Origin of the sequence: Mongoliitalea lutea, from assembly GCF_014652135.1 — a bacterium.
Lineage (GTDB): Bacteria > Bacteroidota > Bacteroidia > Cytophagales > Cyclobacteriaceae > Mongoliitalea > Mongoliitalea lutea.
On the sequence record NZ_BMYF01000002.1, the window covers coordinates 173,015 to 280,216 of the forward strand.

Below are 107,202 nucleotides of genomic sequence, written 5' to 3' on the forward strand. Positions count from 1 at the left end.
AACTTGTTTACGTTGACAAGATACATGGGCTTTGATCCGGATGTGGGATCTGGTAATCCATTGTTTGCAGGTGTTGATAACGGGATCTTCCCGCAAGCGAGAGTAATCATGGGCGGTTTAAACTTTAGATTCTAAGAGACATGAAAAAAATTAAAATATTTCTACTAGCAGCCAGCATGAGTTTATTTTCGTGCGATGCTTGGTTGGATCTTGAGCCTGAATTCGTTCAAGATGCCGAAAACTTTTTCCTCACACCGGAGGACTATGAGCGTGCAGTAATTGGGGTGTATGATTTGATGCAAGCAAATTACTTACATGTTTGGATTGGAGAAATTGCATCTGACAACTCTATAGCAGGTGGTGAAAGTGTTTTTGATACACAGGGCTTGCATGAAATAGATGGCATGCGTCACGGTGGTATTAATGCTGAATTACGTGATGTTATGCGTTTCAACTATGCAGGTATTGCTAGAGCAAACTTTGTATTTGAGAATGAGAATAACATCGATTTCCCTGCAAAGGAGCGGTTGATGGCTGAAATCTCTTTTATCAGAGCCTATTATTATTTCATCTTGGTGAAGTACTTTGGTGATATGCCTTTGATTATTGATAGAAGGGCTTCTATTAATGAGGTGCGTGAAATTGATAGAACCCCGAAAGAGGAAATCTATGCACAAATTGAAAGAGATCTTGATAGAGCGATCAATGTGTTAAGTTGGACAACCCAAGAAACAGGTAGAATTACCAAAGGTGCCGCTATGGCATTGAAAGGCAAGGTTTTATTGTACCAAAACAAATTTGCTCAGGCTGCACAGGTATTCGATGAGTTGATTACAACGAATCAAGCAGGTTATGGCCTTGTGAGCGATATGTCTACCATGTGGTTGGTGGTCAATCAGAATGGCCCTGAGGATGTATTTACTATCCAACATTCAGGTTTGCAAGGTGGTGATTATGGTTGTTTGGTGTGCTTGCAAGGTAATCCTGCTCCAGGTTTCCATGCTATCCGTAATTTCGTAGGTCCATTCTACGGGGATGGTAATAGCTACAATCTTCCTACCCAAAACCTGTATGATTTCTTTGGAAACGATCCTAGGAGAGAAATTACTATTTTAGATTTGGATGCATGGATAGCTCAACAACCTAACCCTGGTCAAATTTCTTATGCGATCGGTGCAGGTGGTCATACAGGTTTCTTCAATAATAAGTACATCAAAAGAGATTTTGAAAGAGGCTTACCTGATGATGATTTAACTAGCCCATTAAACTACAGAGCCATACGGTTTGCTGATGTATTATTGATGGCAGCAGAGGCATTCGCTCAGACAGGAAATGACGCCAGAGCACGTATTGAATTGAACAAGGTTAGACAGAGAGCCGGTGTACCAGATATCACAAGTTCTGGAGCACAGTTGTTGGAGGATATCTATAGAGAGCGTAGATTGGAACTTTCAGGAGAAGGGTACAGATTCTGGGATTTGGTGAGAACAGGAAAGGCAGCTGAAGCAATTCAAGGTTTCCAAGTTGGTAAACATGAACTGTTTCCAATCCCTCAATTTGAGATTGACTTAGCAGGTGGCAGATGGAGACAAAACCCAGGTTATTAATTCTAGTAATGATGAAAAAATATTTAAAAATAGCAGCATTCCTCTTGCCTATCTTGATCGTATGGTCATGTGTAGAGGAATTTAGATTGGACGCAGATCCGCCTACGGTACAGGACGCAGGGTTTAGCTTTGTTCCTTCCGCAGAAAGTGATAATATCCTTGACTTTATCGGTGATGGAGATTTCTTCCTCATGGTATGGGATCTTGGAAATGGAGTTCGTACGGAAGGTAGAAGAGTTACAGGTTTTTATCCTTTGGCAGGTACGTACACGGTAACGTTGACCGTATATGATAGGGGAGGCAGTTCCTCTTTCAGTCAGGAAGTGATTATAGAAGAAACAGATCCGACTTTATTGGATAGACCTCTTTTCAATTTACTGACAGGAGGTTTGGATGCCATTAATGGTAAGACTTGGGTGATTGATTCTGCTAGAGCAGGTCACTTAGGAGTAGGTCCTGCTGATAGTTTCTTCCCTGATTTCTATCAGGCTCGTCCAAATGAAAAAGTTGGTAGTGGTATGTACAATACCCGCTATACCTTCAAATTGACAGGATTTGAGTTTGATTGGAACACTAATGGGTTGGTTTATTTGAATGGGGCACAAGGTTCTGCTTTCCCCGGGGCATTTGATCCAGGAGTAGGGGATTTGTCTGCTCCTTTTAACTCACCAGGTGGATTGAACTGGAATATATTAGAAAATGAAAGTCCATTTCCTGTCTTGACAGTGACTAATCCAGGATTTATTGGTTACTTCACAGGAGTGCGTTCATATCAGTTGGTGGTTTTGGAAGAGAATGAAATGTTCTTGCGATTCAGAGATGCTGCAAATGAGGCTTTATTCTGGTATGTACGATTGATTCCGGCTGGTTTCGCTGGAACACCTGATCCTGAACCAGAGCCAGAACCGGAAGTTCCTGCTGTTGGAATTTCACTTCAAGACTTGATTGGTAATGGTGAGAAGGCATGGAAGTTGAGACCAGCGGCTCAGTCATTCGGAGTAGGTCCTTCACCTGGAAGTGATGCATTCTTCCCTAACGGTCCAAGTATTGCAGGTGACCGCCCTTGTTTATTCAATGACTTATTCATTTTCAAAGAAAATGGTGTCTACGAATACGATGCGCAAGGTGATATCTATGCGGAAGATTACATGGGACTAAGTGGAGGAGGTTGCCAGCCAGAGGCTAATTTAACAGGAACAGTTGGAGCTGCATGGGCATCAGGTACACATCAATTTAGTTTGACACCTGCCTCCGGCAACACTCGTGCTAAGTTGACCGTAACTGGTACAGGAGCATTCATTGCCTTGCCTAAAGCTTATAATGGTGGGGAATACACCATTGGTCCACCAAGAGCCAATGAGTCTGTAACATATGATGTGTTAGATTATAATGCGGATACTCAAGAGTTGACGCTAACAATTGATATCACTCCAAATGGCGCTGTATGGTGGACATTTGTGTTGATACCGGCAGATTAAAATACTATTGACCTATGTTTATTCGAATTAAACAAATCCTATTGATTCTTCTTACGGCAGTCCTTTTTCAGGGCTGCCAAGAAGATGAAGTGACTGCGAAAGTGGAATTACCTACCAATTTACAAGTGAATGTGGTGCAAGGTGAGCGAGGGAATGTAACGGTAACTTTTTCTGCAACCAACGCTAACTTCTTTAGGGTTGGTTTTGGAGTGGATGCAGGCTTACCTGACTTGGCACAAGGAAATTCAGCATCATTTACCTATAGACAAGCAGGTACATTCACCATCACCGTTCAGGCACATACGACTGAAAATGATTTTGTAACTGAGACCCGACAAGTAGAGATTTCTGATGCTGCCCTAGGTTTAGGAATTCCAACTACCGGTTTTGTCAGCCCAGAAAGCTATGATGGTTACCGCCTTGTTTGGAGAGATGAGTTCAATGGCAATGCATTGACTCAGGACTGGACCTTTGACTTGGGTGATGGCTGTGCTAACAACCTGTGCGGCTGGGGGAACAATGAACTTCAATGGTACACCAATCGACGCGAAAACGTTCGTGTTGAAAACGGTAACTTGATTATCACAGCTCGAAGAGAGCCGATGTCAGGCAGACAGTTTACATCAGCTAGAATCAAGACAGAAGGCCGTCAATCCTTCCAGTTTGGTAGAATTGATATTCGTGCTGTCCTCCCCAAAGGTCAGGGGATTTGGCCTGCGTTATGGATGCTCGGAGATAACATTCGTCAAGTAGGTTGGCCTGCTTGCGGGGAAATTGATATCATGGAAATGATAGGAGGTCCTGCTACTGCTCGTAATAATACTGTGCATGGTACTGTGCATTGGGACAATAACGGTTCGCATGCTGAAACAGGAGGATTTACAACCTTAAATCAAGGGATTTTCAATGATAATTTCCACGTGTTTTCCATCATCTGGGATGAGCGTCAAATTGTTTGGTTATTGGACAACAGACCATTCCATACGGTAGATATTACGCCGGCAGCATTATCAGAATTAAGAGAATCTTTCTTCTTTTTATTCAATATTGCCGTAGGGGGTAATTGGCCAGGTAATCCTGATGATACGACAGTATTCCCTCAGCAAATGGTAGTGGATTACGTAAGAGTTTTTCAAAGATTGTAAAAAAAATTAGCCTATTAAACCACAAAAAAGACAGTGTTCTTCACGGGACACTGTTTTTTTATGTATAAATAAACTCGGACCATTGCTGAACCGAGTCTTTAGATTATTGAAGATTAAAATTAGTCTACCAAATATTTTTCTACAGGAACGTAGCTCATATCGAATGCATCCGCAACAGCTTTGTACACAATTTCACCATTGATTACGTTCAAACCTGGAACTAATTCAGGGTTTTCTTGAGCAGCTTTTTTCCAACCTTTATCGGCTAATTGTATAGCATAAGGAAGAGTAGCATTGGTCAATGCAAGGGTAGAAGTATACGGTACAGCACCTGGCATATTTGCCACGCAGTAGTGTACTACATCGTCAATGATGTAAGTTGGGTTCTCGTGAGTAGTAGGTGTACATGTTTCGATACATCCTCCTTGATCTACTGCTACATCTACCAAAACAGTGCCTGGCTTCATGTCTTTTAACATATCACGAGTAATCAAATGAGGCGCTTTAGCACCTGGTATCAAAACTGCACCTACGATCAAATCAGCATCTTTGATCATTGCACGGATATTGTATTCGTTAGACATCATGGTCTTCACATTGGCAGGCATTACATCAGCCAAGTATCTCATCCTAGCCAAAGATACATCCATGATAGTTACATCAGCACCTAATCCAGCTGCCATCCAAGCAGCTTGTGTACCTACCACACCACCTCCTAAGATAAGCACTTTAGCTGGCAACACACCAGGAACTCCTCCTAGCAAAATACCTCTACCTTTCAAAGGCTTTTCTAGGTAGTTGGCACCTTTTTGAACGGCCATTCTACCGGCTACTTCAGACATAGGTACTAAAAGTGGAAGGCTTCTATCAGCCTTTTCTACTGTTTCATAAGCCAAGCAAACTGCCTTGCTTTCAACCATAGCCTTTGTTAATGGTTCATAGGAAGCAAAATGGAAATAGGTGAACAACAATTGATCTTCTTTGATCAATTTATATTCAGGTTCGATTGGCTCCTTCACCTTGATGATCATCTCTGCAATTGCGTACACATCTTCAATGGTAGGCAATACCACAGCACCTGCTTGGGTATACTCTTCATCTGAAAAGCCGCTTCCCAATCCAGCTGTATGCTGTACGTAAACGTGATGACCTCTCTTGACAAGTTCTTTAGCACCTGCAGGGGTCAAAGCCACTCTGTTCTCGTTGTTTTTAATTTCCTTTGGAACGCCTATTATCATCTTACTAACATTTGGGTTTAAATAACAATGCTGCAAAGATAATATGGGAATACAATAGAAAATTCAAAACCTATCAGATATTTTGATTGAGGGATGAAATTCGTTTAAAAAAGAAATTTAATTTTTTTTAAAATCATTTTTCGCCATATAATTTCAAAAACACGCTTAAAATAATTTAAAATTTGGAGATTTTTTCAAAAGTTTGGTGTATTTTATTGTATGGCAATTTGTCGGATTGTCAAAATTATAAAATTGGTTTACGAATTTTTAACCTAATAAAATTTTGATAATGGTAATTTTACTTATTTTTAGCGAAATAAATTACCGATTTTGAGAAAAAAGAAATGGATTCAACTGTTTGTAAACCTAACAAATTTACTTATTTTTGACATACTTGCGTATGGCATGTAAACCCAAAATAATTTAGAGATTAGTTTAATCATGACTTCAGTGGCTTCAATTTCATCAAACAAAAAGTCAAAAGTTTTGGACAAAGAACTTTTGTTAAAGGAGTATAGACTTGCCAATGAAAGCCGTCAGGCTTCATTGATGGGGAGGAAAGAAGTATTTATGGGGAAAGCCAAGTTTGGCATTTTTGGAGACGGCAAAGAGCTCGCCCAATTAGCTATGGCAAGGCATTTTCAAGATGGAGATTTCCGTGCCGGTTACTACAGAGATCAGACTTTCATGTTTGCTGTTGGTCAGTTGACCATTCGTGAATATTTCGCACAATTGTATGCTCATACTTCTGTTGAAGCAGAACCTGCCTCTGCGGGAAGATTGATGAATGGACACTTTGCAACCCGCTTATTGGACGACAAAGGTCAGTGGAAAAATCTGATGGAGATGAAAAACTCTTCTTCTGATATTTCACCAACTGCTGGACAGATGCCCAAACTCCTTGGTTTGGCAATGGCTTCTAAATTGTATAGGAAAAATGAAGGTCTTCATGGCATGACTCAATTTTCCAACAAAGGAAATGAAGTTGCGTGGGGAACAATTGGAAATGCCTCTACCTCTGAGGGGATGTTTTTTGAGGCAATCAATGCTGCCGGCGTAATGCAGGTACCTATGGTAGTTTCCGTATGGGATGATGGCTATGGTATCTCCGTGCCTAATGAGTACCATACGACTAAAGGAAGTATTTCAGAAATTTTAAAAGGCCTCCAACGTAATGATGATCAAAAAGGCTTTGAAATTTTCGTTGTCAAAGGTTGGGATTATGAAGCCTTGGACAAGGCGTTCGAAAATGCCTCCAGAATTGCCAGAGAAGAACATGTGCCTGTATTGATCCATGTAATTGAAGTGACTCAACCGCAGGGGCACTCCACTTCTGGTTCACATGAGCGTTATAAATCCAAAGAGCGCTTAGAATGGGAAAAGGACCATGACTGTATCTTAAAGTTCAGAGAATATTTGGAAAACAACCAGGTAGCTTCTTCTGAAGAGTTAGATCAGATTGAAGCAGCAGCTAAGGCTTTTGCGAAAAAAGAAAAAGATGCAGCTTGGGCGGCATTCAGTTCAGAGATTAAAACTGAATTGCAAGAAGCAGTTCAGTTAATCAAAGAAGCTGCGGTAAATTCTTCTGAGAAAGCGACATTAGTACAATTAGCAGAAGACTTACAAAAGACCTTGAATCCTATCCGTAAGGATGTGGTATCTACTGTCAGAAGAGCCTTGTGGATGATGAGAAGGGATCAGGAATCAGTGAAGGCTGAACTGAGAAATTGGTTTAACCAGCTCTCAGTTATCAATGAAGATCGCTACAACTCCCATTTGTATTCTCAGTCAGAAGCACAAATTGCAAATATTGCACCTGTCCCAGTTCATTATGAGGAGGGAGCTCCTTTGGTGGATGGTAGGGAGGTCCTGCAGGCCTGCTTTGATAAGATATTGGAAAGAGATCCACGTTTTCTAGCTTTCGGTGAAGATGTAGGGAGAATCGGAGATGTGAATCAGGCATTCTCAGGCTTGCAGGCTAAGTATGGTGATTTACGTGTATTTGACACCTCTATTCGAGAAGTTACCATCATTGGTCAGGGTATTGGTGCTGCCTTAAGAGGCCTGCGTCCAATGGCTGAAATTCAGTATTTGGATTACATCCATTATGCTTTGATGACGCTTTCGGATGATTTGGCTTCCTTGACCTATCGTACCAAAGGTGGTCAGAAGGCACCATTGATTGTGCGTACGAGAGGACACAGATTAGAGGGTGTGTGGCATGCGGGTTCTCCGATAGGAATGTTGTTACACTCCTTGAGGGGGATGTTGCTTTGTGTGCCAAGAGATATGACCCAAGCAGCAGGTATGTACAACACCTTGATGGAAGCTGACGAGCCGGCCTTGGTGATTGAATGCTTGAATGGGTATCGTTTGAAAGAGCGTATGCCATCGAATATAGGAGAGTTTAAAGTAGCTTTGGGTGAGCCTGAAATTCTAAGAGCTGGTACTGATCTAACAGTGGTGACCTATGGTTCCATGTGTAGAATCGTACTGGATGCTGCTGAGGAATTAAGTGCGATGGGAATTGAATTGGAAGTAATCGATGTACAGACCTTGTTACCTTTTGATGTGCATCATAGCATTGTAGAATCCATTAAGAAAACCAACAGAGTCTTGTTCGCAGATGAAGATGTTCCGGGAGGTGCGTCTGCTTACATGATGCAAAAAGTAGTAGAAGAACAAAAAGCATATTATCATTTAGATTCTGAGCCTGCTACGATAGCTGCAAAAGCGCATAGACCGGCATATTCTTCTGACGGAGATTATTTCTCTAAGCCATCAGTAGATGATATGGTTGAAAAGGTGTATGCTATGTTCCACGAAGTAGATCCTAACAGATTCCCTTCGATTTGATCAGAGATTCAAACCAATTATTGGTGTGTATTAGATAAAGTAGCCCAAAGTATCCAATAGGATATTTTGGGCTTCATTTTTTTAAGTTTCCTATGGCAATTACAATGCTATGTGCTTTGACAAGGTAACATTCCCCGTTAATCCATGGGGAATCCTTCCATTGTTGAATATCATCGGGGCTTTCCTTGGCTGTATCTATCCACCGTTTCCACTGTATGGGGTGCCCATCTATCAGTTGAGGCAACTCAAAGCTTAAATCCTCAAAATAGGCATTAACCATGTAATGCATGGAGACCAGACCACTCAGAGAAGAGAAGGTTGCGGCGATTGCATGGGAATTTTTTCTCCAGTCAGGCTTTCCGAGTTCAACTCCATGCCATTCGATTAATGGTTTTTGGAGAAATTCGATTAAGCTTAGATTAAATCCCCGCTGGGAAGTTTCACGAAGTAATCTTTTTTGAATCAAAATTTTCACAAACCGGAACATTTCTTGGTTTTGTGCTACTAAGTCCCAATCAAACCAAGAGATTTCATTATCCTGACAATAGGCATTATTGTTTCCCTGTTGTGTACGACAGACTTCATCTCCCATTAAAATCATCGGTGCACCTAAGGATAGGATATTGATGACATGCAGATTTTTGATTTGTCTTTTTCGAAGTTTATTGATGTACTTATTATTAGTAGGTCCTTCCACCCCAAAATTATAACTGTAATTCTCATTATTGCCATCTCTATTTCCTTCATTATTGGCAAGATTGTGCTTATGGTTGTAGGATACCACATCCATCAATGTGAAGCCATCATGACAGGATACGAAATTGATGCTTTGTTCTGCTTCTCTATTTTTTGCGGCATAGATATCAGGACTTCCAATGACCCGTGTAACAAAATCACTGATTTTTCCTTGGTCTCCCCGAAGGAATGCACGTACATCATCCCTGAATTTACCATTCCATTCTTTCCAGCTATCTCCCACAAATGAACCAATCTGATACAGTCCTGCTGCATCCCAAGCTTCTGCAATTAATTTAGTGCCTGCCAAAATCGGATCCGATTCTATATCCCAAAGGATTGGTGGATTTTCAATGGGATTGCCGTTTTCGTCTCGCGATAGGATAGAGGCTAGGTCAAATCGAAAACCATCCACATGCATGTCCCGAACCCAAAAATGCAAGGCGGATAAAATCATCCTCCGCACGATGGATTGATTGGCATTCAGGGTATTTCCTGTACCGGAATAGTTTTTATACTTGGATTTATCTTTCTCTAAAATGTAGTAGATACTATTGTCAATTCCCTTGAAGGAATAGGTAGGGCCGTCCTCTTTATTTTCTCCCGTATGGTTGAAAACAACATCTAAAATAATTTCGATCCCTTCACTATGCAAGGCCTTGACCATATCCCTAAATTCATCCAAAACTTTTAAGCTATTGGGTTCGGTAGAGAAGTCTTGGTGGGGTGCAAAAAAAGAAATCGGACTATAGCCCCAATAATTAATCAAGCCAGGAGGGGCATCCTGTTTGTCAAACTGAAAAATCGGTAATAACTCAACAGCGGTGATCCCCAATTCTTTGAGATAAGGAATTTTTTCAATCAATCCGGCAAATGTTCCGCGCTTTTCAGGAGAAACGCCAGAATTGGGATTTTTCGTAAATCCCCCCACATGCATCTCGTAAATGACTGTTCTGGAAAATGGTGTCCTTGGATGTATATCACCTTCCCAATCATAATTAGTGATATCTACCACCACGTTTTTCATGCTGTGCAGCCCACCTTTTCCGAGTTTACAGTGTTCTTTTCTATCGTATGTCTCTGGAATGACCACTGCTTTTGCATAGGGGTCTAAAATCACCTTACTAGAATCAAATAAATGACCCTTATGCGGTTCATATGGGCCATGGATTCTAAAGGCGTAAATCAACCCTTCATAAGCTCCCTCCAGAAAAATATGCCAGTAATGGTAGGTTTTGTTGTACTTGGGATTGAGCGTGAAAACTTCCGCAGGATAGATCTCATTGATATGATTAAAAATCAGAAGCTCGACTAAGGTAGCGTTTTTGGAAAATATGCAAAAATTGACCCCGTCTTCAGTCAAAGTAGGACCTACGGGAAAACTCTGACCTTGAAGTGCTACAAATCTGGACTTTTCAGATTGGATATTTCGTATAAACATGAAAAACCTTAGTGAATAATTTATAATCTAAACTTTCACTAAGGTAAGCAATGCGCTTCAAGAAAAGTCCTACTAATTAATTTTTTTGAGGGATTTCTCTGGTCAGCCAGCCTCTTCTATTTGCTGTAGCTATGGCATACGGGGTAATCCAAAACAATGAGAAGGTGTAATAAATGGAATACACGTACGCCCATTTTGCATTTTCCAATTCACGTTTGTATGCGTAGAAAAATGCCGGAATACTTGAAAAGATAATGATTCCTAAAAGCATACTAGTCAGGATGAGCACAGGATGCATACTGATTAACGTGATCAGAATAATTAATGCAGGGTACGCCATCAAGACCTTCAGCCATTGGTTGAAGAGAAGGATACGTGTGCCGATTTTGGAGCCTTCTCTGAAGTTGGTAAAAGCAAACTTACTGAGCATGATGTTTTCCCGCACGTTGCTGCGTTCCCAACGGATATACATTTTACTAAGGTTTTTATACTTTTCGGGGATTTTGGTCAAAACCTCTGCGTTTTTTTGAAAAAGCACTTCATACCCTTGTTTCAGAATCATATTGGTCATCGCACGGTCCTCACCAATATCGGTCTGCTGTCCTAAAAATCGCTGATTGATCCATTCAGGAAGGCAGTTCATGACAGCTTCTTTTCTGTATGCGGCCAATGCTCCCGGCGTGCAGAGTACAGAACCATAAACACTTTGAGCGGAGCGGATAAATTCAAAACTAAAGGCAAAACTCACATTGAGCATTTTTGGGATAATTCCATCTTTTTTATTCAATACTAAGACATTTCCAGCAACTGCCCCGCATTTTTCATTGACGGCGAAGGGGCTCGCCATATTTCTCAAGGTGTTTTTGCTGACAATAGAGTCACTGTCAATGGTGATGAATATGTCACCTGAACCAGCATGGAAACCACGGTAAAGTGCATGTCTTTTTCCTTGATTTTTGGGCTGTTGAAGAATCGTGATATTTCCAATCAACTCCCTTTTGGCTTTTTGCATCCACTCCCAAGTATCATCTTTGCTCCCATCATCGATAGAGATGACTTCTAGTTTTTTCTTAGGATAGTTGGATGATACGATGCTTTTGAGCGTATCATACACTTGTCTACCTTCATTATAAGCAGGTACGATAATGGTACATGAAGGAAGTTCATCATCTGATACTGATTCAATTGGTTTGTAGCGTTTGTAGGCTACTGTAATGAATAGTAAAAACAAGAGTTTGATACTTAATAATCCTACCGACAGCGCAAGGGTATAATATCCCCAAGAAGAGGCCAATCTCTCAGTATGAAAAGCTTCAAAATCATTCCAAAAGTAAATCAAAGAGGTGCCTGTGCCCACAAATAGGAGTAGCATACCCAACCATAAAAATTTATGTGGATTTGATTCAGAGGAATCTTCCAAATTCGTGAGGAAATCATTTTTTGTTGATTTACCGCCGAGCAATTGATTATCTAAAGTGGATAATCTATCGCGAAATAATACTTGTTTTGGCTCAATTTCCATTGGGTTGATTTAGTTTTCTCCAACTTAGTCAAAGCAAGTACCAAGTAAATATGTGCCATTTTTTGGGTATTTTGCCCTATATGAAAATTGAAGGTGTGATAAAATGCATCAAACTGGGTAAAAATGCCGCATATTGAGGATAAGTTTAATCTGAATCTATAGCGAGAGATATTGGAGTAGTTTTTGCTCTATTTGGAAGTAAGATTTTAAGCACATTGATATGGCCCAACAAAGGATTCAATCCAAGTTTCAGGTAGGTAAGAAGGTAATCATCGGTTTTGTGTTAGCTACTGTTTTAGTAGTGGGGGTTTCGATTGTCACTTTTTTTAGTATTCAAAAATTGCTCTCCACAGTTGAGAATCTTACGGAACCCAATGAAAAACTGCGTCAATTGAATGGATTGATGGCGGATGTGTACTTGTTGGATATGTCCAAAACAGAGCGGACATCTGACAAGGACTCAGTTTTGGAAGAGACTGAAAGAAGAATCAAAGAGCGCTTGGATTGGCTCAAAACCCATGCTGATGATTCGCTAGAGGTACAAAGTTTTGAGAAAATCAGTATGGATTTATCGGAGTTGCTGGTTGTCTATGCAGGGTTGGAGGAAGTTCGTTACAATCTAACAAGTAGAACCTTCAGTGAGGAAGCACTCGTCAATATTGAACGAAGGATAAAGAGGCAACAGGAACTGAGTGAGATGCAGTTTTTGGGAAGGATACGAAACCGGGACTTTCTATCCGAGATTACCCTCCCAGAAAAAAAAGAAGATTCCCTTCAATTGAGCACTGAAAACTTGGAGTTGGATGAGGATTTTGTAGAGATTTTTCGGGAACTCGGTGAGCAGGAAAATCGAGCAAATGAAGATCGTAAATCTACCAAACCAGCTGAAACCACGGATGCTGCTTTGGAAGCATTGAAGGCCTTTATGACCAAGATGTATCAAGATGAGCAGCGGTTACGCCAGAACTTTGTCATCCTGGAGAACAAACTGATCAATAAAAACAAGGAGGTCTTTTATCAAATCCAGCAACTGATCTCTTCCATGCAGCGGGAATTGCTCGCAGAGTACAAAGCAAAGAACGATTCGGCCTATGAGTTGACTTTTTTTGTGTCCATTATTCTTGGAGTCATGATTTTCTTAGGGGTTGTGGGTTCCTTGGGTTTTGTCAATAGCATTTTAACTGAAATCAAAAAAGGGGTGCAATACCGGGCTAAATTGGAAGAGGCCAAGCAAAAGTCAGATGATCTAGCGAAGGCCAAACAGGATTTTCTGGCTAATATGAGCCATGAAATCCGTAATCCACTCCATGCCATCCAAGGTTATCAAGAGGCTTTACAAAAAATCACGCAAGACAAGAAACAAATAGAGTACCTGAAAATGATCGGTTTTGCGTCTGACACATTGGTCAATATTGTCAATGATATTTTGGACTTTTCTAAACTTGAGGCAGGAAAGATTCATATAGAGCAAACGAGTTTTGATGCTGTTTCCCTGTTTTCAAGTTTACGGGAATTTTACAGTTTACGCGCAGATGAAAAGTATTTGGACTTTATCTGGGGAATGGACCTTCCAAAAGGTGCATGGTTGGTTGGTGATCAATTGAGAATCAGTCAGATCATGAACAATCTTTTGAGCAATGCTCTCAAGTTTACAGCGGAGGGATTTGTGAAAACATCCTTGAGTGTAGATTCCGGTCAATGGCTGATAATAGAAGTGGAAGATTCCGGTATGGGTATGTCAGATGAAATCCAAGCAAATATTTTTCAGGAATTTAATCAAGGGGATAGCTCTATAACCAGACAATTTGGTGGGACTGGACTCGGACTTGCAATTACCAAACGTCTGATCGAGTTATTGGGTGGTGAAATCACATTTCAATCGGAACAAGGAAAAGGTACTACATTCCGGGTAAATTTACCTATACAGTTAGAGGAAGCACCTGTGATTGAAAGCCAAATCAACGAAAATCTGCAGGTGTCATTGAAGGGACTGCGGGTATTGTTGGTAGATGATGATCGGATTGGTCTGCGACTTTTGAAAAATCTGTTGGAATCCAAAGGTGCCTTGGTTGTTGATTTTCAGGGTGGTGTACAGGTGTTGAATAATTTGGATACTGCAAAAGGGTTGGATTTTGCTATCGTGGATATCCAAATGCCGCAAGTAAGTGGGATAGAAGTGCTGCGCTACCTCAAGTCCCATGAATCCTATGCACAGCTGCCTGTTTTGGCCATGACTGCAAACGTATTTGTGGAAGAAGAGCGCAAGTTGAGTGAAGAAGGATTTGTATCTCTCATACTCAAACCCTTTAACGAAGCACAGATTATGGAGAAGCTGGTATCATTGGGCATAGGATTTCACTCCTCCAAGGACTCTTCAATTGTGCAAGAAGAAAAAATGATTGCTAAAAGCTATTCTACGGTTGATGTAGAAAAGTTTTGCATGGGTGATAATGAATTGGTTTCTGAAGTGATGGTGGATATCATTCAAACAACTGAACGTGACTTAGATCTACTCCAAAAAGCAAATTTATCTCATGAGGTTTCCAGAATTCGGGAAATCACCCATCAATTGTCCAGCCGTATGCGTCAGATTCATGTGGAAGCAGGTGATTTGGCTAAAGATATTGAAGTGGCCATCAAAAACGGCAATACCCAAACCTTAGAAGACGATCTGCAAGAACTCATTCAAAGACTCCTTCCCGTGCTGGAGCAATTAAAGCAGGATTTTCCCTAGGAAGAAACCAAGAAGTAATAGCGGCTTAGATTCCTTGTATAACTTCGAGTAATTCTGTTGGATTGATAGGTTTGGCTATGAATGCATCGGCACCTTTTTCGATTGCTAACTGCGCAATCCCCTCATCTCCGTATCGTGTCATGATGATAACTTTGGTGGAAGGGTTCTTTTCTTTGATTAATTGGAGTATTTCTATGCCATCCATGTCAGGTAGGCGATAATCCAAAATACCTAGAGAAAAAGTCTGTTCTTCAAGCAGTTTGACCGCATGTTTGCCATCTTGGGCATCTGCTACCAAGAATCCATTTTTGCCCAAAAAGCGGGTTAAGAGTTTGCAAAAAACCGCATCATCTTCTACAATCAATATATTTGTATTCATCATGACTTTAAATTTAAGTGGAAATTAAGCATTCAATTGTTTGTTACCAAAGGTTCTGATAGCATTTTGATCAATGGCATATACAGCCATAGCACTCTGAACAAAGCCCTTGATAAGTTCATCTACTCCAAGACCTAGTTGGCCAAAATTTCGTATATCAAAGAGCATCAGGCGCTCATCTGCATAGGTCCAACCATCTTCACCTTTGATAGAAAGGTTCGTTCCGTATACTTCCCAAGAGTTCATGTCCTGTGGAAGCGGCTGATTCAATGGATACCCTGATCTTCGGGAATACACCGCCAAAGGGCGAATACCTTCTTCAGTTGCATGCATCATCAATCTAAGGTCAAATGCATAGCTTCGGCCTTTATTGTCTGGTATAGTTCCTACATGGTACCAAGCCTGGGTAGGATCTAACCCTTTGTTGTAATTACTGTGGATCAGCTGTTGGATCAAATAGGTATCTGTTGGATCGATTTGACTCAGGGCAAACACCAATTCTTTTTCTGAAACAACTGTATACACCCCTTGACCGGCGTTGGAATCAGGGACTTTGATCACCATATTCCCACCCATGATATCGAAGTATTTTTTCAATTCATTATAAGGAACTTTGGTAAAGGTCTTGGGAGTAAAAATACTGATTCCTTCCTGTTTAAATTCATTATTGAAGTGATCGTATGCCCCGCTTGCCACTTCCTTATTTCTTCCTCCAGCCAAACAAGCTTCGATCGGGTTTAGGATGAGTGTTTTGGTATTTTGAGGCAATCGAGTCCAAGGTTCTTGAGTGACATAACGGAATGCAGCACGGATAGCAATCCATTCATCCCGTTCATTACGGATATGCATGACACCTTCTTTGAAAAGTACAGGAGGATCAGTGTCCGCCTTATCAAATTTTGCCAGATACACATTTTCTCCAAAAGCATCAGCAATAGTTGCTGCATAGCCTACGTTTTCCATGGGATTTTTGTCATAGATTACAGCCAAGCTTCCCTCGAGCTTCTGCGCATCCACCATGGGTTTAAATGTTTTTTCAATCAGGCGCTTATATCCACCTTGCTCAACATTGAGGTCTAATAAGGGCATGGATTTTTGACCGGAAGGACAGGAGTTGGTTTCAATGACAGCTAGTTTTCTATTTCCCTCATGATTGGTTATATGCATCAAATCCGTCCCCGCCCATCGAAAGTAAGTAGGTTGGTAGGTTAAAACTTTTAGAATTGCATCCGGATTACACGATGGATGCAGGCGCTGATAGCGCTCTACCATCTGTTGGTGGGAGAGATTGAGGAAATAAGAAACTAAGGGATGTATATTAGAGTTGAGCACTCGGGGATACCAATGCTCTGTAGCCTCAAAATCACCGGGCTCCACTAAATGGACATTTTTGGAAATCGATAGTCTCATATGTTTTTGTCTTATTATTAACTAAAGTTGATTAATTCCTGTATGTAATCTTTGTTTTTCCAAAGCATCAGGATTCCACTAAGGACCATGGAGGCCACTACTATTTTTCTGAAAAATAATTCAGAGATTTTTGCTAAGATCAGTTTGCCGAAGTACACGGCTATCATGGAGGAAATCCCAATCAGAATTCCGAATTTCAATACTTCTCCTGTTACATATCCATAATAGGCATAACTTATGATTTTGGTGATGTGCAGGATTATCGCGTTGGCAGAACGGGTGCCCAATAAACTTTCCTTACTGATACCATAATTCAAATAGGCGGAATTCATCAAAGGTCCAACACCCCCGATTAAGCCCGAAAGGAAGGCAACTACCAAGCCCATTGGTGCAAAATGCCAGGCTTTTACCTTAAACCCTGTTTTGCTTTCTTTTTTGTTCCACTGAAAAACAGTAGAAAGTAATAATAGTCCAATCAATATCTGCAAGAAGTCAGCAGAGAGGCTAGCAAACATGCGGGCACCCAAAATGGAGCCCACAATGGTGGAAGGGAATAGCCAAGAAAAGAGTTTCCAATCAATATGTCTCCAAAAGAAGAATACTTTGGAGGTACTACTCATCCCTATGCTGATGGCCATCACAGGTGCGACAGCTTTCACCCCTACAACCACAGCCACAAGTGGCATCAGCAATAAGCTTGCTCCACCACCAGTGAGGGTACTCAAGATAAATACTATAAATGCGCCGATTAAAACGAGTATAAGTTGCATGAAAGAGCTTTTAGAGAAAACATGCGATCCGTTGTTTCGATAGTGAAAAACCTCCAAAATTGCACGCTTGATTTAGTGAGTAGTATGAAAATACCGTGCCTAAATTGTTTTATTGCTTAAGTTTTAACGGAATTTTAGATTTAAGGGTTAAAACAATACTAATTACTTTGAGTCAAAATGCCCCAATTTGAGGCACTTTAACACATGTTTTTGGGTTGATAATCTTTTCAAATGGTGGAAAATGTTACAATTCATTAGTTTTTTGATAATTAATCCTTGTTTTTTTTCTTACTGTCAAAATTTTATTTCAAAAAGAAGCTACTGGAACGATTCCTGTTTTAAGTATTGTATGAAAAAGAAGGTTCTCATCTATATTTTCCTAATCCTGAATCTACTGATTATTGGTCTTGCTTTAACAGATGTGGGGAACAAAATCATTTGGAACACGCCACAGCCTGTAGAACAGTTTCAGGCCAATGAAGTAGAACGGCAATTCTATGTTCAATAATTGTGGCCAAAAGAGGATGTCATCGCTATTAGTAAGTGGCAGTATAAAAACTGAACTTTCTTACTTCTTTTCATGATTAATTAGGTATTATTGACAAGTTTTCTTTGAAGCAAACGAGCGAATGAAAAAAATTTTACTGATTGAGGATGACTTGAGTTATCAAAAACTGATTAAAAGTTTTTTGACCAAACAAGGCTTCCAAGTTTTTTCTTGTGAACAAAAAAAAGAGGTTTTCAAATGGTTGGAACAGGAAAAAATAGATCTTGTAATTACCGATTACTGGCTTCCTGATGGGACGGGATTGGAGGTATTGAAAGCTATTAAAGAAGCATATCCTTCCTTAAAGGTGATTTTTATATCCAATTATTCAGAAGTACGCATTGCGGTAAAAGCGATGAAAGTAGGTGCGTTTGAGTATATCACCAAACCTATCAATCCGGATGAATTGCTTCAGACTATCCAACAAGCTTTGAAAACGAAGAAGAAGCGTGTTTCCGAATCCCAAGAGCTAACTTTTGTGGTGGGAAAAAGTCAATCCTTTCAGAAGATTTTCAAGCATGTGGAATTGGTAGCGCCTACGGACCTTTCTGTTCTCTTGATCGGGGAGACAGGAACGGGCAAAGAATACCTCGCAAGAAAAATCCATGCTTTATCCCATAGGCGTACAGGACCTTTTGTGGCTGTTGATTGCGGTGCTATTTCCAGTGATTTGTCAAGTTCTGAATTGTTTGGCCATGTCAAAGGATCATTTACGGGTGCAGTAGGGGATAAGACAGGATACCTTGAGTTTGCGAATGGAGGAACCTTATTTTTGGATGAAATAGGCAACCTTCAACCGGAAATCCAATCCAAACTACTTCGTGCCTTGCAAGAGCGCTCTGTCAAAAAGGTTGGTTCGAATCAGGAAGTGCCTTTAGATATCCGGATTATAGCAGCCACCAATGAAGACTTGGAAAATCAACAGCAGTCAAATTTTCGCTTGGACTTATACCACAGGATCAATGAATTCCGAATTGATGTTCCTCCGCTGAGGGAAAGAAAAGAAGATATTTCCTTGTTTACCGAACATTTTGTTCAACAAAGCAATGCGCAGTTCAATAAATCAGTAGATGGATTGAGTGTACAAGTTGCTCATGTATTTAATCAATATGCCTGGTATGGCAATCTCCGGGAATTGAAAAATTTAATCAGAAGAGCAGTCCTGCTAGCAGAAACCAACAGAATAACAGAGGATTTATTGCCTGCAGATTTTTTAAAGAATCCAAAAGTCACAGATACCGCCCCTACAAACTCAGCTGAATATTCAATTACTGATGTGGGTTCTTTCAAAGAGCATACAGAGATTTTGGAAGAGAAATTGATCAAAGAAGCTTTGGAGCTATTTCGTCATAATAAGTCCAAAGCTGCCGCTCATTTAGGTATTGATAGAAAGACCTTGTATCTAAAAATGAAAAAATTTGGAATAGATTAGTGTTTGGATTAATTATAAATAAAAAGGCAGCCGATTTCGGCTGCCTTTTTTGATTTAGGTTGGGGTTTTAATTGAAAATATATCTCACGCCCAATTGCATCTGCCAGACGTCTCCAATATTGGCTGTTCTGACAAATGAATTGGTAGGTACTTCACCTCCCGCCGGATTTAGACGATAGGTGGGCACATTGGTAATTGGATCGATGTTGACAATGCCAATAGGACTTTCGTTGGCAATTATTTGACCTGTTCCCCATTTGTTATTTAGCATATTGGTAAAGTTAAATACATCTGCACGCAATTGAAGGGTATTTCTCTTGCCTCCTACATTGATGAAAAACTCCTGCATAAATGATAAATCCAGTCTACCTACTAAAGGGAATTGAACAGCATTTCTTACGGCATACATACCTCTTCTTGAATTAAGATGAGAGTCTTGTTGAATAAACTGATTAAAAATATTCCTTTGATCTTGAGCTGTATAGGTAATTCCATTTAAAGTAAATGGCTCAAATTGCATCTCCTGTAATTGAGATTCCGTTGGCACAAAAATCAAATCATTTCCGGCAATCAAATCTCCATTGATATCTGTATTATATACGTAAGAATCTACTCCTTGATTCCTGAGTTCATAGAATAAGGAAATTGTTGAAGCGTAATTTTTTCCGTATTCTTTTCTATATCCAACAGAGCTGATCAATCGGTGTCTTTGATCATCCAAAGAGAAACCTAGTTCTGGAAAATTTCCCCCTCGGACAGAATGAATGTTTTCATAGGACAAAAAGTGTTGCGTATTTCCATCTACCATATTTTTTGCTTTGGCATAGGTGTAGGCTGCCATGGCGTGTAGACCGTTGTCAAAGTATTTTTTCAATTGAAAAGTCAAACTGTAGGAGTATCCTTCCGACGTATTGTCCATGACGACTGCATTGGTGATGTTAGGATTTCTTCTATTGGCTTCATCGGAGAAGCCGTAAAGAGGACGATTATCAGGACCTGCTAAATTTCTTGTAGGTGGTAAAAGATTGGCATCATAGAAAATTAGGTCATGCACCTGTGCAGTATAGATACCTTCGACTGTTGCAACGATGCCTCCCCAGATTTCTTTGTCGATTCCAATATTGGTCCTCCAAACTTGCGGATTTCTGAATCGGGGATCAATGTATGCTATATCGTATGTCTCAGGTGTTCCGCCATTCTCTGGGATATAGGCATTGGGGTCGGGGCTGAATGGGAAATTCGTGGTATTGTCTTCTCGGATCTGACCTTGCAACATTCCATTGGTATTGACCATGTTGGAAATGTTGACATAAATCGGTCTACCGGAAAATAATCCTGTTCCCCCTCTGATCTGGAAGGTTCGATCTCCTGCAACATCCCAATTGAAGCCAAGGCGAGGACTCCACATAAATTGTGGTTCGGGTAGCCTATCTGTTCTGATTTCAATAGGTTCTCCATTGGGTCGTCTAAAATCAAGTGTTGCTGCTTCTGGGTTCAAAAGAGCCGTTTGATCGTAGAATGGTACATCTAATCTAACGCCGAGAGTCAATTTGAAATTATTTGTAACGTTGATTTCATCTTGTAAATAGGCACTTGCTATATATGCTCTGGTGACAGCAGTGGGTACAGACCCATCAGGAAGCGCTGAAAACTGTCTTTGAAATCTCCTTAATTCTACTTCTTCGCCAGCTACATCTCTATAAAAATCGTCTAAGGAATTGTAAACATAATGTCCAAAGAAAGTCGGGGTAAAGGTGTATTCGAAATTGAAGAGTTCAAAATTTACTCCAGCTGTGAGGGTATGATTATTCAAGTAGGCCGAAAAATTATTCTGAAACTGCCAAACATCTGAATTTAATGCTCTGTTTGGAGAAAGTAAATCGGTTCCAAACGTGATATAATTCCTTCCATCTTGTAAAATATCTACCATAGGGAAATCTCCACCTTCCCAACTTCTAAAATTCCTGTTGGAAGTTAAACCAAACCTCAACTCGTTCGAAAAACGATTACCAAATGAGGAGTTAAGTTCAATGATTCCTGAGTAAACGTTGTCATTCAATAAGTAATTAGAGTTTTGAAAATTGAGAGAGAATAAGTTTTGATTTCTTCCACCAAATCCCAAAGATGTCCGCGCTACAGGTCTATCTCTTGAAGAAATCAAGGTATTGAACCGGGCGCTTAAATGATGGTTTTCATTGATATTGTAGTCAAACTTGATCAAAAATTTGTCTGAAACGGTAGGTAAATTATAATCCTCGTATAATCCTGGATCGTAGTCAAAATTAGAAACCAAGAAATTCCTTAGTTCATCCATGTCTGATTGAAGTACACGGGTTACGTTGGCGCCAGTTCGTCCGGGGGCATCAGCAATAAATGGAGAATTGGGATCTGAGCGTCGTTCAGATTCAGCCGAAACGAAAAAGAATAACTTATTTTTGATGATAGGTCCGCCGAGTCTAAAGCCATATTGTTGCACGTTAAAATCTGAGGTTACTACATCTGTTCCTCTTGCATTAGTACCTACCATACGTTCATTTCTGTTATTCAAAAAAGCAGAACCTCTAAACTCATTATCCCCAGATCGAGTAATGGCATTGATGGAGGCTCCAGTAAATCCTCCTTGAGTTACATCATAGGGTGCAATATTGACTTGTATTTCCTCAATTGCATCCAATGAGATAGGAGTGGAGTTAGTTGGGGCACCAGGTATAGAACCTGTCAAACCAAATGCATTATTGAAAATACTTCCGTCCAAAGAAAAATTAATAGCCTTTGGATCCTGCCCGGCAAAAGACTCTCCGTTAGACTGAGGGGTTAATCTTGTAAAATCTTGTACACTTCTGCTCAGCGTAGGCATGGTTGTAAGTGCTTCTCTATTGATAGTGGTAGCGGCACCTGTTCGTTCATCATTTAGTAAATTATCTCTAAAGCCCGCAACCACAACCGCATCTAGTTCAAAGTCCTCATCACTCATCTTGGTATTTAGAACATAGCGCTGTCCCAGAGCCAAATTTATATTTTCATAGACTTTGGTTTCGAATCCGATAAACGAGACCTCAACTCTATAAGGTCCTCCTGTTCGCATATTAGGAATCGTAAATCTGCCATTCGTTTGTGTGACCATGGTGTAAGATGTTCCTGATTGCGTATGAACTGCTTGGATGGTTGCACCTGGTAAGGGTTCGTCCATATCGTCTGTTATTAGTCCAGTCATCCCTGCACTCGTCACACCCTGAGCATTGGTATGGTTGTAACTTACAAATAGCACAAGCAATAATCCGAAAGAAAATAATGCAGTAATTTTTCTCATTGGTGGGTTATATTGGTTTTTAGAAAAAAAAGAATTCATTTATTGTGCCGAAGCGATTTTCGACAGATTTTGGTGGTTTTTATAGAAATAATGGGGTTTTGCTGTTGCGATGATTCCCCAAAATGAGTTGAATGGGAACAAAAAATTTAAAACCTATAAAAGAGATAGGAAAAGAATAGTATTGATAAAAATTTCATCTACATTTGCTGATAAATCATATAAATATTATAGGATATGTATATTTATAAAAAAATGCTCTTGCTTGTTCCTTTGGCTATGGCACTTTCAGCATCTTATAGCCAACAATTTATTCAAGGGAAAATAGTGGATGAAAAGGGTGAATCTGTTATAGGTGCTTCAATAGTTATCCCCCCTGGCAATGTGTTTGGAGTTTCGGATTTGGAGGGTCAATTTACGTTGTCTGGAGAAATTAGCTTTCCTACAACTATTCAAGTTTCTTTAGTTGGGTACAAGGCAAAAAAGATTACTGTCAATAGAGAAAATGCAGCTTCAAGATTAGAGATAATTCTGGAGGACGATTTCGAATTGGCAGAGGTACTCATTACTTCCCGACGAAGACAAGAAGAAATTCAGGCAGTTCCGATTCCCGTGTCTGTCATAGGTGGGGCTTTGGTGGAAGATGCTCAAGCCTTCAATGTCAATCGCTTAAAAGAATTGGTACCTTCGGTACAGTTGTATTCTTCCAATCCGCGCAATACTACCTTAAATATCAGAGGTTTGGGGTCGACCTTTGGATTGACAAATGATGGAATTGATCCGGGGGTTGGGTTTTATGTGGATGGAGTATTTTTTGCACGTCCTGCGGTTACGGCCTTGGATTTTATAGATGTGGACCAAATCGAAGTGTTAAGAGGGCCTCAGGGAACACTATTTGGAAAGAATACGACTGCAGGGGCATTTAACATTACCACCCGTAGACCAAGATTTCAACCGGGTGCGACCATTGAATCTAGTTTTGGGAACTATGGTTTTGTCCAAACTAGAGGGTCTGTCACAGGTCCTTTGTCTCAAAAATTGGCAGGAAGACTTTCTTTTTCGGGTACAAGAAGAGATGGCTTGATTTACAATGTAGCCACTCAAAAATTCACCAATGATTTGAATAATCTAGGGGTACGGGGACAATTGTTATACGTACCATCTGAAAAAGTAGAGGTGTTGGTAGCGGGAGATGTCACCCGACAGCGACCGGATGGTTTTGCTCAGGTAGTGGCAGGAGTAGTCGAAACCCAACGTGCCCCATTTAGACAATTCAATGCAATTATTCAGGACTTAAATTATTCCTTGCCAAGTAATAACCCATTTGATCGGCTTATTGATCATGATACTCCTTGGAGATCTGGAAATGATGTTGGTGGGGTTTCGGTCAATGTAGATGCTAACCTTTGGGGAGGAACGTTAACTTCCACAAGTGCTTGGAGGTATTGGAATTGGGACCCTTCCAATGATCGGGATTTTACAGGTTTACAAGCGCTAAGTCTTTCTCAGGCACCCTCTCGACATGATCAATGGTCTCAGGAAATTCGCTTTGCTGGTGATTTCAATTCCAGACTCAGCGGAGTAATAGGTGTATTTGCTTTATGGCAAGATTTAAAGTCAGATCCTTTCCATACCGAAGAGTCAGGAATTCATCAATGGAGATTTGTTCAAAACAACCAAAACCCATTATGGCAGACACCGGGCTTGCTGGATGGTTTTGGTATCCGTACCACCAATCGATTAGAATCATTTAGCGGCGCTGTCTTTGGGCAGTTGGATTGGAAAATCAGTGAAAAAATAAGTCTCCTTCCTGGAATCAGATGGAATTATGATGAAAAGCAGGTGTATTTTAATCGGGAAACGTATGGGGGGCTTCAAACGGATGATCCTGTGTTGATTGCTTTGCAACAATCAGTGTATAATGATCAGGAATTTGAGGCAATGGTGGACGAATCGAATTTCTCAGGTCAGGTTACTTTGGCTTACAGGCCAACGTCCAAGATCAATACCTTTGGTACATTTTCAACCAATTTTAAGCCAGTCGGGATTAATTTGGGTGGTCTTCCTAGGGAAAATGGGCGAACAATGATTGAATTGGCAAGAATTGAACCGGAGTTTGTTACGCATATCGAGGGAGGAATCAAAACTTCCCCAACTTCTAAAAGTTCAGCTAACCTAACTTTGTTTAATACATCAATTCAAAATTTTCAGACCTTGGTTCAGACTCCGGACCTATCTGTAAACAGGGGGTACCTTGCCAATGCCGAGGAAGTAAACGTTGCTGGTGCAGAGTTGGATGTGTCACTAAAAATACGTTCAAATATCCAGCTATTTGGAGCATTAACCTATACGGATGCCAGATATGTAAAGTTTACCAATGCCCCTGTGCCATTGGAGGAAGTGGGAGGGGAGAGTTTCAAGGATATTTCAGGAGGTAGGTTGCCAGGCATATCCAGATGGGCAGGTTCAGCTGGAGGAGAGTGGAGCCACCAATCAAGATTTCTAGGACTTAAAGGAGAGGTCTTTATTGCTTCTGAATTATTTTTCCGCTCTGAGTTTTCCAGCAGTCCCTCACCATCCCGTTATTTGAATATTGATGGCTATGGAGTTATGAATGCAAGAGCAGGATTTAGAGGCGCTAATGGATTTACCTTATTTGTGTGGTCAAGGAATTTGACGGACACACAGAATTTTGAACAATTGCTTCCCGGAGCAGGGAATGTGGGCCATTTTGCAGCAGTTCTTGGAGACCCGCGGACAGTTGGGTTTACCGTGAGGTTTAATTTTAAGGAAAACTAAATGAAACAAAACCTGCTTTGGAAGTACTCAGCAGGTTTTGTAATATAATCGAATAATGATTATCCGTACCGGAGAAAATTAACGAAGACTGTATTCAAAGTCCAATATTACTAACCGAAAATCAGGCATCAAAATGGGATGGAGATTGATTGAGCTTAAGTTTTTTGTTTAACTGTTTTGAAAGTGAAATAGATGCATCTTCCCATATATTCAAAAATAAAAACATAGCCTATCCAATTTACTTTTTCATAATCGATTTGGGTGATCAATAGTATAGCTATTAACAATAGATAAATATTCCTTAACCAATAAATCAATATTTTATTATAGATTTTCATTTTTCTTTTAAGATTAAGGTAGATGGAATTTCAGCTAGCCAAACACTTTTTGTATCGATAAGTTCTTTCCAGCTTTGATGGCTTATAATCATGAGCTCTTGGCTTTGAAGAAAATCCCGATCGATGATTTTTTCTTTAATCAACTGAATATGGTTAGGCGCAACCTGTTCTATAAGACGTATAGATTCTTTGAATTCTAAATTGTTGTAAAGTTTTCCAGATGCATCCAAAAATGTGATTTGAGATTCAGAGTTTTTGATGAGTTTTTGAGCATAGCTTAGTATAAATCGGTCATCTTCATTAAATACAGGAATAAAGACTGAGGAAGCACTTTCAAATCCCTTGTCTATTAAAATTCCGACAGATGCATTACTTTTTTTAACAATGTTTTTTGTTCTTTCATCGAATGGAGAATTTTCGAAGAACCCTTCCTTGCCAGTTACCTGATTATAAAATTTTTCAGGGCTTATGATTTTAGTAGTGAAACCTAATACTTTACCCAACATGCTACCTTCAAAAATAGATTGTCCTTCTCCTATTAACAATAAGTCGAAATTACCTCTGTTTGTAACATCAATGATATCAGAATCAATGTCATGGGTTGCTTTAAATAAAGTGAGTATTTTTTGGTCTAACCTTTCTGATTCGGTCTTGATAGGAAAAAAACTATCATGTTCATATTGTTTGCTGTTATGCTGATTAATTTCATCAATTGGAGTGAGGTGCATTGCTGAGATACTTGCATTACCATTTGCTTTTTTTACAAAGGCATGAGCTAATCGCAAAAGTGAGCGGCCTCTTTCGGGATGTCCAAAAGATATCAGGATCTTGTATTTTCCTTGTTGTATGATTTTATTAGTAGCAGATTTTTTGTTTTTCTTAAAAGTCCAATTAATTAAATTCAAAGCTGGGCCAGTCATAAAAGTGGTAACCAAAGCCATGATTACCATCATAGCAAAGATTTCGGGAGTTAAAACCCCAAGGTCATATCCAATATTCAAAACCACCAGTTCCATCAAGCCTCTGGTATTCATCAAAGCGCCAATTGTAAGGCTATCTTTCCAGTTTTGACCAACATATTTTGCAGCAATTGCACTTCCAATAAATTTTCCAACAATGGCTACCAAAATAATCATCCCTGTGACCTTCCATAGGTATGGGTCATTGAGTAACCCTATTTCTGTTCGAAGCCCTGTATACACAAAGAATAATGGAAGTAATAATACCAGTGCAACATCTTCTACTTTTTCGATAAAAATATTTCTGAAGTTAGCATTGATAGGCATAATGGCTCCAGCCATAAATGCTCCAAAAAGTGCATGAATACCAATGACTTCTGTAGCATATGCAGAAAGGATTAGCGTAAGGAAAAAAATTGCGACAATTGGTTTGCCTAAATTCTCTTTGGTGTTATGGAGGTCACCAACCCTTTTCAGAAAGGGTCTTACGACTTTGATCATAATTAGCACATATAATACAGCCAGACCAATTGTATAAAGCGCGCTAACAAATGAACCAGCTTTTACAATTGCAATAACGGCCGCAAGGAGACACCATGCTGTAATATCATCAGCAGCAGCACAGGTTATGACCACAGTACCCAATCTTGACTTATGCATTCCTCGTTCTTGTACTATTCTAGCCAATACAGGAAATGCCGTAATGCTCATAGCAATGCCAAGAAATAAGCCGAATGAAAGGAATTGAACTCCATCGGGAGAAAATGAGGTGTATATGTAGTACGCCAATCCCATTCCAAGTGCAAATGGAATGATGATGCTTGCATGACTAATGACTACAGCATCATGTGCTTTATTTTTCAACACACTAATATCCAGCTCCATTCCAATGACAAACATGAATAAAATCAATCCTATCTGGCTCAGAAACTGAAGATTCCCAAGTGATTCTACAGGAAAAAGACTATCAAAAAATTCTGGAAAATAGTAACCTATCAGAGAAGGGCCTAAAACTATCCCTGCAATAATTTCTCCTATTACTGTAGGTTGACCAATCTTACTGCAAATCCATCCAAAGAATCTGGCAGCTAAAATGATGGTCACGATTTGGGCAAGTAATATAGCTAGAGGGTGCTCAAAATTGTAAATCAAAGAATTTAAAAACTCTTTCCATTGTGAATTTCCCGAATTAGGAACGATAATATTTCTATCTTCTTCGAGCTTGGATCCAACTTGAACAACCCAATACATAAGAAGTGTAAATCCCCCTATGACGCCTATATAGAAAAAACTGTTTTTGAATTTTCGTATCATAAAGTTTAATTTTAAATGTAATTCAATCTCAATCCAAACCCAATCCCCACATGCCATTCACCATTTTCTGTGGCTGTTTTTGGGTTATAGTATAAAGGGATTTGTATGGCAAATAGCTTGTAACTATAGGTGAATCCAATTCCTAGATTTGGAGTTACAAATGCATTTCTTGGTTCTGATCGGTCTCTTTTGTATCGAAGAGAGGGTAGGGCACTCAAAATATATTTGTGGTGGCCATAAGTCATATTTATGTTTGGACCAGTAAAATTGGTGAAGCCACCTCCATCTACAAAACCAGCTGCTAAAACTCCATCGAAAGCTGATACCCTTACTTTCGACATGGATTCAAAACCCTCTGAATCTTGAGAAAAAGCAACATGGACGATCAAAAACATAAATACCAACGAGCAAACTATCCGTAATATCATAAGTATATTATTAATAAGTTAATGCCGGGAGATGGTCAACTTTTATTCAAAAAACTGACTACCTGAGTGTAGGTGTTCGCATCCCCGGACTTAATATCTTTAGAGTTAGAATTTCATTATTTTTTGCCAAAATTTTATTCCTTTCCTGTATTCCTCCATAATTGGAAAAAACAGTTCCCCTGTACTTGGAGGGGTTAGGACTATTCCATGAGCACCTGAGGCTATGACAGTTTGTAAATTTTGGATTGTTTTACCTCCTGTGGCCAATAGGGGGATTCCTGGGATAATACTTTGTGCTTTTTCTAAATGAAGACCTGTATTTTTGCCTCCGGTTATATGAATAATGTCTGCGCCTGCATTAATTCTTTCGGCCAAACCTATGGTGGGATCAGAGATGCTTGAAATCAATGGAATTGAAATATTCTTTTTCACAAGCTCTATATCCCTGTTTTTGAAAGGTTGATTGACAATGACAGCTGAAGCCCCTAGCTGTTCTGCTTGTAAAGCCATATCGATTGCAATTTTTCCTTTTGTCAAACCGCCTCCGATTCCACAGATTACTGGTTTGGAGGAAAACTCGATCAGTCCTTTCATAATTTTCAAAGAAGGCGGGAAAGGATAAACTGCCAAAATTGCATCTGTGTCAGAGTGTTCAATTAACGCTATATCTGTCGAAAAAATCAGTGACCTAACCTGATGGATCCCTAATTTTATACCTTGGCATTTTTCTTGGATAATCTTGGGCGTAGACAATACCGTTCGGTTCGATTTTAAAAATGGAAATGTATTTCCAAACCAATTGGTGTTTGATTTTGGTGCACCCCAAATAGCATCTGTTTTTAGCGTGATTTCCATAATTTCGAGAAGTTGATTTCTATGCAAAAATGCAAAGACACTTTTCAATTAATTCACGGATGCAATTTCTATGGGCTATTATGTAATGAAACAGAAAAAAAGTGTAAAATGAATTACCTGATTTTTTCTAAAAATTGATTCCTATAGTTTTCACTTAGGGTAAAGCTTAAAAATTTTCCTGCCCCATTTGGTAGATTTGAACTTATTTCATCAAAGGAAAAGACTTGTACGGTTTTAAGCGAAATTATTTCCTTTTTATTTATTCTACAAAATTCAGCCGAAGGCAGCAATTCCAGTAACTTCTCGAAAGTTATATTTTTTAAGACGAATTCATCACCATCAAACAAGTGTGCAATTTTGTCTCTGCTATCAACACTTGATGTTTGAATGAAGGCAATCTTTTCAAAAAACAAAATGGCTTTTCCTTTGTCTGTATTTAACTGAACAAAATTCTTTTGTGGGGTGTATAGTTGAGTTTTGATATTTTTTTGTGCTTTCTCGATGGCTTGCTTCAATCTTTCGAGCTTTACAGGTTTTCTAATATAGTCAATAGCGTTTAAATCGTAAGCCTCAGCAGCATACTCTTTATATGCTGTAGCAAATATCACAGGCTTTCCATTCAACAAATTAGCAATCTGAAGTCCATCCATTCCGGGCATCTCAATATCCAAAATGCAGAAATCATATGTTAGACTCATGCTTTCTCTAATGAAGTTATCGGTATTATTGAAAGCTTTGACCACTTCAATCGAGTCTATTTGCTCGCAAAGCATTTTAAGATATGTGAGCCCTGGAAGCTCATCGTCTAGCAGCAAGCATTTCAGCTTTGTATCCAATTAGATTTATTTTTAATTGTGCAAAATATACATCTCCCTCAATAAATCTATCAAGTTTGAAATATTGACCATAAATTATACTCAATCGCTGTTCTAAAGTTTCAATTCCTATTCCAGCTTTTTCTTTTTTTAAAGGGGTTGTTCCAGAGATTTTATTTGTGACCGATAATGTGAATTCACTTTCTTTAAACTCAAAAATTACCGAAATAAATGAATCTGAGCTCTGCAAGTCGGCATGTTTAAATGCATTTTCTAGCAAATCGATTGAAATCAACGGTGCCATAAATTTTTGTTCAAACAATGGCTCATTCGGATTGATTTTGGTTTTCACCTTTAAATCAAATAAGGGACTTACTTTGATTTTATTGATTTCAATTAAATTTTGAGCAAATTTTATTTCTTCTTTTGGCGTGACAAACTTCTTCCTACTTTCATACAAAATGTAATCTAACACATTAGCTAGTTTGTCTAAGGCAAAATAGGTTTGATAGGCATGGGATTGAATTGAGTTAAGGATGTTTTTGAAAAGATGTGGATTTAGTTTGGCCTCCAAGGATTGCAGCTCCAATTTGTTTATTTTACCTTCTAAGCGTAAGAACTTATCCTCAGATTCAATCCTCTTCTTTTCTGATTTTTGAAATTTGATGTAGAAATAGATCACTATTCCTATTAAAAACAGGAATAGCACCAGTGCTAAATAAAGGTGAATTTCTTCGATTTTTTCAATAATCTCCATTTTCAAAACAAGTCATATTATTATTTAAATAAAACTAAAGTCTCTTATAATTCAAGATTATTACAAATAAAAAAACCTTCTGAGGAAGTACTCAGCAGGCTTTCCTTATCCTATCATCATTATTTTTTGTGAAATTATTAACCCATTCCAACAGACCAGATCCATTCACCAGTTGTATCTCTATGATAAAATGGGGCTATCAATGCAATATTTTTAAAATCGATTCTCGGAGAAACCCCCAATCTAGCACCTAACTTTCCATTCAGTAGATAAATTGATGGCAATGCACCAACTCCAAATTTAACATTTTCATTGACTACCAAGAAAAGTAATGGACCTCCTACATTTACAGCGTAAAAATCGTTTCCTACAGAAATGCCAAGCATACCCTCCAAACTTACTTGTGAAGTTTTTTTTATTTGTTTTTCATCGCTTTGAGCGGAAACTTGGGAAGCTATTAATAAGAAGATATAAGGAATGAGTATTCGCATATGATTATAGGTTTATTTAGATGAACTTAGCAAATATTTCCCAAATATGGTTAGCTTTTTATATCCTACAAAAATTATAGGAAAACTTTTAAAATCTAAATTTTTGAATTAGTTTTGAATCCTATAAAAAAGATAGGGAATATGGAAAGATTGGTGCTTACAGTAAAAAGTCAGCCATTGTGGTTTTTATTTTTTTTGGTTAGCTTTATTATTTTTGCGAGCCTTTCATTCTATACATTTTCAGATCTTTTGACAATTCAGTCCCTTGACCGTGAAATGTTTTTCTGGTTTTTACTAGTTGGCTTTATAGCGCAGACCATAGATGGCGCTTTGGGAATGGCCTATGGAGTAAGTTCCAATTCCATCTTATTGGGCATTGGGATTCCACCAGCTATTGCAAGTGCTTGGGTACATTTTGCGCAAGTATTTACTAGTCTTGCTTCAGGTATTTCCCACCTGAAATTAGGGAATGTGGATTGGTCACTTGCTAAGCGCTTATTGATTCCAGGCGTGTTAGGTGCTGTGATTGGTGCATTTTTACTTTCTTCCATTGATGGTAATCAGGTAAAGCCTTATATTGCTGTTTACTTGATGATTATGGGAGGAATTATCATTAGAAAAGTGTTTAGGAAACCAAAACGTGCCTTTGATAAGCAAGCCAAATCTTTACCTTACCTAGCTACTGTAGGTGGATTTGTTGACTCCATTGGAGGTGGGGGATGGGGGCCTGTCGTAAATTCTACGTTGATGGGTAAAGGTCAGGTTCCTCGAAAGGCTATCGGAACCGGTAATTTTGTAGAGATATTTGTCTCCCTAGCAAGTACCAGTACCTTTTTCTTTTTTGTCCATGAATTAAGTTTGGCGCCAATTTTAGGTTTGATTATTGGTGGTGTAATCGCCTCACCCTTTGCCGCTTTGATCTGTAAGAAATTGAATCCCAAAGTCCTGATGTTGATGGTTGGTTTGTTGGTCATTGGTCTAAGTATTCGAACCTTTTATCTTTCTGTTCAGTAATTTCAATTGAAATATGTATTTTGGGGGCATAATTCTTCCATTATGCTCTCGAAAAAAGCTAAGTACGCGCTTAAAACCATTCTTTACCTTCAAGACAAACAACTGGAAGGTCCTATTGCTGCAAGGACGATTTCTGAAGCAGAAAAAATACCCTATAAGTTTTTAGAAAATATCTTAAGAGAGTTAAAAAGCCATCAAATTGTCAAAAGCCTTAGAGGAGCAGAGGGAGGGTATTTGTTAGCCAAAGATCCAGCTCAAATTACCGTTGCTCAACTGATGCGCATCATCGATGGGCCTATTGCATTGATACCTTGTGTTTCCGAAAAATTTTATGAGTCTTGTGGTGAATGTTCAGACGAAGAAACCTGTTCCATCCGGAAACTTTTTGCTCAATTAAGAAGTCAAATGCTCCCAATTCTGGATTGTTCCATTGTAGATTTAAGTAAGTTGTAAAAAAACTTTCAATAAAACCTATAAAAATTATAGGGTAATTAGGTTTTTAAAATTTTCTTCCATAATTTTGAATCATTCATTTATTCGTATAAGTATGGCACGGGCAACAGCAATCCGGTATGATGACAGAGAATTACTTCAGGTAAGTACTCATTCCAATCCTACAATAGACAAAATTCAATCAATTACCGATTGGTTGGAAGCTTGTACATGGATTCGTTTAGAAGATACAGGGACTTACACATTTCCAAATTTTCCTGAAAAAAAGGAAGTATTCCATGCATTTTATTGTACGGTTGAAAATGTACAGGTAAAAAATCTGTTGAAAACCTTATTAGCCTTGGGAGGTGTGCCAGGAAAGCTGATAGAATTTCAAAAAGAACAAAATCAGCTGGTTTTCCGTCTATATAAAAGTCAAGAAGCAACATTACTGGTTAAACTCCAATGGATGGAGCGCTATATTGCCAAGGAGCTTCGGTTTAAGCAGATATTATCCAAACTGATAGCCAACGAGAAAAGATATCAATCAGAGGAGCGATTGCTACGTAAAGAATTATTTTGATTAATTGGTGTTTAAGTTTTTAAGGAAGGGGAATAATCTGCGGATTTTCCCCTTTTTTCATTTGAATTACCGAATTATTAAACAAATTTTGTAGCTGATTTTAATCATTCTATCCCATTTCACAATGAATCAATACATCGATCTGATCCAACAGACATTTGATTTCCCTACAAAGGAGTTTCATGTTGAAAATAATGAATTACATTTCAACGGAGTGAATTTGATGGAGATCATCAACACTTACGGAACCCCTTTGAAACTAACCTATCTTCCAAAGATTTCTGAAAACATTCAAAATGCGAAGACCTATTTTGGAAATGCGATAGAGAAACACGACTACAAAGGCAAGTACACCTACTGCTACTGTACCAAGTCTTCCCATTTTAGTTTTGTCTTGGATGAAGCTTTGAAAAATGACATCCATATCGAAACTTCAAGTACATTTGACATTCACCTGGTTCGCTCTTTGTACGCACAAGGAAAAATCAATAAGCAGACTTACATTGTATGCAATGGTTTCAAGCGGGAACTATACCGTCAATACATTACAGAATTGTTGAACGATGGATTTGTGAATTGCATCCCGGTATTGGACAACCTGACTGAGATTGATTATTATTTGGAGCATGTGAAAGTGCCTTTTCAAGTGGGTATCCGAATTGCCTCGGATGAAGAACCAAAATTTGGTTTTTACACTTCGCGATTAGGCGTGCGGTATAATGACATCTTAAGCTTGTACGAGGAAAAAATCAAAAACAATCCTCAGGTCAGTTTAAAGATGTTGCACTTTTTTATCAATTCAGGTATAAAAGACACGGCTTATTATTGGTCTGAATTGACCCGTTTTATTCAGAAATACGTGGATTTGAAAAAAATAGCTCCTTCCTTAGATACCATGGATATTGGTGGAGGTTGGCCGATCAAGTACAATGTGTTCTTCGATTATGATTATCAGTACATGGCAGAGCAGATTGTCAAAAATATCAAGTGGATGTGTGCCAAAAACCATACGGATGAGCCACATATTTTCACGGAGTTTGGTTCCTACACCGTCGGTGAAAGCGGTGCGGTATTGTATTCTGTGTTGGATGAAAAACTGCAAAATGATAAAGAACTATGGTACATGATTGACGGTTCCTTTATTACCCAATTGCCGGATAGCTGGGGCTTAAACCAAAAGTACATCATGTTGGCCGTGAACAATTGGGATGGAGAGTATCACAATATCAGTTTGGGTGGGCTAACCTGTGATAGCATGGATTATTACAACTCTGAGGCTCACCAGTTCAATATTTATCTGCCAAAAATTCAGGAAGGACAGAAGCAGTATATAGGGTTTTTCCACACAGGAGCCTATCAAGAATCTTTGGGAGGTTATGGAGGGATTCAACATTGCCTGATTCCTGCGCCTAAACATGTGATTATTGATAGAAACCCTGATGGTAGTATTAAGCATTGGTTATTTGCTCCGGAGCAGGATCCAGAAACCATGATGAAAGTCTTGGGTTATAAGTAAATTATAAGAAAGCGGAATTTTATTCCGCTTTTTTTAAACTTTTTTTACTTTTTTAAGGTATAGATAGCATACCCAAAACAAATCCGTATGCTACAAGTGCTCACGTTTATCTTCCTTCTTACATCCTTAACTTACGTTGGAGACGTCAAATTATTCTACCTTGATGAGAAGCCAGAGGATGTTTCCCACATGACTTATGTGGAAATGAGAGGTTTAGATCAATTAGAAGCTTGTGAGTCCATTATACTTCGCTTGGAAAAAGCAGTAAAAAAATATGCCAAAGAGCACTCTAAAAGTGTGGTAAAAATCTACATCGTTGAGCAAATAAGACCCCAAATTCAAACCGAGAGTCAGTATGGGAGGATTGGGAAGGTATCCATACTTTTTGAGTTAGAATAAATATTTTTTGTATTGTTTTATGTTAAAATAATTATATCGGTCTTTCTTAAGAACTGTTAAAAAATGAATGAAAGACAGGGAAATGAATTTTTTTATGATTAAAATTGTATTCTTATCAAAATCTTAATTGCCTTTTTCGAATAATCTTTATGAAGTTTAATTCTGCCACAATAATTATTCCTTTGCTAATGTTGGGTATTTTTGCCCCAAAGTTACACGCTCAACAAGAGTATAAGGGAGAATACAGATTTAATGGACTCAATGGGGAAGCTACCTTTAGGTTTATAGAAGGATCAGAGGGTAAGATTATTAAACAAGGGGATTTTTCATTTACTAGAAAAGAAAGGGATGGAGATGATAAGACCCGCTATTATATAACCCAGATAGCAGGTATTTATGATCGGGATGTAAAAAGTGGTCTTTGGGATTACTTGGAAGAGGATCATCAAATTGAGCCGGAAGATATTGTTGATTTTAAATTGATCTATGATCTACAAAGTAGCCAGATTAAGCTAAAAGCAAATTACAAGCAAGGCGTACCCGATGGAAGATGGGTATTTGAAGAAAATGAATTTACTGGAGGTGAATTGCGGAAAAAGGCTCAAGCTGATGAGTTTTTGTTTAGTGATGGGGATATTAAGGGTAAATTCCAATTCAAATCATTTGTGGGTAGAAACACACATTTTATACGAGGAGAGCTCAAAGACGGGGGTATCATGCATGGAGAATGGACCTTTGTTTATGAAAAAGAGGGAATTTTAATCAGTGAAGTAAGAAATTACGAAAATGGTTTTTTGCTTGGAATCGTTCAAAGAGATTTGCGAACTAATGAAGTCTTGGAAGAGATAGTGTTTTTTGAAACCATTCGAAGATTAAATCAGATAAATGCAGGCCAAAATAAAGGTTACAGAATAGCGGATCAAAGCTTTGATATCTATTTTAATGATGGCTTTTTATCTAGCGATATTGCTTATCAATCCCAAAGTAATGGCAATCAATTTATGTCAGATTTTTTAGTTAAGATTTTAAGATATGACGACTCTTATGTAAATGCAGATAGAGAATTAATAGAATACCCGATTCATACCAAGAAGTTTGTTTTTGAATTAAGTAGATCGCAGCAAAGGCTGATTGAAGAAATTCCAGAAGAATTTGAGCGTCAACGAAGGGTAGTTCGAGATTATTCCAATAGAAATTCCTTAAGGATAAATCGACAGCGTTCAGACAGTTTGGCTTTTGCCAATGCATATTTTGACCATAAATTAAATAAGCTAAATGAGTTTACTGAATTAGTTGACTTGTTAAAAAGTAAACGGATCCAGTATTATGATGTGCAGGAGATGTATAATCGTGGGATTCCTTTTATCAAAGAGAAGGAAGTAATTGAATATAGGTTTAATGAGGAGGTTCGCTATCAAGAGGTTACTTATGATTTAAGTAAGTTTGAGACAGATTTTTATGGAGGTATCTCGGATTATTTCAATCAAATGGCAGTCACTATCAGATCTGTTAAAGGATATGTGGATGAATCTTTATCAAAGATTGAGAGAGATGATGATTTGAGAGCTATAGAAAACAGAATCCAAGTGCAAAAATTAGTTGCTGAGGAATTGTATCAAAATCTGGAAGGCCTCTCAACAGTTCAAAAAGAGTTAGTAACGGCTGTATATGAAAATATTTTGGTCAATGCTTTTGAAGAAAAACTCAAAGAATATTCACAATTGGATTTATTTACAGACAAAAAGCAGCAGGCTAGGGTTGTTGAAGATATGCTGGAGCAAATGATAGATAAGCATGAGGAAATTGTGGACATCCCTAATCAATTAAAGTCCTTGGATAAGCTTTATGAGGAAGAGGTTTTCAACCCATTCACATTCTCAAGATATGATCAGCGTGCAAAACCAAGGTTATTTGAAGCTGGGGAGAAATTATTTGAGCATTACATTGTTTCTCTCAAAGCTGAAAAAGATTATGCAGAAGTTAGAGTGTGGTTAAATAAAATACAAGATTTATCATCTAAAATGAAGGAATTAAGGGAAGCAGATACCAGAAGATTGGAGAATAGAATCAACAGAAGGTTGGATGTGAAAAAAATAGAATCCTTGTTAGATCTTTAAAAGTACTGAAATGAAATTATCAAGGATAGCATTGTTGATAGCTTGTATCTGTTTGGCTATAATATCCTTTCCTAAGGAAGGTTTTTCTCAAGAAACCACTATTCCCTCGGGGATGACAACATTGCCAGCAACAACTGAAAATTGGAACGGTCTGTATTTAAAACTTCGATTAACCGATAAATGGTTTTGGTATCAGGAAAATCACTACAGAAGGAGGAATAGTGTAGATAATCGTTGGGATTTCGTTGGCCGGATGAGCCAGTTATATAATCGATTTGGGTTTACCTATTTATTTAGCGATAACTTTGAAGTGACATTTGGCCCCACTTTGGTGTGGCAATTTTCCCCAGATAGGGGCAATCCTGAATATGTTGATTCTGTCTTTGATACTCGTTTTTGGCATCAATGGTTATTGACGCAAAGTGTTGGCTCTGTGAAAGTGTTGCATCAGTTTCGATTTGAGCATCGGTATCAACGGGATAACCTTGTAGGTTCTGAGTATAAGTATACCGATAGGTGGCGTTACAAGATTACGGCCTATGTGCCCTTGAACAAACCAAAGATGGAAAACAAGACATTTTTCGTTGCACCTTCCAACGAGTTTTTCTTCCAATCGGGTAGACACCTGTGGAATTTCTTTGAGGAAAATAGGGTGTATACGGCTATTGGCTACACTTATAACAATTACATGTTCTTCGGGGGGCATATGTGGACCTATGGTCCAACACCTGTTCCTGGTACATACAGAAGTAGACATATCATCCGATTAAATGTGATGTACACTATTGATTTCAGAGAAAATAGAAGGCCATTAACCAGAGACTTTGCATTTTAAAAAAGTGTATTTATGAAAAAAATTACTATCGCTTTGCTACTGATAATGGTTGCTTTTTCAGCAAATGCGCAATACAAAGGACAATTTAGGTTTATCCATTCTTATGAAATGACCTCTGATAAAGGCTTCTTTGGTATGAGTTTTGGTGGTGAATACCTGTTCCAAAATTACTTGTCCATTCATCCTTCGATGACGTTTTATACACCAGCTACGGGGAATGCCAGAGGTTTTGATGTGAATATGCGTTACTACTTGACTGAAAAAGAAAAGCAGTGGTACACATTGATTGGTTACGGTCATTATACTCGTGTATTTGAATTCAATCCAGAGCGGATAAGACGACATAATTCAGTAAATTTGGGTGCGGGTGGTATGTTGAAATTCAGAGATGAGCTTGGAATAAATCCTGAAATCAGGTATCAGCCTATGGGAAGAAATGAAGTTATCTTCAAACTTGCCATCGTCTATTTTATTAACTAGAACTCCCTAATCAGACCTATGTTAGTTTGAATAGAGTGGGTTTTCAAACTTAACATCGTGAGCTATAGTCTATTTACAACTCAGCTTTGTAGGCGCTGTCCAATTGCCTCATTTTTATTTTTTGCAGTGATTTTAATCCTGCTTTCTTCTCAATCCGGCTTTAGCCAAAGTGAAACTGAGGATGAAAAAGATTCAGAAAAGGAAAAAAAAGAGTCCACAAAGTGGGGAAATCTCCCATATTTTATGGATGATATAAAGCTTGTTGCAGGACTCAATCGTGGAGGCGTCTTTTGGAGCGACGAGTTTAGAAATCTCAGTTATGGAAGTGGTTATCAATTAGGTTTGGAAGGCTTTCTTCCTATGGGAAAAATTTCATTTTTTCACTATGGTATGCATTACTCTGCTAGAACCTTTAATCATTTAAATCAGGTTGATTTTCGAACCAATCATTTGGACTTTCCCATTTTTGCATCTTTTGGTTTGCCGGAGTTTACAAGTATTGATTTTAGGTTTTTATTGGGGACTCAATTGAGTGCGAGGATTGGAGGTAGACAGATTGGAACCTATTCTTCATTGGGAAATGATCAGTTTTTATTTGATGTCAATGAATTTAAATCACTTGATGGAGGAATGTTTTTTGGTCTGAGTGGTGAACAAAAAGACTTTTACTTTAGAGTGAGATCATATATTGGTGTCAATAATCTTGATCGAAGAGATTTAGGTAGTTTAAATGCATTTTATATTGATTTTGGGTATTTTTTATTTAGACGTTACAGGCAATGATGATGAAAGCAAAAATTTATATCCTAGCCTTACTGACCTTGTTTCAGGTTGAATTAATTGCTCAAAACATCCGTACAGTTTCAAGAGACACGGTGTATTTTGAGGAGTTTGTAGGTACAGAAGAAATTCGGTTACTAAAGAATGACAGTATTGAGGTGAAGCAGGGTAGGTATAATTTCATTTCGGAGTTATATGATTTACCGGCCTCTAAACAATTAAATCGCTTGCGGATTTCAGGCAATTTTAAAGAAGATAAGTTTGATGGTTTGTGGACTTATAAACTAGATGAATACAAACTTCAAGTAAATGATGTGATTGAGGGCAGAATCCTTCGATTGGATTATGAATTGGATGGGATAGAGCGTAGTGCAAAGTTTTCATACAAAGAAGGTGTACCCCATGGGAAATGGGAGATAGAAAACGTGGTAGTAAAAAATAATAGAAGGCAAGCAGCGAGTAGTGGTGCATCCTTTAATTTTTCAAACGGAACAGCTATTGGAGATTTTTCTTCTAAAGGGGGTATTTCCAATACCTCTACCTTGGGAAAGTTGACCAATGAGGGGTTTTTTGATGGACTTGTCACATTGGAATATGAAGAAGAAGGAAAGAGAATAGTTGAAAGACGGATTTATGAAAACGGATTTTTGATTAATCTGATCAAACAGCAAGGGGGAGAGGTGATTTTAGATCTTGAATATGAAGATGTGATCCGTAATTTAAAGTCACTGGAAGGTACTATTGAAAACATTGATTTTACAATCAGTGAAGAAGGATTTGGATTACTTTTTCAAAACGGATACAATGAATCCGATTTGAAATTGACTGCACAAGAGGTTGGAAATGCGGTATTTAAGGTGTTTTTAGACCGTATAGGTCGATTTGCAAATCAAGCTGATGAAAATAGACAGCAGCCAGAATTTAAGTTTACCAGACGATTTAAGTTTGTGTATCCGGCTGAAGAGCAATCCATCATCACGGATTTGGAGCCCCGCCTGAAAATCATGGTGGATGAATACAACGATTTTTTATCAAATCCTAATTTTATACTCAATAAATTTAGAATCGATAGCCTTCCATATATTTTTGGGTACGTAGATCATGCAAGAAAAAGAAGTCAAGACATGCTGGATGTGATTAACTTGATGAATGAAGGGTTCTTTGACTTTCTTTATAGGCCTAACTATTATCCTGATGGTTTGCCAGGATTAAACAAGCCTTCCAGTTTTTCATATGAAACAGAAAAGGATGAATTGACAGCACCTTTTGAATTAGATATATATGTAGATGATCCCATGCAAATGATCAGCCAAATGGATGCAGCATCTGAAATCATTCAGAAAAGGGCAGATAGATTCTTAGAATATGCATTTATGGAAATCAGAATTTTTGATCAGCAGGCGACCATTGATAGTCTGGACAATCAGATCGTGCAGCTTAAAACCAAGAATGATGCGCTCTACTCTTACTTCCAAAATATACCTTCCGACCGTACCTTTGATCAGATGCCTATAGATTACCGACTGTATCGAGTGTTGAGCAATAATCTTTTATTGGATATTCAGGAGAAGTATTTAGATGCAGATGATTTTGATGAAAAAGTTAAATTAGGTGAGGAGTTAACTTGCTTGCATGCACTTTTAGAAGAAGAGCATGATGATATTTTAGAGTTTGAAAATCTACCGGCAAGACTTGATAAAGATTTCACTCGATTCAGTCCTAATCCGTTTTTTGAACGAGATATCGAAACGAAAATTTTACCAAGTATTTACGGTAAATCTACCGGCATATTGTTACAGTATTACATTGAAAACTTATTTCAATCAAAAACATGTGAGCACTTGACTAATAGGATTCGAAGAATTGAAAAGTTAGAGGATAGATTGAAAGAATTGGCTTCGGATAGTGATAACCCTGAGGTGGTGAGATTAGACAGAGCGCTAAGAAGGGAAAATATTCCATCAAGAATTGAGCGACTGTTAAATCTCTAACCTTAAAGAATACTCAAATGAAAAAAATAATTTTAGTAAGCATAGGATTGATTCTTTTAAACTTTCCCTCTTTCTCCCAAGGAGAACGTGAGTTTTTGGACAATCGAATCTTGTATACAAAATACTATATCGCTGACTTTTTCAACGATACTACCAAGTGGGCATGGGAGGCGGATGTTGTTTACAGACGTCAAAGTGAATTAGGGCAGTCTGACTTTTGGGGAGAACCCCTTCGGATTAGTATTCGTCCTTGGATTGCCTATCAATTTACCAAACTTACACGGGTGAGTTTAAACCCGATAGGTGTATTTTATTCTGCTCCTAGATTTCCGTTAGAAACTGACCTAGATAGACCATTTGAGCGGGAGTTGAGGACAACCTTGCAAATCAATAACTATGCGTATTATGGGAGATTTAATTTTACCCATAGATTGCGATTTGAATCTCGATGGAGAGGAATAGATAATGAGGATGGCCCTGGGCACAATTGGCGTGTGCGTTATCGTATGCGAACCAGAATCCCATTAAATACCGATTATTTCTATACCAACAACACTTGGTACATCTCACAATATTCTGAAATGCACGTGGAGTTTGGTAGAGATTATGGTACCAATTACTTCTCCCAAAATAGAAATTATATAGGCATTGGTTATCGTTTTTGGGAATGGACGCGTTTAGAACTTGGTTATATCTATCAGTTAAATACCCGCGGCAATAATCGACAAATTGATGTTTCTCAGGGACCTATGTTCTATCTTTTCATGGATGTTTTGAGCAAAAACAAAAGAAGGTATAACTATAGCTTCTAAATTGCCATACCTTCAGCATGATCAAGTAACTGTCCATTAAGGGTGTAGTATGACTTCATACAATCTGCTGTCATACAGCTATGGATGGGAAGGATTCCTAATAAGTCTCCTATTTGTACTCCTTGGAGGAGCTCAGGGGATGCTTTGATAATCCCATGCTCCTGTGATACACTTTTGACATAAGAGCGCTGCTGTGGTACTTCCCATGCAACACCTTCTTGTAAGTAGACTACTTCCCCAAAGTTTTTGCTGCCATCCTGCTCAAATAAAACATCTTTGGATAAATGCACACCTCCTCCATGGACGAGGATTTCGCCTTTTTCTACTTGTATATCCACTACAGGAACAGCAAGAGCGACAGCGATATCGGCCAAGTTACAGCTGCCAATTCTTGCCTGTGTGACATCGTAAAACATAAAGTTACCTGGCCCCATCTGATCGATATCTCCAAAATCATCCATTAGAGAACAACCGGGAGTATCTCCAATTCTGGTTTTTAAGTTGGGATATTTACTGATGTATTGACTTTTTAATAGTGCTAATGCATGCCTGCTTTCCTTGTAAATACCAACGATGTCTTTGGTATAATAGCTATGTCCTGGGTGGATATAAAACCCCCTAAATGAAAGTAAAGGATTCTTCTTCGCTGCTGTAAGTATCTCATCAATTAGAGCTGTTTGCTCGTATGGAACTCCCGTCCTTCCATATCCAGCATCAATTTCAATAAAAAAACCAGCTGCCGTAGTCAAATTATCTGCAACTATTGTTGTGACTGTTGGATTTACCAATTGAATGGAAAGTTTTTGTTGAGAAGCTAACTCGTTAAACACGTGGATCTCCCGTGGATTAAATGGAAATGCGATATGAATAATATCCCAACTCTTTGTTGAAAAATAGGAAGCCATCTTGAGTGAAGAAACCGTTATTTCCCGAATACCGTATTTCCTGGCCCAATCACCTACGATATGAGATTGCGCAGTCTTCATGTGAGGGATTAATTCCATGCCATGTTTTTTGGCTTTTGCAGCCATTCGTGCAATGTTGTTGCGGCAGATTTGTTCGTCAATAAGTAGAGTGGGGGAAGTAATGGTATCTAGCATTTAATATAGTTGTTGTGATTCTGAGTCTCCTTTAAAGCAGATGCAAGGTATCAAAAAAAGAATAAACAAAATCACTGAAAAAGTCAAAGCATAGGTGCCTTTTTCCTTTTGAATTTTTCTTCGATACCAATTTTGGCATCCTCTTGGAACTTTATATCATGAAAAACAAAAAAAATGGATGCTATGAAAAAATGTATAATTCTGATTGTGCTTATGATAGGCTTTTCTCCAGTTGTTTTTGGTAATGATATCGAAGTGATTTATAAGGAAAATCCTACACAAGATGTAAAGGAATACACCCTTGTTGAATTGGTCGGTAATAATAATATAGACCGATATGAAACGCTGTTGGGTTCATTTGAGAAAAGAATAAAATCGTTCGCAAAAGAAAAAGGGGCAAAAAATGTAGAATTAATAATTCTTGAAAAAGTTCAATGTAAAATATCAAATGAGGCAACTATAGGTAATTCAGCTTCAATAAAATTAATGTATAGATTAGATTAATCATATCAAGAAATGGGATCATTTAATCTTGTACTTTGTTTTCTTTTGACTTTTTTGTTGGTGCCACATACGGCTTTTGCTCAACAACCGGCCATCAAAAAGACTCAGAAAACATTTCAGCTGATGGAAAATGTAATTGGTAGCGCTAATTTCAATTACTACCTCAATGCCTCGGGTGATACGGTCTTACATGGTGGTTTTTCTTTTGTATCAGAGAATGTAGACTCCCTTGGACGCTTTATTCAAAGGCGTGTCAATGGTACATATCATGAGGGGAAAAAGGACAAAGTGTGGCAATATATCCACAATACCTTTGAGGTAAGCATCAACACTGTAAACGAACGTTTTCAAGTTCAAACTTCCCTCAATGGTACCACACAAAAGCTAGAAGCTAATTATGATATGGGAGAGGCCTCGGGTATGTGGAAACTAGAGGAGTTTATGGTAGATGATGGGAAACTTTCCAAACAGCTCAAAAACCTCCAAGTTAACTTTCAGGAGTCACGGTTAATCGGTCCATTTAGTTTTTTTGTTCACTCTCCGCCGAATTCTACCCAAATAAAAGGTCAATTTAATACAAGGCATTTTTTTGATGGGAAATGGGAACTGACTTATCGAAAGGACTCAATTGATTACCATGAAGAACGCTTATATGATGATGGATTTTTGATATCACTTGTTCAAAAAGATAACAGCAACGGAATAACTATTTTCGAAGTCTCATTTGATAGGGTCAAGCAAAAGTTGCAAGATGCCCGAGAAGGAAAAGAGGGTATAGATTTTAAAATTGGAAGTGATTTTTTTGATGTGTTTTTTGATGATGGATTTCCCTACTTCAGTAAAGAGGAAATCTCCCAAAAAAATGGTAATGAAATTTTAAATGACTTGTTTAGCTTAATTTCCAGCAATACACTTGTCATTGGATTGAAGCTTGAGGGTAGCCCAGAACTATTACCTGCAGCCACCAGAAGATTTGAATATACGCTTACCGCCAAAGAGAGAGAATTGCTTGATAAGGCTGAAAAATCTGTCAATCGCTACATTTCTGATCTAGAGAAATTTGTGAATAACACCAGTTTGGCATTGTACCGCCAGCGATCAGATTCTTTATCTTTTTCATTTCGCTATGCAGAAAGGATTCTTGGGAATCTTCAGATTGTTCGGGATAATTTAGACTTACTCCATAGCGATTACTTTAAATATCAAAGCAAGAGAACCTATTTCCGTCCAGGAGTAGAAGGATTATTGGCCTATGACACCGTCCGATATTCTTATGATGGTCAGCAACGCTCCAAAGTAATTCCCAATGAAGTGGATTTTTCAAATAGTGATTTGATTATCCAAAACCTGTTTACTTATGTAGAAAAAAAAGGAGCGATAATAGAAACCTTGGATCCATTTTTTAAATCCTCGATTATTGAAATTGAAGAGTTTTTGGTTTCCCAACAATTAGAGGAGGATATCTTGATGTATCTAAAAAGGGTAGAGGAAACGTACGATGTCAAACGAGGTATAGACGCTGTTGACAAGGATGGTGTGATTTTAACACGTTTTCATGTAGCAATGTATTCGAATTATGAACAAAAGCGTGATCTGCTCATGCAGGAATATACAAATCTTATAGATTTTGAGAAGAAACAGGCAGTCGGTCTGGAAATTTTAGAGCTGACCAAAGTGTATATCGATGCTTACGCTCCGGTGGGAGAGGTACGAAAAAAATTGCAGCAGTTGGATGAAGCATACACCCGCATGTCCTATAATCCTTATATGGATAGGCATGATATTAAGACAAGAATCAAAAGAAATATTTATTTCGCCGCTATTGACCACTTGTTGCCATCCTATCGAGAAAACATCATAGATGCAGAGAGTTACGAGGAAATTCCAAGACTTCTTACCGAAATGGATGCTGCTTTCCAACGACTGTTTGAATTAGCCAAATTACCTGATTCGGAAACGCAAGTAATCGAACGAAGACTACGAAGAGAATCAAATCCAAATAGAATCAAAAGAATCCTAGAATTATAATTCGGACTCAATGAATAGGAAAGTTTTACAAGTGTTGGTAATGCTCATTACCCTTGCCACGGTTCATCCGTTGTATAGTCAGATATTAGATGATGAGGCTTCGGTGATAAGACCGGATAGAAGAATGTTGGATCAACGGGTATATTATACCAAGTTCATTTTCTTTGATTACTTATCCGAATCAAAAACTTGGTTTTACTACTTCGATATAATTAACCGTAGGCAAAGTGGGTTGGGAAACAACAATATCTTTGAGCAGCCCCTCCGGACAAGTATCCGACCTTTTATAGCCTATCAGTTTGGAAGGTATACACGTGTCCATTTAAGCCCTGTTGCCTTATTTCTCAGTGATCCTCGTCAGGGACAGCCTTCGGATGTTGATCTGATTGGTGATAGGGAGTATGAATTGCGGACAACCTTTGAAATTACCCAAGATGCTTATATCAAAAAAGCAGGTAAAGAATGGATCAACCTGACACACCGTTGGAGGTTTGAAAGTAGGTGGAGAGGTGTGGACGAGCCATTTGGACCTGTTTGGAACTACCGAATGAGACAGCGTACCCGATTCAGAACTCCTTTAAACGGAAAGCATTTCTACGACAATAATGTGATTTATACAGTCAACTACCACGAGATCCATTTGGAGTTTGGTCCGCGGATGAATCTCAATCAATTTGCACAAAGTAGAAATTTTGTTGGTATCGGTTACCGATTTTGGGATTGGGCAAGGATTGATGTGGGATACCTGCATCAATACAACTTTAGAGGAGATGGTCGTACGATTGATTTGACAAGAGGTCCCATGTTTTACCTCTTCATCGATTACTTCTCGAAATTGAGAATCGGAAAGGATAATAAGGATAGACTTGAAAATCTGATTTATTAGCAGCATGAAAAAGAAAATCGCAAGAATTTGTATGCTTTTGTTTGGTATAGGAGTCTTAGGTTTTTCTTCCTGTACCAATATTTTGGATTTTGAAGAAATTGCCTCCTGCCCAACGCTCCGATCATTGGAGGTCAATCGGGTTTGGAATTCGGTTGATGGCCTGGTTCGGTTTGATAATGACCGTCAGGAGTTTTTCATAGTGGCCAGATTTCCAAATGATGAAAACCTGACGGTGTTACGAACCTGTAACTTGCCTGCTTCTTATTTAGAAGATCGGAAATTGATCCGTTTTTTCGGAAATGAATACATTCCCTTTTCTGAGGAATTGGTCATGGAAGAAACAGGTTCTGCCCGCATTGTACCCTTTGAAATAACTTGGATAGAGACCGTAAGAAGATAAACACGTATGAAAATAGCTATTGTAGTATTATTAGGTTTGATATCTTTTTTTGGGTTACAGGAAGCTACTGCCCAGTCTTTTGGAGCAAGGCTTGCACCCGGTTATAGAGTAGGAGGAAATGTCAATACACCTTCAGGTACAGTAATGCCTCGTGAGGATTTTGCCTTTCAAACCTCCCTTTTCTATAAACTTGGAAATGGATTGATGTTAGATGCTACCTATCTTTCCGGTCCAACGGATATTAAGTTCAAACCAACCAAATGGTCCAATTGGGAGCAATTAGCTGGGGCAAATATACGCTCATTTATGGCTGGGGTATTTTATGAAAACAGTGCAGGAAATGCAGCGATTTATCCTTTTGGAGGAATGCGGATAGGGAATATTGCTTTCAACTCTTTTGATCCCAATTTTGAATCCTTCAACCGTTTTGGATTTTCTGTGGAAGGTGGCGCAAAACTCCCGCTCAGTAAAAATTTCGGGATTTTTACGAATGTCAATATCCTATCGGCGGTTCAATTTAGAGAAGGAAAGGTTTTTGAGAACAGAACGAATGAGTTTGACTTCACAGCTAATCCTGGATTGATATTCTTTCAATTCCATTTGGGTTATGGTGTTTATTTCCAGTTTTATTAAACAGCCTTAATCCTCATCGTAAGGGGTAATCAACTCATATCTAGTGATCATTCTGCTCGAATTGATAAAAAATTTTACAGTCTTAGGGCCATCATACCTGGAACTACCATCTGCTTCAGTTGGGATCGATTTAGTACCGGTGGTTCCCGGTAATTTACCATCAAACCTATCATAAACCCATACGGTAAACATTCCTTCTTCTTCTATGCTGTCAGGATTTCCCCAGCGCGCCAAGAGCTCATTTTGATTAGCACCAACAAATTGACTAATTACTTTCTGATTGGAAATACAAGCAGTGTGTAAGCTTAAAATCAGTAAAATGGCACATTGTATAAGAAATCTTTTCATGTGTTTAGAGGTTAATCGTTTATTTTAAAACTGCTGATAAAATTACTAGCTAAATTAACAACTAAATTTCGAAAGCCTATTCCTGAATTAATCTGTATCTTATATAATTTAAATAGCTTTACTAGTTTTTGGTACTTGAGGTAATACTATTTTTATAAAATCATATTCTTTTTAAGTCGCTTCCGCTACCTTTACCTTGGACTTTTTCAACTTTTCTCCATTAAGTTTCTTAACTAAGCCAGTGGCTATTTTGCTCTTGACGGCGACATAACTGGCAAAGTCCATTATGGTAATCAAACCAATGTCGTTGTTACTAGCTCCTCCGATTTTAATCAGGAAACCTACAATATCTCCTTTACTAATTTTATCCTTTTTCCCAGCACTAAAATAGAGTAAAGAAAATCCGGTTGGTTTGGAAGCAATGGTTTCATCTATTACCACTTCCTCCATGCGTTTTTCATCCAAGTATTCTGGGAAATCTTCGTCTTCAGCCAAGATCAAGTAACCCTGTCCAGATGCATGCATGCGTGCGGTACGGCCATTTCTATGAATAAAGGCATCTTCTTTTGGTGGGACTTGGTAGTGCACAATATGCTTGATTTCTGGGATGTCCAATCCTCTGGAAGCCAAATCGGTAGCGATCAACAAATTCACCACCCCACTTCTGAATTTGATCAGATTCTTCTCCCGGTCCAACTGTTCCATGCCTCCGTGTAATACCGCATGTTCGTAGCCATGATCTCCCAACAACAAGCTGATGCGGTCAACCGCCTCCCGATGATTGCAAAACACAATGCTGGATTCCCCCTGAAAATGGGAAATCAGACGCATCAAATTCTGGATTTTTTCCTTGGTATTCGTGCGAACAAGCTTCAATTCCAGCTTGGATTCTTGTTGTTGCCGAAGAAAATCCACCACAGGGGGATTGTCAAAAGGAATAAACTCAGGCAAGCGGCCCATTTTTGTGGCTGAGGTGAGGAAATGGTTTTGAACACTGATGAGTTTTCTGAAGATGTCTCTCAATTGCTCGTGGAATCCGAGTTGGAGGGATTTGTCAAATTCATCCAACACCACCGTTTGGATAGCAGAAGTATCGAGGGAACCTTGATTGACATGGTCGGAAAGTCTGCCGGGGGTTCCAATAACCACCTCAGGTAATTCGCCCAAACTGTTTTTTTCCAATTTCATGGAATGTCCCCCATAGCAGGTACTCACCCGATAACCTGTTTTCAAGGATTTGAATACCTGTTCGATTTGAATGGCCAATTCACGTGAGGGAACAATTATAAGGGCCTGTGTACTTCGGGAAGTAGGATCAAGTTTGTAGACCAGAGGAAATAAAAATGCCAAAGTCTTCCCCGAACCTGTCGGTGCTAACAACATTAAATTGGGATCATTGGCAGCTGCATCAATAAATGCCCGTTGCATTTGATTTAATGTAGCTATACCGATGTTGTCTAAAAATTGTTGTTCCAATCTTTGTGCATCATTTTCCATGCTGCTAAAATACGGAGAATAAAATTGGAATATACAGCGTGAAGTAAAGTAGAAATAATGCTGATGCGGAATAATTGGGAAATTGATATTGATCGATATTGGCGGTGCGATATTGGAGGATAATTTTTTGGGGTAGTGAATTGAAATAAGGTTGAAATAAGGTGGAAATAAAATTGAAATAATTGGTTTGGACTGAAAAGGGACATTAGCCCTGAGATCTTAAATGGAGGGGTATTGGGATAGCAATTGCAGAATGTTTTCTTGTCCACAGATGGCACAGATTTCACGGAGGGATGATTTAGAAGATTTCCTTGGTAGCTGACATTAATGGATGGATAGATTTATGAAATTTGGTCGCAGGCTCCGGGATTAGGAAGGATTGATTTGTTGGGTTTGATGTAATTTTTTTGGGTAGCCTATCGAAATATGATTGTTAATTAAGACCTCGAAGAGGTCACATGTTTATAGCAAAGAGCAATTACAAGAGTAACCGGCCGACCCAGAATTGGGTCGAATTGGATACTAATAGGGTATTTTTGTATGAGCGCTGTCCGAGATTTGTAATCTCGGTCGGTAGATAAATGAGGATTTGTAATCCTCTAGGGCAATCTTTTTAAAACTTATGGATTATTTGGCTTGACAAGACGATTCACCCAAGGAGATTGCAAAGCTCCATTTATCTGTTTCCCGAAATTGCAAATTTCGAGAAGCGGGATTTCGAAAAGCAAACCTAACTCCGATAGGAGTTTAATCCCGCAGGGTATTAGCCCAGAGTATCAACTCGGGGTTAAAAGAGAATATCCCATCCACAATTCCCGACTCCGGTAGGAGTCGAATTAGGAGGGAGTAATGGTAGTTAAAAGACCTAATGCCTCTAAAACAACGCCGCACCTCCCATCTGTGTCAATCTGTGCCAATCCCTCAAAATCTGTGTCTAAAAAATTATCATCCCCAATAATTCAACTCCTGCCGGAGTTGGGATGATCAAAATAAATCTATTCACATAAACCCCGAGTTGTGACTCGGGGCTAATAACTTTCGGTAGTTGACTCCTGTCGGAGTTTTTCATCTTACAGGATTTTTTTACTGTTCGCTTCAATTACAATGCCGGGGCTTAAAAGCCACGGCTATTGATTGGTGTGTTCTGTCTTGACATTCGGAAAATTTCATTTCAAAAATTCAATTCCAATCGTGGGTTAAAACCCAAAAGCGACAGTTTTAATACTACCCACTGTTCATCCTTCATCCTTCATTCCTAATTCCACATTCCACATTCCAATCCCATTTCATCTCCAATGCCTGGGATTAAAATCCAAGGCTATTGATCGGTGGATTCCTTAAGAAATTACCTGAATTTTATTCCTAACTACTATTCTTAATCTTGGGCTAAAACCCAAAAGCGATAGTTTTAACACTACCCACATTCATCCTTCACCCTTCATTCCACATTCCTCATTCCAATCCCACTACCCACTGTTCATCCTTCATCCTTCACCCTTCATCCTTCATTCCAAATTCCTAATTCCACATTCCAATCCCACTGCTCACTCCTCCCTCTTCACTTTTATATCCTCCATCTCAATCTCAGACAGCAACTCCAATTCTCCTGCTTCGAATAAGGCTGCAAGGTCTTCGAGTGGGGTGTCTTTGATTTTGGGTTTGTAGTTTTCGTAGTCTAGAAGGATTAGCCCATTGACAGCATGTTCGCGGATGGCTTTGCGGAAGCGAACACCACCTTCGTTGGTGTGGAAGGAATAGGCTAGGTAGGCTAGTTTGAATGTGTCTGCATCAAACCAATACAAAAATTCATCCTCAAAATCTTCTCCACCGCCTTCTTCAGCGAAAGTTATTTTGACCAATTCATACAGGTTCCCTTCCAAAGTCACCTGCCCGAGATAGGTTTTTTGTACCGCCGCATCATTCAATCCATAGGGCAAAAAGGCAAAATACGCCACAGAATTGACCGAATTGGTAAATGCAGTGATTTGCTTTTGCTCCAAATTCACTACTTCTCCATTGACTGTTCGGGTGAAACCGGCATTATTGAGCACATCCTTGATACGGCCTGTGGAGTCTGTAAATTCCCGGGTATATTCGTAAGCCGATGGAGACTTGAAAATGCTGTAACTGCGCTCCCTGAAATCAAATGAAATAGTAGATTGCTCAAATAGCTCCCCTCCATGGGCAGCGATGGCCTTGTCAACAATGATCTGCGCAGGATTTTTTTCCTGACAGGACCATAGGATACCAAGCAAACAAATTAGAAGTATCGTATTTTTCATGGTTAGTCTAATTTTTGATAATTGGTGAATTCATAGGAGGCTCTCAGGTAAAGGATGTTTCCTAAACTATCCACCCGAAAAGACTCCCGTTTCATAGGAAAAGCAACCCCAAGCGATCGGTCCATTTCCAAATTGTAAACCAAGCTGTAATGGTCAGCTGTTTTAACTTTGTATGCTACAAGTTGATGGGTTTGTGGATGGAAATAATACCACCATACATCAGTTTTGGGGTCGTTGGGATCTCCGTCAATCACCTGGATAGATTCCATTTCCCGTCCATCGGGCAAGGTTACCAATCCCTCATAGCTCAGGTTTTTAGCTCCTTGGAGTAAAGCGAAAGGTTTGTCCATTACGTAGAATGCCGCATCAATTTCTCTTTTTTTACTCGCCAAAAAACCTTCATTCAGGATTTCATTGCTACCCATGTAGTAGCGGGTTTTCAGCCCGTCAAAACTCACCCGGTGCTCGATACTGTCTTTTTCCCAGTTCAAATTTGCTTCAAAATAGGGCTGTAATTTGAATTGTATGTGTTGGACTAGCATAGATTCCTCAGATCCATCTTCTTCGTAAAGCATGGTTTTTTTCACAAACTCAAACCCTCTCAACTCATCCCATCTGACCTGACTTCCATGGGCCTGAATAGCTTTTTCTAACAGAGCAATGGCTTGGTTTTCTGAAGATGAACAGGCGCTGATGATAGCAAGGCATATGATCAATACCCATGTTTGCAATTTTTTCATAGTGTAGTTATAGTCCTTGTTGGTTTGATGAAGAACTCCCAAGTGGCAAAAATAAGGAAGGGAAGGTACTGTACCAAAAGGATTACTGTGGACTCCTGCGCAGGGTCAGTAGCATAGGCAGAATAGGATAGGAAAATTACATACGTCCATAGTAAGGGACTATTCATCCGGGTAAGTAAACTACTACCAAACAAAGGAATGATATACCATGGGTGAATGGTCGTTTGCATAAGTAGGTAAATCACATAAGTAACGACAAAAGCAGTTGCTAAATCCATTGATTTAGGTTTTAACCAGGCAAATACCACTAGCCCCATGATTGCCAAGATGCTCAAAATAGGCCCCAAAGTACCGATGGGATTGTAGTCGAGCCAAAATGAACTGATAAATCTCAAAAAGTAGTAGATGGAGGCATTGAACTCAAAACTGCTTTGGTACAATCGAAAACTTTGGTAGAAATTGAAGAAAACTTCTTTCTGAAACAAAGGGAATAACACAAGGAAACTAAGGAAAGCAGCAGTTATCCAAAAGACTTTTTGTTTGATCGGGTGGTAGGCTCGTAACCATACTGCACCCAAGATTGCAGGGACTAATTTTATTCCAATGGCAAAGGTCCACAAACCTGCGCTAAGCATGGGTTTGGAGGTTTTATAAAACCATAAACTGCCCAAAAGTCCAAGCAATACCAATCCTTCAAAATGGAGATTGCCCGTGATTTCCAAGATTACCAGGGGATTGAGCCAGTATAATAGGAGTTTCCTTGCTTGCTGATTCCACAAGGGGAGGAGTTTCCAAAGCAAAAATGCAACCCCAATCTCCCCCAAAATCAAGGGAATCCGTAATAAAACCAAGTTCCAAAGTAGGGATTCTCCTCCCAATGCAGCCCAAGCAAAAAACGCTTGATGCAAGGGCGGATAAATAGAATAGTATGATACCGAATTCATTGCAGTTAGCAACTTGTGCAAGAATGGCACAGGTTCCCCAGAAATCAATTGTAACGCTTCCGTGGGAAGATAGGCATATGGATTAATTCCCTGTAAGAGAAGATGACCGTCAAATAGAAAGCGATAAAAATCATCCGAAAGGGTAGGTGTATGGGGGATCAAGGCTAATCGACAGAGCAAGCCAATAATCAACAGCCTGGTAAAACCAATTTCCGATGACTTCCAATAGGAATACAAAAACAACAGAAAAAGGGATGCAAAGCAAACCTGCAATGCAAGAGCTTCTGAACGCTGTAATCCATAGACCATGAACAGCAAAAGAACCAAGAAAAGAATTGGAATAAGCCAATTGACTAAAGCCTTCATCGCAATTGTAATTCCTGTCGCAGGTATTCGTCTTCTACTTTGTTAAGTTTCCAGTAATCGGTGGTTTTGATAGCCATGCGTTTAGCTGTCGTGACTTCCTGCTGACCATTTCCTCGGATGTTTACTTCCTCCCAGCCCATGATTTGATAGGGGAATGATTTTTCAAAATCTATCCTCAGTTCACGAAAGCCTTTGGCATAGACGACTTCCAGCTGGCTTCTTCGCTCGGAAATATCTTTGATGCTGATAAAGGCTTCCTCTGTGCTAAAGTCTCTGTGGCTCAAGCGTTGATAAAATAGTGAAGGAATGACTTTAGCAGAACCTAGTGGGATTTGATTAGGATTTATGCGCAATAAATTCCAAAGGTCATCTTCCATCAGTCCGTTCAAACTCAGTGATTGATCGCCTTCTTGCTCGAAGTACGAATACAACTTACCCTTGTAGCTATCTTTTCCGGAATAATTGAATTGGGTAAAGGTTTGTCCACACCATTCTTGGACACTTGCTGTAAACTTGATTCCTTGAGACGCTTCTTTGGTCGGGGTGAATGTGGATAGCATCATATGATAGGGATAAATACCCGTGATGAAATCTCTTGTTTGATTCATTTTAATGACAGAGATTTTATCTTTCCCAGCCTCCTCAGGCTTGTCCAGTTTCACCTGTTTTTTTCTGGAAAAATCCTCTGTTACAAAAATCAAAACTGCTTGCCCATCCCTACTTTCTCCATATCGGTGTTGACTGAGCTGGAAGGAGGAGATTTCCGCTTTTCCTTGAAACCAGTAATTTCCCCATTCCTTGAAGTTTATTTCTGTCCGTTGTTTGGATGTGCACGAAGACCAAAGGAGGACGAGTAGGCATGCGTAAGCAGCGTATTTCATGTGTTTGTTTTTATTTCTGTATTACAAACCGAAGTGTTTCGATTTGATTTTCTTTCGTTAGTTGGAGTAAATATAAACCATTTGCAAGTTGACTTACGTCAATTGGGATAACTTTTCCTGATGTAGGGAAGCTTTGAATGCTTCGAAGCTGTGTCCCTTTAGCATCTATGATTTCAATGCTTTTTAAACTTGGATCAATAATTTTAGGGAAGGAAACCTGTATAAATCCTTGACTCGGATTAGGGTATAGGACTACTGCATCCTGACTTTCACGTCCTGCGAAAAGAATCACATCCACCCGTACTGTCGCTGTTGCACTACTGCTGTTTCCATTCACATCTCGCACAGTTAAGGTAACAGTATTATCTCCTGCATCCGCTCTTCCAAATTCAGTTTTGGAAATACTCATACTTTCGATCCCACAATTATCCGAGGAACCATCGTCAATATCCTCAGCGCTAAGTACACCGAGTCCTTCTTCATCCAGCATCAATGTAAATGCTTTGGTACGAACCACGGGGGCAATGTTGTCCACCACCGTCACCGAAACTGTAGTGCTTGCCTCATTTCCATTGACATCAATAGCGCGGAAGCTTACTTCATTTACACCTACATGAGAGCAGTCAAATGCAGTCTGCGAGAGCAATAGTTCACGGATGCCCACATTGTCTCTTGTACCATTATCAACTTGTGCAATTGTGAGGAAAGCTTGTCCTGATTGGTTTAGTTGAATAGTTGGGTTTTGGGTGCGTAGTACTGGCGGTTCCGTGTCTTTTTTTACTGAAATAAAATCATTTCTTTGAAAAGTAGAACTCCCTATTCCATTGATAGTTGTAAGTGTTACTTGATATTTACCTTCTTGAGAAAATGTAATAACTGGGTTTTGATTGGTGCTGGTTTCTGGGTTTCCTCCTACAAAATTCCATAACCAACTATCTGGGGACTGACTGCTTAGGTCAAAAAAATGAACTTCTTGCCCTTCGTAAATTTCAAGTTTATTTGCTCCAAAAAATGATTGTGGATTCTGTAGTGGTGCGGGTGCTGTCAAAGTGCTAATTCTATTATGGATTTGGTCCATACAAACTGCACAAAATCCCGGACCTAGAAATCTCATTTTACAATTATTATGAGGCCTAAACCAAGTTGGAGATTCTTCATGGGGATAAATCCCTACGCCTTCTGTATTCAAAAAGCTTCTCCATCGATTCGTGGCAGGATTACTATCTTTGGTCATATTGGCAGTTTCTCTTGCAAACTGATCTCCAGCCCAGTATTCATCGGATAAAAAAGTAAAAGCATGCCCTAACTCATGGATCATAATTTCCAAAGCTGATGAATGGGTTGAAAAGGTAGCAAAAGCACCACCTGCACCACCATAGCGTTGATCATTGACCATAATTACTCCAATGTCATAAAATGGAGCATTATTACTCAATACACTTACCACTCTGTTGATACGAGTAGGGTACAAAAGACGCTCTATTCCTGAGGTATTAAAAGAGCTTCCAAAAAAATTATCAATGGGTTGAGAGGGACTATCTGCCGCGCCGGATGCATTGGAGATAACTTTTATCGCATATACGTTAATGAGCTGGGCCCTCGATTTCCAAGGCTCCTGTGAAAACATGCCTTCGATGTTTCTCTGAACATCTTCCAAGAATTTTTCTTGTTCGCTTGCTGTATATCCATCTCCCATGATGATGAGGTTTACCATTTTATCAGGAGAACCGTTTGAGACGATGGTTTCCATAGGAAATAGTTGGCCTTGGACTTGCGCTACGCTGATAAAAAATAAAAGTACCATTAGTTGAAGTGTATAAGGTGTTTTCATTGGATTGGTGGTTTGGAAAAAGTTAAATGTTTAATGAGCTTCCATTCTTCCTCATCTTTTTTCTCCACACGCAGGGATTGAAAGCAATCGTCCCACTGCTGTCGGATGAAAAAGGTGGTTTCTTTCAGATCAATAGCCTCTGCGCTGATTTTTCCGGATTCTATATCATTGACATATTCTACCTTCTTGAGAAGAGGGTTGGATATAAGTTCTTGTTTACAAACTTGCCCATCACCGGAAAGCCAAGATAAGCGAAGGTCTCCATCATAGGAAAAAGCTGGCATGGACGGACTGCTTTTAAGGTACCCTACATTGATAAAGGCTTCACTCAAGTGAAAGGAATCTTGTTGGTTAATGTAAAAAGTAGCCATGAGAATTTCAGGCCCAGAGGTGGGTTCAGGAACTACCAAAGGTTCCTTAATTGCTTGCTGTGTAGGTTCACTGCTTTTACAAGAAAAGCAACTTGCTAGCAACAGGCAGTAAAGAGAAAAAAATAGTCGTTTCATTGTGTTGAGAATGCTTACTAACTTATAAAAAATATTGCAAATATCCTATGGATGGGTAGTTAGTTATGCGATTATCGGTATTTCCAGATAGTCCATAAAATTTTATAGCCCGCTCCAAAAACTCCTTTGACTGTACCGCTGACTTTGGAAACGCCAATCCTTTTACGGTAGTCAACAGGAATTTCTGTATAGCTAAGTCCTTGCTTTACAGCTTTGATCTGCATTTCTATAGTCCAGCCATAGTTTTGATCTACCATTTGGAGGCTTTTCAGTTTTTGCCATTTGATCGCTCTGAAGGGGCCTAGGTCTGAAAATGTTGAACTAAACCTCCAGCGCATTAAAGAAGTGGCTAACCAATTACCAAAGATTTGAGGAATAGTCATTGAACCTGATTCTCGATTGCCTTTTGCTCGAGACCCAAGTACGAAGTCCATGTTGTTTTCGATGATTGGTTTAATCAAGCTATTCATTTGCTCGGGATAATCACTGTAATCGCCATCCAAAAATACCAGAATATCAGGTTCTTTTTCAAGGCTTTGAAGGTAGTTCATACCTGTCAGGCAAGCTTTACCGTAACCCATGACAGGTTCATCCAACACTATAGCACCTGCTTCGGTGGCTACAGCTTTTGTTTGGTCCTTGGAATTGTTATTGACTACGATGATATGGCGAACGTAAGCAGGGATATCCTTGATTACATGTCCAATGGAGTCTTCTTCATTGAAAGCAGGAATCAATACATCCACAATAGGAAAATTAGAAGGTTCAGTCATTTCCTATTGTAGTTCTTCAATCTCTTCTTTGTATGCCTTTATGGAACGATAAATGGCTGATGCGAGATAAGCTTGATTGTCTTTGTTATTCATGAAGCTTTCTTCATTCCTATTGGAAATAAACCCTAACTCAACCAATACAGAAGGCATGGAGGTAGTCCATAATACATATAATGGTGCTTGCTTTACACCGCGACTTGTACGGTTTACTCTAGTAGAAAAATCATTTTCTATCTTGGAAGCTAGAGAAATACTTCCGCTCAAAAATGCTTTTTGGGTGAGGTTAAACATGATGTAGGATTCCGGCGAAGTAGGGTCAAAGCCTTCATAACTTTCTTCATAATTATCCTCCAATAAAATTACTGAGTTTTCACGTTTAACAATTTCAAAGTTTGCTTCAAAGTTTTTAGTACCCATCACAAATGTTTCGGTACCATAAGCGGCTCTATTGGTAGCAGCGTTACAATGAATGGAGACAAACAAGTCGGCCTTGTTACGATTGGCAATATTTGCACGCTCTCGCAACTCCACAAACACATCCGAATTTCTTGTGTAGATTACTTCTACACCGGGAAGATTTTGTTTCACATATTCCCCAACTTTTAAGGCTACAGCCAAGGCAATATCTTTTTCTTTGGACACAGCTCCCACAGCGCCAGGGTCTTTGCCTCCATGACCTGCATCGATGACTACTCGTTTTAATCGGTATTCTGGAGCCTTACTACCCGTAGGAGAAAAGCCCGCAAAAACTAAAGAGAGCGTAAAAATTGAAATTAGCAGAATATTTTTTACTTTGAAGCGTTCCATGCGTGGTAAACTATTAACTTTGCCAAGGCAAATTTTAGAAATTTTTAATCAAATCAAAATCTATCAGTGCAGAATAAGTGGCTTTGCTTGTTAGCGTTTCTGTTGTTGGCCTGGATTAGTCCAGCAGCATATGCGCAACAAAGGAATCAACGGGGGTTGGAAAGAAGGGTAGTTGCACCTGATACTGTGCTTAATCCCCAGACAATAGACCTTTCTCCCCTCGACTCATTAGACAAACTCGTCCAAGACACCATCCCTTCTGCCGACTCCACAAAAACAGTACCTAAAAGTGACATTCAAACTGTCATCAATTATTATGGAGAAGATAGTATCATCACAGATTTTGTAAATAACAAGTTAATCTTACATAAAGACGCATGGTTTGAATATGGAAATATTCGATTGGATGCTGATTTGATTATTGTGGACTGGGAGAAAAATGAAATTTTTGCCTCAGGAGTGGTTGATAGTTTAGGAAATATACAGGGAAATCCGATTTTCAAAGAAGGTGGTACTTCTTACGAAATCAGAAAGGAGATGCGCTATAACTTCAAAAGCCAAAAAGCTATCATCAAAGATGTGGTTACTGAACAGCAAGATGGGCTTTTGAGAGGACAAACTATCAAAAAGGATACGGATGGAAGTATTTATTTAGATAGGGGATATTACACCACCTGTAATTTGGCAGAGCCCCATTGGCATATTTCTGCCAATAAAATCAAATCTATCCGAGGTAAACAGGTGGTAACAGGGCCTTTTAACTTGCATTTTAATGGGATTCCAACCCCAGCAGGTCTCCCTTTTGGTATCATTCCCGATACTCCGGATGAAAAAGCGTCTGGAATTGTTTTCCCATCTTGGGGACAGGAACGTGCCCGTGGATTTTTCCTGAGAAACTTCGGGTACTATTTTGCTTTCAATGATTACATCCACACCAGAGTTACGGCCGATGTGTATTCCTTGGGAGGTTATGGGGCTAAGGCCGCTACTGTCTATAAAAAGCGTTATAAATATAATGGTGGATTCAATATAGACTATCAGGCTTTCCAAAGCCCGGAGACGGAATTGAATCCCATTGATTATAATACCATTTGGGTCAATTGGAATCACTCTCCGGAGTCAAGAGGGAATTCGAGATTCTCTGCATCTGTTAACGCAGGAACTTCAAACTACAATAACGTAGTAATCAATCCAGTTAGTTTTGCAGCTAATACCCGAGCTGAATTTTCATCGAATATTTCCTACAGTAAAACATTCCAAGGTACGCCTTTCAGTATGTCCGCGAATATGCGGCATTCTCAAAATATTCAGACAGACGAGGTCAATATTATCTTACCGGATATCGCGGTCAATATGAACCGTCAGAATCCTTTTCAGAATTCTCGAATTGAGCCGATCAAAACCTTGAATATTGCCTGGAACTTTAATCTTCAAAATAGTATCAATAACCGGATTACCCCACCTTTTGGTGTACAAAGTGCTGCCTTGATTCAGCAGGAAGAGCTAGAGCTGGGGTTAAATCAAAATCCGAATGTCATCCCATTCAATAGGGAAAATTTAGCACAACTCTTGAGGGAAGCAGATAATGGAGCTCGCCATACCATTCCGATTTCATCCAATTTCCGACTTTTAAAGCATTTTACAGGTACGGCCGCAGCCAATTATACAGAGCTTTGGTACCTCGAACGGATCAACTATTACTTTAACCCTGTGGAAAATAGGGTGGATAGGATCTTAGAAAATGGTTTCAATCGAGTAGGATTCTTTAATTCTTCGTTTTCTTTGAATACAAACATTTATGGCTTTTACACTCCCAAAAGAGGAAAAAAGATTGAGAGAATAAGGCATCATATGCAACCTACCTTTTCTTTCAATTACACCCCTGATTTCTCCAATCCCGCATTTGGCTTCTATCAGGAAGTTCAAGTAGATCAAGAAGGAAATACCCAGTTGTTTTCCAGACATCAAGGATTTATATTTTCAGGCGCGCCATTAGGGGAGTCTAGAGCTTTGGCAATCAATATCCGAAATGTACTGGAAGCCAAAATCAAACAAGACTCAGATGATGATAAAATTGAGACCAAAAAAATCCCACTTTTACAGTCTCTGAATTTTTCTACCTCTTATAACTTTGCAGCAGACTCCTTTCAGTTAGCACCGATTAACTTCAATACACGAACTTCCTTTTTTGATGACAAATTGTCTGTCAACTTCTCAGGTAATTTTGATATGTACGCTGAGCAGCGTATAACCAATCCTCAGACTGGTGCAACAACAGGAAGAAGAATTAATCAATTGGCTTTGAGTTCGGGACAAGGTTTGGGAAGTCTTCGAAACTTAACTTTAAATGTTAATGGAAATATAAATCCAACAGGTGGTGACCGCTCTCCTGGTGAACTAAGAGAAGATCTGACAAATGACTTTTTACAGCAGGGTGGAGTGATGAATGAGTTTGTAGAAAATGAGATCACCCGAATTGTCAATGACCCATCTATGTACATTGATTGGAGTATTCCGTGGAATTTAGGTTTTGGATATAACATCGCTTACAATCGTCAGCCAGGTAGAGATGCAAATGTTACTTCTGCATTAACATTCAATGGAGACGTTAGCTTGACTGAAAAGTGGAAGGTGAAGTTTAACGGTGGTTATGATTTTATGACCGCTCAAATCACACAAACGATGATAGGAATCTCTAGAAATTTGCATTGCTGGAGATTGGATATGAGCTGGATTCCATTTGGACGATTCACATCTTACAACATTGACATTCGAGTGAATGCCGCCATGTTGCAAGACCTGAAAGTGTCCAGAAGAAGAAGCTTCTTCGATTTTTAAATTCGGGACCTACTTAATGGCATGGTCATACATCGTGGTCCTCCCAATCCACGGGAGAGTTCCGACGAAGGAATTTCCAACACTTCAACCCCCATATTTCGTAGCGCTCGATTCGTATGGATGTTTCGGTTGTAAGAAATCACTCTTCGAGGTCCGATTGCAAACACATTTGCCCCATCAAACCATTGTTCCCGCATCGCATAATCTGGATTGCCATCTGCCGTAGAAAGAATTTCCAAGTGAGGAATTTCTCTTTCCAATATAGTCAATAAGGACTCCTTCAGTACCTGACGCTTGATATTGACCTTATCATCCTTGATGTCTTTTAACGTATATAAGGAAGTTTGTAAAACGGCGTTCATAGCATCTGGATAAGTCAGCACTAAGTTTTCATCCAAGATGGTAAATACGGTATCCAAGTGCATGTATTGTCTTTTTTGCGGAAGATGAACTTCGTACACACGCTCTACGGTTCCTTCTGCTAATAGGGCTTTGGCGACATGGTAGATGGCTTTTTCGTTGGTGCGCTCGGAGTTTCCGATGGCAACAGCTTTTTTGGACAATACGATTACATCACCACCTTCTATGCTTGGTGGATTATCATGCCCATTGATAGGATAGAGCCGGTTCACATGCTCCTTAAACTCTGGATGATTTTCGAAAATGGTACGCAAGAGATCTGCTTCCCGTTGACGGCCTTCTTTGTTCATACTCGAGAAAATTATTCCTCCCGGAGTTAAAGCCATAGGGTCCCGCTGAAAATACAAATTGGGACTTGGCGGGATGATAAATGCATAATCCATCAATTCTCCCGTTGGAGCATTCGGGATTTTTTTCTTAAGTTCGTGTACTTTGATCCCCGCCGTCAATACAGTTGTACATTCAGCTGTTGATAGCCTATCCAAGATATAGTCACAGAGATGAACCTGACCTGTTCGGGACAAAGCAGCTTTCATCAAACTCTCTAAAATTTCTTTATTTGAAAGAACTTGCATTAAGAGTTCCCGCAGTCTGAAAACTGTAGCCCCTGTAGATTGCTTGATCAGATCAGTGAAGTAATCATGCTCTTTTTGCATAGCCTCCAAATAGGGCACATCTTCAAAAAGCAAAAATTCTTTATTGTAAGGGGTCAATCGGTCAATTTCTTTACCAGGTCTGTGCATCAAGACAGCCTTCAAAGTACCAAATTCAGAGTTTAATCTAAGATTCATAGGTTGCTGTAAAAGTGAATTCGTTAAAATTACTGTAAAAATTTGATAGTTTGGTTTTGAAAATGACAATTTATGGGAAAATGTTTGTGGAAATTGAAAAAATTAGAAAGTACTAAGTACCAAGTACTAAGTACTAAGTACCAAGTACAATGTACCAAGAAGCAAGAGGCAAGAATCAAGACAGTCAGTTGAAGGATGAAGGATGAGGGAGGAAGGGTGAACAGATGAAATATGCTGACGCGATATAAGGTTGAAAAATGCCTGCGGCGAAATATCGGTGGCGTGTAGATAAGGAAATTATTCTTAAAAAAATGCCAAGTAATTTCAGGACGGGACAAGCTCGCAGAAAGCACAGAAATCGCAGAAGGGAGCGTTTAGATGCCAGACTTTCAAAATAAGTAACAGTCTGTCAATTCAAGTGATAATGGAGAAAAACCATTAAGGTATTAAGGGAATTAAGATTTAAATCTTTATTGTTTTTTTGCGAGGATGGGATGTCCTTAGTTTTGCGGCTTTGCGCTGTTGGCGTGAACTTTTCTCATAGAGACGAATAAGATATTAGCCGAGGGTTTCAACCCTCGGACCAAAGTCCCGCAGATGAACCCTAAGTCCCATCGGGACGGCCGACATAAATGCCCTAAGCTCATGTCTATCGTGTCTACAACTGATTTAAAAAACATTGATTTACACAAAAAAAATGGAGCGCAACTCAGCGCTCCATTTATATTCAATTTCGGCATAGGCTTTTCAGGACCTTTAACCGAGCTATAGATCCATTTTCTCCTTAACCGGCTAAAAAAAATCCATAGCTAGAATTTCGGCTAATTATATGGTTTTCAGCCCTTCCCTTCATTCCACATTCCACATTTCTGTGTTGTTCACTGCTCACTGTTAACTGTTCACTCTTCACTGCTCACTGTCAACTGCTCACTGCCCACTGCTCATTTCCCTACCAATGCCGGGGCTTAAAAGCCACGGCAATTGATTAGTGTGTCTCTTTATAAATGGTCTGAATTTCAGTTGATAACATTCAAATTACTAGTGGGTTAAAACCCACCGATGTGCGTTATTACTAACTGTCCACTAACAACTTATCACCTAATCACTAATCACTTAAATACACTATTCACTACCCACTGTTCACTGTCAATGGTTCACCCCTCGCTGGTTCCTAGAATCCCCTCATTCTAAATTCTGCCACTGCTCACTGTCAACTGCTCACTGTTTACTAGCCACTGGCTTCGGCTCCGCTCAGCCACCGTGGCAGCTCACTGTCAACTGCTCACTGCAACCAGCTTTCCACTTCTTCCTTCGTAGGATTAGCGACGTCTAGTTTAAGTTTTTTTCTGCGACCGCAAACGTCGTTGAAGAGTTTGTTAGGATCGTATTCTTTCAATTGCTCGATGGTGTGGATATTCATGTCACGGATAACAGGAACCAAGCCCGCAGGAATACCCAAGGCCATGAAGTCCTCATCAGAAGCAATTTTCACTTTCTTCTCTGGACGCATCTGAGGGAAGAACAATACCTCTTGAATGGTCGAGTTATTAGTCAATAACATAGTCAATCGGTCAATACCAATTCCCAAACCAGCAGTTGGTGGCATGCCGTATTCCAAGGCTCTTAAGAAATCATCGTCCATAGCCATGGCTTCATCATCCCCTCTGGCAGCCAATTTCAATTGGTCTTCAAAGCGCTCTCGTTGATCAATCGGATCGTTCAACTCAGAATAAGCATTGGCAATTTCTTTCCCGTTCACAAATAGCTCAAAACGCTCTACCAAGCCCTCTTTGTTTCTGTGTTTTTTGGCCAAAGGCGTCATTTCGATTGGATAATCGGTGATGTAGGTAGGCTGTACCAAATTGGCTTCTACTTTTTCTCCGAAGATCTCATCGATCAACTTGCCTTTGCCCATGCTGTTATCCACTTCGATGCCCATATCCGCACAAACTTGGCGAAGACCTGCTTCGTCCATTTCGCTCACATCCACCCCAGCATATTCCTTGATGGAGTCAAACATGGTCAGTCTTCTGTAAGGGCCTGCAAAGTCAATTTGCTTATCACCCACCGTAACTACCGTCTTTCCATGGATGGATTCAGTCACTTGTTCCAATAAGTTCTCCACCATCTCCATCATCCACACGTAGTCTTTGTAGGCCACATAGATTTCCATTGAAGTAAATTCCGGATTGTGGGTACGGTCCATGCCTTCATTACGGAACATTTTTCCAAATTCATACACTCCGTCAAATCCACCCACGATTAGCCTCTTTAGATATAATTCGTTGGCAATTCTCAAGTATAGAGGCATATCCAAGGTGTTGTGGTGTGTATTGAACGGTCTAGCCGCAGCACCACCATGTACTTGCTGAAGGATAGGAGTCTCCACTTCCAACCAACCACGATCATCAAAGAATTTACGCATGTTGGTGATGATTCTTGAGCGGGTCAGGAACACATTTTTGACTTCGGGATTAACCACTAAGTCCACATAACGCTGTCTGTAACGCAACTCAGGATCGGTAAATCCATCATACACGTTGCCATCGTCATCACGCTTTACCACAGGAAGTGGTTTTACAGCCTTAGAAAGTACTGTCAACTCCGTGACATGGAGCGAGATCTCACCTGTTTGCGTTGTGAAAATATAGCCTTTGACTCCGATGAAGTCTCCGATTCCCAGGAGCTTTTTGAAAACAGTATTGTAGAAGGTCTTGTCTTCTCCTGGGCAGATATCATCTCTGCGGATGTATATCTGAAGTCTTCCGGTAGCATCCTGAATTTCTGCAAAAGAGGCAGAACCCATGATTCGGCGGCTCATCAGGCGACCTGCGATGGAGATATTTTTATAATCGTTTTTTCTGCGTTCGTAATTTTGATGGATATCCTGTGCAGATACGTTGATGGGGAAAGACTCCGCTGGGTAGGGATTGATCCCTAGTTTCATCAACTCTTCTCTGTCTTTTCTACGTTCTAATTCCTGTTCGCTCAGTAATTGCATTTTCTGATTAATTAAGAAAAGGTCTCCCGACCTTTAGGAAATGATATATATTAAAGTATGAATTTACGCTTTTGCCGCTTTTCTGCGGTTGATTTCTCTACGGACCAAATCAAATTCCCTGCTGGACTGACCTGCTACCGAGGTGTTTTCTTCAGCCCTTCTGGAGAGGTAAGGCATAACCTTTTCTACCGGTCCATAAGGCACATATTTCACTACATTGTACCCTGATTTGGCCAAATTGTAAGAAATATTGTCACTCATGCCGTACAACTGTGCAAAGTATAGACGATCATCTTGTGGATCGTATCCATGCGCTGCAATCAACTCTGCCAATAAGTGATTACTTTGTTCATTGTGTGAACCTGAAACCAATCCCATGTTAGAAAGGTTCTCCACGCAGAATGTTAATGCAGCATTGTAATCTCTATCCGATGCTTCCTTGGTAGGTTGAATAGGACTTTGATAACCTTTCGCAGCTGCTCTATCCCGCTCTTTTTCCATATAAGCCCCGCGAACCAATTTGGCCCCTAACCAATAACCTGCCTCACTTGCGGCTGCATGCGCTTTCTTCAATCGCTCCAACATGTCGTGGCGGTACATTTGATAGGTATTGTACACAATGCATTTTTCCCGATTGTACTTGCTCATAGCTTCATAGGCCATTGCGTCAATGACATCCTGAAACCAAGATTCTTCTGCATCAATCAGGATTTTGGTATCTGCTTCAAAGGCTGCTTTGCATAGGTCATCCACACGTTTTTTCATGCGGTCGAATGCCTCTTGTTCAGCAGGGGTTAAGGCTTTTTTCTCCTGAACCTTGGTCATGATGGCAAAGTCACCCAATCCTGTAACCTTAAATACAGCAAATGGGATATTTTCATCACCCGCGGATCGTTCTACCGTGCGGAGAATTTCATTTTTGGTAGCTTCGAAACTAGCCTCATCACCTTTTCCTTCCACTGAATAGTCAAGGATTGTTTTAATCCCATAATCAGCCAGTTTAATTACTGAGGATTCACAATCTTGGATGGACTCTCCACCGCAGAAATGCCCGAACATGGTAGCTTTCATGATTCCCTTGATAGGTAAACCAAGCGCAAAAGACCAATTAGCAAGTTTTGTACCCACATTGACAGCCAAATTATTGTTGACCGTCGCAAAAATCAGATACATTTTTTTTAATTCAGCATCTGATTTGGACGCAAACGCTACTTCTAAGTTCTCAAAAGAAATTTTGGGTTTGACTGGCATAAAGCTTCAAATTATGGCGCAAATATATCAAAAAACTATGTGGACTTGTTAATTGTTTGGTAAAGAACTGTAAGAAATATGCTGTGGGAACAAAACCCAATTTAAGCTAGTTTTGTATCCAAATTAACATAAGCTGTGGATACAATACATTTGAATGAATGGGGCTTTGTAAGCAATAAACCTTTTGTAATTGCCGGACCTTGCAGTGTGGAAACACCGCAGCAGTTGGATGCCACGGTGGGACAATTGGTGGAGAAAGGGATACAGGTTATTCGTGGAGGAGTTTGGAAACCAAGAACCAGGCCCAATTCATTTGAAGGGGTGGGAGAGATAGCCCTTCCATGGATCAAGGATGTCAAGCAAAAGTATGGCGTGAAGTTTGCTACCGAAGTAGCAACTCCTTACCATGTCGAGAAAGCCCTGAAATTTGGAATGGATATTTTATGGGTGGGCGCACGATCCACTGTCAATCCTTTTACCGTTCAGGAAATTGCCAATGCTTTAAAAGGAGTGGATATCCCTGTGTTGGTTAAAAATCCGGTAAATCCTGACGTGGCACTTTGGATAGGCGCCTTAGAGCGGCTCAATCAAGCAGGTATCAAAAAGCTTGGGGCAATCCATCGAGGTTTTTCCAATTTCAATGATCATACGTATCGAAATAGTCCATTATGGCAGATACCCCTAGAACTGAAAACACGCTATCCTTATCTACCCTTGATCAATGACCCAAGCCATATTTGTGGCAAAAGGGATTTGATTCAGATGATTGCCCAAATGGCCTTGGATTTGGATATGGAAGGATTGATTATAGAATCTCATATCCGACCTGATGAAGCTTGGTCAGATGCCGCTCAACAAGTGACTCCCGATGCATTGAATGTACTTTTATCCCAACTGCATGTACCCAGTCCATCAGCGGAAAATCCGATTTTTAAGAGTAAACTCGAACTTATCCGAGAACAAATTGATGAGGTCGACAGGGCTTTGCTCGCAACCTTAAGCCAACGGATGAAGCTAGTCGAGCAGGCAGGAATCTTCAAAAAGGAAAATGATGTAGCCTTGTTTCAAATTGACCGCTGGAAAAAAGTATTCCAATCCCGCCCAGAGTGGGCCGTTCAGATGGACCTAAATCCTGATTTTATAAAAGAATTGTTCCGAATCATCCACGTAGAATCAATCCGAGAACAATCGAAGCATATGGGAGAGTGAGAAGCGAGAAATGAGAAGCGAGAAGCGAGAGGCGAGACAAGAATCAAGAATCAAGACGGAAGACACTGTACCAAGTACAAAGTACTAAGTACCAAGTAGGGACTCTGGTAGTAGAAGCGAGAGACGATAGTCGAGAAGAGAAGCTCGCAGAATGCACAGAATTCGCAGAAAAATTCGCATAGAAAAAACTGGTTTCCAACGGGAGAATTTAAGATTCAGCTAGTTAATTCCATTAATTGACTCGGGTTTTAACCCGTAACCTGGATTGATGTTTAGGGTTGAAATCCAGGTTAATTTTTAAAGAATACACCCATCAATAGCCGTGGATTTTAATCCCCGGCGTTTGAGGAGAAACGAGAGTTTAGAAATAAGAACCAAAAGCTCGCAGAATGCACAGAATTCGCAGAAAAATTCGCATAGAAAAAACTGGTTTCCAACGGGAGAATTTAAGATTCAGCTAGTTAATTCCATTAATTGACTCGGGTTTTAACCCGTAACCTAGATTGATGTTTAGGGTTGAAATCCAGGTTAATTTTTAAAGAATACACCCATCAATAGCCGTGGATTTTAATCCCCGGCGTTTGAGGAGAAACGAGAGTTTAGAAATAAGAACCAAAAGCTCGCAGAAAACGAATAAGAATCATTTTAGATTTTAGAAGGTAGATTTTAGATTTAGAATAGGACTAAGAATCATGACAATTTTCGTTTCTAAAAAGTTGCCAAAATCTCTAGCAATCCTTAAAATCCGTATTCCAAATTTTCCGCAGATTCAGCGCTTCCGGCGTTCTTAAAGATTTGATGGGTGAAGAGTTCAATTAGACCGATAGCTTAAGAAAGACGCTATACTTACAATCGAAAAACCTACAAACAGCATTCCGTGGAAAATCACCATTTCCAATTGACCGTGGGAAATAGCTAAGTATAACATCCAAGCAAAAACTCCTGCAAAAATTGCTTCTAAATAGGTGGTGAAGGGGATTTTAAAGGAGTGATAGGGGTTGCTCCACCATTTGTCTGATTTTTGTAGATTGTATTTGGGAGTACGGATAAATGGGGATTTTTTTCCTGTCAGTCCTTCCCATACGGCTTGTGAATTGTGTAAAGAAAGACCCATGCTGACCATCAAAAATAAGGGTAATTCCCATAAAAATTTGAGCGTACTGGCACCTTTGTATTTCGCCAAACTCACATTTGCAGAAAGATATACCGCAGCCACAATGACAAAGCCTGCTAAAAATATTTTGGCAACGGAAAATAACCAAGTGGGCAAAATCCCATTATAGAAGCCATACCAAAGAGGAATCGAACTGATAGCGACCACAAGGACAGCAACAAATAAAACTGCATTTAGCAAATGCGCGGTGGCATGCCATTTTTTATGTATGCTATGCTTTTCATTGAGAACATTTTTAAGATGTTTGGCAGCACATTCTGCCCCTCCTTTGGTCCAGCGGAATTGTTGGGATTTGATGGCAGACATGACAGGAGGGAGTTCGGCGGGGGATTCTATGTCCTCCCGGTATACAAATTTCCAGCCTTTTTGCTGAGCCCGATAACTTAAATCCAAATCCTCAGTTAGCGTGTCATCCTGCCAATTACCGGCATCAATGATGCAGTTTTTTCTCCAAATCCCACCCGTTCCATTGAAGTTGATAAAGGCTTGTTGTAGATTTCTCCCCGTCTGCTCTACGGTAAAATGGGCATCCAAAGCAAATGCTTGCAAGCGTGTAAATATTGAATAGTCCTCATTGAGGTGTGTCCATCTACTTTGTACCATGCCCACCTTAGGATCTTGGAAATGAGGGATAGTATCCAACAAAAAATTAGGATCCGGGACAAAATCTGCATCAAAGATGGCTATGTAATCTCCTGATGCTTGAATCAGCCCTTCTTTCAATGCTCCTGCCTTGAATCCCTGCCTATTGTGTCGATGAATGTATTGAAAATTTACCTCAGGGTAATTTAGAATGCAGTTTTGAATAATTTCCGATGTTTCGTCGGTGCTGTCATCCAATAATTGGATTTGCAGTAATTCTTTGGGATAATTAAACTTTGCTGTTGCATCTATCAAGCGTTCCACAACATAACGCTCGTTGAAAATAGGGAGCTGAACAGTGATTTTTGGCAGGTTCGAAATAGTAGCTGAATCCTTTGTTTGTACAATTTTCGGTTTTCTCCAATACTGAATCAATAAATCAGCCTGTGCCAAACCATACAGGAAAATGAACAGCATGGACACGGCATATAGCCCCACAAAAATGTATAGTACAAACATTAATTTTTGATCGTGATGGATTTATTGCCAATGATTATGGGAAGATCGTTAATTCTTCCTTCTTCCTCACCATTTTCCAGTTTCAATACACCTCGAGGACATACAGAGGCACATACTCCGCAGCCTACACAAGAGGAGCGCACGATGTTTTGTCCTCTTTGGGCATACCAACGTACGTCTATGCCCATTTCGCAATAGGTGGAGCAATTCCCGCAGGAGATGCACTGTCCTCCGTTGGTTGTAATGCGAAATCGGGATTTGAATCGCTGAACCAAGCCTAGGTATGCTGCCAAAGGACAGCCAAATCTACACCAAACTCGGTTACCCATCAAGGGGTAAAATCCTGTGCCAATCACACCTGCAAATGCTGAACCTATGGCAAATCCATAAATGCTATGCAGTTGGTTGGTTGCTTGTCCCAATAGTTCAAACTCCATAAAGTAATTGGTCAAGGTAATTCCCGTCATAACTACCGCAAAAACTAAGACGCCATGAATCAGGTAACGTTCAACTTTCCAAGCCTTGAGGGATTTATCAGAGAGTTGGCGGTAGGGATCGCCTAGAGTTTCGGCTAAACCACCGCAGCCACAAACCCACGAGCAATACCAACGCTTGCCATAAAAGTAGGTCAGCAAAGGTACTGCTATTACAATTAATATGATGCCCCAAATTAACATAAACATGCCCAATGCTCCTGAACTGATCATTCCATCCAATCGGTAGTCGTAGAAAAAAGAATAGTCTAATGGCCAAATATTTTTAAAATCGTGCCAAGGCATGTTGAAGAGCATGAGGATTTCCGGTAGTAGGAAAGCAAATGCTAGTTGAAAAAACATCACGGAAGCAGTCCTTAAGAGCTGGTAAGGATTTCCTTTGTATTTTTTAAACATGCGGACACCCATGACCAAAATTGCCAAAGTATAGATCAATCCATATAAAAACCATTGGCTGGCAGGATTGCCTGATATGGCCATACTGATAGGATCTACCATCAGTACCAAATTGGTCAAATACTCGGGATACCAATAGAGAATTACGTAGAAGAGAATTAACCAAGTGCCTGTAAATATCCCCAATAAACCACGTGATTTCATGGAGGAAAAGTAAATCCCATCATGTTTGATACCGGGAAGTTTACCTTTGTAAAGAGGAAGAATGTAGAGTAATGCTCCTAAGGAACCTAAGATCAAGGTAATGCCAATGTGCAACCAAGGTTGATCTATTACAGGACTTTCGGCAGCAGCTTTGGTGAGCGCATAGGCGTAGTTGTCCCAAATGACTGCATCCCACTCCTGATTGGCTTTTAAGGCATCATTGTAAGTGTTGAAATAGCTATTAAAGTCTGCGATAAAGGCGAAATTAGACGCATAGGTTTCCCCATACATCGGCTCCAAAATTTCAACCATTTGCTCTTGATGGATATCTTTAACATTAGATTTTACCAACTCAGCCGTCAAGGTGTATTGACCGATAAATGGCAAGAAGCTAAAAAATGCCAATGCTAAACAGAAAAGGGCGATTCCTAATTTTTGAAGTGCTTTCATGAAAATGCAGTTACAATTCGTTTCAAGAATCCTTTTTTGGGTAAGGAAACATTTCTTTTTTTGATGGTATTGTAGGCTTGAATGACAGCTGCCGTATGTTTGGTTGCAAATTCTGCATCAAAACTGGCTTTGTCCAGATGTGTCAGAATCTTTTCAAATAACCATCCTTCGTCTATGGCTTTATCAAAATAGGCATGTCTCATGCGCCAACCGATGCTGTTTATACCTTTGATGGTCCCCACAGTTTTATCATAAACAAATCGTATAGCTACTGTTCCTGCTTCATTTTCCCAATGGAATGTGTCCAAGGTTGCAGGTATGTTATTGGGCACATGCCCATAGGTCTGGTATTCTAAGTCAAAGAACTTAGCTGAATTGAACCAAATTCCTGGTTTATAGGATACTTTTTCCTCATGTGTAAGATTATACGCCAACGTTTCACCGTGCATCCTACCGGTGTACCATACCTGTTCTATGGTTTTTCGATTTGGACCTGGAGATTCTGTGAATTCAGCGCAGTCTCCAATGGCATAAACTCCTTCGATATTTGTTTGAAAGTATTTATCAACAAGTACACCTCGGTTGGATTGAATATCGGGATGGTTTTTAAGCAATGAAATATTGGGAGTAACTCCAATGGTCAATCCTACGAATTGACAAGGGATTTCTTCTCCTGTATTTGTCTTGACAGCACTAACGTTACCATTACCATTGGAGATAATTTCAGCCAATTCTGTGCCTAATCGCAGGTCTACATCATGTGCCCGTATGTGTCTATTGATCAGTTCAGCCTCCTCTGTTGGTAAGACTGTATCCCAAAAATTCTTTTCCCGCACCAAAAATGTTACTTCGATCCCTCTGCTTTTGAGCATTTCTGCCATTTCTATCCCGATCAATCCCCCGCCTACAATCACTCCACGCTGAATGCCTTGGGTATTATCCTCCATGTTTTCCAAATCCTGTAAGCTATACAATCCTTGAACACCTTTGAGGTCTTCACCTGGCCAACCGATCGTTAGTGGCTTGGAACCGGTGGCAATTATCAATGTTCCGTAGGGAATTTTTTCTCCTGTATCACTGATGAGTTGTTGCTTGGTAGTATCAATCGAAGTAATCCAAGTTTTTTTGAGTTCGATACGGTTTTTTTCCCAAAACCAATCTTCGTAAGGTTTGGTATGCTGGTATTGCATATGGCCCATGTAGATATACATGAGTGCCGTTCGTGAGAAAAAGTGCTCAGACTCACCTGAAATCACCAGAATGGATGCGTCTGAATCATATTTGCGTATATGCCTTGCACAGGTTATACCTGCTATTCCATTACCAATGATGACGTAGGGCGATTTATTCATTGAGAGACCAATCGTACTTGAGATGTGAAATTTTGGCTCTTGGGCTGATTTTCACTTTGGAGTATTGGTTTAAGTAGTCAATTATACTACCATTCTTTGTGAAATCCCCTTTGAACCAAGAGAAAATTTGAGAAATCTGAATTGAATCCTTAGTTATTTTATTTCTTTTAGGGTCATTAATGAAGTCTACAGCAACAGCATAAAGCTGTTTTTCAAGTTTTTCAGCAGTAAAAGCCTCGTTTAAAAGTTTTGGACAAGAATAAGATGCACAGTTAATAGCGAAATGAATTCTTGGTTCATCAAATTCCTTTCGTAAAATCTTATGTTCAATTTCATCTAAGCTTGAGTCTTTGCCACCAATTTGAAAAAATTTAATATGCCATACAGTATTGATTAATGGTATTTTGATTTTAGGATGAAGATCCTGAATGCTTTTGACTGGATAGTTATCCACAATTAACTTTACTGTAAAGGCATTGTATGCATTGATCCAATAAGCAAGCTGTTCTTCTCTGCTCCATGTTTTTCTATCCGGAGCATTTGTGCTTAATAGGTTTAGGTATGACTCTAATTTTTTTATATCAGACTTGAATCCTTTATAGTTTACTGTTCCTGATGAGCTTACATGCTTTTTCAAAAGTTCATTCCATTGTTCATGAGTAGGGACATTTTTTGAAATAGGGTAATCTTGAATGTTTGCATATGCACCTAGTGAACATACAAAGAAAAAGGTATAGATAATTAGTTTTTTCATAAAGAAATGTACGTAAATCCAGTAAGAGTTAGATGTGACAGCTGTAAAAACTAATTGTATACTTTGTCTCCTTTTGTTAACCAGATGCCCCACTTTTTGTTGTATCCATGGATTTTATTTGTTTTAAGATTTTTGTTGTAAACGGGCAGTCCTTCATTTACCCAATGAAAAATCCCTCCATAAAGATTAAACACATTTGTGTAACCTGCATCAATTAACTTTTTGCCTATTTCTTGGCTTCGTGCTCCAATAGAACAATAAACCACTATTGGTTTATCTTTTGGGATAGTAGATATTTTCTCTAATGAAAATGTAGAATATTCGATCAGCTTTGCACCTTTGATATGACTTACCTCAAATTCATTTTTTTCACGTATATCCAATAATTCAAACTGCTGAAGATTAGCTTTCAAGTCGTTTGGTTGAATCAACGGAAAGTTTTTATCATAAACTGTTTGAAGCAGTGTTTTGTAAGCAAAACTTTGTCCAGAACTAAATAGAGGGATCATTGCCAAAAAGCCTGTAAGAATGAGTTTGTATATCATAAGAGAATAATACGCATTTGATACCAGAACTCGCTCACAAACAAATTCGTTTATTTTCGGATAGCTGATTTTTTTTTTCTAAGTGATGGATATGTTCATAAAGCTTAAAATTATCCATAAAAGTCGGATATCCTTGCTAGACCTTTTTTATCTAAAACGATGATTTTTTTGCCTTCAAATGCAATCAACTCATCTTTTTTAAATTCGGAAAGTAACCTTATGACTGTTTCCGTTGCTGTTCCAACCAAACCTGCGATTTCTTCTCTTGTGAGAATTACATCGATTTTTTCACTGTTTTCTCCATCCAATCCGTAGGATTCGGATAGTTTGAGTAAGGTAAAAGCCAGTCGCTCTCGGATGGATTTTTGTGTGGCATCGGTGAGTTTTTCCTCCATCACGCCCAAATCTGAGCAAATGGCTTTGGTGACTCTCTTATGAAAATCATTGTCTTCGGCTAAGACCTTAAGGAACGATTCTCTAGGGACAAAGCAGATTTTAGCATCCTCAATTATCGTAGCTGAGTTGGAGTAAGCTTCCTCACCTAAAAGAGAGGTATATCCAAGAAAGTCTCCTTTTTTTGCCAGACGAATAATCTGATCCTTGCCATTAGAGGCCGTTTTGTACACTTTGACAATACCATCATTGATGCAAAATACCCCGAGAGGTTTTGTGCCTTCGTAAAATAAGGTCTGTCCTTTTTTATGCGTAATGAAATTCTTGCTATCTGATAGATGGCATAAATGCTGTTCGCCCAAGCCGGCAAACAAGGAGAATTTTCGGCTGAGACAGAGTTCACATGGCGTGGCTTTCGGCTGAACTTTCATAATCAGTAATGCGGGGTTATATTCCTAAGATGTTGGCTAAAATTAGCGAAAAATATGATGAATGTCACAATTTTGTCAAACAAAATTTGGTAAATCGGATAGCTGAACGTACCGATTCTCAATTTTATTCAGTTCGAAGAAAAAATGCTGCCTCCCGTTAGTGATTCCTATGATATGGGCCTGAATGCTTTGATTATATACAGTTATCTGATTGACTACTTTTTTGGTGATTGGTACCTCAGGAGCCTTGCATTCGATTAGGACATGGGCTTTGCCGTCTTGGTTAAAAGTCAATAAATCAAAGCGCTTGTTTAACTGATTATATGTTAGGCCTTTCTCTAAGGAAATCAGACTTTTGGGGTAGTTTTTGTATTGAATGAGGTATTGGATCATGTGTTGGCGGACCCATTCCTCGGGAGTCAGTACTAGTGATTTTTTGCGTAATGCATCGTAGATATAGATCTTTCCCTGCTCATTTTTTAATTCAAAATTGAACTCAGGGAAATTTAATGGTTCGGACAAAAAGGCATATCGCTCTGGAATCATGCTGCAAATATGGTGTTTTTTGCTGATAGGGATTTGAATAGCCATGTAAATGCTAAATTAAAAGGAGATTTTTCTAATTGATTCCATAGGAAATTTTCAGCTACTATTCTGTTTTTTTTCGGAATCAGGTTTTTGATAGTGTTTTGGCTCAGGATATTCAAAAAATATTTTCGTAGCCTACATTAATGAACTATATTTGATGAATTCCAACTAGTTGATTGAAGCATGAAAAAAATCATTGAAACTACCGATATCCAAAAGACCTATAAAATGGGAGCTGAAGTCGTGCAGGCATTGAAATCAGTTTCCATTTCCGTGAATAAGGGAGAATACGTTGCATTTATGGGTCCCTCAGGTTCGGGGAAATCTACCCTGATGAATATCATCGGTTGTTTGGATACGCCTACAGCAGGAACATACATTTTGAATGATAAAAATGTATCCGATATGTCGGAAAATGAGCTTGCCGAAATCCGTAATCGGGAAATTGGGTTCGTGTTCCAGACCTTCAATCTTTTGCCAAGAGCCTCATGTTTGGAAAATGTGGCCTTGCCTTTGATCTATGCAGGTTACAGCAAATCAGAGCGGGAGGAGCGAGCATTTGAAGCGTTGTCCAATGTTGGTTTAGCTGATAGGGTGGGACATAAGCCCAATGAATTGTCCGGTGGTCAGCGTCAACGTGTGGCTATTGCAAGGGCTTTGGTTAATGATCCAAGTATTATTTTGGCGGATGAACCTACAGGTAACTTGGATTCCAAAACTTCCTACAGTATTATGGAGCTTTTTCATGAGTTGCACCAAAAGGGGAATACCATAATTATGGTGACTCACGAAGACGATATTGCGCATTATGCACATAGAATTGTTCGATTGAAAGATGGTTTGGTAGAGAGCGATACCATCAATCCAAATCCAACCAGAGGAGTGGCCTTAGAGCCCATCATGTAATTCTTCTGAGTTTATCCAAGAAGATGTGTAATTTTGCGGAAAATTTGGAGCAAGGTAAGCATGAAAATTTATACCAAAACAGGTGATCAGGGCACAACTTCCCTTTTGGGAGGTAGAAGGGTTTTGAAATCCAATCTTAGAATTGAGTCATACGGGACCGTAGATGAATTAAATAGTTATATTGGATTGCTGAGAGATCAGGAAGTCAATCAGAAGCGGGAAGCTGTATTGAAGGAAATACAGGATCGCTTGTTTACTATAGGTGCTACTTTAGCTACCGAGCCTGGTAAAGAGCATGTGAAGCGTCCTGACTTATTGGAAGGAGATTTGGAGTTGTTGGAGCAGGAGATTGATGCGATGGAGGATGGTTTGCCCATGTTGAAAAACTTTGTACTTCCGGGTGGTCATCAAGTAGTATCTTTTTGCCATATTGCCCGAACAGTTTGTAGAAGAACCGAGCGATGCGTGATTTCTTTGATGGAAGAGGAGCACGTAGATGAATTAATTGTGAAATATTTAAACAGGCTTTCCGATTACCTCTTTGTTTTAGGAAGAAAGATCACCCAAGAGTTGGGTGTGGATGAGGTAACCTGGAAGCCGAGGAATTAACCCATGAAAACAGCATTAGCTATTGAGGTAACTAAAACCTCTCAGTCAAAACTAGCCCAAACAGATTTCGATAACTTAATGTTTGGTCAGACCATCAGTGATCACATGTTTGTGGCTGATTACGAAAACGGAGAATGGACTAATCTTCGGATTGTTCCCTACGAGCCATTAAGCCTTAATCCGGCCAATGCTACGTTGCATTATGGGCAGTCTGTTTTTGAGGGAATGAAAGCCTACAAAAACGATGCAGGAGAAATCCTTCTATTTAGAGCAGATGCCAACCAAAAGCGACTCAATGCCTCCGCAGAGCGTATGTGTATACCAGAAGTGCCAGAAGAGATCTTCATGGAAGGCTTGTACAAGTTATTGGAAATGGATGCTGATTGGATTCCACAAAAACCAGGTTACTCTTTGTATGTAAGACCTTTTATCTTTGCTACGGATGACTATTTGGGTATAAGACCTTCTCAGAAGTATTCCTTTATGATTTTCACATGTCCTGTTGGTCATTATTATGCAAAACCAGTAACTGTAAAAGTAGAGCAAACTTATACAAGGGCAGCAGAAGGTGGAACAGGTTATGCCAAAGCGGCTGGTAATTACGCTGCCTCTCTTTATCCAGCTTTATTAGCACAAAAGCAGGGGTACGATCAGTTACTGTGGACGGATGGCAAAACTCATCAGAATATAGAAGAGTCAGGAACCATGAATGTGATGTTTGTAGTCAATGATACCATCATTACTGCACCCACACATACCGGTACCATCCTCAAAGGAATCACCCGTGAGTCTGTGTTGATTTTGGCCAAGGAGATGGGATATGTTGTGGAGGAGCGTTTTATGACAGTGAGCGAATTGGAAAAATTATTGCAAGCTGGCAAGTTGACGGAAGCCTTCGGGACTGGTACTGCTGCAACTATTGCCCATATTGCAAAAATCAACATCAATGGAGTCGATTATGAGCTGCCAGCAAAAGGTGAGGATGCTTTCTCCAACCAAGTATTGAGAAAACTGGATGCCATTAAGTATGGTAAGGTGACTGATACCCACGGCTGGATCCGTAAGGTTTAATTTTCTAACTTGAAAATTGCTGCCGATGGTAGAATGTCGGCGGATTTGTATAAAACAGAAGGGAGTCAACATTGATGAAAAGATGTTGACTCCCTTTTTTTGTTCTTGCTCTCAGAAATCTCCCAGAGTTTATTTATTCGATAAAATCTGCTAATAATCCCTCAATTTCAGCTTTAGCTATCCAAGCTTCCATGTCTTGAAGTGCATCATTAGCATATTGTTGGAATCCGATTTTTTTAGCCTGATTAATATAAGCTATCCAAAGGAGAGGGTCCTTGTTGAACTGCTTGGCATCTTGAAGGATGTTATAGCCTTCCATATCATCTGAAGCATCTGCTACACTTTTAAGAATCAGCGGAGTCCAATAAGGGTTTCTGTCCAAGCCGAGTTCAGGCTTCAGGAATTGCGCGAAGAAGTTGCCCTCAGGTAAATTCGATCCTTTGTTTTTCACAAATGCTATCCATTCCTGAACATCCTGTTTGCTGATAGGAAGGGCAGGCTCTTTACTTAGTACTTCTTCAATCAACCCAATATTGGAAGTGTTTAACACATGTGCTTTGTGAACCAATATATGCGTGGCAAAGGAAGCTTGCAACAAGGATTGCTCGATTTTCAAGAGGTCTTGCATCAACTCTTTTTCGAGTTTTGCATGAAAACCTTTCAGTGCTTCAAAGTATTGTAATTGGGGATTTTCTTCCAATTTTCCATCATCTCCCCAGCTCATCCATGAAGGAAAAGGAATATTAAATTTTTGATGGATTCGGATGGCGTCGATTGGGCGATTTCCAAAGTAAAGGATTGCCAAATGATGTGGTTTGAAGTCACTTACATTGCGTTCTTCGGCTACCAAGATATCCGTAGCTGCTTTGTCCAAATCCAGCTGCCCCGCAAGCACCATGGCGCTCCACTGATGGTAATAACCCGCCGAACCCGAAAATATCCCTGCATTTCCGACAAGGTATTTCAATGTTTCGGCAATATCCCGCTCTTGGTACAGTCGGATAATACGGCTATCCCGAAGATTACGCTCTTGAAATGTTATTTCTGTTGCTTTAATCAAAGAGTCAATCAGCGTTATATCTTGGGAAAGTAATTGGTTTGGTTGGTTTGTCCAAAGATTCCGAATAGCAGCAGTTTGAACAGTGAAATTTTGGGAAACTTCATTGATTGATAGACTTCCTCTCCAAAGATTACCTTGTCGATTTGCGGCGGCCAATTGATTGATTTTACTGATTGGGTCATCCGTCTCAAGTAATGTTTCTTCATTTTCCCGTTGATGCTTTACCTGAAGCCCAATGAAATTTGCATGTGCTACAGGATTTATTTCTTGCAGGGTCTGCAAATATTGGAGTGCATCTGTCGGTCTGTTTAGTTTAGAAAGAAATAATGCCAAATTATTTTGAAGAAAAGCATTGTCAGGAAAAAGCTTCAATCCTTTTTCTAAATAAAATACTGCTTCAAATACTTTGTCTTGTTCATGAAGGAGTTTACTAATCAATAAAAGATTCGGTACATTAGGATTAAAATCCATGCTTTGTTCAAGCTGATTCAAGGCTTCTTTTTTATTCCCATCCAAAAGATGCAGGTGAACAGCAGCATTTTTAGCTTTGTCATTTTTACGATATTGCATCCAAGCGCTTTCATAAAGAATTGTTGCTTGTTTGGGAAGGTCTGCTTGGTAGTAGTAGTCAGCCGCTTGATTAGTGGACCCTGATATAATGTGATTGATAATAATGGTATCTCCCAAAGCAGCAAGAATTCCCAAAGCCATCAGGCTACCTATTCTCATATGGAAATAGGCAAAATGCTGAGGTTTAAAGATGATTTTTCCGACCTCTTTGCCACTATTTAATATCCCTGTAAAATTTGCCAAAACATAGACAAAAAATAGTAAAGACAATGCAACCTGACCATAGAGGAAGATATGGTCGAAGAAATCAATATAGGGTTGATTTTCTGTGAAAATAGCTTTCCCCCAAGTCCAAAGGCAGATAGCGAAAAAAGTAAGGTAGAGACTTTCTCCGATAAAGGGAAGGGGGAAAGGTTGTTCTGTTTGGCTAATTTTTTCTCTGTAGACAAATAAACCTACAACTCCCGCAATAAAAAACAACAAGAGAGGTGGGACTACCGGAAAAGGAAGCTGAATATCACCTAATAGATCTAGCAACGTGAAAAAAACTAAAAAGAAATATAAAAAGAACAGCACCAGCAAATGGTAGGTGATTTTTAGTTGAACACCTTTGTTTAATTTCAACAATAAAATGGTCGTACCTGAGAAGATTGCATGTCCAATGTGCAAAAGGAAAATTGCACTCAAAGCCACAGCGGGTAGGGTCAAGTTTTCGGCAATAAGGAGGGCTGCTGCGGGCATTTCACTGAAATAAATCAGCCCAAGCAGGGTCAAGGTCGCAATGGCAAATGTCAGTGAGAATCTTTGGATAAGCGTCCAATGATTTTGGTAAAAATTGATATATACTAAGGGCACAATCCAACCAACGAGCATCCAAATCAAGGCATAATTGCTATAAATTCCACCGATGTTCAAGCTGTTGATACCTGAGATGGATAATACGGCCATCCAAACACCCATGCTGATGATAAAGGGAGTTCGCTTGAAGGTGCTGAGCAAAGAAGAAATCAACACCAATAAAATCCAGATGATTGTCCCCCATAGCAAAGAGAGTTTGGGAAAACTTAGTGGCGGAAGGGATTCGTAGCTTTGAAAAAGGATGAAGTTTTCTACTTGAATCGGAAAGATTTCTAATCCTAGCTGTATGTAATCCAAGGGGACATTGATGGATTCTGCAAAAACTCCCGGTAGGATTTGGAAGATTCCTCTATCCCAAAACCATACGCTGTACAAGAGAAAAAGCCCTCCCGTAATCACAAAGAAGAGGGGAAGGCCTTTGAAGAAACGTATATCTTTTTCTTGAGGGGTTGTCAGGGGCATTATTCTAAAACCTTTGGTACTCGGAAATAATCAGAATCTCTCTGTGGGGCATTTTTCAATGCCTGCTCATGGGAAAGGTGTTCGCCTTCGACATCTTCCCGCATAACATTAACTTCGGAAGACATGGTGGTGATGGGTTCTACATTTTCTGTATCCACCTCATTCAACTGTTCCTCCCAATCCAGGATTTGGGTCATGTCACGTTTCATTTTTTCCAAGCCTGCTTCGTCAAATTCCAAGCGTGCAAGATGTGCGATTTTTTTTACGGTATTTACGTCTACTTTCATAATTCTAGTGGTGTTTTATCCTCTTCGGCAAGGCCATTATCGGCCCATAGCTGTTGTTGAATGACTTCATAGCATTTCTCCCGAATGTTGGGGGTGTCTGCACTTGCCAAACCTTTGGTTTCGATGGGGGGATGGATTACCAACTTCCCTCGCTTGAAATTTAAGGTTAATTTTCCGTCATCAGGCAAAATTAAATGATTAAACGATAAGGTGACAGGAATCACAGGGATTTGTTTGTCGATAGCCATGGTAAATGCCCCATCTTTGAAGCGGTTCATATGTGGGGGTGCTCCTGTGGTAATTCCTCCCTCAGGGAAAATTACAATACTGCTGCCTTGATCGATATGTCGCTTGGCACGAATCAGGACAGCACCGCGGCTTTTGGCACTTTGTCTGTCCACTGCGATGTGCAGTTTTTTGAAATAGTACCCAAATAAGGGGATTTTACGAATAGAACTTTTACCCACGTATACCACATCATCCGGAATGTAGCCCATCATGGCAATGTCCAAGTAGGAGAAATGATTGGCTGCAAATACGTATGGTTGCCCCTTTTTAATATGCTGACGCCCCTCAATTTTGACGGGCATGCAGATGATGGTAAAGTATACCCGTGCCCAAAACTGATTCACCTTGCGCCCATAGCGCTGCATTCCCGGGATCCAACTTGCTGCTAAAAACAGGGGAAAGAGTATCAGGAAGGTGAGTACAAAAAGGATAAATGCGTAGGCAGTATAGATTTTTCTCAGTAAAAGCATCTTAGGAATTGACCATGTGGTTAGCAACTTTTACAAAGTAATTCATTAAGGTTTCCCGCAAATCTGTATCCATTTGGATTTCATCCATCGCCCGCAACATGCAGTCCATCCAAATCGTGCGCATGTGTTGATCTATTTTCCATTGAAAATGTCTGCGTCGGAGCATGGGATGTCCACGTTGTTCCAAATAAGTGTGCGGTCCGCCAAATACGTGGAGAAGAAACCAGTAGAGCCTGTCTTCAGCCCCACTGAGATCTTCATCCGGATATAATCTTCTGAGTTCCGGTTCTTGGCGGACATGCAGGTAGAAATGCTTGACTAGCAAGCGGATTTTTTCATCACCTAAGGTCTCGTAAATACTGGAATTCATAAGGTTTGCTCAACTAACTCGATTAATGTTGATGACCGTGTTCGCCATGTACATGACCATGGGAAAGTTCCTCTGCGGTAGCTTCGCGCACTTCCATCACTTCACCTTCGAAGTGAAGATCAAAACCTACCAAAGGATGGTTGAAGTCCAATAATACTTCCTCTCCCAAATCTTTCAATACTTTGGCTTGCATAGGATAGCCATTTTCATCCATTAATGGAAGGAAGTTTCCTTCATCCAACATGCCTTCTTCAAAGCCTCTTTCAGAAGTGAATTGTGCCTTGGGGATGGCCATGATCATTTCATCATCTGCTTCTCCATAAGCTTCTGCGGCTAGTAAAGTGAAGGAAAAGCTTTCACCCTGTTTTTTACCGGCTAGTAGCTCTTCGAATTTTTCAGGAAGTCCACTGTTTCCAAACAAAAAATAGAAGGGATCATCTTCATCCCGTACTTCCACGCTAAAAGGTGCTGATTCGATTTCGTCGGCTTCTCTGCTGACTTTTAATTCATAGGTAAGACCTACGACCGTGTTATTTGTTATTTCCATGCTGCAAAGGTACATTATTTAATGGCACCGTTTATCATAACTGCCAAAATACAGAGCATGCTGATGCTGAATGCGAACATGACTTGGCCCCATTTTTTTCTGGACACTGCAATGATAGCAAATCCAAAAATTAGCAAGAATAGGCATGCGAAAATGAATAATACTTGTTGGTATAATTCAGTGGAAGCATAATAGTAAGGAGGAGTGAAGTCCTCGGTGATTTCCGGGATACTTCCCTCTCCAAAGCGTAAACTGATCCATTCACTCCAATAGGCAAAAGCAAAAATACCAGAAGAAATGATCGCCGCGAAGGCAATGAATAATTTGTTCATGTCAATCGTTCTTATGCTTTTTTGACTTTGAGTGAAGTGCCTTCTGTGCTGATGACTTTGATGGCCTCACCTTTATCAATAAACTCTCCTCTGGAGTATGCATCGTAGACTTCATCGTCAATAACCACTTTTCCACTAGGCATCAATCGGGTATGCGCGAGGCCTTCTTTCCCCAACAAATCATCGGAATATAGTGTGGATGAATAGCCCTCCGTTCTTTTTTGTGTGGTAGCAAGTGCGATGGAACTGAATGCCTGCCATTGATTGACTTTGGGCGCAAAGTAGAATATCAGTCCTATTGCGCAGATAGCTGCCAAAATAACTGTCAGGAGTGCAACAAATAGGTCTCCTGTTGGAACAAAGGTGAAATCAAAGGCATTGTTAGGAATCATTCCTAAGGTCAGGCCTGTCAATATCCCTATGATGCCTAAGACTCCAAAAATCCCAAAACCTGGTATGACAAATACTTCCACGAGGAGGAGGATGACGCCCACAATGAAAATTGCGATTTCCCAATTTTCTGCGAGTCCCGTTAGGTAATAAGGGATAAAGTAAAGGATAATAGCAGTAATCGAAGCAGCCAAAGGAAACCCAACACCCGGTGTCTGAATTTCAAAATAAATGCCTGCAAAAATGACCAGAATTAAAAATCCACTCACAGCAGGATTAAGGAAAAAGGCGATGACGCTCTCCACATTCGAGGTTTCATAGCCGACAAATTCGTACGCTTCAATTCCCAATAATTTCATGACCTCATCCTTGTTTTTAGCTTCTCCTTCGCTGAATCCATTTTTGATGGCTTCGGATACGGAGAAGGTAATGACGGAGCCTTTTTCTGATACCCCGGGAATTTCAATATTTTGGTCAACCATGGCTTCGGCAATTTTAGGATCCCTGCCTTTGGCTTCGGCGGTGCTTCGCATCATGGAACGCATGTAGGATTGGTATTTGTCAGGCGCAGCATCTCCGCCGCCTCCCATCACTACCGTAGCAGCACCTATGCTTGCTCCTGGAGCCATATAAATGCTATCACAAGCAATGGAAATCAAGGCTCCCGCAGAAGCCGCGTCTTTGTTGATCCACACATGGATTGGTTTTTCAAACTCCATAACCATGGTGCGGATATCATCAGCATCGTTAACAGCACCTCCATAAGTGTCCATTTCGATCAAGACTAGATCCGCTTCTTTTTTTATGGCATCTTCCAAGGCAAGTTTCACCTTTCGATTCATCCGTGGATCAATGTTGTCATCGATTTTAAACGTAAATACAGTTTTTTTTGTCCGGGTGCTATCATTTACCTCCTGTGCGAGTGCAGGTTGCATTAGCAGGGAGGTAAAGAAGGCGAGGCAAACGAAAAATAGGTATTTCATGGTCAGTAGATTTTGAATTTCAATATAGGAATTATTGATTTGCTTCTGCAAGATTCCAATGATTTAACTTTTTTTCTTGCTCAATCGTTTGTAATCTCTGAAAAAACCGAGAAAAAATTAACCATGCCAACAAAGTGGTTTCATTCTTGTAAATGATAAAATTTATCTGAAATTTGTACCCATGAAATTAAACCATCTTATGAGACATCTTATCCTTATTGGTCTATTTTTAATCACGTCTGTTGTTGTGCAGGCATCTTCCTTAGCGTTGATGGATTCCATCGGAATTGAGCGGGTGGGCGATAAGACCTTTATTATCCATCAGGTTTCTCAGGGAGAAACACTATTTGGGCTGTCAAGAAGGTATCAGGTGGCTGTTAATGATATTATTCAATCCAATGAGAACTTGCAGGATGGTTTAAAAATGGGGGCTAGGGTTCGTGTTCCGTATGTTTCCAAAGCAAGCTTGGCGCCAAATGAACAAATTCACCGAGTGGCGGCAGGTGAGACGATGTTTGCTATTTCCAGAAAATACAATGTTTCTGTCAGCGATATTTTATCCTGGAACAATCTTCAAGGCTCTGATCTGAGTGTTGGTCAGGCTCTAGTGATCAAAGGTGCAGCTGTTGCTCAAACAGCTCCAAGCCCTGCAGCACCTACTGCCTCCGCTCCGACAACTCCTCCTGCGAGTTCAACTCCTGCACGTACCAATGAACAGGTCAGTACCCCTCCGGCAGTTGCGGCTACTCCTCCGGTAACTACTGCGACTAGCGCCGCACCAAGAACTGAAAGTAGACAGCCTGCTGCAACGGGTACAATTCCAGCTACGGTACCGGGAGAATGGATTTCACATACAGTAGAGCCAGGAGAGACACTATTTGCCATTTCCCGTAAGTATGAAGCTTCTATGGATGATTTGATTTCTTGGAATAATTTATCATCCAACAATCTACAAGCAGGTCAGAAATTAAAAGTAGGTAGAACACAAGTTTCTTCCGATCAGGTACCTGTGGTAAAAGCTACTGTGCCAGTAAAAGTCAACAATGAGCGCGTAGATGCCCGTGTAGTGACGGAAGGTGCATCCGGTACCGCTGATACTTCTTTCAAAGATATTCGTGAGACAGGTTTAGCTGAGGTGATCGATGGTACAGGGAATCATAAGAAATACCTGGTACTTCACAGAACCGCACCTGTTGGGACGATCATGCGCGTGCGGAATGAAGAAAACGATGTGACGATTTTTGCTCGTGTGGTGGGGAAATTGCCTGATACCGGAGATAATAGCCGTTTGCTGATTAAGCTTTCCAAGGCTGCATTTGATCAGTTAAAGGCTGTTAATGCACGTTTCCCGGTGGAGGTTTCTTATTAAGTTCCATAAGCCTGTTTTGATTTCCCTAGCGTAGAGTGTACCTTTGGGGTTTGGATTAGTGCAGCATGAACAAAGTACAACTCTTCTTTCACCATATTTTCAAGTTTATCTGGAACCTCATTTTTGTGGTTTCTTATCCCATCTTGGCCACTTTTGGGGTGCTCTTGATTGCGGTCACTTGGCTGTTTTCGGCATTGTCCCGCTTATTGGCGAGTTTGAGAGGGAAGAAGGCGGCTGTGGAAGAGATAGAAACTGATTGGAAAGAATTACCTGGAACCAATGGTTTATTGGAAGGGAAGGTTTTCAAACAAATCATGTTCGGACCAACAGGTTTTCAAATTCGCAGAAAAGATGGTGTACCCTCTGTGCTTCATGATTATATTTTTGGATCCAAGGTGAAATTCATTGAAACAGGATTGATTTTGGAAAAATGGAATGCTACGGACTCCAAAGATTTACCTGACTTTGATATCTGTCTGTATAATCCGGATGAGGATTCCCTGACGGTGCTCACCAACATTAAGTGCTTCGACTGGCATGTGGCTGAGGTGCAACAAAAAGAACTTCAGTTCAAATGGTTTGATGGTATTCAGGGAGGAGAAGTCAGCGTGGCTATTTAATTTATGGGTATCCACGAATTTTTAGAACTTAAATACAAAGAATACAATACACTGGATTTTATTGGTCCGGACCCTATTTCCATCCCTCATTTATTTACAAAAAAGCAGGATATAGAAATTGCCGGTTTCTTTGCGGCTACCTTGGCTTGGGGTCAGCGGAAGACGATCATTAACAAATGTAAGGAGTTGATGGGCTTGATGGATTTTGCTCCGCATGAGTTTATTTTGCAGCATCAGGAATCTGATCTGAAAAAGCTACTTACGTTTAAGCATCGTACCTTCAATGATACCGATACCCTGTATTTTGTAGAATTTTTCAGATGGTTTTATGGTAAGCATGAGTCCTTAGAGGAAGCATTTACTATTGGTTATAGTGATGACGTGAATTGTATGGAGACCTTGCTGGGTAATTTTCATCAGTTGTTTTTCTCCTTGGAAGACGCTCCAGCCCGTACCAGAAAACATGTGGCCACTCCTGCCCGAAAAGCAGCTTGTAAGCGGATCAATATGTTTCTACGCTGGATGGTCCGCAAGGATCCTTCTGGAGTTGATTTTGGAATTTGGAACACTATACAGCCTTCACAGCTGATCTGTCCATGCGATCTGCATGTGGATAGGGTAAGTAGGAAACTGGGACTGATCCAACGGAAACAAACAGATTGGCTAACGGCCATAGAACTCACCGAGCGGTTGCGGGAATTTGATCCATTGGACCCTGTGAAATATGATTTTGCCTTATTTGGTTTGGGAGTGGAAGAGAAGTTTTAATTTTTAAAATAACTATATTTTGGCAGCAATTGAGTTTTAATACCAAATATAGTATGCTTAGCCTAGCACAAAAAAGAACCGCCTGCGAGGACGGTTCTTTTTGATTTCCACTAGTTAATCAACTAGTTAATTTTCCTGAAAGATGTCGATAGGGGTGTTTTTAGCCTTTTCAACAAATGCTTTCCAGTCATTTTCCATAAATGTTTTCCACACTTCCATGGCTTCTGATGCGGCTTCTTTCGCTTGGTCAAACAGACGCTGTTCTGTCGGACCTGGTCTGCCATAAGAAGAACTTGCGTAGCTTCTTGGTGCAAATAGACGACTCATGGTAGTAGGGTAAAGATTACGGACGATGCCTTGTCCCTCACGTGTAGGCCCATAGAATGCCTCACGTGTTTTGTCTAGGCCTTTTTTCGTCTCATTGGCTAGTTTAATCAATTCCTTCACCTCAGCACTTTGATCACTTCCTGCATATGCTATCAGTTTGTCGATAGTGCTCTTCGCCTCATCCAATTGGCGGGTTGCTTTCATGACTTCTGCACCGAAGATTTCCACTTCCTTGATAAATGCCTCTCTAGCTCTCAAATCAGCAAGGTTTGCCTCAATTCTTGGATCTCCGTAGACTTTGATGGAAGTCTCAGAGCTTTCGCCTCCGTAGCTCATCACCAATTTGTAAGTGCCAGGGATAGCAGGACCACCGCTTGCCTCAAAGAAACCTCTGCGGCCTCCGCCTTGCCCACCTCTACCCATAGGGGTATCAGCGGCAGATTTTCTGTCCAAGTTCCAGATCAAACGATTGACACCCTGTTGAGGGATGGTTTTCAGTGTACGGATTTGCTCTCCTTCAGCATTGAAGATGGCAACTGTCACAGAGTCTAGTTTTTCTTTACCAGGATCGTTGATGATGAAGTGGATTCTTCCACCAAAGGCTCTGTTTTCTCCTGCGTATTTGGCGCTTGCGGCAAATCGCTCACCATGCGGCTGATGGATTTCAGCTTGATAAGCATCCGATGGTTGAATCGCAGTGATTTTTGCAGCCGGAGCTTTCCCTTGGTTGCTTGCATAAGCTCTCAAAGGGCGGATATCATCCAGTACATAGATAGAGCGACCAAAAGTACCGATCACCAAATCTGCCTCACGCTCCTGAATAACCATGTCGTAGGTAGAATTCGCTCGTGGATAGCCATGTCTCCATTGGTTCCAGGTTTTGGCATTGTCAAAGCTGACATATAATCCGTACTCTGTTCCCAAGAAAACCAAATTTGGTTCCACAGGGTCCTGTACGATAGACAAGGTATAGCCCCAAACTTTGGAGTCATCAGCAATGCGCTCGTAAGTGTTGCCATAGTTTTTGGTTCTATAAGCATAGGCAGAGAAATCATTGTTTCTGTAATCATTGGCCACGATCCATGCCTCTCCCGCATCATATTTGGATGCTTGGATCTGAGGAATCCAGCCTGCTTTAGGGAAGCCAGGCATTTTGGAAGATGTATTGGTCCATGTTTTGCCCCCATCACGGGTAACTTGCACATTGCCGTCATCTGTTCCCACCCAAATCACATTTGGGTCAATTGGGCTAGGAGCAATGGCCAGAATTGTAGTATGATTTTCCGCACCTGTGATATCAAATGTCAACCCGCCGGTTTCTTGCTGCTTTTGTTTTTCAGGATCATTGGTTGTCAAATCCGGTGAGATGATTTCCCATGTTTCTCCCCGATCCGTACTTTTATGCAAAAACTGGCTACCATAATAGATGGTCGCATCATCATGTGGGCATTGAGCTAAGGCAGCATTCCAGTTGAAGCGGAGGAATACATCTTTATCCGGATGTGTTGGACGGATGGTGCGCTTATGCCCGGTTTCTTTATCAAATCTAGCTAAATTACCTCCTTGCGACATGGAATATCCAAATCTGCTATTGGCGGGGTCGGAGACTACATCAAAGCCATCCCCAAACATAATCTCCTGCCAATAGGTATTGCGGATGCCATCTCTTCTCCAGACATAAGCAGGGCCTACCCAGCTTCCATTATCCTGCAATCCACCATAGATGTTGTAAGGAACTTCATTGTCTACGTTGACATGGTACCATTGACCTACCGGGATGTTTTCTGCGAAGTACCAGGTTTTGCCACCATCTCTGGTGATATTTAATCCACCATCGTTTCCATCGATCATCAATTTCGGATTGTGAGGATTGATGTACCAAGCGTGGTGATCTGGGTGTACACCTTCGTAAGTAAGTAATTGGGTGAAGCTTCTTCCTCCATCCTCACTCATCCCTACCCGTGAGTAGAGCGTGTAAATTCTATCCGCATTTTGTGGATCGGCATGGATTTCAAAATAGTAGAAGGGTCTGTCACCAATTTCCGGTTTGTCATTGACCATTCTGAAGTTATCTCCTCCGTCCAAAGAAACATACAAGGCATTTTTAGAAGATTCTACCAAGGCATAGACTTTATCAGAGTTAGCTTTGGAGATGGCTAAGCCCATTCTTCCCAATTCCCCTTTGGGAAGACCGTTTTTATCATCCAGCTTTTTCCAATTGTCTCCACCATCGATGGTTACATACAAGCCAGAAGAAGGACCTCCTGATTTGAAAAACCAAGGATAACGTCTGTGCTCCCACATATTGACAAAAATCTTATTAGGGTTGTTAGGATCCATGACCATTTCACCTACCCCTGTTTTCTTGTCTACATAGAGGATTTTTTTCCAGGTTTTACCACCGTCTGTGGTTTTGTAAACACCTCTTTCTTCTTGCTCACCCCAAGGAGAACCGATGGCACCTACAAATACAGTGTTTGGGTCATCTGGATGGATGATGATCCGATGGATGGCCATGGTTTTCTCCAAGCCCATCATTTCCCAAGTTTTTCCTGCATCTAGTGATCGGTAAACACCATAACCCAGGTTGAGGGAGTTTCGGGGATTGCCTTCGCCTGTACCTACCCAAATGATGCTTGGGTTTTTTTGGTGTACAGCGATTGCTCCGATGGAGTGTACGCGCTCCTCGTCGAAGATTGGCTCCCAGGTGATGCCTCCAGAGGTAGATTTCCAGATACCACCGGATGCGGCACCTGCATAGATGATTTCGGGTTGATCGTCCACTGCGGCAATGGCAGTGATCCTACCGCTCATACCGGCAGGGCCGATGCTGCGGGCTTTCATGACCGAAAATTGGCTCATGTCCACTTGTGCCTTCCCGTAGAATGGTGCAGTAAGCAGGAAGGCTAATAGGAGCATTCCCATCCATGAGTTTTTCATGATGTTGGTAAGTAGTTGTTTATTCATGCTGATTGGTTAATTTCTGTACATGAATTAAGTATTTTGAAAACTAATCCCATTCAATTTTCCCATAGAGGGAAAAAGGTATTGATAAATGGAGTAGGGGAGAGAGAAAAGACGCATATTTCATGAGAGGTTTGGGTGGTATGACTTTTTGCTTTATTTTTCAAAAAAAATTAAATCCTAAGAATATGATCAGAATCACAAAGCTAGCGACGCTGACGGTGCTCCTTGCTGGGTTTGTTTCCTTGCAAGTATGGGCTCAAGTGGAGCGTTGGCAGCAGAAAGCCGATTATGAAATGGCAGTGGACATGGATGTCACCACAAATACCTTCAAAGGGACCCAAAAGCTGCATTACACCAATAACTCCCCGGATACATTGACACGGGTATTTTATCATTTGTATTTCAATGCTTTTCAACCGAACAGCATGATGGATGTGAGAAGCCGTACCATTCCTGATCCTGATCGTAGAGTGGGAGATCGTATTTTCAATTTAAAGCCGGATGAGATAGGAATCTTAAAGACCAATTCCTTGACCATGAATGGGAAGCCGGTGAAGTTTCACCATGAGGAAACTATCTTAGAAGTAGACTTGGTAGAGCCGATTTTACCTAATTCGACGGTTGTTTTTGAAATGGAATTTGAAGGACAGGTTCCTTTGCAGGTCAGAAGATCCGGTAGGGATAGTGCTGAGGGTGTGCGCTTATCTATGGCTCAGTGGTATCCAAAAATGGCAGCTTACGATGTCAGAGGCTGGCATGCCAACCCTTACATAGGACGTGAGTTTTATGGAAATTTTGGCAACTTTGATGTGAAAATTACCATTGATAAAGACTATGTATTGGGTGGGACAGGTTATCTGCAAAATGCCAATGAAATCGGTCATGGGTATCAAGATGCTGGCGTGACAGTTGCAAAGCCAACTGGTAAAACCTTAACCTGGCATTTTGTGGCGCCGGATGTACATGACTTTATGTGGGCGGCTGATCCGAAATTTACACATGAAAAAGTGCAAATGGAGAATGGGCCTATGTTGCATTTCTTATATATCAAGTCAGATAAGACCGAGGAAAACTGGGAGAAACTGAAGGGTTATACCGCAGATGCGATGGCTTTTATGTCAGCGAATTTTGGAGAGTACCCTTACAAGCAGTTTTCTGTTATTCAAGGTGGAGATGGGGGAATGGAGTATCCTATGGCTACCTTGATCACCGGCCATAGAAATCTTCGCAGCTTGGTAGGTGTGACTGTGCACGAAATGATTCACATGTGGTACTATGGTGTCTTGGGCTTTAATGAATCTTCTGAGGCTTGGTTGGATGAAGGGTTCACCACTTGGGGTACAGATATCGTGATGGATGCCGTATTCCAAAAGGCCAATGGTTTTGTGGTAGATGGTAGCTATCGTTCGTATTTCCGATTGGCTGCATCGGGCAATGAAGAGCCTTTGACTACCCATGCGGATCATTATAATCTAAACTCAGCTTATGGCCCCGCGGTGTATAGCAAAGGAGCTGTATTTGTAGAACAAATGGCGTATGTCATCGGAAAAGAGAATTTTAATAAAGCAATGTTGCGCTTATGGAATGATTGGAAATTTAAGCATCCAACAGGCCATGATGTAATCCGGGTATTTGAGCGCGTAAGTGGCTTGGAGTTGGATTGGTATTATGATTATTTCATTGCTTCTACCAAAACCGTTGATTATGGTGTGAAAGCCGTGGAAGCACAAGGAGATCAAACCAAGATAACTTTGGAAAGAGTAGGCTATATGCCTATGCCATTGGATGTGGTGGTAACGTATGTGGATGGAAGTCAGGAGATGATTTATCTTCCTTTGGTCATTATGAGAGGTGAAAAGCCGGAGGAAGCTGGTATGCCAAAGCGTGTCATGACTGAAAAGTGGCCTTGGACGAATTATACCAAAGATGTGGTTTTAAATAAGCCGATTTCTCAAATTAAGAGTGTAGAAATTGATCCAAGCATGCGTTTGGCTGATGTCAATCGTAGTAATAATACCTTTGAAGTAAGCGTAGCAATGCCTCAGCGATAAGTTGCGTGATAACGTTATCACTAAATAACAATAAACCCAACCTGTAAGGGATTTAGACCCAGAGCAGGTTGGGTTTTGTTTTGGCCTCCAATAATCACTTTACTGGAGATTTTGAGCAAATAAAAAAGGTGACCGTTAGCCACCTTTTTTATTTTAATGTAAGAGTCAATTATTCACTTGCGTTTTTCATGTCCTGAACTTCCTTACGGATGTCCTGAGCCAAGGTCTTCAAGTCTTGCATACCTTTTCTAACTCTAGTTCCGGCAGCTTGATTTCCTTTGCTGTAGAATTTGTCGAAGTCGCCCTCAAGGCTCATGATAAGATCTTTTATTTCGCTAAATCTGCTCATAATAAAAGTTAATTTTTAAGGTTGATGATAAGTTTATTTTCGGTTGAATATAGCTAAAATGTTTCTAAAACAACACTCTTAGCGTTTTTTTTGCTGTTTTTTATTCGCCAAAGGACATTGCAAGCTCGGTTGTCTTGTAGTAACCGCTTACCAACTTGTCTTTTACGGCTTCAAATGCTGCGATTGTCTCGGCTACATCTTCCAAGGTATGTACCGCAGTTGGGATCAATCGAAGAATGATCATGCCTTTTGGTACAACTGGATAGATAACTACTGAACAGAAAATATTGTAGTTTTCTCTTAAGTCTTTGCTAAGCGTAGCTGCCTCACCCACAGTGCCATTCAATACTACTGGAGTTACTGGAGAATTGGATTTTCCTGTAGAGAATCCTTTTTCTCTTAAGCCATCACCTAGGGCATTGACGATTTTCCAAAGGTTATCTTTCAATTCATGTTGGCTTTTCAACATATCCAAACGCTTCAACGCACCTTCTACCAATAACATAGGAAGGGATTTGGCGAATATTTGAGAACGCATATTGTATTTTAAGAAACGGATCACATCAGCATCACCTGCGATGAATGCACCGATAGAAGCCATAGACTTGGCAAAAGTAGAGAAATACAAATCGATTTCATCCTGTACACCTTGCTCTTCTCCTGTACCTGCACCGGTTTTACCCATGGTGCCGAACCCATGCGCATCATCCACCAATAATCTGAAATCATATTTCTTTTTCAATTCAACGATTTCTTTCAGCTTGCCTTGGTCTCCTGTCATACCAAATACACCTTCAGTGATCACAAGAATACCACCGCCAGTTTCTTCTGCAAGTTTGGTGGCACGCTGCAATTGTTTTTCGCAATTCTCAATATCATTGTGTGGGAAAACAAAACGCTTACCTAAGTGCATGCGAAGGGCATCGATGATACAGGCATGACATTCGGAGTCATATACGACTACGTCTTTTCTATCCAATACAGAGTCGATTACCGAAAGGATTCCCTGATAACCATAATTGAGTAAGTAAGAACTTTCTTTTCCTACAAACTCTGCCAACTCTCTTTCCAACTGCTCGTGCAAATCTGTCTGTCCAGACATCATTCTGGCTCCCATAGGATATGCAGCACCCCATTTGGCAGCAGCATCTGCATCAGCTTTTCTGATTTCAGGGTGATTGGCAAGACCGAGGTAATTGTTTAAGCTCCAGGTCAATACTTCTTTTCCTTTAAATTTCATGCGGGGAGCGATCTCTCCTTCCAATTTTGGAAAAGCAAAGTAGCCTTCTGCCAATTCAGAATGTTTGCCCAATGGGCCCAAATTCGTTTTCAGTTTTGCAAATAGATCCAAGGTATTTTGATTTTAGATGATTACAGATTCAAATTCCCTGTGTAGAGGGAAAAAACCGCTCAAAAGTAATACAATAAGTTTAGCCATGCAAAAATACCGCTGGTATTTCATGCGGCTGGTTTTTACAATTATTCTTTTGCATATATGTCGATTAGCAGGAAAGGAGCCTTTCTAGGGATGGATAGTTTTAGATAATGCCGATTATTTATTTACTTCGCAAGAAATGATTTTTGTAAGCGGAAAAAATCCTCCATATGAATAAAATTAAAAAACTCTTAGTAGCCAATCGGGGTGAGATTGCCCTTCGTGTGATGCGTACGGCCAAGGAAATGGGCATTCAGACTGTTGCTGTTTATTCTGAAGCAGATACTCATTCCCCTCATGTGAAATTTGCAGATGAGGCGGTGTGTCTCGGACCTCCTCCTTCCAATCAATCCTATTTATTGGCAGATAAAATCATTGAGGTTTGTCTAGAGTTAGGTGTGGATGCTGTACACCCTGGATATGGATTTTTATCTGAGAATGCAAATTTTGCACGGAAAGTGACGGATGCAGGGATCATTTTTGTAGGTCCGTCTCCTCAAGCCATTGAAGTCATGGGGAGTAAGCTGGCAGCCAAGCATGCAGTATCCGCTTATGGAATACCAATGGTACCTGGTACAGAGGATGCTATCGCTGATATTCCTGCGGCAAAGGTAAAAGCAGCCGAAATCGGTTATCCGATTTTGATCAAAGCTTCTGCTGGCGGAGGAGGTAAAGGGATGCGAATAGTCGAGCATGAGGAGGAATTTGAAGAGCAGATGAACCGTGCGATTTCGGAGGCCCAATCGGCTTTCGGAGATGGAGCGGTTTTCATCGAAAAATACATTACATCCCCTAGACATATAGAAATTCAGGTGTTGGGGGATTTGCATGGAAATATTGTGTATTTATTTGAGCGGGAATGTTCTGTGCAGCGAAGGCATCAAAGGGTGATTGAAGAAGCTCCTTCGGCTGTTGTGTCCCCTGAAATGCGAAAAGCTATGGGAGAAGCAGCGGTGAAGGTGGCACAGGCATGTAATTATCATGGAGCTGGAACTGTGGAGTTTATCGTCGATGAGCAACTTAATTTCTATTTTCTGGAAATGAATACCCGCTTACAGGTAGAGCATCCCGTAACAGAAATGATTACAGGAAAGGATTTGGTGAGAGAGCAATTGCTTATCGCGGAGGGTAATCCTCTGCCGTTCAAGCAAGAGGATTTGCGCATCAATGGGCACTCCTTAGAAGTGAGGGTATATGCAGAAGATCCTCGCAATAATTTCTTGCCTGATATTGGAAGATTGCAGACGTATATTCGACCAACAGGAGCAGGTGTACGTGTGGATGATGGATTTGAGCAGGGGATGGATATTCCTATTTACTATGATCCGATGATTGCCAAGTTGATTGTGCATGATGTGGATAGGGAAGCTGCTATCCAAAAGATGATCAAGGCTATAGACGAGTATTACATTACGGGAATTGAGACTACCCTCAGCTTCTGCCGTTTTGTGTTGGGCCACGAGGCCTTCAAGAGCGGTCAGTTTGATACCAAGTTTGTAGAAAAATACTTCACTCCTGATAAGCTTGATATCCAATGGTCTGCTGAGGAATTGAAACTTTTGGCAGCATTGGGAGTTGAATTGTACGACAGACATAAAAACAGGCTGCAACTCAAGAGTGATGCAGGCATAACCCGAACGAAGTGGAAAAACAGGCTGATCTAATGGCTGAATTATTACCGATTAAAGGCTGGAGATATCATGAGAGACTCAGAGACCAACTGGAGCAGTTGGTCTCTCCTCTTTTTGACGTAGTCTCCGATAAGCAACGCAAAGCGCTCTATCAACAAACTTACAACAGCATACATGTTACTGTGCCCTTGGGAGAGCAACCGGCCCGTCTGGCTGCTGCTACATTGGAGCGTTGGAAGGAGGAAGGTGTCATTTCTCAGGATCCTATTCCTGGAATCTATGTGTATTACCAATATTTCAAATTTCCCGGTCAGGAGGAAGAGTCCTGCCGCAAGGGTTTCATAGCACAGATAAAGGCTTATGATTGGGATGAGGGTGTTGTGCTCAGGCATGAAAATACGATTGCCAAATCCGTCAACGATCGCATCGAATTACTGGAGCAAAGTCAATTTCAAAGCAGTGCAACCCATGGCTTGTATGAGGATCCACTGCATTTGTTGGAGCCCTTGATGGATGAGGCTATTCAGAATCCTATAGTGGACTTGGAAGATTATCAGGGGGTGCGGGAAGTATTGGCGGTGATTCATGATGTGCCGACTATCAAGCGCTTTTTGGAAGTGCTTGGGGATAAATCGATTATTTTGGCAGATGGGCATCATCGCTACGAAGGGGCTATTCAGTACCGAAAAGCGCAAGCTCAGGCCAATCCCGAACATCAAGGAAACGAGGCCTACAATTATCATATGATGTATTTTACCAATGCCTTGTCCAAAGATTTGCGCATTCTCCCCACTCATCGCTTGGTGGATGTGCCAAACTTGGATAAGGAAGCGCTTTTGGAAAGGGCTTCGGAGTTTTTTTATGTACGGGAACTCGATGATGAAGAAGAGATCTACGAACTTATTTTGCAGAAGAAATGGGCTTTTGGGTTGGTTTTTCAGGGGGATGCGTACAAAATCAAACTGAAAGAATCGGCTTACCAAGCATGGGAGAGCGATTTCCCAGAGACTATCAAGGGCTTGGATCTGGTGGTGTTGCATTATTTCTTTATAGAGAAAGTGCTGGGGATGCCTTATGCTGAACAGCGCTTTTCGGAGCAAATTCAGTATGAGCGGAATTTGCATAAGTGTTTGGCTTCCGTAGCGCAAGGACAGGCTTCCTTGGCTTTGATTACCAAGGATGTGCCTATGAAGCAGGTGCTAGAGGTATGTAAAAGTGGTTATACCATGCCACAAAAATCCACCTATTTTTATCCCAAAACCTTATCCGGATTGCTCTTTGCATCCGTTAGACAGGAAGAGTTTCAATTTCCCTACGAGGCATATAACACATGATAGATTTAGGAGGTAAAAAAGTAGTATTGGCATCCCAATCTCCGAGAAGGAAGGAGTTGTTGGGGAATTTGGATATTCCATTTGAGGTTCGTGTCAAGGATACGGATGAGTCATTTCCATCGGAGTTGCCGGTGGAGGATGTGGCGTATTTTTTGGCTAAGAAAAAAGCTTCTGCATTTTTGGAGGAGTTGGAGGAAGATACTTTATTGATTGCTGCGGACACGGTCGTGATCGTGCGGGGAAAGGTGTTGAATAAACCGGGAAGTCGTGAAGAGGCCTTGGAAATGCTGAAGCTTTTGTCAGGGACTACCCATCAGGTATGTACGGGAGTTGCCTTTGCTTACCAAGGGAAGGTGTATGCCGATATCGATACTGCACAGGTTTCCTTTCGGAAATTGGAACAAGTGGAGATGGAGTACTATGTGGATCGCTATCGCCCCTATGATAAGGCCGGGGCTTATGGAATTCAAGAATGGATAGGGTATGTGGGGATTGAGAAGCTGGAGGGGTCATTTTATTCGGTGATGGGTTTGCCGGTGCATTTGGTGTATGGGTGGATAAGACGATTGGGTGTCTCTCACAGATAAAGGAGATTTAGCAGATTTAGAACTCGCAGATAGAGGAGATTGGGCAGATTTGACACGGATTTTTTAATTGATAGAGGGATAGTTTTTTATGGTTGATTTTGGATGTTACATGTGTTGAGATCTATGTTTTTCTTTGTTTCTTAGGGTCTTAGTGGTTTTTTAAAATAAACGTTTAAGTTTGGATTGGGGCTTTTATTTGGGGGGTGAGGGGGTTATTTTTAGGATTGGGAAGTTTAATTGTTTGAGATGCTATGGAAAAAAGACCCCTTACATTGGAGATAGTTGGCAGAAAGTTGCTGTTAAAAATTCCAAAAAATGATCAGGACATACAGTTTATCCGGTCGATCCAGTATGCTCGATGGAATAAAGATGCTTTTTTATGGGAGATTCCCCATTATCCGGGCAATTTAGAGAAGCTGAAGGGGTATTTTGGAGAGCGGTTGACAAGTATCACAGAGCGTCCAGTCATAGAAGTTCCACAGAAAGATGAGACAGTCTTATTGGAGAAAAATCAAGTATTGATGATTAAGACAGCGAAAGCGCGGCTCCGCTTATATTTTGGATTTCATGCTGAGTTGATGAAAGTAGTTAAGAGCTTTCCGTACTATCAGTGGGATAGCAAGAACAAGTCGTGGAGTATTCCTTATTCAGAACAGTTTTTGGAGGAATTAAAAAGGAAAATAGAAGAGTTGGGTTTTTTCTTGGTTTACAAAGAAGAAGCAGCACCTGACAAGGTTCAGCGCAAGTCATGTGCTGAGATACCTAATTACCGTAAGTGTCCGGAGGAATATATTCATAAGTTGGAGGAGCGGAGGTATAGTGAAGGTACCATCAAAGCATACGTTCCATTATTTGAAGAGTTTTTGAACTATTTTGTTCAAATCCCTCTGGAAGAATTAGGTGAAAAGGAAGTTATGGATTTTTCGAGGTATTTGGTCAATGAGAGAAAAGTCTCAAGTTCGTACCAAAACCAAGCCATCAATGCTATAAAATTTTACTTTGAAAAGGTTAGAGGAGGGGAAAGGAAATATTACCATGTTGACAGACCGATTAGGGAAAAAATATTACCGGTAGTATTAAGTGAAGAAGAAATTTCAGCCATCCTAAAGTCAATCAAAAACATCAAGCATAAGGCAATTTTAATAACCATTTATTCAGCAGGTTTGCGGATTAGTGAATTGATAAATTTAAAGATAACAGATATAGATTCTCAACGAATGCAAATAAGGGTAGAGCAAGCAAAGGGTAAAAAGGATAGATATACGCTATTGTTAAAAAAAACGCTTGAAATTTTGCGTGTGTATATTAAGAATGAGAGACCACATTTTTATCTATTTGAAGGGCCAGGAAGTTCAGGGGATCAGCCGGTTAAATATTCTTCCACAAGTATTTCTGCCATTCTAAAAACTGCTTTAAAGAATTCGAAAATTGCTAAGAAAGCCACTGTTCATACTTTGCGTCATTCGTTTGCAACCCATTTGTTGGAAAGAGGAACAGATTTGAGATATATTCAAAGTTTATTGGGTCATGAAAGTCCGAAAACCACACAAATTTACACTCATGTAACAACGAAGGGGTTTGAGCAAATAATTAGTCCTCTAGATAACCTAGATATTTAATTTTTGAATATATTTAAAAAGTTATTTCCACTATAATAGAGGAAAGCGTCCTGAATTAGAATGCTTTCCTCTATAAAGGAAAGCAAAACGTTGTGCTCAATATAAAGAAAACATAAAATGGAAAATAAAGAAATAAAGATTTGGAAAGGAATTGAATTCAATGACAATTGGTCAAGTTCTGACACATCAAAGTTTGATGACCTTGCTCCAAGTTGGTATAAAAAAAGAAAGGAATTTGAGGAGGGCGAAAGTGGATATCAGGAATTTCTCGACAGACTAAAAAGACAACATGCAATTGAAACAGGAATAGTTGAAAAATTGTATGACCTTTCTGAAGGAATAACACAGACATTAATCAAAGAAGGGTTTGTTGAATCATATATAAGTCATAACGATACCAATATCCCGCCAAAAAAATTAATGCAATATTTGCATGACCATTTTGAAGCGATGGATTTCATTTTTGATTTGGTCAAATCCGAACGTCCATTAACAGTTGGCTTTATCAAAGAACTTCATCATCTAGTTACTCAACACCAAGACTATACTGAAGCAATAAATACTTTAGGTGAAATTGTTCAGGTGAGATTACTTAAGGGGCAATTCAAAACGCATGAAAATAACCCAAAGCGTGATGATGGGCAAGTTTTTATTTATTGTCCTCCTATTCATGTGGATAGCGAAATGGACAAACTTATTGAAATCTATGAAGAACAGTCAGCAAAAGAACTTAACCCAATTATTTTAGCTGCTTGGGTTCACCATGTATTTACCCAAATACATCCCTTTCAAGATGGAAATGGTCGAATTGCTAGGTTACTAGCAAGTCTTATTCTGATTAAGAATGGACTTTTACCTTTTACAGTAAAAAGAGAAGATAAGCCAGCTTACATTAAATCACTTGAGTTAGCTGATTCGAATGAACCTCAGCAATTAGTTTCTTTCTTTTCAATAGAACAAAAGAAAAGCATTGAAAATGCTCTAAACTTTAAGACTGAAAAAACTTTTAACAGTTTAGCGGATTTAGCCAATATGTTCAACGAAAAAGTTGACAAAGCAACATCAAAGAAAAGGCAACAAAGAGAAAAAGACCTTGCATCGAATAGAAATAAAGTATTTGACTTTATATACGAAATTCTTGGAGGGGTTAAAGAAGAACTTAGACAGCTTATTCCAGAGGATAAAGCCAGAACAGGGGTTTCCAGCGTGAAACCAGACCAAGACAAATACTATTGGCATACTCACCAAATTACTGAGTATGCTTCAGCACATAATTATTTCTTTAATCGGCAACTACCGCGTGGGTGGTTTGGGATTCATTTTAACCTTCCTACTGAAAGTAGTTACAACTTGATTATTACTGTTCACCATTACGGGTATGAAGATGATGTAATTGCAGTTGGGGCGTTTATGGAGTTTACAGAAAAGATTAAGGAAGCAGAAGATAAAAAATTAATCCCAATTAATATAGCACCGTTTACAGTTTCACTTGAAAAACTAGGAGAAAGAACAAAGGAAAATCTGAATGCATATATTCATGACATTTTAAAGGTTGGATTAACTATTATAATCAATGAAATAAACTAAAATACTGAGCACAACAGCACCTAAGAAAACATGGGGCGACCTGTGGTAAAGGAAAGGTTTGTTCTCAGTAGTAACTTTCTTTTCTGTGAACAGGTAATCGCTCCGAAATGCCCCACGTTTCTTAGCTGCGGCACGTCAGGCTGTGAAAAAACTTTCAGTTTTTTGAAAAAACCGCATTTCTGAGGCGTATAAGGGGTTCGTAGAGAGGTAATCTTGAACCTGAGTCAATATTAAGTTTAATTCGTTAGTTTTAGAGATTAGAGTTTTAAAGGCCAATAGGGCCTTGAATAGACCAAAAAGGCTTGATTTTAAGGCCAAAGAAACCCTTTTGTAGTCGGGTTTCCAGTTTTGGATTAGTTGTAAGAGCTCAGGTATTCCGAGGATGTTAATGGTTCGTTTGAGGTTGTAGACTGTCATGATGAGTGCAAACTCACCGTTTACTTTTTCCAATCCCCGGAGGTCAGTAAAATTAAATCCCCATTTTCTTTTGGCAGTTCCGTAGATGTGTTCGATTATCATCTGCCTTCTTTTGTAGAGTTCTTTGTTCGCTTGGAGGTTTTTGAGGTTTTCTTCAACTGCGTCTGCATATTCACTTCTCTCAATTTACTCATGAGTTGTTTATTTTTAATTGTATTCGTGATTCGCTTCGCTTAATTCCCTACCTCCGTCTTTTCTTCCTGTACAGAGATGTTTGACCGGGCATGTTTTACAATCTGGGGTTCTGTATTTTTTGAACAGGTGATGGTCTCTTTCTCTGGTTTTTTTGTGCCATGTTCCTGTGGATGTAAGTGTACTACCTTGCGGACAGGTGTAGGTATCGTTGTCTGGATTATAGGTGAATTTGGTAACGAGGTACTCTTCTGTTGTTCCAAATTTATTGGAGTTGACTATTTCACTGGGGGCTACAATGGTCTGGATTCCGTTGTTCTGGCAATCCTGTAATTCTCTTCCGTTGTGATATCCTTTGTCTGCGAGAACAGTGAAACCATCCGAATGGAGGTTTTCCTTGGCTTCGGAAGCGATGTCATGGAGGGCGTTTCTATCGTTTTTGTTAATGACATGTGTAGCTACGACGAGTTTGTGTTTGTCATCGACTGCTGCCTGCACATTATATGAGACCTCAACGACCTGTCCTTGTACGAGCAGTGCCCTGGCATCGGGATCTGTGGTGCTTAGTTGGGTATCCCCGCTTTGTTTGAGCTGTTCCTGAAGAAGCTCGTAATTGATTTTGTTGTTTTTGAAGTAGTCGATTTTTTGTTCGAGGAGCTGTATAGTTTGTTCGGATAGTTCTAGACTGTTAGCTTGGTCTAGTTGTAGGAGGTATTCTTCGAGTTTTTGTTCGATATAGTTGAGATGCCTGTCTATTTTATTTTGGCTGTAGTTGTTTTTCTTGCTGTTGGAAGCTCTGAATTTACTACCATCGACTGCAATGGTTTTGCCGCCTATGAGACCTGCTTCCTGCAGGAAAGTTGTGTAGAGTTTGAAGCAGTTTTTGAGAGCTTTGGGATTGTTTTTACGGAAGTCTGCGATGGTATGGTAGTTGGGAGCAAGGCCATTGATGAGCCATCTGACTTCAATATTTCGAAGGCATTCTTTTTCAAGTCTTCTGCTGCTTCGGATACCATTGAAATACCCGTAAAAGTAGAGTTTGAGAAGAATTTTAGGTTCAAAAGAAGGTCTTCCGTCGAGATAGGGATTATGCTTTTTGGACTGTGCTTCTTCATCGGTAGGTTTGTAACTAAACCCCAGGAGTTCCAGGTCAAGCTTATCAATAAAGGCATCGATTACTCTGACGGGATTGTCATTGGGAATGGCATCTTCCAAACAGGAGAAGGTCAATTGAAACCGGTCTATTCCTTGGATATGGTGCATGGAAATTTGTTAGTGGTCATCAATATAAATAAAACTAAATTTACTAATTTTAGAGGAAATGAAAAACCGTTGAACTAAGAAAAATGAGGGGCTTTTTTCACGGTCTGACGTTAGTAGCAAGGCGTAACAAACCAACAGCAAGAAAAGTAATCTACTGAAAAAAATGACTTTTTTCGTATCATAATCAAATCTAAACGTATCAAATCGTATCGCTTTTCATTTGCAGTTTCGAATCACAATCGTATCTTTGCGTATCAAATCGTATCGAAATGAACAACGGAGTATATAATTTTAAATTGAATATTGACTGGAATCTAATTAACTTAATCAGTGAAATAGACCGTTTTGATGCAAATTGGACAGCTATTGAACGTAAAGAAGGACAAAGTCTCAAAGAATTGAAGAGCATTGCAACCGTTCGAAGCGTAGGGGCTTCAAACCGTATTGAAGGCAACAAGATGAGTGATGAAGAAGTTGATGTACTACTTCAAGAAATTGACATTACCAAGCTTACTGACAGAGATTCTCAGGAAGTAGTCGGATATTTTGAAGTATTGGATTTGATTTCGGAATCTTATGAAAGCATCAGTGTTACAGAAAACCACATCAAAAGTTTACACAATAGTTTGATGAAATACAGTGCCAAAGACCAATGGCATAAGGGCAATTATAAGATGCATAGTAACGCAGTTGAAGCATCATTTCCTGACGGCACAAGACAAATCATTTTCCAAACCACTGAAGCGGGATTTGCTACCGAAGATGCCATAAGGCAGTTAATAAATTGGTATAATTCAGAAACGGAAGTACACACGTTAATCAAAGTGGCATCTTTTATATATGATTTCCTGAGCGTTCACCCTTTTCAAGACGGAAACGGAAGGATAAGCCGTTTGATTTCAACGCTTTTGCTACTCAAAAACGGATATAAATGGATACAATACGTGAGTTTTGAGCACGAAATAGAAAATCGAAAAAACGAATATTACCAAGTGCTTAGAAGTTGTCAGGCTCAACGCCCAAACGAAGATGTAACAGATTGGATAATGTTCTTTTTGAATTGCCTGTCAAATATACAATCGCAACTAATGATAAAACTGCAAAAAAGCGGTTTGGAAACACAACTTTCATCCAAAGAAAAATCAATTTATTCTATTATTCAAAACCGTCCGAACATCCAGTCAGGAGAAATTTCAGAAAAGTTGGGGATACCAGCACCAACTGTAAAAAGAATTTTGTCAGAGTTGCTCAAAAAAGGACTTATTGAAAAGCAAGGAAAGGGACGAAATGTAAGTTACACGATAAAATAACAATAAAATTTAACAAAACAAATGGCTATACAAGAATTGAAAACGCCCAGCTACTAACATATAAGGGCTAAACCGAAGTGAAGCGCAGTGGAATTTCGGAATTAGCCCCTGTTGACAGAAGCGTAGCGGGGTTGAGCGGAGATCTAGCTATGGGGATTAAAAGTTTGGAGTGGTTCCTGATGGTTAAAAAATCTGGTTTCTTATAGGAGGTTTTGATAGTAGTAATTGACTGCTATCTATTATTTTGAGCTTTTTGCTAAGTTGTTTACTGTTTTTTCAGCGTCTGAATGTCTTTTATCCAATGGTTTTCCTTTGCTCTCATGAGCTGTTTTTTAGGTTTTTGCATGTGTTTTGAGTTTATTGTTAATGGTTGGCGGAGGTGCGTTTGCAGCGAAGTATAAGATGGTGATGAGTGTTCCCTTGTGGCAGCAGGGGCAGATGGTGATGTTGCACTCTTCTTGGAAATAGAGTGGGTCTCCATGTTTTTCTTTTTGAACACCTGTTGAGTTGATGCCCTGTTCTTGCTGGAAAGCTCTGAGTTCTTCTTTGTTTCGTCGGGATAGAAAACCATAGTGCCGGATTTTGACAAACATTGGAGGTAGAATATGTAAGCAAAACCGTCTGAGGAACTCAGATGCGTGGAGTGTCATGATTTTGGTGATGGCCCCGTGAGCGTAGTCTTTGTAGGAGAAGGATACTTTTCCGTTGTCGGTGGATTTTATCCGGTGGTTAGAGATGGCTACGCGATGGGTGTACCTGCCGAGGTATTCGACAACAGCTGCGGGGTTTTGGAAAGGACGCTTGGCGTAGACAACCCAGTTTTTGGAATAGAGGGTTTTTCTGAGTTGTGGAGTGATTGGAAGTTCAGCCTGTTTGGCAAAGCGTAGGAATTCCTGAAGGAACTTTCCCCGGTATACGGTAGCCATGGCTTTGATAGGGAATAGGAAATCTCCGTTGGATGCACATGTTTTCCATAGCAAAGGCGAGGAGGAAGCGGTGTTTGAGGAGTCTTGGGGCAGCAAAGATGTCCTTGCATTCCTGTTTGGAGAGGACTGTTGGGAGCGTTTGGGTATGTTTGATGGAGGGCATATGAAGTGCCTGATCGTTGAGACCGAAGAGTCTGTACCAGTACCTCAGGCCAAAGACGGTCTGTTTGAAGAAGCTGATGGAGAGGTTATCATGGACGGTAAGGCGATAGAGGTATGAGTTGACCTGATCGATGGGTACTTCATGTGGTAGTTTACCGAAGTGAAGTGCCATATGGGCGATGTTCCGTCCGTAGTTGCTGGCCATGCTTTTGGAGCATTGGTCGAGAACCATTCGTTCTTCGAACCGGGAGAATGCCTGTTTGAATCCCGGCACGACGACCTTAGCTTTTTGTACGGTAGTCGTGTAATTTTCTTTTTTGAAAGTCATGATAATTGAATCTGGGTATACTGATGTATACGAAAAATCAGCTATCTTAGGGAAGGAAATGGAATGGCAAAGCTAGCGAAGCTTTTGTTCAACAGGCGTTTGGCTCAATGGCGGGTGACGTGGTTAATTGAACATTCTACCTCGCATCAACTTTTGTGGTGTATTGACAGTTTTGTACTCCGAAATCCGCCACTGCGCCAAGCGCCAAACCGTTATGCATCAGCATTAAAAAACTCACGAACAAAATTAGTTTCCTAAAAAAGAAACTTTTATATTTGAAGTTCTAAAGAGAACTTGAATGGATAATTATAAATTCAGGGTAGAATTTTTGGAAGATGCAAAGCAATTCCTTGATGAACTTGACGAGAAGGCAAGGGAGAAAATTTTTTACAATATTTGGAAGGCCAGCATTACGAAAGACCGAGAACTTTTTAAAAAACTTCAGGATGAAGTTTGGGAGTTTAGAACCAAGTTCAGTAAAACGTATTATCGGCTATTTGCTTTTTGGGATAAAACAGCCAAG

The 107,202-nt window shown here is 40.0% G+C and carries 86 protein-coding genes and 2 pseudogenes (1 of these 88 running past the window's edge); 42 read left to right on the forward strand and 46 right to left on the reverse strand.

Annotation, left to right across the window (positions count from 1 at the left end):
* The 4 genes in view from IE080_RS02400 to IE080_RS02415 are tightly spaced (at most 14 nt apart) and all read left to right on the forward strand, a layout consistent with a single transcriptional unit that may run on beyond the window.
* A protein-coding gene (locus IE080_RS02400) for a SusC/RagA family TonB-linked outer membrane protein (RefSeq protein WP_189578843.1) crosses the window boundary here: on the forward strand, positions 1-135 show its 3' end. Its footprint begins 2,946 nt before the window's first position; the window shows 135 of its 3,081 coding nt (coding positions 2,947-3,081); its start codon lies beyond the left edge, outside the window; it ends in the stop codon at positions 133-135.
* Between the two features lie 5 nt (positions 136-140).
* Positions 141-1,607, forward strand: coding sequence for a RagB/SusD family nutrient uptake outer membrane protein (locus IE080_RS02405; protein ID WP_189578844.1), 1,467 nt, complete (start codon positions 141-143; stop codon positions 1,605-1,607).
* 11 nt (positions 1,608-1,618) lie between these two features.
* Entirely contained in the window at positions 1,619-3,085 is a 1,467-nt protein-coding gene (locus IE080_RS02410) for a PKD domain-containing protein (protein WP_189578845.1), read from the forward strand.
* 14 nt (positions 3,086-3,099) lie between these two features.
* Positions 3,100-4,230 carry a glycoside hydrolase family 16 protein gene (locus IE080_RS02415; protein WP_189578846.1) on the forward strand — a complete coding sequence of 377 codons (1,131 nt, stop codon included), beginning with the start codon at positions 3,100-3,102 and terminating at the stop codon, positions 4,228-4,230.
* Positions 4,231-4,349: 119 nt separating this feature from the next.
* Here the strand turns inward: IE080_RS02415 and ald are convergent, their stop codons facing one another.
* Positions 4,350-5,468, reverse strand: a complete 1,119-nt coding sequence (ald, locus tag IE080_RS02420; protein ID WP_189578847.1) for an alanine dehydrogenase — start codon at positions 5,466-5,468, stop codon at positions 4,350-4,352.
* 441 nt (positions 5,469-5,909) lie between these two features.
* Between ald and IE080_RS02425 the strand changes: the two genes are divergently transcribed.
* A complete protein-coding gene (locus IE080_RS02425) occupies positions 5,910-8,324 on the forward strand; it encodes an alpha-ketoacid dehydrogenase subunit alpha/beta (RefSeq protein ID WP_189578848.1) in 2,415 nt (804 codons plus the stop codon).
* Positions 8,325-8,397: 73 nt separating this feature from the next.
* On the opposite strand, the gene glgX is transcribed toward IE080_RS02425, so the two are convergent.
* Both glgX and IE080_RS02435 read right to left on the reverse strand, forming a co-directional pair.
* Positions 8,398-10,500 carry a glycogen debranching protein GlgX gene (gene glgX / locus IE080_RS02430; protein ID WP_189578849.1) on the reverse strand — a complete coding sequence of 701 codons (2,103 nt, stop codon included), beginning with the start codon at positions 10,498-10,500 and terminating at the stop codon, positions 8,398-8,400.
* Between the two features lie 76 nt (positions 10,501-10,576).
* Positions 10,577-12,022: a glycosyltransferase family 2 protein gene (locus IE080_RS02435; protein ID WP_189578850.1), complete on the reverse strand. Its 1,446-nt coding sequence runs from the start codon at positions 12,020-12,022 to the stop codon at positions 10,577-10,579.
* Between the two features lie 220 nt (positions 12,023-12,242).
* Here IE080_RS02435 and IE080_RS02440 point away from each other — a divergent pair, with 220 nt between their 5' ends.
* Entirely contained in the window at positions 12,243-14,756 is a 2,514-nt protein-coding gene (locus tag IE080_RS02440; RefSeq protein WP_189578851.1) for a hybrid sensor histidine kinase/response regulator, read from the forward strand.
* Positions 14,757-14,781: 25 nt separating this feature from the next.
* On the opposite strand, the gene IE080_RS02445 is transcribed toward IE080_RS02440, so the two are convergent.
* The 3 genes from IE080_RS02445 to IE080_RS02455 are packed head-to-tail and all read right to left on the reverse strand — an operon-like array spanning position 14,782 to position 17,315.
* Positions 14,782-15,135 (reverse strand): response regulator, encoded by a 354-nt coding sequence (locus IE080_RS02445; RefSeq protein ID WP_189578852.1) that lies wholly within the window; start codon positions 15,133-15,135, stop codon positions 14,782-14,784.
* A 24-nt stretch (positions 15,136-15,159) separates the two neighbouring features.
* Positions 15,160-16,545: an ATP-grasp domain-containing protein gene (locus IE080_RS02450; protein ID WP_189578853.1), complete on the reverse strand. Its 1,386-nt coding sequence runs from the start codon at positions 16,543-16,545 to the stop codon at positions 15,160-15,162.
* Between the two features lie 17 nt (positions 16,546-16,562).
* Positions 16,563-17,315, reverse strand: coding sequence for a sulfite exporter TauE/SafE family protein (locus IE080_RS02455; RefSeq protein WP_189578854.1), 753 nt, complete (start codon positions 17,313-17,315; stop codon positions 16,563-16,565).
* A 349-nt stretch (positions 17,316-17,664) separates the two neighbouring features.
* On the opposite strand from IE080_RS02455, the gene IE080_RS02460 reads away from it, so the two are divergent.
* Positions 17,665-17,823, forward strand: a complete 159-nt coding sequence (locus IE080_RS02460; RefSeq protein WP_189578855.1) for a hypothetical protein — start codon at positions 17,665-17,667, stop codon at positions 17,821-17,823.
* Positions 17,824-17,944: 121 nt separating this feature from the next.
* Entirely contained in the window at positions 17,945-19,294 is a 1,350-nt protein-coding gene (locus IE080_RS02465) for a sigma-54-dependent transcriptional regulator (protein WP_189578856.1), read from the forward strand.
* Between the two features lie 67 nt (positions 19,295-19,361).
* Here the strand turns inward: IE080_RS02465 and IE080_RS02470 are convergent, their stop codons facing one another.
* The gene (locus tag IE080_RS02470; RefSeq protein WP_189578857.1) at positions 19,362-22,604 is read right to left on the reverse strand and encodes a TonB-dependent receptor; all 3,243 of its coding nucleotides are present in this window, start codon (positions 22,602-22,604) and stop codon (positions 19,362-19,364) included.
* A gap of 234 nt (positions 22,605-22,838) precedes the next feature.
* Between IE080_RS02470 and IE080_RS02475 the strand changes: the two genes are divergently transcribed.
* Positions 22,839-25,400, forward strand: a complete 2,562-nt coding sequence (locus IE080_RS02475; RefSeq protein WP_229800459.1) for a TonB-dependent receptor — start codon at positions 22,839-22,841, stop codon at positions 25,398-25,400.
* Between the two features lie 334 nt (positions 25,401-25,734).
* Here IE080_RS02475 and IE080_RS02480 read toward each other — a convergent pair whose 3' ends face one another.
* The 6 genes from IE080_RS02480 to IE080_RS02505 form a co-directional block, all read right to left on the reverse strand.
* Positions 25,735-28,011, reverse strand: a complete 2,277-nt coding sequence (locus IE080_RS02480) for a cation:proton antiporter (RefSeq protein WP_229800460.1) — start codon at positions 28,009-28,011, stop codon at positions 25,735-25,737.
* An 11-nt stretch (positions 28,012-28,022) separates the two neighbouring features.
* The gene (locus IE080_RS02485; RefSeq protein WP_229800461.1) at positions 28,023-28,439 is read right to left on the reverse strand and encodes a hypothetical protein; all 417 of its coding nucleotides are present in this window, start codon (positions 28,437-28,439) and stop codon (positions 28,023-28,025) included.
* 105 nt (positions 28,440-28,544) lie between these two features.
* Positions 28,545-29,294: a beta/alpha barrel domain-containing protein gene (locus IE080_RS02490; protein WP_189578858.1), complete on the reverse strand. Its 750-nt coding sequence runs from the start codon at positions 29,292-29,294 to the stop codon at positions 28,545-28,547.
* A gap of 113 nt (positions 29,295-29,407) precedes the next feature.
* Positions 29,408-30,067 (reverse strand): LytR/AlgR family response regulator transcription factor, encoded by a 660-nt coding sequence (locus IE080_RS02495; protein WP_229800468.1) that lies wholly within the window; start codon positions 30,065-30,067, stop codon positions 29,408-29,410.
* A 25-nt stretch (positions 30,068-30,092) separates the two neighbouring features.
* A complete protein-coding gene (locus IE080_RS02500; RefSeq protein WP_189578860.1) occupies positions 30,093-30,866 on the reverse strand; it encodes a sensor histidine kinase in 774 nt (257 codons plus the stop codon).
* A gap of 137 nt (positions 30,867-31,003) precedes the next feature.
* Entirely contained in the window at positions 31,004-31,357 is a 354-nt protein-coding gene (locus IE080_RS02505; RefSeq protein ID WP_189578861.1) for a hypothetical protein, read from the reverse strand.
* A gap of 141 nt (positions 31,358-31,498) precedes the next feature.
* Between IE080_RS02505 and IE080_RS02510 the strand changes: the two genes are divergently transcribed.
* From IE080_RS02510 to IE080_RS02560, 11 genes are all read left to right on the forward strand, one after another.
* Positions 31,499-32,371 carry a sulfite exporter TauE/SafE family protein gene (locus IE080_RS02510; protein ID WP_189578862.1) on the forward strand — a complete coding sequence of 291 codons (873 nt, stop codon included), beginning with the start codon at positions 31,499-31,501 and terminating at the stop codon, positions 32,369-32,371.
* Between the two features lie 42 nt (positions 32,372-32,413).
* On the forward strand, positions 32,414-32,824 hold the full coding sequence (locus IE080_RS02515) for an RrF2 family transcriptional regulator (RefSeq protein WP_189578863.1): 411 nt from the start codon (positions 32,414-32,416) through the stop codon (positions 32,822-32,824).
* Between the two features lie 94 nt (positions 32,825-32,918).
* On the forward strand, positions 32,919-33,386 hold the full coding sequence (locus IE080_RS02520; RefSeq protein WP_189578864.1) for a hypothetical protein: 468 nt from the start codon (positions 32,919-32,921) through the stop codon (positions 33,384-33,386).
* A 124-nt stretch (positions 33,387-33,510) separates the two neighbouring features.
* Positions 33,511-34,902 (forward strand): arginine decarboxylase, encoded by a 1,392-nt coding sequence (locus IE080_RS02525; RefSeq protein ID WP_189578865.1) that lies wholly within the window; start codon positions 33,511-33,513, stop codon positions 34,900-34,902.
* A gap of 87 nt (positions 34,903-34,989) precedes the next feature.
* Entirely contained in the window at positions 34,990-35,301 is a 312-nt protein-coding gene (locus tag IE080_RS02530) for a hypothetical protein (protein ID WP_189578866.1), read from the forward strand.
* Positions 35,302-35,450: 149 nt separating this feature from the next.
* Positions 35,451-37,418 carry an exocyst complex component Sec10 gene (locus tag IE080_RS02535; RefSeq protein WP_229800462.1) on the forward strand — a complete coding sequence of 656 codons (1,968 nt, stop codon included), beginning with the start codon at positions 35,451-35,453 and terminating at the stop codon, positions 37,416-37,418.
* Positions 37,419-37,428: 10 nt separating this feature from the next.
* Positions 37,429-38,253 (forward strand): DUF2490 domain-containing protein, encoded by an 825-nt coding sequence (locus IE080_RS02540; RefSeq protein WP_189578867.1) that lies wholly within the window; start codon positions 37,429-37,431, stop codon positions 38,251-38,253.
* Between the two features lie 12 nt (positions 38,254-38,265).
* Entirely contained in the window at positions 38,266-38,733 is a 468-nt protein-coding gene (locus IE080_RS02545; protein WP_189578868.1) for an outer membrane beta-barrel protein, read from the forward strand.
* Positions 38,734-38,976: 243 nt separating this feature from the next.
* Positions 38,977-39,516: an outer membrane beta-barrel protein gene (locus IE080_RS02550; RefSeq protein WP_189578869.1), complete on the forward strand. Its 540-nt coding sequence runs from the start codon at positions 38,977-38,979 to the stop codon at positions 39,514-39,516.
* Between the two features lie 2 nt (positions 39,517-39,518).
* A complete protein-coding gene (locus tag IE080_RS02555) occupies positions 39,519-41,504 on the forward strand; it encodes a hypothetical protein (protein WP_189578870.1) in 1,986 nt (661 codons plus the stop codon).
* A 17-nt stretch (positions 41,505-41,521) separates the two neighbouring features.
* Positions 41,522-42,316, forward strand: a complete 795-nt coding sequence (locus IE080_RS02560) for a DUF2490 domain-containing protein (protein WP_189578871.1) — start codon at positions 41,522-41,524, stop codon at positions 42,314-42,316.
* Here the strand turns inward: IE080_RS02560 and IE080_RS02565 are convergent.
* Positions 42,313-43,416: an alanine racemase gene (locus IE080_RS02565; protein ID WP_189578872.1), complete on the reverse strand. Its 1,104-nt coding sequence runs from the start codon at positions 43,414-43,416 to the stop codon at positions 42,313-42,315. The genes IE080_RS02560 and IE080_RS02565 overlap by 4 nt on opposite strands.
* A gap of 174 nt (positions 43,417-43,590) precedes the next feature.
* On the opposite strand from IE080_RS02565, the gene IE080_RS02570 reads away from it, so the two are divergent.
* The 5 genes from IE080_RS02570 to IE080_RS02590 are packed head-to-tail and all read left to right on the forward strand — an operon-like array spanning position 43,591 to position 47,867.
* Entirely contained in the window at positions 43,591-43,920 is a 330-nt protein-coding gene (locus IE080_RS02570) for a hypothetical protein (RefSeq protein WP_189578873.1), read from the forward strand.
* Between the two features lie 12 nt (positions 43,921-43,932).
* Positions 43,933-45,948: a hypothetical protein gene (locus IE080_RS02575; RefSeq protein ID WP_229800463.1), complete on the forward strand. Its 2,016-nt coding sequence runs from the start codon at positions 43,933-43,935 to the stop codon at positions 45,946-45,948.
* Between the two features lie 10 nt (positions 45,949-45,958).
* Positions 45,959-46,834 (forward strand): DUF2490 domain-containing protein, encoded by an 876-nt coding sequence (locus IE080_RS02580; protein ID WP_189578875.1) that lies wholly within the window; start codon positions 45,959-45,961, stop codon positions 46,832-46,834.
* A 4-nt stretch (positions 46,835-46,838) separates the two neighbouring features.
* The gene (locus tag IE080_RS02585; RefSeq protein WP_189578876.1) at positions 46,839-47,234 is read left to right on the forward strand and encodes a hypothetical protein; all 396 of its coding nucleotides are present in this window, start codon (positions 46,839-46,841) and stop codon (positions 47,232-47,234) included.
* A gap of 6 nt (positions 47,235-47,240) precedes the next feature.
* Entirely contained in the window at positions 47,241-47,867 is a 627-nt protein-coding gene (locus IE080_RS02590; protein ID WP_189578877.1) for an outer membrane beta-barrel protein, read from the forward strand.
* Between the two features lie 6 nt (positions 47,868-47,873).
* Here IE080_RS02590 and IE080_RS02595 read toward each other — a convergent pair whose 3' ends face one another.
* From IE080_RS02595 to IE080_RS02640, 10 genes are all read right to left on the reverse strand, one after another.
* Positions 47,874-48,215 (reverse strand): hypothetical protein, encoded by a 342-nt coding sequence (locus IE080_RS02595; RefSeq protein WP_189578878.1) that lies wholly within the window; start codon positions 48,213-48,215, stop codon positions 47,874-47,876.
* Positions 48,216-48,386: 171 nt separating this feature from the next.
* Complete coding sequence (locus IE080_RS02600; protein WP_189578879.1) at positions 48,387-49,712, reverse strand: DEAD/DEAH box helicase; 1,326 nt, start codon at positions 49,710-49,712, stop codon at positions 48,387-48,389.
* A gap of 1,544 nt (positions 49,713-51,256) precedes the next feature.
* Positions 51,257-51,994, reverse strand: coding sequence for a DUF6503 family protein (locus IE080_RS02605; protein WP_189578880.1), 738 nt, complete (start codon positions 51,992-51,994; stop codon positions 51,257-51,259).
* Between the two features lie 2 nt (positions 51,995-51,996).
* Positions 51,997-52,734, reverse strand: a complete 738-nt coding sequence (locus IE080_RS02610) for a hypothetical protein (protein WP_189578881.1) — start codon at positions 52,732-52,734, stop codon at positions 51,997-51,999.
* Positions 52,731-54,044: an MptA/MptB family glycosyltransferase gene (locus IE080_RS02615; RefSeq protein WP_189578882.1), complete on the reverse strand. Its 1,314-nt coding sequence runs from the start codon at positions 54,042-54,044 to the stop codon at positions 52,731-52,733. The genes IE080_RS02610 and IE080_RS02615 overlap by 4 nt, the downstream gene beginning before the upstream one ends.
* Complete coding sequence (locus IE080_RS02620) at positions 54,041-54,925, reverse strand: hypothetical protein (protein WP_189578883.1); 885 nt, start codon at positions 54,923-54,925, stop codon at positions 54,041-54,043. The genes IE080_RS02615 and IE080_RS02620 overlap by 4 nt, the downstream gene beginning before the upstream one ends.
* Before the next feature lie 10 nt (positions 54,926-54,935).
* Complete coding sequence (locus tag IE080_RS02625) at positions 54,936-56,756, reverse strand: M64 family metallopeptidase (protein ID WP_189578884.1); 1,821 nt, start codon at positions 56,754-56,756, stop codon at positions 54,936-54,938.
* Positions 56,753-57,262, reverse strand: a complete 510-nt coding sequence (locus IE080_RS02630) for a hypothetical protein (protein WP_189578885.1) — start codon at positions 57,260-57,262, stop codon at positions 56,753-56,755. The genes IE080_RS02625 and IE080_RS02630 overlap by 4 nt, the downstream gene beginning before the upstream one ends.
* 71 nt (positions 57,263-57,333) lie before the next feature.
* Complete coding sequence (locus IE080_RS02635; RefSeq protein WP_189578886.1) at positions 57,334-58,035, reverse strand: glycosyltransferase family 2 protein; 702 nt, start codon at positions 58,033-58,035, stop codon at positions 57,334-57,336.
* 3 nt (positions 58,036-58,038) lie between these two features.
* A complete protein-coding gene (locus IE080_RS02640; protein WP_189578887.1) occupies positions 58,039-58,842 on the reverse strand; it encodes an N-acetylmuramoyl-L-alanine amidase family protein in 804 nt (267 codons plus the stop codon).
* Between the two features lie 66 nt (positions 58,843-58,908).
* Here IE080_RS02640 and IE080_RS02645 point away from each other — a divergent pair, with 66 nt between their 5' ends.
* Positions 58,909-61,680 carry a putative LPS assembly protein LptD gene (locus IE080_RS02645; RefSeq protein ID WP_229800464.1) on the forward strand — a complete coding sequence of 924 codons (2,772 nt, stop codon included), beginning with the start codon at positions 58,909-58,911 and terminating at the stop codon, positions 61,678-61,680.
* Here IE080_RS02645 and IE080_RS02650 read toward each other — a convergent pair.
* The 3 genes from IE080_RS02650 to IE080_RS02660 all read right to left on the reverse strand — a co-directional run bounded on the left by IE080_RS02650 (position 61,677) and on the right by IE080_RS02660 (position 67,143).
* Complete coding sequence (locus tag IE080_RS02650; RefSeq protein WP_189578888.1) at positions 61,677-62,891, reverse strand: arginine deiminase; 1,215 nt, start codon at positions 62,889-62,891, stop codon at positions 61,677-61,679. The genes IE080_RS02645 and IE080_RS02650 overlap by 4 nt on opposite strands.
* 1,282 nt (positions 62,892-64,173) lie before the next feature.
* Positions 64,174-65,892 carry a lysine--tRNA ligase gene (lysS, locus tag IE080_RS02655; RefSeq protein WP_189578889.1) on the reverse strand — a complete coding sequence of 573 codons (1,719 nt, stop codon included), beginning with the start codon at positions 65,890-65,892 and terminating at the stop codon, positions 64,174-64,176.
* Between the two features lie 63 nt (positions 65,893-65,955).
* Complete coding sequence (locus IE080_RS02660) at positions 65,956-67,143, reverse strand: proline dehydrogenase family protein (protein ID WP_189578890.1); 1,188 nt, start codon at positions 67,141-67,143, stop codon at positions 65,956-65,958.
* A gap of 135 nt (positions 67,144-67,278) precedes the next feature.
* Here IE080_RS02660 and IE080_RS02665 point away from each other — a divergent pair, with 135 nt between their 5' ends.
* A complete protein-coding gene (locus IE080_RS02665) occupies positions 67,279-68,352 on the forward strand; it encodes a bifunctional 3-deoxy-7-phosphoheptulonate synthase/chorismate mutase type II (RefSeq protein ID WP_229800465.1) in 1,074 nt (357 codons plus the stop codon).
* 811 nt (positions 68,353-69,163) lie between these two features.
* On the opposite strand, the gene IE080_RS02670 is transcribed toward IE080_RS02665, so the two are convergent.
* The 7 genes from IE080_RS02670 to IE080_RS02700 form a co-directional block, all read right to left on the reverse strand.
* The gene (locus tag IE080_RS02670; protein WP_189578891.1) at positions 69,164-70,627 is read right to left on the reverse strand and encodes a cellulose synthase family protein; all 1,464 of its coding nucleotides are present in this window, start codon (positions 70,625-70,627) and stop codon (positions 69,164-69,166) included.
* Positions 70,627-72,171, reverse strand: a complete 1,545-nt coding sequence (locus IE080_RS02675; RefSeq protein WP_189578892.1) for a 4Fe-4S binding protein — start codon at positions 72,169-72,171, stop codon at positions 70,627-70,629. The genes IE080_RS02670 and IE080_RS02675 overlap by 1 nt, the downstream gene beginning before the upstream one ends.
* A complete protein-coding gene (locus IE080_RS02680; protein ID WP_189578893.1) occupies positions 72,168-73,523 on the reverse strand; it encodes an NAD(P)/FAD-dependent oxidoreductase in 1,356 nt (451 codons plus the stop codon). The genes IE080_RS02675 and IE080_RS02680 overlap by 4 nt, the downstream gene beginning before the upstream one ends.
* Positions 73,516-74,277, reverse strand: a complete 762-nt coding sequence (locus tag IE080_RS02685) for a DUF547 domain-containing protein (RefSeq protein WP_189578894.1) — start codon at positions 74,275-74,277, stop codon at positions 73,516-73,518. Before IE080_RS02685 ends, IE080_RS02680 begins: the two co-directional genes overlap by 8 nt.
* 50 nt (positions 74,278-74,327) lie before the next feature.
* Positions 74,328-74,822 carry a rhodanese-like domain-containing protein gene (locus tag IE080_RS02690; protein WP_189578895.1) on the reverse strand — a complete coding sequence of 165 codons (495 nt, stop codon included), beginning with the start codon at positions 74,820-74,822 and terminating at the stop codon, positions 74,328-74,330.
* Positions 74,823-74,932: 110 nt separating this feature from the next.
* Complete coding sequence (locus IE080_RS02695; RefSeq protein WP_189578896.1) at positions 74,933-75,646, reverse strand: Crp/Fnr family transcriptional regulator; 714 nt, start codon at positions 75,644-75,646, stop codon at positions 74,933-74,935.
* A 75-nt stretch (positions 75,647-75,721) separates the two neighbouring features.
* A complete protein-coding gene (locus tag IE080_RS02700) occupies positions 75,722-76,237 on the reverse strand; it encodes a type I restriction enzyme HsdR N-terminal domain-containing protein (protein WP_229800466.1) in 516 nt (171 codons plus the stop codon).
* A 180-nt stretch (positions 76,238-76,417) separates the two neighbouring features.
* On the opposite strand from IE080_RS02700, the gene IE080_RS02705 reads away from it, so the two are divergent.
* The 3 genes from IE080_RS02705 to IE080_RS02715 are packed head-to-tail and all read left to right on the forward strand — an operon-like array spanning position 76,418 to position 78,820.
* Positions 76,418-77,140 (forward strand): ABC transporter ATP-binding protein, encoded by a 723-nt coding sequence (locus IE080_RS02705; RefSeq protein WP_308428135.1) that lies wholly within the window; start codon positions 76,418-76,420, stop codon positions 77,138-77,140.
* Between the two features lie 60 nt (positions 77,141-77,200).
* The gene (locus tag IE080_RS02710; protein WP_189578897.1) at positions 77,201-77,749 is read left to right on the forward strand and encodes a cob(I)yrinic acid a,c-diamide adenosyltransferase; all 549 of its coding nucleotides are present in this window, start codon (positions 77,201-77,203) and stop codon (positions 77,747-77,749) included.
* Positions 77,750-77,752: 3 nt separating this feature from the next.
* Positions 77,753-78,820 (forward strand): branched-chain amino acid aminotransferase, encoded by a 1,068-nt coding sequence (locus tag IE080_RS02715; RefSeq protein ID WP_189578898.1) that lies wholly within the window; start codon positions 77,753-77,755, stop codon positions 78,818-78,820.
* 133 nt (positions 78,821-78,953) lie between these two features.
* On the opposite strand, the gene IE080_RS02720 is transcribed toward IE080_RS02715, so the two are convergent.
* From IE080_RS02720 to IE080_RS02750, 7 genes are read right to left on the reverse strand one after another with little or no spacing between them, the layout of a single operon-like run.
* Positions 78,954-81,770: a tetratricopeptide repeat protein gene (locus IE080_RS02720; protein ID WP_189578899.1), complete on the reverse strand. Its 2,817-nt coding sequence runs from the start codon at positions 81,768-81,770 to the stop codon at positions 78,954-78,956.
* On the reverse strand, positions 81,770-82,057 hold the full coding sequence (gene gatC, locus IE080_RS02725) for an Asp-tRNA(Asn)/Glu-tRNA(Gln) amidotransferase subunit GatC (protein WP_189578900.1): 288 nt from the start codon (positions 82,055-82,057) through the stop codon (positions 81,770-81,772). Before gatC ends, IE080_RS02720 begins: the two co-directional genes overlap by 1 nt.
* Entirely contained in the window at positions 82,054-82,815 is a 762-nt protein-coding gene (locus tag IE080_RS02730; protein WP_189578901.1) for a lysophospholipid acyltransferase family protein, read from the reverse strand. The genes gatC and IE080_RS02730 overlap by 4 nt, the downstream gene beginning before the upstream one ends.
* A gap of 1 nt (position 82,816) precedes the next feature.
* Positions 82,817-83,185, reverse strand: a complete 369-nt coding sequence (locus tag IE080_RS02735) for a globin domain-containing protein (RefSeq protein WP_189578902.1) — start codon at positions 83,183-83,185, stop codon at positions 82,817-82,819.
* Between the two features lie 22 nt (positions 83,186-83,207).
* The gene (locus tag IE080_RS02740) at positions 83,208-83,732 is read right to left on the reverse strand and encodes an FKBP-type peptidyl-prolyl cis-trans isomerase (RefSeq protein ID WP_189578903.1); all 525 of its coding nucleotides are present in this window, start codon (positions 83,730-83,732) and stop codon (positions 83,208-83,210) included.
* Between the two features lie 14 nt (positions 83,733-83,746).
* On the reverse strand, positions 83,747-84,064 hold the full coding sequence (locus IE080_RS02745) for a hypothetical protein (protein ID WP_189578904.1): 318 nt from the start codon (positions 84,062-84,064) through the stop codon (positions 83,747-83,749).
* Positions 84,065-84,075: 11 nt separating this feature from the next.
* Entirely contained in the window at positions 84,076-85,437 is a 1,362-nt protein-coding gene (locus tag IE080_RS02750) for an NfeD family protein (RefSeq protein ID WP_189578905.1), read from the reverse strand.
* A 199-nt stretch (positions 85,438-85,636) separates the two neighbouring features.
* Here IE080_RS02750 and IE080_RS02755 point away from each other — a divergent pair, with 199 nt between their 5' ends.
* From IE080_RS02755 to IE080_RS02765, 3 genes are all read left to right on the forward strand, one after another.
* Positions 85,637-86,806, forward strand: coding sequence for a LysM peptidoglycan-binding domain-containing protein (locus tag IE080_RS02755; RefSeq protein WP_189578906.1), 1,170 nt, complete (start codon positions 85,637-85,639; stop codon positions 86,804-86,806).
* A 65-nt stretch (positions 86,807-86,871) separates the two neighbouring features.
* Positions 86,872-87,426, forward strand: a complete 555-nt coding sequence (locus tag IE080_RS02760; RefSeq protein ID WP_189578907.1) for a hypothetical protein — start codon at positions 86,872-86,874, stop codon at positions 87,424-87,426.
* A gap of 3 nt (positions 87,427-87,429) precedes the next feature.
* Positions 87,430-88,194 (forward strand): TIGR02757 family protein, encoded by a 765-nt coding sequence (locus IE080_RS02765; protein WP_189578908.1) that lies wholly within the window; start codon positions 87,430-87,432, stop codon positions 88,192-88,194.
* 126 nt (positions 88,195-88,320) lie between these two features.
* On the opposite strand, the gene IE080_RS02770 is transcribed toward IE080_RS02765, so the two are convergent.
* Entirely contained in the window at positions 88,321-91,446 is a 3,126-nt protein-coding gene (locus IE080_RS02770) for a WD40/YVTN/BNR-like repeat-containing protein (RefSeq protein WP_229800469.1), read from the reverse strand.
* A gap of 227 nt (positions 91,447-91,673) precedes the next feature.
* On the opposite strand from IE080_RS02770, the gene IE080_RS02775 reads away from it, so the two are divergent.
* The gene (locus tag IE080_RS02775) at positions 91,674-93,539 is read left to right on the forward strand and encodes a M1 family metallopeptidase (protein ID WP_189578909.1); all 1,866 of its coding nucleotides are present in this window, start codon (positions 91,674-91,676) and stop codon (positions 93,537-93,539) included.
* 169 nt (positions 93,540-93,708) lie between these two features.
* Here IE080_RS02775 and IE080_RS02780 read toward each other — a convergent pair whose 3' ends face one another.
* Positions 93,709-93,888, reverse strand: coding sequence for a BF3379 family histone-like protein (locus IE080_RS02780; protein ID WP_189578910.1), 180 nt, complete (start codon positions 93,886-93,888; stop codon positions 93,709-93,711).
* Positions 93,889-93,988: 100 nt separating this feature from the next.
* Entirely contained in the window at positions 93,989-95,239 is a 1,251-nt protein-coding gene (locus IE080_RS02785) for an aminotransferase class I/II-fold pyridoxal phosphate-dependent enzyme (RefSeq protein WP_189578911.1), read from the reverse strand.
* A 254-nt stretch (positions 95,240-95,493) separates the two neighbouring features.
* Here IE080_RS02785 and IE080_RS02790 point away from each other — a divergent pair, with 254 nt between their 5' ends.
* From IE080_RS02790 to IE080_RS02810, 5 genes are all read left to right on the forward strand, one after another.
* Positions 95,494-96,987 carry an acetyl-CoA carboxylase biotin carboxylase subunit gene (locus IE080_RS02790; RefSeq protein ID WP_189578912.1) on the forward strand — a complete coding sequence of 498 codons (1,494 nt, stop codon included), beginning with the start codon at positions 95,494-95,496 and terminating at the stop codon, positions 96,985-96,987.
* A complete protein-coding gene (locus tag IE080_RS02795) occupies positions 96,987-98,288 on the forward strand; it encodes a DUF1015 domain-containing protein (protein ID WP_189578913.1) in 1,302 nt (433 codons plus the stop codon). Before IE080_RS02790 ends, IE080_RS02795 begins: the two co-directional genes overlap by 1 nt.
* Positions 98,285-98,875, forward strand: a complete 591-nt coding sequence (locus IE080_RS02800; RefSeq protein WP_189578914.1) for a Maf family nucleotide pyrophosphatase — start codon at positions 98,285-98,287, stop codon at positions 98,873-98,875. Before IE080_RS02795 ends, IE080_RS02800 begins: the two co-directional genes overlap by 4 nt.
* 251 nt (positions 98,876-99,126) lie before the next feature.
* Positions 99,127-100,494, forward strand: a complete 1,368-nt coding sequence (locus tag IE080_RS02805; RefSeq protein ID WP_189578915.1) for a tyrosine-type recombinase/integrase — start codon at positions 99,127-99,129, stop codon at positions 100,492-100,494.
* 117 nt (positions 100,495-100,611) lie between these two features.
* Positions 100,612-102,081 carry a Fic family protein gene (locus tag IE080_RS02810; protein WP_189578916.1) on the forward strand — a complete coding sequence of 490 codons (1,470 nt, stop codon included), beginning with the start codon at positions 100,612-100,614 and terminating at the stop codon, positions 102,079-102,081.
* Positions 102,082-102,216: 135 nt separating this feature from the next.
* On the opposite strand, the pseudogene IE080_RS02815 reads toward IE080_RS02810, so the two are convergent.
* A pseudogene (locus tag IE080_RS02815) lies at positions 102,217-103,953 on the reverse strand (IS1182 family transposase).
* A 269-nt stretch (positions 103,954-104,222) separates the two neighbouring features.
* On the opposite strand from IE080_RS02815, the gene IE080_RS02820 reads away from it, so the two are divergent.
* A complete protein-coding gene (locus IE080_RS02820; protein WP_189578917.1) occupies positions 104,223-105,263 on the forward strand; it encodes a Fic family protein in 1,041 nt (346 codons plus the stop codon).
* A 332-nt stretch (positions 105,264-105,595) separates the two neighbouring features.
* On the opposite strand, the pseudogene IE080_RS02825 reads toward IE080_RS02820, so the two are convergent.
* A pseudogene (locus tag IE080_RS02825) lies at positions 105,596-106,237 on the reverse strand (IS91 family transposase); the annotation flags it as partial.
* On the opposite strand from IE080_RS02825, the gene IE080_RS02830 reads away from it, so the two are divergent.
* Positions 106,188-106,469, forward strand: a complete 282-nt coding sequence (locus tag IE080_RS02830; RefSeq protein ID WP_189578936.1) for a hypothetical protein — start codon at positions 106,188-106,190, stop codon at positions 106,467-106,469. The pseudogene IE080_RS02825 and the gene IE080_RS02830 overlap by 50 nt on opposite strands.
* Positions 106,470-106,977: 508 nt before the next feature.
* Positions 106,978-107,202, forward strand: a 225-nt coding sequence (locus IE080_RS02835; protein ID WP_189578919.1) for a type II toxin-antitoxin system RelE/ParE family toxin, incomplete at its 3' end; no start/stop codon positions are given.

Coding starts and splice junctions, on each gene's coding strand:
- IE080_RS02715 (WP_189578898.1), top strand. CDS start 77,753: ATGAAAACAGCATTAGCTATTGAGGTAACTAAAACCTCTCAGTCAAAA.
- IE080_RS02505 (WP_189578861.1), bottom strand. CDS start 31,357: ATGCGAATACTCATTCCTTATATCTTCTTATTAATAGCTTCCCAAGTT.
- IE080_RS02535 (WP_229800462.1), top strand. CDS start 35,451: ATGAAGTTTAATTCTGCCACAATAATTATTCCTTTGCTAATGTTGGGT.
- IE080_RS02625 (WP_189578884.1), bottom strand. CDS start 56,756: ATGAAAACACCTTATACACTTCAACTAATGGTACTTTTATTTTTTATC.
- IE080_RS02650 (WP_189578888.1), bottom strand. CDS start 62,891: ATGAATCTTAGATTAAACTCTGAATTTGGTACTTTGAAGGCTGTCTTG.
- IE080_RS02510 (WP_189578862.1), top strand. CDS start 31,499: ATGGAAAGATTGGTGCTTACAGTAAAAAGTCAGCCATTGTGGTTTTTA.
- IE080_RS02730 (WP_189578901.1), bottom strand. CDS start 82,815: ATGCTTTTACTGAGAAAAATCTATACTGCCTACGCATTTATCCTTTTT.
- IE080_RS02485 (WP_229800461.1), bottom strand. CDS start 28,439: ATGATATTACGGATAGTTTGCTCGTTGGTATTTATGTTTTTGATCGTC.
- IE080_RS02710 (WP_189578897.1), top strand. CDS start 77,201: ATGAAAATTTATACCAAAACAGGTGATCAGGGCACAACTTCCCTTTTG.
- IE080_RS02670 (WP_189578891.1), bottom strand. CDS start 70,627: ATGTTTGTACTATACATTTTTGTGGGGCTATATGCCGTGTCCATGCTG.
- IE080_RS02630 (WP_189578885.1), bottom strand. CDS start 57,262: ATGAAACGACTATTTTTTTCTCTTTACTGCCTGTTGCTAGCAAGTTGC.
- IE080_RS02635 (WP_189578886.1), bottom strand. CDS start 58,035: ATGACTGAACCTTCTAATTTTCCTATTGTGGATGTATTGATTCCTGCT.
- IE080_RS02605 (WP_189578880.1), bottom strand. CDS start 51,994: ATGAAAAATACGATACTTCTAATTTGTTTGCTTGGTATCCTATGGTCC.
- IE080_RS02405 (WP_189578844.1), top strand. CDS start 141: ATGAAAAAAATTAAAATATTTCTACTAGCAGCCAGCATGAGTTTATTT.
- IE080_RS02495 (WP_229800468.1), bottom strand. CDS start 30,067: ATGCTTTGCGAGCAAATAGACTCGATTGAAGTGGTCAAAGCTTTCAAT.
- IE080_RS02675 (WP_189578892.1), bottom strand. CDS start 72,171: ATGAAAGCACTTCAAAAATTAGGAATCGCCCTTTTCTGTTTAGCATTG.
- IE080_RS02415 (WP_189578846.1), top strand. CDS start 3,100: ATGTTTATTCGAATTAAACAAATCCTATTGATTCTTCTTACGGCAGTC.
- IE080_RS02615 (WP_189578882.1), bottom strand. CDS start 54,044: ATGAAGGCTTTAGTCAATTGGCTTATTCCAATTCTTTTCTTGGTTCTT.
- IE080_RS02790 (WP_189578912.1), top strand. CDS start 95,494: ATGAATAAAATTAAAAAACTCTTAGTAGCCAATCGGGGTGAGATTGCC.
- IE080_RS02820 (WP_189578917.1), top strand. CDS start 104,223: ATGAACAACGGAGTATATAATTTTAAATTGAATATTGACTGGAATCTA.
- IE080_RS02810 (WP_189578916.1), top strand. CDS start 100,612: ATGGAAAATAAAGAAATAAAGATTTGGAAAGGAATTGAATTCAATGAC.
- IE080_RS02460 (WP_189578855.1), top strand. CDS start 17,665: ATGAAAAAGAAGGTTCTCATCTATATTTTCCTAATCCTGAATCTACTG.
- IE080_RS02560 (WP_189578871.1), top strand. CDS start 41,522: ATGAAAAAAATAATTTTAGTAAGCATAGGATTGATTCTTTTAAACTTT.
- IE080_RS02805 (WP_189578915.1), top strand. CDS start 99,127: ATGGAAAAAAGACCCCTTACATTGGAGATAGTTGGCAGAAAGTTGCTG.
- glgX (WP_189578849.1), bottom strand. CDS start 10,500: ATGTTTATACGAAATATCCAATCTGAAAAGTCCAGATTTGTAGCACTT.
- IE080_RS02520 (WP_189578864.1), top strand. CDS start 32,919: ATGGCACGGGCAACAGCAATCCGGTATGATGACAGAGAATTACTTCAG.
- IE080_RS02550 (WP_189578869.1), top strand. CDS start 38,977: ATGGATGATATAAAGCTTGTTGCAGGACTCAATCGTGGAGGCGTCTTT.
- IE080_RS02720 (WP_189578899.1), bottom strand. CDS start 81,770: ATGCCCCTGACAACCCCTCAAGAAAAAGATATACGTTTCTTCAAAGGC.
- IE080_RS02590 (WP_189578877.1), top strand. CDS start 47,241: ATGAAAATAGCTATTGTAGTATTATTAGGTTTGATATCTTTTTTTGGG.
- IE080_RS02475 (WP_229800459.1), top strand. CDS start 22,839: ATGTATATTTATAAAAAAATGCTCTTGCTTGTTCCTTTGGCTATGGCA.
- lysS (WP_189578889.1), bottom strand. CDS start 65,892: ATGCAATTACTGAGCGAACAGGAATTAGAACGTAGAAAAGACAGAGAA.
- IE080_RS02765 (WP_189578908.1), top strand. CDS start 87,430: ATGGGTATCCACGAATTTTTAGAACTTAAATACAAAGAATACAATACA.
- IE080_RS02735 (WP_189578902.1), bottom strand. CDS start 83,185: ATGAATTCCAGTATTTACGAGACCTTAGGTGATGAAAAAATCCGCTTG.
- IE080_RS02525 (WP_189578865.1), top strand. CDS start 33,511: ATGAATCAATACATCGATCTGATCCAACAGACATTTGATTTCCCTACA.
- IE080_RS02585 (WP_189578876.1), top strand. CDS start 46,839: ATGAAAAAGAAAATCGCAAGAATTTGTATGCTTTTGTTTGGTATAGGA.
- IE080_RS02555 (WP_189578870.1), top strand. CDS start 39,519: ATGAAAGCAAAAATTTATATCCTAGCCTTACTGACCTTGTTTCAGGTT.
- IE080_RS02545 (WP_189578868.1), top strand. CDS start 38,266: ATGAAAAAAATTACTATCGCTTTGCTACTGATAATGGTTGCTTTTTCA.
- IE080_RS02740 (WP_189578903.1), bottom strand. CDS start 83,732: ATGGAAATAACAAATAACACGGTCGTAGGTCTTACCTATGAATTAAAA.
- IE080_RS02695 (WP_189578896.1), bottom strand. CDS start 75,646: ATGAAAGTTCAGCCGAAAGCCACGCCATGTGAACTCTGTCTCAGCCGA.
- IE080_RS02515 (WP_189578863.1), top strand. CDS start 32,414: ATGCTCTCGAAAAAAGCTAAGTACGCGCTTAAAACCATTCTTTACCTT.
- IE080_RS02575 (WP_229800463.1), top strand. CDS start 43,933: ATGGGATCATTTAATCTTGTACTTTGTTTTCTTTTGACTTTTTTGTTG.
- IE080_RS02570 (WP_189578873.1), top strand. CDS start 43,591: ATGGATGCTATGAAAAAATGTATAATTCTGATTGTGCTTATGATAGGC.
- IE080_RS02620 (WP_189578883.1), bottom strand. CDS start 54,925: ATGAAATACGCTGCTTACGCATGCCTACTCGTCCTCCTTTGGTCTTCG.
- IE080_RS02435 (WP_189578850.1), bottom strand. CDS start 12,022: ATGGAAATTGAGCCAAAACAAGTATTATTTCGCGATAGATTATCCACT.
- IE080_RS02530 (WP_189578866.1), top strand. CDS start 34,990: ATGCTACAAGTGCTCACGTTTATCTTCCTTCTTACATCCTTAACTTAC.
- IE080_RS02425 (WP_189578848.1), top strand. CDS start 5,910: ATGACTTCAGTGGCTTCAATTTCATCAAACAAAAAGTCAAAAGTTTTG.
- IE080_RS02410 (WP_189578845.1), top strand. CDS start 1,619: ATGAAAAAATATTTAAAAATAGCAGCATTCCTCTTGCCTATCTTGATC.
- IE080_RS02705 (WP_308428135.1), top strand. CDS start 76,418: ATGAAAAAAATCATTGAAACTACCGATATCCAAAAGACCTATAAAATG.
- IE080_RS02770 (WP_229800469.1), bottom strand. CDS start 91,446: ATGGGAATGCTCCTATTAGCCTTCCTGCTTACTGCACCATTCTACGGG.
- IE080_RS02455 (WP_189578854.1), bottom strand. CDS start 17,315: ATGCAACTTATACTCGTTTTAATCGGCGCATTTATAGTATTTATCTTG.
- IE080_RS02760 (WP_189578907.1), top strand. CDS start 86,872: ATGAACAAAGTACAACTCTTCTTTCACCATATTTTCAAGTTTATCTGG.
- IE080_RS02680 (WP_189578893.1), bottom strand. CDS start 73,523: ATGAATAAATCGCCCTACGTCATCATTGGTAATGGAATAGCAGGTATA.
- IE080_RS02580 (WP_189578875.1), top strand. CDS start 45,959: ATGAATAGGAAAGTTTTACAAGTGTTGGTAATGCTCATTACCCTTGCC.
- ald (WP_189578847.1), bottom strand. CDS start 5,468: ATGATAATAGGCGTTCCAAAGGAAATTAAAAACAACGAGAACAGAGTG.
- IE080_RS02700 (WP_229800466.1), bottom strand. CDS start 76,237: ATGGCTATTCAAATCCCTATCAGCAAAAAACACCATATTTGCAGCATG.
- IE080_RS02595 (WP_189578878.1), bottom strand. CDS start 48,215: ATGAAAAGATTTCTTATACAATGTGCCATTTTACTGATTTTAAGCTTA.
- IE080_RS02445 (WP_189578852.1), bottom strand. CDS start 15,135: ATGAATACAAATATATTGATTGTAGAAGATGATGCGGTTTTTTGCAAA.
- IE080_RS02775 (WP_189578909.1), top strand. CDS start 91,674: ATGATCAGAATCACAAAGCTAGCGACGCTGACGGTGCTCCTTGCTGGG.
- IE080_RS02830 (WP_189578936.1), top strand. CDS start 106,188: ATGGCTTTGATAGGGAATAGGAAATCTCCGTTGGATGCACATGTTTTC.
- IE080_RS02690 (WP_189578895.1), bottom strand. CDS start 74,822: ATGATATACAAACTCATTCTTACAGGCTTTTTGGCAATGATCCCTCTA.
- IE080_RS02450 (WP_189578853.1), bottom strand. CDS start 16,545: ATGAGACTATCGATTTCCAAAAATGTCCATTTAGTGGAGCCCGGTGAT.
- IE080_RS02795 (WP_189578913.1), top strand. CDS start 96,987: ATGGCTGAATTATTACCGATTAAAGGCTGGAGATATCATGAGAGACTC.
- IE080_RS02500 (WP_189578860.1), bottom strand. CDS start 30,866: ATGGAGATTATTGAAAAAATCGAAGAAATTCACCTTTATTTAGCACTG.
- IE080_RS02540 (WP_189578867.1), top strand. CDS start 37,429: ATGAAATTATCAAGGATAGCATTGTTGATAGCTTGTATCTGTTTGGCT.
- IE080_RS02480 (WP_229800460.1), bottom strand. CDS start 28,011: ATGATACGAAAATTCAAAAACAGTTTTTTCTATATAGGCGTCATAGGG.
- IE080_RS02490 (WP_189578858.1), bottom strand. CDS start 29,294: ATGGAAATCACGCTAAAAACAGATGCTATTTGGGGTGCACCAAAATCA.
- IE080_RS02750 (WP_189578905.1), bottom strand. CDS start 85,437: ATGAAATACCTATTTTTCGTTTGCCTCGCCTTCTTTACCTCCCTGCTA.
- IE080_RS02610 (WP_189578881.1), bottom strand. CDS start 52,734: ATGAAAAAATTGCAAACATGGGTATTGATCATATGCCTTGCTATCATC.
- IE080_RS02640 (WP_189578887.1), bottom strand. CDS start 58,842: ATGGAACGCTTCAAAGTAAAAAATATTCTGCTAATTTCAATTTTTACG.
- IE080_RS02600 (WP_189578879.1), bottom strand. CDS start 49,712: ATGGAAAATGATGCACAAAGATTGGAACAACAATTTTTAGACAACATC.
- IE080_RS02470 (WP_189578857.1), bottom strand. CDS start 22,604: ATGAGAAAAATTACTGCATTATTTTCTTTCGGATTATTGCTTGTGCTA.
- gatC (WP_189578900.1), bottom strand. CDS start 82,057: ATGAAAGTAGACGTAAATACCGTAAAAAAAATCGCACATCTTGCACGC.
- IE080_RS02800 (WP_189578914.1), top strand. CDS start 98,285: ATGATAGATTTAGGAGGTAAAAAAGTAGTATTGGCATCCCAATCTCCG.
- IE080_RS02745 (WP_189578904.1), bottom strand. CDS start 84,064: ATGAACAAATTATTCATTGCCTTCGCGGCGATCATTTCTTCTGGTATT.
- IE080_RS02440 (WP_189578851.1), top strand. CDS start 12,243: ATGGCCCAACAAAGGATTCAATCCAAGTTTCAGGTAGGTAAGAAGGTA.
- IE080_RS02660 (WP_189578890.1), bottom strand. CDS start 67,143: ATGCCAGTCAAACCCAAAATTTCTTTTGAGAACTTAGAAGTAGCGTTT.
- IE080_RS02755 (WP_189578906.1), top strand. CDS start 85,637: ATGAGACATCTTATCCTTATTGGTCTATTTTTAATCACGTCTGTTGTT.
- IE080_RS02685 (WP_189578894.1), bottom strand. CDS start 74,277: ATGAAAAAACTAATTATCTATACCTTTTTCTTTGTATGTTCACTAGGT.
- IE080_RS02780 (WP_189578910.1), bottom strand. CDS start 93,888: ATGAGCAGATTTAGCGAAATAAAAGATCTTATCATGAGCCTTGAGGGC.
- IE080_RS02565 (WP_189578872.1), bottom strand. CDS start 43,416: ATGCTAGATACCATTACTTCCCCCACTCTACTTATTGACGAACAAATC.
- IE080_RS02465 (WP_189578856.1), top strand. CDS start 17,945: ATGAAAAAAATTTTACTGATTGAGGATGACTTGAGTTATCAAAAACTG.